The organism is Bacillota bacterium, assembly GCA_012839765.1.
In the GTDB taxonomy this organism is placed as follows: Bacteria; Bacillota; Limnochordia; order DUMW01; family DUMW01; genus DUMW01.
This window is the reverse complement of the sequence record DUMW01000031.1, coordinates 1-92,704: the sequence shown is the minus strand read 5'-3', so window position 1 is coordinate 92,704 and position 92,704 is coordinate 1. Positions and strand designations below refer to the sequence as shown.

Annotated in this window: 77 protein-coding genes, 1 tRNA gene and 1 riboswitch; of the genes, 28 read left to right on the top strand and 50 right to left on the bottom strand. The window is 54.9% G+C overall.

The window, feature by feature from the left end; genetic code table 11:
- Window positions 1–170: 170 nt before the first annotated feature.
- The 3 genes from raiA to GXX57_03250 all read right to left on the bottom strand — a co-directional run bounded on the left by raiA (window position 171) and on the right by GXX57_03250 (window position 1,688).
- Entirely contained in the window at window positions 171–710 is a 540-nt protein-coding gene (raiA, locus tag GXX57_03260) for a ribosome-associated translation inhibitor RaiA (GenBank protein ID HHV43675.1), read from the bottom strand.
- A 186-nt stretch (window positions 711–896) separates the two neighbouring features.
- Window positions 897–1,070: a carbon storage regulator CsrA gene (gene csrA, locus GXX57_03255; GenBank protein HHV43674.1), complete on the bottom strand. Its 174-nt coding sequence runs from the start codon at window positions 1,068–1,070 to the stop codon at window positions 897–899.
- A 54-nt stretch (window positions 1,071–1,124) separates the two neighbouring features.
- Entirely contained in the window at window positions 1,125–1,688 is a 564-nt protein-coding gene (locus tag GXX57_03250; GenBank protein HHV43673.1) for a hypothetical protein, read from the bottom strand.
- A gap of 242 nt (window positions 1,689–1,930) precedes the next feature.
- Between GXX57_03250 and xylB the strand changes: the two genes are divergently transcribed.
- Window positions 1,931–3,460 (top strand): xylulokinase, encoded by a 1,530-nt coding sequence (gene xylB, locus GXX57_03245; GenBank protein ID HHV43672.1) that lies wholly within the window; start codon window positions 1,931–1,933, stop codon window positions 3,458–3,460.
- Between the two features lie 22 nt (window positions 3,461–3,482).
- Here xylB and GXX57_03240 read toward each other — a convergent pair whose 3' ends face one another.
- From GXX57_03240 to GXX57_03225, 4 genes are all read right to left on the bottom strand, one after another.
- Window positions 3,483–3,695, bottom strand: coding sequence for a heavy-metal-associated domain-containing protein (locus GXX57_03240; GenBank protein ID HHV43671.1), 213 nt, complete (start codon window positions 3,693–3,695; stop codon window positions 3,483–3,485).
- 85 nt (window positions 3,696–3,780) lie between these two features.
- Window positions 3,781–4,335, bottom strand: coding sequence for a Fe-S-containing hydro-lyase (locus GXX57_03235; protein HHV43670.1), 555 nt, complete (start codon window positions 4,333–4,335; stop codon window positions 3,781–3,783).
- 14 nt (window positions 4,336–4,349) lie between these two features.
- A complete protein-coding gene (locus tag GXX57_03230) occupies window positions 4,350–5,192 on the bottom strand; it encodes a fumarate hydratase (GenBank protein HHV43669.1) in 843 nt (280 codons plus the stop codon).
- Between the two features lie 14 nt (window positions 5,193–5,206).
- Window positions 5,207–6,163, bottom strand: coding sequence for a sugar kinase (locus tag GXX57_03225; protein ID HHV43668.1), 957 nt, complete (start codon window positions 6,161–6,163; stop codon window positions 5,207–5,209).
- Between the two features lie 448 nt (window positions 6,164–6,611).
- Between GXX57_03225 and GXX57_03220 the strand changes: the two genes are divergently transcribed.
- On the top strand, window positions 6,612–7,901 hold the full coding sequence (locus tag GXX57_03220) for a DUF4340 domain-containing protein (GenBank protein ID HHV43667.1): 1,290 nt from the start codon (window positions 6,612–6,614) through the stop codon (window positions 7,899–7,901).
- On the opposite strand, the gene GXX57_03215 is transcribed toward GXX57_03220, so the two are convergent.
- Both GXX57_03215 and GXX57_03210 read right to left on the bottom strand, forming a co-directional pair.
- Complete coding sequence (locus GXX57_03215) at window positions 7,896–9,698, bottom strand: DEAD/DEAH box helicase family protein (GenBank protein HHV43666.1); 1,803 nt, start codon at window positions 9,696–9,698, stop codon at window positions 7,896–7,898. The two genes, GXX57_03220 and GXX57_03215, sit on opposite strands and share 6 nt — an antisense overlap.
- Before the next feature lie 5 nt (window positions 9,699–9,703).
- Entirely contained in the window at window positions 9,704–11,905 is a 2,202-nt protein-coding gene (locus tag GXX57_03210; GenBank protein HHV43665.1) for an ATP-dependent RecD-like DNA helicase, read from the bottom strand.
- 819 nt (window positions 11,906–12,724) lie between these two features.
- Here GXX57_03210 and GXX57_03205 point away from each other — a divergent pair.
- Together GXX57_03205 and GXX57_03200 are read left to right on the top strand one after the other, a co-directional pair.
- Window positions 12,725–13,156 carry a type II toxin-antitoxin system MqsR family toxin gene (locus tag GXX57_03205; GenBank protein ID HHV43664.1) on the top strand — a complete coding sequence of 144 codons (432 nt, stop codon included), beginning with the start codon at window positions 12,725–12,727 and terminating at the stop codon, window positions 13,154–13,156.
- Window positions 13,153–14,163 carry a DUF4065 domain-containing protein gene (locus tag GXX57_03200; protein ID HHV43663.1) on the top strand — a complete coding sequence of 337 codons (1,011 nt, stop codon included), beginning with the start codon at window positions 13,153–13,155 and terminating at the stop codon, window positions 14,161–14,163. The genes GXX57_03205 and GXX57_03200 overlap by 4 nt, the downstream gene beginning before the upstream one ends.
- 275 nt (window positions 14,164–14,438) lie before the next feature.
- Here the strand turns inward: GXX57_03200 and GXX57_03195 are convergent, their stop codons facing one another.
- The 11 genes from GXX57_03195 to GXX57_03145 all read right to left on the bottom strand — a co-directional run bounded on the left by GXX57_03195 (window position 14,439) and on the right by GXX57_03145 (window position 25,836).
- Window positions 14,439–15,059 (bottom strand): C40 family peptidase, encoded by a 621-nt coding sequence (locus tag GXX57_03195; protein HHV43662.1) that lies wholly within the window; start codon window positions 15,057–15,059, stop codon window positions 14,439–14,441.
- 94 nt (window positions 15,060–15,153) lie between these two features.
- Window positions 15,154–15,540: a DUF192 domain-containing protein gene (locus GXX57_03190; protein HHV43661.1), complete on the bottom strand. Its 387-nt coding sequence runs from the start codon at window positions 15,538–15,540 to the stop codon at window positions 15,154–15,156.
- 487 nt (window positions 15,541–16,027) lie between these two features.
- Window positions 16,028–16,201 (bottom strand): response regulator transcription factor, encoded by a 174-nt coding sequence (locus GXX57_03185; protein HHV43660.1) that lies wholly within the window; start codon window positions 16,199–16,201, stop codon window positions 16,028–16,030.
- Window positions 16,202–17,414: 1,213 nt separating this feature from the next.
- Window positions 17,415–17,570: a hypothetical protein gene (locus GXX57_03180; protein ID HHV43659.1), complete on the bottom strand. Its 156-nt coding sequence runs from the start codon at window positions 17,568–17,570 to the stop codon at window positions 17,415–17,417.
- 282 nt (window positions 17,571–17,852) lie between these two features.
- On the bottom strand, window positions 17,853–19,070 hold the full coding sequence (locus GXX57_03175; protein ID HHV43658.1) for a hypothetical protein: 1,218 nt from the start codon (window positions 19,068–19,070) through the stop codon (window positions 17,853–17,855).
- Window positions 19,071–19,693: 623 nt separating this feature from the next.
- Window positions 19,694–20,908 (bottom strand): methionine adenosyltransferase, encoded by a 1,215-nt coding sequence (locus GXX57_03170; GenBank protein HHV43657.1) that lies wholly within the window; start codon window positions 20,906–20,908, stop codon window positions 19,694–19,696.
- 66 nt (window positions 20,909–20,974) lie between these two features.
- A riboswitch (SAM riboswitch) is annotated at window positions 20,975–21,084 on the bottom strand.
- A gap of 90 nt (window positions 21,085–21,174) precedes the next feature.
- Complete coding sequence (locus GXX57_03165) at window positions 21,175–21,927, bottom strand: class I SAM-dependent methyltransferase (protein ID HHV43656.1); 753 nt, start codon at window positions 21,925–21,927, stop codon at window positions 21,175–21,177.
- 164 nt (window positions 21,928–22,091) lie between these two features.
- Window positions 22,092–22,457: a DUF3796 domain-containing protein gene (locus GXX57_03160; protein HHV43655.1), complete on the bottom strand. Its 366-nt coding sequence runs from the start codon at window positions 22,455–22,457 to the stop codon at window positions 22,092–22,094.
- A 138-nt stretch (window positions 22,458–22,595) separates the two neighbouring features.
- Window positions 22,596–23,765 carry an ABC transporter permease gene (locus GXX57_03155; protein ID HHV43654.1) on the bottom strand — a complete coding sequence of 390 codons (1,170 nt, stop codon included), beginning with the start codon at window positions 23,763–23,765 and terminating at the stop codon, window positions 22,596–22,598.
- A complete protein-coding gene (locus GXX57_03150) occupies window positions 23,752–24,894 on the bottom strand; it encodes an ABC transporter permease (protein HHV43653.1) in 1,143 nt (380 codons plus the stop codon). Before GXX57_03150 ends, GXX57_03155 begins: the two co-directional genes overlap by 14 nt.
- Before the next feature lie 12 nt (window positions 24,895–24,906).
- Window positions 24,907–25,836, bottom strand: a complete 930-nt coding sequence (locus GXX57_03145) for an ABC transporter ATP-binding protein (protein ID HHV43652.1) — start codon at window positions 25,834–25,836, stop codon at window positions 24,907–24,909.
- A 156-nt stretch (window positions 25,837–25,992) separates the two neighbouring features.
- Between GXX57_03145 and GXX57_03140 the strand changes: the two genes are divergently transcribed.
- Window positions 25,993–27,093, top strand: coding sequence for a sensor histidine kinase (locus tag GXX57_03140; GenBank protein ID HHV43651.1), 1,101 nt, complete (start codon window positions 25,993–25,995; stop codon window positions 27,091–27,093).
- Window positions 27,071–27,691 (top strand): response regulator transcription factor, encoded by a 621-nt coding sequence (locus GXX57_03135; protein HHV43650.1) that lies wholly within the window; start codon window positions 27,071–27,073, stop codon window positions 27,689–27,691. The genes GXX57_03140 and GXX57_03135 overlap by 23 nt, the downstream gene beginning before the upstream one ends.
- A 39-nt stretch (window positions 27,692–27,730) precedes the next feature.
- On the opposite strand, the gene GXX57_03130 is transcribed toward GXX57_03135, so the two are convergent.
- Window positions 27,731–28,627, bottom strand: a complete 897-nt coding sequence (locus tag GXX57_03130; GenBank protein HHV43649.1) for an endonuclease — start codon at window positions 28,625–28,627, stop codon at window positions 27,731–27,733.
- A 144-nt stretch (window positions 28,628–28,771) separates the two neighbouring features.
- On the opposite strand from GXX57_03130, the gene GXX57_03125 reads away from it, so the two are divergent.
- Window positions 28,772–30,481, top strand: coding sequence for a M3 family oligoendopeptidase (locus tag GXX57_03125; protein ID HHV43648.1), 1,710 nt, complete (start codon window positions 28,772–28,774; stop codon window positions 30,479–30,481).
- Window positions 30,482–30,500: 19 nt separating this feature from the next.
- Here the strand turns inward: GXX57_03125 and GXX57_03120 are convergent, their stop codons facing one another.
- Both GXX57_03120 and GXX57_03115 read right to left on the bottom strand, forming a co-directional pair.
- The gene (locus GXX57_03120) at window positions 30,501–31,523 is read right to left on the bottom strand and encodes an L-lactate dehydrogenase (protein ID HHV43647.1); all 1,023 of its coding nucleotides are present in this window, start codon (window positions 31,521–31,523) and stop codon (window positions 30,501–30,503) included.
- A gap of 49 nt (window positions 31,524–31,572) precedes the next feature.
- Window positions 31,573–33,234, bottom strand: coding sequence for a ribulokinase (locus GXX57_03115; protein ID HHV43646.1), 1,662 nt, complete (start codon window positions 33,232–33,234; stop codon window positions 31,573–31,575).
- Window positions 33,235–33,378: 144 nt separating this feature from the next.
- Between GXX57_03115 and GXX57_03110 the strand changes: the two genes are divergently transcribed.
- Both GXX57_03110 and GXX57_03105 read left to right on the top strand, forming a co-directional pair.
- A complete protein-coding gene (locus GXX57_03110) occupies window positions 33,379–35,028 on the top strand; it encodes a M1 family metallopeptidase (GenBank protein HHV43645.1) in 1,650 nt (549 codons plus the stop codon).
- On the top strand, window positions 35,015–35,542 hold the full coding sequence (locus tag GXX57_03105) for a methylated-DNA--[protein]-cysteine S-methyltransferase (protein HHV43644.1): 528 nt from the start codon (window positions 35,015–35,017) through the stop codon (window positions 35,540–35,542). The genes GXX57_03110 and GXX57_03105 overlap by 14 nt, the downstream gene beginning before the upstream one ends.
- Here the strand turns inward: GXX57_03105 and GXX57_03100 are convergent.
- Window positions 35,539–35,730, bottom strand: coding sequence for a hypothetical protein (locus tag GXX57_03100; GenBank protein HHV43643.1), 192 nt, complete (start codon window positions 35,728–35,730; stop codon window positions 35,539–35,541). The genes GXX57_03105 and GXX57_03100 overlap by 4 nt on opposite strands.
- Before the next feature lie 963 nt (window positions 35,731–36,693).
- On the opposite strand from GXX57_03100, the gene galT reads away from it, so the two are divergent.
- The 7 genes from galT to GXX57_03065 all read left to right on the top strand — a co-directional run bounded on the left by galT (window position 36,694) and on the right by GXX57_03065 (window position 44,868).
- Entirely contained in the window at window positions 36,694–37,707 is a 1,014-nt protein-coding gene (galT, locus tag GXX57_03095; GenBank protein ID HHV43642.1) for a galactose-1-phosphate uridylyltransferase, read from the top strand.
- A gap of 25 nt (window positions 37,708–37,732) precedes the next feature.
- Window positions 37,733–39,208: a glycogen synthase GlgA gene (gene glgA / locus GXX57_03090; protein HHV43641.1), complete on the top strand. Its 1,476-nt coding sequence runs from the start codon at window positions 37,733–37,735 to the stop codon at window positions 39,206–39,208.
- Between the two features lie 206 nt (window positions 39,209–39,414).
- Complete coding sequence (locus GXX57_03085; GenBank protein HHV43640.1) at window positions 39,415–40,722, top strand: phenylacetate--CoA ligase; 1,308 nt, start codon at window positions 39,415–39,417, stop codon at window positions 40,720–40,722.
- A gap of 5 nt (window positions 40,723–40,727) precedes the next feature.
- On the top strand, window positions 40,728–42,467 hold the full coding sequence (gene iorA, locus GXX57_03080) for an indolepyruvate ferredoxin oxidoreductase subunit alpha (protein ID HHV43639.1): 1,740 nt from the start codon (window positions 40,728–40,730) through the stop codon (window positions 42,465–42,467).
- Between the two features lie 60 nt (window positions 42,468–42,527).
- Window positions 42,528–43,118 (top strand): indolepyruvate oxidoreductase subunit beta, encoded by a 591-nt coding sequence (locus GXX57_03075; GenBank protein ID HHV43638.1) that lies wholly within the window; start codon window positions 42,528–42,530, stop codon window positions 43,116–43,118.
- The gene (locus GXX57_03070) at window positions 43,115–44,416 is read left to right on the top strand and encodes a phenylacetate--CoA ligase (GenBank protein HHV43637.1); all 1,302 of its coding nucleotides are present in this window, start codon (window positions 43,115–43,117) and stop codon (window positions 44,414–44,416) included. The genes GXX57_03075 and GXX57_03070 overlap by 4 nt, the downstream gene beginning before the upstream one ends.
- A gap of 20 nt (window positions 44,417–44,436) precedes the next feature.
- Window positions 44,437–44,868 carry an amino acid-binding protein gene (locus GXX57_03065; protein HHV43636.1) on the top strand — a complete coding sequence of 144 codons (432 nt, stop codon included), beginning with the start codon at window positions 44,437–44,439 and terminating at the stop codon, window positions 44,866–44,868.
- Window positions 44,869–44,878: 10 nt separating this feature from the next.
- Here GXX57_03065 and GXX57_03060 read toward each other — a convergent pair whose 3' ends face one another.
- The 11 genes from GXX57_03060 to GXX57_03010 form a co-directional block, all read right to left on the bottom strand.
- Window positions 44,879–46,327, bottom strand: a complete 1,449-nt coding sequence (locus GXX57_03060) for a glutamate--tRNA ligase (protein HHV43635.1) — start codon at window positions 46,325–46,327, stop codon at window positions 44,879–44,881.
- 18 nt (window positions 46,328–46,345) lie between these two features.
- A complete protein-coding gene (locus tag GXX57_03055; protein HHV43634.1) occupies window positions 46,346–47,545 on the bottom strand; it encodes a family 10 glycosylhydrolase in 1,200 nt (399 codons plus the stop codon).
- Window positions 47,538–48,710: a 2-C-methyl-D-erythritol 2,4-cyclodiphosphate synthase gene (locus tag GXX57_03050; protein HHV43633.1), complete on the bottom strand. Its 1,173-nt coding sequence runs from the start codon at window positions 48,708–48,710 to the stop codon at window positions 47,538–47,540. The genes GXX57_03055 and GXX57_03050 overlap by 8 nt, the downstream gene beginning before the upstream one ends.
- Before the next feature lie 80 nt (window positions 48,711–48,790).
- The gene (locus GXX57_03045) at window positions 48,791–49,885 is read right to left on the bottom strand and encodes a TRAM domain-containing protein (GenBank protein ID HHV43632.1); all 1,095 of its coding nucleotides are present in this window, start codon (window positions 49,883–49,885) and stop codon (window positions 48,791–48,793) included.
- A 135-nt stretch (window positions 49,886–50,020) separates the two neighbouring features.
- On the bottom strand, window positions 50,021–50,503 hold the full coding sequence (locus tag GXX57_03040; protein HHV43631.1) for a CarD family transcriptional regulator: 483 nt from the start codon (window positions 50,501–50,503) through the stop codon (window positions 50,021–50,023).
- Window positions 50,504–50,577: 74 nt separating this feature from the next.
- Window positions 50,578–51,651: a DNA integrity scanning protein DisA gene (gene disA, locus GXX57_03035; protein HHV43630.1), complete on the bottom strand. Its 1,074-nt coding sequence runs from the start codon at window positions 51,649–51,651 to the stop codon at window positions 50,578–50,580.
- 18 nt (window positions 51,652–51,669) lie between these two features.
- Window positions 51,670–53,028 (bottom strand): DNA repair protein RadA, encoded by a 1,359-nt coding sequence (radA, locus tag GXX57_03030; protein HHV43629.1) that lies wholly within the window; start codon window positions 53,026–53,028, stop codon window positions 51,670–51,672.
- A 275-nt stretch (window positions 53,029–53,303) separates the two neighbouring features.
- Window positions 53,304–55,760 carry an ATP-dependent Clp protease ATP-binding subunit gene (locus tag GXX57_03025; GenBank protein ID HHV43628.1) on the bottom strand — a complete coding sequence of 819 codons (2,457 nt, stop codon included), beginning with the start codon at window positions 55,758–55,760 and terminating at the stop codon, window positions 53,304–53,306.
- An 18-nt stretch (window positions 55,761–55,778) separates the two neighbouring features.
- Window positions 55,779–56,852 (bottom strand): protein arginine kinase, encoded by a 1,074-nt coding sequence (locus GXX57_03020; GenBank protein ID HHV43627.1) that lies wholly within the window; start codon window positions 56,850–56,852, stop codon window positions 55,779–55,781.
- Window positions 56,853–56,856: 4 nt separating this feature from the next.
- Complete coding sequence (locus GXX57_03015; protein HHV43626.1) at window positions 56,857–57,366, bottom strand: hypothetical protein; 510 nt, start codon at window positions 57,364–57,366, stop codon at window positions 56,857–56,859.
- Between the two features lie 26 nt (window positions 57,367–57,392).
- Window positions 57,393–57,857, bottom strand: coding sequence for a CtsR family transcriptional regulator (locus GXX57_03010; GenBank protein ID HHV43625.1), 465 nt, complete (start codon window positions 57,855–57,857; stop codon window positions 57,393–57,395).
- Between the two features lie 330 nt (window positions 57,858–58,187).
- Between GXX57_03010 and GXX57_03005 the strand changes: the two genes are divergently transcribed.
- Window positions 58,188–58,259, top strand: a tRNA-Gly gene (locus tag GXX57_03005).
- A gap of 34 nt (window positions 58,260–58,293) precedes the next feature.
- On the opposite strand, the gene GXX57_03000 is transcribed toward GXX57_03005, so the two are convergent.
- The 7 genes from GXX57_03000 to GXX57_02970 all read right to left on the bottom strand — a co-directional run bounded on the left by GXX57_03000 (window position 58,294) and on the right by GXX57_02970 (window position 68,983).
- The gene (locus tag GXX57_03000; protein HHV43624.1) at window positions 58,294–59,913 is read right to left on the bottom strand and encodes a Na/Pi cotransporter family protein; all 1,620 of its coding nucleotides are present in this window, start codon (window positions 59,911–59,913) and stop codon (window positions 58,294–58,296) included.
- 146 nt (window positions 59,914–60,059) lie between these two features.
- Window positions 60,060–62,144, bottom strand: a complete 2,085-nt coding sequence (locus GXX57_02995) for a hypothetical protein (protein ID HHV43623.1) — start codon at window positions 62,142–62,144, stop codon at window positions 60,060–60,062.
- Window positions 62,145–62,169: 25 nt separating this feature from the next.
- Window positions 62,170–63,561, bottom strand: a complete 1,392-nt coding sequence (locus GXX57_02990; protein HHV43622.1) for a hypothetical protein — start codon at window positions 63,559–63,561, stop codon at window positions 62,170–62,172.
- A gap of 81 nt (window positions 63,562–63,642) precedes the next feature.
- Window positions 63,643–64,914 (bottom strand): sugar ABC transporter substrate-binding protein, encoded by a 1,272-nt coding sequence (locus tag GXX57_02985; GenBank protein ID HHV43621.1) that lies wholly within the window; start codon window positions 64,912–64,914, stop codon window positions 63,643–63,645.
- A gap of 78 nt (window positions 64,915–64,992) precedes the next feature.
- A complete protein-coding gene (locus tag GXX57_02980; protein HHV43620.1) occupies window positions 64,993–65,553 on the bottom strand; it encodes a hypothetical protein in 561 nt (186 codons plus the stop codon).
- 337 nt (window positions 65,554–65,890) lie between these two features.
- Window positions 65,891–67,843: a PASTA domain-containing protein gene (locus tag GXX57_02975; protein HHV43619.1), complete on the bottom strand. Its 1,953-nt coding sequence runs from the start codon at window positions 67,841–67,843 to the stop codon at window positions 65,891–65,893.
- A 15-nt stretch (window positions 67,844–67,858) separates the two neighbouring features.
- Window positions 67,859–68,983, bottom strand: a complete 1,125-nt coding sequence (locus tag GXX57_02970; protein HHV43618.1) for a D-alanyl-D-alanine carboxypeptidase — start codon at window positions 68,981–68,983, stop codon at window positions 67,859–67,861.
- A gap of 147 nt (window positions 68,984–69,130) precedes the next feature.
- Between GXX57_02970 and GXX57_02965 the strand changes: the two genes are divergently transcribed.
- Both GXX57_02965 and alr read left to right on the top strand, forming a co-directional pair.
- Window positions 69,131–70,210, top strand: a complete 1,080-nt coding sequence (locus GXX57_02965) for a peptidoglycan bridge formation glycyltransferase FemA/FemB family protein (GenBank protein ID HHV43617.1) — start codon at window positions 69,131–69,133, stop codon at window positions 70,208–70,210.
- The gene (gene alr / locus GXX57_02960; GenBank protein ID HHV43616.1) at window positions 70,210–71,385 is read left to right on the top strand and encodes an alanine racemase; all 1,176 of its coding nucleotides are present in this window, start codon (window positions 70,210–70,212) and stop codon (window positions 71,383–71,385) included. The genes GXX57_02965 and alr overlap by 1 nt, the downstream gene beginning before the upstream one ends.
- A 210-nt stretch (window positions 71,386–71,595) precedes the next feature.
- Here the strand turns inward: alr and GXX57_02955 are convergent, their stop codons facing one another.
- Window positions 71,596–72,480 carry a hypothetical protein gene (locus GXX57_02955; protein ID HHV43615.1) on the bottom strand — a complete coding sequence of 295 codons (885 nt, stop codon included), beginning with the start codon at window positions 72,478–72,480 and terminating at the stop codon, window positions 71,596–71,598.
- A 184-nt stretch (window positions 72,481–72,664) separates the two neighbouring features.
- Between GXX57_02955 and GXX57_02950 the strand changes: the two genes are divergently transcribed.
- The 3 genes from GXX57_02950 (at window position 72,665) to thiI (ending at window position 75,284) form a co-directional block, all read left to right on the top strand.
- Window positions 72,665–72,829, top strand: a complete 165-nt coding sequence (locus GXX57_02950; protein ID HHV43614.1) for a hypothetical protein — start codon at window positions 72,665–72,667, stop codon at window positions 72,827–72,829.
- A 118-nt stretch (window positions 72,830–72,947) separates the two neighbouring features.
- Entirely contained in the window at window positions 72,948–74,099 is a 1,152-nt protein-coding gene (locus GXX57_02945; GenBank protein HHV43613.1) for a cysteine desulfurase, read from the top strand.
- Window positions 74,100–74,120: 21 nt separating this feature from the next.
- On the top strand, window positions 74,121–75,284 hold the full coding sequence (thiI, locus tag GXX57_02940; protein HHV43612.1) for a tRNA 4-thiouridine(8) synthase ThiI: 1,164 nt from the start codon (window positions 74,121–74,123) through the stop codon (window positions 75,282–75,284).
- Between the two features lie 23 nt (window positions 75,285–75,307).
- Here the strand turns inward: thiI and GXX57_02935 are convergent, their stop codons facing one another.
- Both GXX57_02935 and GXX57_02930 read right to left on the bottom strand, forming a co-directional pair.
- Window positions 75,308–75,679 carry a hypothetical protein gene (locus tag GXX57_02935; GenBank protein HHV43611.1) on the bottom strand — a complete coding sequence of 124 codons (372 nt, stop codon included), beginning with the start codon at window positions 75,677–75,679 and terminating at the stop codon, window positions 75,308–75,310.
- A 78-nt stretch (window positions 75,680–75,757) separates the two neighbouring features.
- The gene (locus tag GXX57_02930; protein HHV43610.1) at window positions 75,758–76,738 is read right to left on the bottom strand and encodes a biotin--[acetyl-CoA-carboxylase] ligase; all 981 of its coding nucleotides are present in this window, start codon (window positions 76,736–76,738) and stop codon (window positions 75,758–75,760) included.
- Between the two features lie 115 nt (window positions 76,739–76,853).
- Here GXX57_02930 and GXX57_02925 point away from each other — a divergent pair, with 115 nt between their 5' ends.
- A complete protein-coding gene (locus GXX57_02925) occupies window positions 76,854–78,047 on the top strand; it encodes a trypsin-like serine protease (GenBank protein ID HHV43609.1) in 1,194 nt (397 codons plus the stop codon).
- Between the two features lie 256 nt (window positions 78,048–78,303).
- On the opposite strand, the gene folB is transcribed toward GXX57_02925, so the two are convergent.
- The 4 genes from folB to spoIIE form a co-directional block, all read right to left on the bottom strand.
- Entirely contained in the window at window positions 78,304–78,678 is a 375-nt protein-coding gene (gene folB / locus GXX57_02920) for a dihydroneopterin aldolase (GenBank protein HHV43608.1), read from the bottom strand.
- 64 nt (window positions 78,679–78,742) lie between these two features.
- Window positions 78,743–80,686: an ATP-dependent metallopeptidase FtsH/Yme1/Tma family protein gene (locus tag GXX57_02915; protein ID HHV43607.1), complete on the bottom strand. Its 1,944-nt coding sequence runs from the start codon at window positions 80,684–80,686 to the stop codon at window positions 78,743–78,745.
- A 172-nt stretch (window positions 80,687–80,858) separates the two neighbouring features.
- Window positions 80,859–82,262: a tRNA lysidine(34) synthetase TilS gene (gene tilS / locus GXX57_02910; protein HHV43606.1), complete on the bottom strand. Its 1,404-nt coding sequence runs from the start codon at window positions 82,260–82,262 to the stop codon at window positions 80,859–80,861.
- Window positions 82,263–82,357: 95 nt separating this feature from the next.
- Window positions 82,358–84,823 carry a stage II sporulation protein E gene (spoIIE, locus tag GXX57_02905; protein HHV43605.1) on the bottom strand — a complete coding sequence of 822 codons (2,466 nt, stop codon included), beginning with the start codon at window positions 84,821–84,823 and terminating at the stop codon, window positions 82,358–82,360.
- Between the two features lie 664 nt (window positions 84,824–85,487).
- Between spoIIE and GXX57_02900 the strand changes: the two genes are divergently transcribed.
- The 5 genes from GXX57_02900 (at window position 85,488) to GXX57_02880 (ending at window position 91,574) form a co-directional block, all read left to right on the top strand.
- Window positions 85,488–87,188 (top strand): hypothetical protein, encoded by a 1,701-nt coding sequence (locus tag GXX57_02900; GenBank protein ID HHV43604.1) that lies wholly within the window; start codon window positions 85,488–85,490, stop codon window positions 87,186–87,188.
- A gap of 144 nt (window positions 87,189–87,332) precedes the next feature.
- Entirely contained in the window at window positions 87,333–88,223 is an 891-nt protein-coding gene (locus tag GXX57_02895) for an ABC transporter permease (GenBank protein HHV43603.1), read from the top strand.
- Window positions 88,223–89,611, top strand: coding sequence for an ABC transporter permease (locus GXX57_02890; GenBank protein HHV43602.1), 1,389 nt, complete (start codon window positions 88,223–88,225; stop codon window positions 89,609–89,611). Before GXX57_02895 ends, GXX57_02890 begins: the two co-directional genes overlap by 1 nt.
- A 1-nt stretch (window position 89,612) precedes the next feature.
- Complete coding sequence (locus tag GXX57_02885) at window positions 89,613–90,596, top strand: ABC transporter ATP-binding protein (GenBank protein HHV43601.1); 984 nt, start codon at window positions 89,613–89,615, stop codon at window positions 90,594–90,596.
- Window positions 90,597–91,574 carry an ATP-binding cassette domain-containing protein gene (locus GXX57_02880; GenBank protein HHV43600.1) on the top strand — a complete coding sequence of 326 codons (978 nt, stop codon included), beginning with the start codon at window positions 90,597–90,599 and terminating at the stop codon, window positions 91,572–91,574.
- Window positions 91,575–91,654: 80 nt separating this feature from the next.
- On the opposite strand, the gene GXX57_02875 is transcribed toward GXX57_02880, so the two are convergent.
- A complete protein-coding gene (locus tag GXX57_02875; protein ID HHV43599.1) occupies window positions 91,655–92,071 on the bottom strand; it encodes a hypothetical protein in 417 nt (138 codons plus the stop codon).
- Between the last annotated feature and the right edge of the window lie 633 nt (window positions 92,072–92,704).

The following is a 92,704-nucleotide window of genomic DNA, read 5'->3' as shown; positions in this document are numbered from 1 at the left end:
TCCGCGAAACTGCAATTATCTGATAAGTTCGCGGAATTTTCTGGATCTCCTGCAACGCCACAGAACTTTTTCTCGCGACAACGAAAAACCGTCCCAACCCCACAAACCTTATGTCAAAACCTCAGGCAAAGGGCCGGGGTCCATCCCCGGCCCTTTATCCTCGTTTCCCTCTATTCAAACTCAGGCTCAATCAAGCCGTAATTCCCATCTTTCCTGCGATACACCACGTTTACCTCTCCGTTTAGGGCATTGGCAAACACGAAAAAGTCATGGCCCAAAAGATCCATCTGCATCGCCGCTTCTTCGACCGACATAGGTTTGATGGCAAAGCGTTTCGTCCGAACAATGTTGGGCATTTCCATCCCGGCGGATGCCTTGCTATCTGTGCTGACCTTGGCTAGTTTAGCACCTTTCTGGAAATGCTTTTGCAACCGCGTCTTATACTTTTCCACCTGTCGCGCGATTTTGTCCACCGCTTCGTCTATGGAGGCATACATATCTTCGGTACGCGCTTCTCCCCTTAAGAGAACTCCATCCACCTGCACTGTGATCTCCACGATATCCAGTTCCTTCTGGACGCTCATGGTCACCTCCGCGGTCAGCTCCAGATCTCCTTCGAAGAAGCGCTGGATCTTGGACACTTTCTTCTCGGCGTAGCTACGCAAGGCAGTTGTAACTTCGATGTTCTTACCGTAGACGACTATTTGCATATTGCCAACTCCTTTGCCCTAATCTGCCCCGTGAGGCGATATTAGCTGATCGTTCTGTGGCATCTCCTCCCTTTCCATAAGGTACTATAACATTTCCCTTTTCATCCAAGAAATCCTGCTATTTTCCTGCACACCACTCCAAGACCTTTTTCATCCTAGAAGGCCTAGAAACCAAGGCAGATCGTCCTATTGGGTCGGCGACTGTCCCTCCTGGGGATAGATCTCTTCCCGAAAGATGGACACATGCTTAGGTGCTTCGACCCCTAGTTTCACTTGGGATCTGCTGATCTCCACAACGGTAATACGGATCTGGTCATCGATGATAATCGTCTCGTCAACTCGGCGGGTTAGAATCAACATGATGGATGCCCCTCCTTGGACACCGGCTTTTTATCCCTATTATTCCCCCGCCCCCTAGACCTTACTCCGGGAGGGGCCCACCAAACTAAGCCGCAACCCCGGAACAGGTGGAAGAAAACCGGCCTCGGACCACACATCAACATACAGGACTCGTCTTTCCATGAGATGGGCCGTTCCTTCTATGATGGAAAACACGGGTAGACCCAAGCACCGGGCCACTTCCTCCGCCAAGGCCCGGTGGAAATCAAAGCTCGTTCTTCTTTGGGGCGCATACACCACCACTTCCCGCCGACGACATGATCCACGGCCGGCGGCGAACATCCCCAGCAGGTGACCCAAGGCCTCCGCCAGCCGGTAATCCTCCTGGTGCGCGGCCCGTTGGACCCAAGTCAATAGAGGTTCTTCCGATTCACCCAAGTATAAGGGGTCACTTTGCGGATTACGGTTGAAGGGAAAGTCCCTTAAGCAGATCGGGCATAACAGGGGAGCCTGTTCCACCGGCCGACCGCAGGCAGGACAAAGGAAGGGACTGCCGAAGAAGTAGGTAAGGAAGGACTTCCACATTCCGGAACCATCATCCCCTTCGGGCTTGTTGTTGTTCCCAAGTAGAGCTGTCACTTCTATCGTACAAAAACCGTGAACCCCTGTCAAATGGGGCTGTCCCCTCGGGTGGATGTAGGCTGGCGCCCTGCCCCGCGGGTCTTAGCAGGAAGAAGCCCCCTCCTTCACGAAAAGATCACCTAATAGGTCGATTGATGGATACATAATCGATTAATCCACCCATGAGCCCAGGTTATCCCTTGGGTTCCGGGGAAAGGACACGGCTTTGTCCGTTGATAACCAAAGAGGAGCTGATGAATATGGCCTATTTAGTCGGAATTGACGTGGGAACCAGTGGCGTAAAGGCCATTGCCTGTGATGCTAACGGCAAGATCGTAGCCACGGCCGCGGCGGAATATCCCCTGCACTATCCCCGGCCGGGTTGGGCAGAGCAGGATCCCCAGGATTGGTGGACCGGTACCTGTGTGGCCCTGCGAAAGCTCACCGACAAGCTGGGGAAAAAAAGCAAAGAGATTAAGGGTGTAGCCCTTTCGGGGCAGATGCATAGCTCCGTCTTCCTGGATAAGGATCTGCAGGTGATTCGCCCGGCCCTTTTGTGGTGTGATGTCCGCACCACGGAACAATGCCAGTGGATCACCACCCAGGCCCAGGGCCGGGAGAAGCTCATTGATTACGTTTCCAACCCCGCCCTGGAGGGTTTTACGGCACCGAAGATCATCTGGTTAAGACAAAGAGAGCCGGAGAACTTCGCCAAGGTCAAATACGTAATGATGCCTAAGGACTATATCCGTTTCCGCCTCACTGGCGAGATCTTCACCGAGGTGTCCGACGCCGCGGGTACATTGCTTTACGATGTGAAAAACCGTCGTTGGAGTGGAGAGTTGCTTACGAAACTAGAGCTGAACCCGGAGATCCTTCCGGAAGTGAAGGAATCCATCGATGTCTGTGGCTATGTCACCACCGAAGCTGCAGAGCTTACGGGTCTCCCCGCCGAGATCCCAGTGGCCGGCGGCAGTGCAGATAACGCCTGCGGGGCGGTGGGAGCCGGGATCGTACGGGAGGGAAGGGCCCTGTCCAGTATCGGTAGCTCCGGGGTATTGCTGGCCCACACTCCCCAGCCCACCACGGATCCCAAGGGAGCCGTCCACACCTTTAACCACAGCATCCCCCAGGCCTGGTATGTGATGGGGGTCATGCTGGCCGCGGGCCTCTCCTACAAATGGTTCGCGCAGGCCTTCGCCCAGGTGGAACAGATGGTGGAAACCGACTACGGCATCGATCTGTATAAGTTACTGGATCAGGGAGCAGCCGCAGTGGAGCCGGGCTGCGACGGATTGGTCTTCCTCCCCTACCTCAATGGCGAGCGGACTCCCCATGCCGATGCCACCGCCCGTGGTGTGTTCTTCGGCCTGAACCCCCGCCACCGGAAAGCCCATTTTGCCAGGGCCATCCTAGAAGGGGTGGTCTTCGCCCTCCGGGATAGTCTAGAGATCTTCAAGGATATGGCGATCGAGATCAAGGAGCTACGGGCCATCGGCGGCGGTGCCAAAAGTCCCCTGTGGCGGCAGATCCAGGCGGATGTCTTCAACGTACCCGTAGCCACATTAAATATTGACGAAGGACCCGCCTTCGGCGCTAGCCTCATCGCGGGCAAGGCCGCTGGGGTCTTCCCCAGCCTGGAAGAGGCAGCCGATGAGCTGATTACAGTCAAACACGTGACGGAACCTAACCCCGCCAATGTGGCCAAGTACGAAGAGATCTATACCCTGTTTCGGGGGCTTTATCCCGCCCTCAAAGACAGCTTCCAAAAGGCAGCGAGAATATTTTAGGCCCGGATCCTCCGGGCCTTTCTTACTGCACTTCGTATCCCATTTTCTTTACGGTATCCACCAGCTCTGCCCTTGTCACCTGTCCCTGTTCAACACGGATCTGGGCCTGTCCGCTTTCCGGGTCCAGGTACACCTCGGTTACCCCGGATTTGGCACGCAAGGCGTTTTCCACAGCGCTGACACACTGACTGCACGCCAGTCCCTTGATAGTCATCTGCAGTTGTTCTGTGGCCACCGACCCACCTCCCACTTCTTTGCCTTAAGCTCATTGTTCCCCTAGCCTAGGCCCTTTGATGCTTGGAAGGTGGTACCAACGGGGCTCAGTCCTTTGCGTATCGCTTCACCCCGTCCAGGTAAAGATCATGGCCGTAAAGGTCGTTGATCACGATCGCGGGAAAATCCACCACTTCTAGTCTTCTGATGGCTTCGGGCCCCAGATCCGGATAGGCCACCACCTCTTGGCTGCGGACGCTGCGGGCCAACAGAGCCGCAGCACCCCCCAGGGCGGCCAAATACACCCCGCCCCAGCGAACCAGGGCCTCCTTCACTTCCTGGCTCCGGGGGCCCTTACCAATGAGCACCTTGACCCCGTATTCCAACAGGGCAGGGGTGTAGGGATCCATCCGGTAACTGGTGGTAGGGCCAATGGAACCGGTCACCATCTCCGGTTTTGCCGGCGTGGGGCCAGTGTAGTAGAGGATTTGGTTGCGCAGATCCACCGGCAGGGATTCCCCCTGTTCTAGAAGCTTGCACAACCGCTGATGGGCCGCATCCCTGGCGGTGTAAATCACACCGGAAATGAGCACTTGGTCTCCACTGTGCAGTTTACGCAAATCCTCTTCGGTCACCGGAGCCTTCAGTGGGAAAAGTGACATCGTCCTTCTCCTTCCTAGATTACCCGGGAAGCATGACGGGCCGCATGACAATTCAGATTAATCGCCAGCGGCAACCCGGTAATATGACAGGGATAGGCCTCCACATGGACCGCCAACGCAGTAATCCTACCGCCAAACCCCTGGGGACCGATACCCAGTCCATTGATCCTGGCCAAAAGTTCCGTCTCCAGTGCCGCGTACAGGGGATTGGGATTGGGCGTCCCAAGGGGCCGCAGTAGGGCGTACTTGGCCAAATATGCCGCATATTCAAAATTGCCGCCCAGGCCCACCCCCACCACCACCGGAGGACAGGGATTGGCTCCAGCCTCTTTCACCTGTTCTACAATAATTCCCACCAGGTCCTCCCGGCGGGTGGAGGGGGGCAACATTTTCAGAAAGCTCATGTTTTCGCTGCCGCCGCCCTTGGGGGCCACGGTAATCTTCACCCGGTCGCCGGGCACCAACCGCAGATGGATAATCCCCGGGGTGTTGTCCTGGGTGTTTTCCCGGACCAAGGGATCCGCGACCATGGACTTGCGCAGATATCCTTCCTGGTACCCCTTGGCAATACCCCGGTGGATGGCCTCTTCCAGGCCGCCGCCGGTAAAATGCACATCTTGCCCGATCTCCAAAAACACCACCGCGGTACCGGTGTCCTGGCAAAGGGGGACCCCCGCCTCGGCCGCATAGCGATGGTTCTGCAACAGCTGTCTTAGCACATCTTGGCCCAGGGGCGACTCCTCCGCGGCGATGGCCCTTTCCAGGGCCGCAAGCACATCGTCACCTACCCTGGTGTTGGCTTCAATACACAACTGGGCCACCGTCTCGGTGACCAAATCCACGTGAATCTCCCGCACGGCCTTATCCACGGTTATCGCTCCACTTCATCGGCCCGGGTTAAGAAGCTGCGAAGCTCCCTGCGGGTGGGTAGCCCCTCGGCATCACCGTAGGTGGTGGTAGCGTAAGCACCCACCGCATTGCCCAAGTCCGCGGCATCCCGCAAGCTCAATCCATCCAGGATCCCAGAAAGCAGACCGGCGGCAAATCCGTCACCGGCTCCCACCGGATCTACCACATCCCGAATGGCATAGCCCGGCACAAATCCCACAGGTTTCCCATCCCACACATAACAACCGGAAGCACCCAGCTTCACTACCACCTTCTGCACCCCCAAGTTGCTGGCCGCTTGAACCAAGCTTTCGGGAGTGTCGGTACCGAAGATGATCTCCCCTTCATCAAGTCCCGGCAGCAATAGATCCACCTGGGAGATAATCTCCGTGAGCACCCGCTTTGCTTCCTCCTTGCTCCACAGTTTCAAACGGATGTTGGGATCAAAGCTGATAAATAGTCCGTGTTTACGCGCCAATCGGATCGCCTCAAAAACGGTCTCCCGGCAGGAGTCACTTAAGGCCGGCGTAATCCCAGTGAGATGAAGGATCTTCGCGGAGGCAAAGTAATCCTCGTTCAAAATCTCCGGCGTCAGATGGCTGCCCGCAGAACCGTGACGGTAGTAATACACATTGATCTGCCCGGGCATCCGGCGCTCTTTAAAATAGATCCCCGTGGGACGGAGCGGATCGAACTCCACCTGGGAAACATCCACCCCTTCTCCCCGCAGGCTATTGACTATATAATGACCAAACTCGTCGTCACCCAGCCTTCCGATAAATCCGGCACTATGTCCCAAGCGGGTCAAACCTACGCATACATTAGACTCGGCGCCAGCCACATGTTTGGTAAACTGCGGGACGTACCGCAAGGGACCTGGCACGTTCGGGCTAAATACCACCATGCTTTCGCCAATCGTAATCATCTCAGGCAATTTCATCACCTATCTTTTCCTGAATATTAATCTAGTTTCCATCCCCGTCTTGGACTTGCACTGGGCTTGGGGGAATCAAGCAAGTCCGTCGGCCAGAAGAATTCACCTGACCCGTTGACACCCTTAGCTTACACCTGTTTACGTGAAAGCAAACGATCTAAACATCAATGGCAGATTCCATGATTCTGTACATCCCTGCAATGTGAACCAGATATAACATATTCTATCAGTCACCGGGACTAAAGTCTAGGTTGCGGCCCTTGGGGATTGGCCCTTCCCCTGCCCCACCAAAGACATCATGCGCGGGGACACGGCCTGGGGTAGGCGTGCTTTCCCAGACAGCCCTATGGTATAATGAAACCAGACGGTAGACAAAAGAATGCTTTGGGTCTGGAGTGGAAGGCCGCCATGGGCCTTGAACGGTGGTTTCCCACCCTATGTAGGAGGCAAGGATATGCGTAAGAGTTTGCTCATCCCCATTATTGTCTTGGTCTGTTTAGGCCTATTCATCTTATTCGTGTTTGTTTTGCCGCGTCACCAAGAAGAGGAGTCGGTGTTGGCCCCTTGGAATCAGAAGCCCATCACCCACCTGACCATCGTCCACCAGCAAGATGAGATTGTCCTCACCCTGCAGGAACAGCCCACCACCCAATGGTACATTACCTCGCCTCGCCGGGCCTTAGCGGAATACGGCACGGTGAACCAAATCCTCCAGGGGTTAGCGGCGGTGGGGAAATACGCCACGCCGGTGGAGGACCCGGATCCCGTGGCCCATGGTCTGGACAAGCCTTGGTTGCAGATCTCCTTAGGTGACGCCACAGAACGCACCTTGCTCTCCTTAGGCAAACAGACCTTCAATGGCCGACACTACTATATGTCCCTCGACGATCAGACAGAATACCTGGTGCCCACCCAGGTGATAGACACTTTCGCGTCCGCGGGATTGTCCTTCACCACCCTCCGTTCCAAAAGCATTGTACACTTTTACCCCTGGAACGTGGTAAGCTATTCCCTCGATGGTTTGGGTCCGGAAACCGTCGTTCTTAAGAAATTAGACGATCGAACCTGGGGTCTGGAAGCGCCCTACCGGGATTTGGCCGAATACACCAGGGCCAGTGATATCGTCTGGGAGTACGTAAACCTGCGGGCAACGGATTTCTTCGATGACGTGGAGGATCTGGGGGAATACTCCCTCGATGAACCCGCCCTCACCGTCACCTTCCAGCTGCAGGATGGGACCAGTACCACGGTACTGGTTAGCTCCAAGATCGAGGCAGAAAACGGATTTTACCTGAAAACTTCCGACAGCAACACCGTATACTTCGTACGCAAATACTCCATCCTGCCCCTGGAGCTCACCGTCGATGAGCTGACCATGTCCACCCTCACCCGGTTTAGCCCGGGCGACTTGGATGAGGTCGCTTTCCGGGACGAAACCGGGGAATGGATCTTCGTCCGGGCCAAGGATGCGTGGTATTGTGGCACGGAAGAGGTGTCCTTGGAAACCATGACCGGGCTCCTTAACAGTCTGCAGGGCCTTGCGGTGGAAAAGGCGGACAGTCCGAGTCTGGGCCAGACCAAATGGGAGATCCGCCTGGATCCCACAGCAGATCCCACTCCCATCGTCATCACCATCGATGAAAACTACCGGACTCGGGTGACTTCCCGGTCCAGAATCCTGCAGCTAGATCCCCAGGCGGTGGAGGCTCTGATGGCCCAGTTCAAAGGTCTCGGCGGGTCATAGGGAAGAGTAGTTATCCCCTTTCCCCTTGCGCATCTGGACAAGGTACTTTTCCCCCTCAGGGGACAAGTACCTTTGTTTTTGGGCCTGGTCGTTAAACTGGCGGATAATACCCAAGGCCCTAACCATGGCCGGAGTCTTTTCCTTAGCTACCATCAGACAACGCCCCGTGGGCCACTGGGCAGTCCTGCCCACCCGTCCACTCATCTGAATCAAAGTGCTAGCATCGTAGATCCGAGCCTCATGGGCAAAGAGGATCACCACGTCCACTTGGGGAATAGTGACACCCCGCTCCAACAGGGAGGTAGCCACCAGGATCATCGGATCCGCCTCCCTGAACCTGCGGATCTTCTCTTGGCGTAGGGGATCTGCGGCATAGCAATAGTCCACAGGCCAACCCCGTGTCTTGAGCAATTCCATCAGGGGTTGGGCCATGGCCACGTAGGGGACGAACAGCAACAACCTCCTCCACCGAAAGGTCCGCAGAATTTCCTGATCCAGGGCCCTGATCAACGCCTCCCTTTGCCGCCGACTCTCTCCCCAATGGCACCAGCGCCGGAGCACTATCTTTGGTTCTGGGACGGGAAAACCATGGTGCCTGGCGGAAATGAAGGCCAAGTGCACCTCGCCCCTTTGTCCCCGCCGGATGAGTTCTTCCGTGGGGGTGGCACTCATATAGACCAGTTTGCCTTCGGGCTTGCGGGCCCGCTCCAGGGCCATCTTTAACATAGGCGAGCCCCGAAAGGGAAAAGCATCCAGCTCATCGAGAATCACTAAGTCGAAGGCCCGATAAAACCTCAACACCTGATGGGTGGTGGCCACCGTCACAGAACCTTTGCCATAACGTTCCGGTGTTCCGCCATAAAGCCCCACCACCGGCACTTGGGGGAAGGCTTTAGCGATCCTTTCTCTCAATTCCACCACCACATCCCGTCGGGGCACCGCAAACAAGACACGGCCCCCCCGCATTAAGACCGCCTCCATCGCCGGATAGACCACTTCCGTCTTGCCGGCACCGCACACCGCCCACACCAAACAGCAGGACTGGGAGGGGTCATTGACAAGCTTCAACACTTGCTCCGCGGCCGCCTGCTGCGGCGGAGAAAGCTCGTAACTTAGCTGTAACAAGGGCCCCGACCGGGGAATCAAGCGGTGGAGGGAGGGAAAGGCATAAAGCCACTCACAGCCCCGCAACAGGCCAAGGCTCCGACAATCCGCGCAGGCGGGACAAACCCCCTGGCACCTTTCGCAGGGAATGAGATCAATGGCAGTTTTGTTGCCGCAGCGGTGACACCGCCAACCCTCGGGACCAGCAGTAATGGCAGGAAACATAAGGATCTTTCCTGCTAGGGCCAGCAGATGCAGGTGATCCCGGAAAGCCAGGGGAGCGAAGCCACCGGTCCTTTCCTTCCACCCAAGCACCTCCCCATACCGCAACAGACGCCCTTCCAAGACCGGTGGCACCCCTAGATTGCATGGCACCCGATAGAAAGCGTCTGCAGACACCAAACGAGGTGGGACCAAGGCTGCGGCAACCTGGGGATGTTGGCCGAAGCTGCGGAGCAGTGCCCGGAAGAACTTGGCCGAAGAGGGCCGCTCCCCGCCCTTTTTCAGAAAGAGGGCCGTTTCCTCCTTCACCCACTCCGCCAAATATGCGGGAAGGGGTTGGGAAATACACCACAGGAAAGGAATGCCCTGGCGGGTGAAATAGACGGCATCCAGGGCAGGATTGTGGGAACTGCCCACGTAAATTCGTCCGTTATCTTCTGCAATATATACCACATGGTGGCTTTGGTTCAACGCACCTACAGCTCCTCAAGGGACAACTGACCCTGGTGTCCCTGAAGGAAATCCCGAAGCAGACTGTTGCGCGTTTCGATCTTGTTGTTTTTCACCGCTATGGCCACAGCCTTCTTGGTCCCCACCAACACCACCATCCGTTTGGCCCGGGTCACCGCGGTGTAAAGTAGATTCCGCTGCAGCATGATGAAGTGCTGGGTAGTGATCGGCATCACCACCACCGGGTACTCTGAACCTTGGCTTTTATGGACGGTGATGGCATAGGCCAGGACGATCTGATCAAGATCACTATCCTCGTAGGTCACTTCCTTATACCCATCCTCCGTGGGAAATAGGATCTTCAACAAACGCTCCTCCGGATCCACATGACACACCCGACCGATATCCCCATTGAAGACCAAAGCCTCGTAGTTGTTGCGGATCTGCATAACCTTATCGCCCTTGCGGAAACAGCAACCGCCAAAGGTCAACTCCGGCTGCTGGGGGTTAGGCGGATTGAGGACCGCCTGCAACTGTTCATTCAAATGGTCCACCCCGGTAAGGGTCCGACGCATGGGGCTGAGCACTTGGATATCCCGGATCGGGTGGCAGTTTAGGTACCGGGGCAATCGCTTGGCCACCAGGCCCTTGACAGTCTCCACCACCTGCTCCGGCTCCTCTTGTAGGGTGAAGAAGAAATCGCTACTGTTGCTAAGGAAAGGCATCAATCCCTGATTGATCCTGTGGGCATTCTGGATGATATGGCTTGTGCGCTTCTGACGGAAGATCTCCGTCAGGCGCACCACGTCCACCACCCGCGACTCGATGATATCCCTCAACACGTTCCCTGGCCCCACCGATGGTAACTGGTCCACATCACCCACCAGAATCAAGCGGGTGGGTGGATTGATGGCCTTCAGCAGATTGTTCATCAGCAGCACATCCACCATGGACGCCTCGTCAACGATGACCACGTCGGCCTTTAAGGGATTCTGCTCGTTGCGCTGGAACCGGAACCGACCGGTGGCTTCATCGAGACCGAACTCCAGCAACCGATGGATGGTCTGTGCGTTCTTGCCGGTGGTCTCCTTAAGCCGCTTGGCAGCCCGGCCCGTGGGAGAACAAAGCAACACCTTCTGTTCACCGAGTAACTCCAAAATGACCTTCACAATTGTGGTCTTCCCGGTTCCAGGTCCACCGGTAATTACCAATACGCCAGATTCTAGGGCCTTCAGCACCGCTTCCTTCTGCTGGGGAGCCAAAGTAATATTCTCCTTTTTCTCCACCGCGGCCACCATCGCTTCCCGCTCGGTGACCGAAAGCTGACTCTGTCGGGCGGCCTGCATCAACAACCGAATTTTCCCCGCAACGCTCTTCTCCCCGTAAAACATAAAGGGACGGTAGACTGCGGTGCCCTCCCCATAGGGATGTCTGATCAGTTCCCGGCGGTCCAAAAGCCTTTGTATCGCCTGCTCCGCCACTTCCCGGGGCACCTCCAGCTCCTCTTCGGCCTTGGCGATGAGGTCCTGTTCTTCCAAGAAGACATGTCCGTCCTCCATGGCCGCATCGAGGATATATAACAGTGCGGCTTCTGCCCGTTTGGGATCCCCCAAGGCCACCCCCATGTTCTGGGCAATCCGGTCCGCGGTCTTAAATCCGATGCCAGGGATCTCCCAGGCCAGGCAATAGGGATCCTGCTTCACCCTGGCGATAGCGGCATCGCCAAAATGCTTATAGATCTTCACCGCATAGCCGGGGCTGATCTTATAGCCCTGGAGGAAGACCATTACATTGCGGATCTCCTTCTGGGCCGTGAAGGACTCCTGGATCTTTTGTAGCCGAGCCTGGCCAATGCCCTCCACCTCCAGGAGTCTTTCTGGATGCTTTTCAATGATCTCCAACGTATCCAGACCAAATCTGGCCACGATGCGCTTGGCGGTGGCGGGACCAATGCCGCGGATCATGCCGGATCCTAGGTAACGCTCGATCCCCGCCTTGGATTTGGGCAAGCTCTGCTGGTATTCTTCTACACGAAACTGACGACCGTATTGAGGGTGGGTATACCAATCCCCCTGCAAAACGAAGGACTCCCCCACTTCCACCGCCAGGAAACGACCCACCACGGTAATCTGCTCCTTTTCACCGTGGGGTAGGAAGCGGAGCACCGCATAGCCGTTCTCCGGGTTATAGTACGTGATGCGCTGAACCGTCCCCTCAAGCGTGGTCAAGGAATTACCTCCCTGTACGGTATATTTATCTACATCTGTAGAGTCGACAACCACATTGGAATGACTTCACCTTTGGGCGTCTGATCGTATAGCAGTAGGGGGTCATCTGTCTCGCGTCCCTGCCTTTGGCTAGCCGCGGTTATGGCCAGACAAGTCAATCCCCAGTTCAGCAAGTGGTACTGGCCCCGAAATGGCCCCAGGAAAGCACTCCTGCATCATTCTATCCAGCAATAGCCCGCTTGGCCGGCCCACTTAATTCTAGCATTGTCGCGCAACCAGGCCCATATGAACCGGATGACCAGTGGACCACTCCTTCCCCCGGTCGAGGTGAAATCTGTCTGGATTGTGACAGTACACAAAAGCCGTTGACTTTTGCATGTCTTTGTCCAGTGTACCGTAACCATCCCTAACGTGCAAGAGTCCGAAACGTAGTATGAGGAGTGCTGCAAATTCCTAGGGCTTGGATGATGTCTCCGGCTATTCTTTTCAAGTGGCATGCTGACTCTCTCCGATCCAGCTCTCCTCCCTCTATTTATTTGACTACTTACATCATGGATGCCTTACTGGAATACTGTTTGCTCACCAACCATTCCTCTTGCACTACGATAAAGGAATTTTCTGGATGCTACCGAATATGTCAAAGGGAAGTCCACTATAGAGGACACAGTATTGTCAATTGCTGAAGTCATGAAGGTGGAAGAAGCGCTCAAGTACGGGGAGATTCTGTTCAGGGTTCAGTACGGTACATCGGTTTTGTAGATAAGTACGAACGGACAAGCGTTGTTAGCCTAACCAGGCGTCCTCGGCGGGTTTTCAATTGTGCTATCAATTGGTAGCATATTTTCTTTTCTTCTTGTATACTATAGAGGCAGAGAGGACCAGGGAATGCCGAAAGCTCCTGCATCGGTGTTCGAAATCGAAAGATTCTTGGGCCAAGTGAGGAAAGAAATCGCAAGAGGAAGATGCATATTAGTTGACCGACAAAAGAATATTGCTGACATTGCTCGTCTTGGGTTAAACTGGAAATATGAGATTTGCGCACTTACGTACCAGGACTATGACAAAGGACCAGAACCTGACCATTCCGGAGAAGGTGACGTATGGGTCTTTGTTCCGGAAATTGAGGGTACTTTGGTCTACATCAAGCTGAAGCTTGACCCTAGGTGTGGGGTAAAGTGTATATCCTTCCATAAGTCGAACGGTCCTATTACACTTCCATATCGCAACGTTTGGAAGGAGGGTACGCCATGATCACTTACTGTCCCACGTGCAATACCGATAGAGAGGCTACCGTCTATAAAAGAGAAGAGACCTACCCCGTTAAAGGGGAACCAATTACCATCATTGCAGATGTGGTGGTGTGCAATGTCTGCGGTGACACCATCTATGATGACGAACTTGATGGGAAAAACCTGGAAAGAGCGTATGCTGATTACCGGAAGAAGCATGGCCTCTTGTCTCCGGAAGACATAAAGCAAATTAGGGCCAAATATGGTTTGTCGCAGAGGGGCATCAGTGCTTTGCTCGGCTGGAGTCCAACGACAATTGCGCGTTACGAAACTGGAGCTATTCCGAGTAGGCCGCACAATGACCAACTAATTCGATTTCGTGACGATCCCTACTATGCCCGTAAACTGTACAATGAGAACAAGGATAAGCTCAACCGGTTAGAAGCAAAGAGAGTTGTTGAGGCCTTTGATTCGATGGGTTCCTCATGCCACATTGCTAGAACAATGGGGGATTCCCTTTCTCGGTGTTACACGAATAAGGATCCGGTCTACGTTGGCAACAAGGTGTTTGATATTGATAAGCTGACGAACATGGTGATCTTCTTTGTGTCCGAGATGAAAGGTGTTGTAAAATCGAAGCTTCTTAAACTGCTATGGTATGCCGACTTTCTCTGCTACAATAGGCACGGGGAGTCTATCAGTGGTACAGCGTATGTACACAACTACTACGGACCTATCCCCGAGCATCACGAGACACTTATCGCTTATCTTTGCGAGGAAGGTGCTATAGAGATAAAGCCCTATGATGGCCCATATGAGGGAGAGTGTATCGTACCTGCGGTCGAGTTCGATAGGGAGTTGTTCTCTGAAAGCGAACTTGAGGTATTGGAAGACGTGCTGGAGAAGTTCAGGAACGCCACCGCAAAAGACCTTACGGATTATTCCCATAGCGAGGACGGGTATAAGATGACTGAAATGAAGCAACTGATCCCGTACACCTATGCCGACTCTTTAAGGGCTTTGCATTGACTCTAGGTGGCTACACAAAAGGTTGAGCAGAAAGAACCGATTAGCCCCTATCCTCTCACGCCACTGTACGCACTGTCGCTCACGACAGCAAGTTTGACAAAACTGATGATATCCTACCCGTGTAGGCGTATGAACGCGCAACCGGCATGGGATGCTCCCACGCCGGTTGTTGGCTTTTTCGTTTGTCTAGCGCCGGCTTGCAATTCCCCGGTCACCTAGCCAAGGGTTCCCAGGCCTCTCACCGCCTGCCGGTCTTCGAAATACGAAGTATCCATCTAGTCTGCGCGCACATAGGTCAGGCGGCCGCCACCGGCAAAATGGGTTTTCCAGTATTCCCCCTCCAACATCATGCCCGTCTCCATAATGCGCCCCGCATTCTCCGACGCCACAATGCACCGCACTTGATTGACCGTCACCCGCACCAAAAGACCCACGCCCATGATCCGTCCCGAAGCATTCTTGAAGAAAATGAGATCCCCTGGGCGTAACTCCTCCAAGGGTTTGGGCACAATATTCCAGTTGAACAGAGCATAACTGTTAACATCGGAAACCGGCACAAAACCACGGTCACTTTGGTAACGGAATTTGAGATCGGGGATAACCTCCCGGTAACAGTTAACCACCAGACCGGAAGCATCTAACCCTAGGTTCTCAATGGACTCACCACGAATCAGGGCCTCCTCAAGCTCGGCCCGGGTGGTCCTGCCTCCCAAAAGATAGGGCATCCCCGTATACTGTTGTCCCTGATATGAATAGGCAAACTCGGCATAGTCGTAGGCAACCTGCAAGGCTTGTTCCGCTTGGGCCGAGGTAACCTGAACAATCTCCATCGCCTGCACACCACTAGAAAACAACAGGATTATGGCTACTGTTACAATACCGAATGGACCTCGCATCCTCAAATTACCTCCAAGGGTTGTAATGGTATGCCTTTCCCACATCATAGCACAATTGGGTAACCATTGCACCTAGACCCCTAGCTCCACAGCCTCAAGGGTCCCGCCAATGTAACCGGTGACCGACCTTGATAGCCTTTCGGGCAATGGTCCCCGCAGGCAGCTCCAGAACAAAATGACCTCCCAGCACCAGCGGCCCCACCCGGTTGGGAGGAAAGCCCGTCAGCATCTTGCAGACGGTGCCGTCCCGGTACCCGTAGATCACATCGATAGAAAACCCCATGCCGAAGGTATGGATGTTACAGCAAGGCACAAGGAGCATGCCCTGATCCGGAGCCAGGTCCTTCCGACCAAGCAGGCCCCGCAAACGCCACCAAGGCCGATCCGCCACCCAGATCCGCGTGCCTACGGTCTGGCCCGTGCTGAGATTAACAACCTCAACGGTCCGCACCGAAACACCCCCAGCAGTTCCAACCCCGATTTACGGGAAATATAACTATACTTTACCCTACGATTACCATACTACCACGCTATAGCAACGGAATCAACGCAGAGCCTTCCGTAGTGAAACCCGGGACAAGATAGCGCATACCCCTTTTTCACCGTCAAGGGGGCCTACAGAATTCGGAACCAGTGGATGGCTCACATTTCTGGATCAATGGAATGACGTTTTCGGAGAAAAGAAAACCCCAAGAAGCAGCACCTTGAACACTGAGAAAGCATACAAAAAGGGAAGAATCTCACCGACATACTCTGTGGGTCAGAGGGGGAAACAAAGCCTTAACAATGGCTTCTCCACGATCGGGACAATCGAAGAAGAAGGCAGAACGCGGCAGGAAAGGGTTGGCGACGTAGCCCCATAGAATTAATAGCGGGGACAACGCCCAGCGTTGGCCGCCATCAACGCCTGCATCATCCCCGCTACACTTATATCCACATCTCCAAGGCGCTCTGGGTTTGGATCTTGCCTAATCAAACTCGCCTTCCCGAAGAGCCAGCACCGCTGCCTGGGTACGATCCTGAACACCAAGCTTACGGAGCAAATTGGTGATGTGGTTTTTCACCGTCTTTTCAGAGAGAAACAGCTCTTGGGCGATCTCCCGGTTGCTCTTCCCATCCACGATGCCCCGTAGAACCTGCATCTCCCGGCGGGTCAAAAGACCAGCAAAGGAAGATGGACCTTTCTTACCAGACTTGAGGGCACCGGTTAGGGGTTCTTTGTTTTGGGCTGCTGCCAACACAGCACTAATAAGCTTATCTGGGGTTATGTCGTTGCGCACAAACCCGGCAATACCGGCATAAAAAGCCCGGGCCAGTGTATCGGGACTGTCCTTGGGAATCAACCCCAACACAAAGACTTCCTCGAGGGCCGAGGCAATACGCGCCGCGAACAGCTGAACGTTTTGGACAGACCCATCACTGAGATTAACCACCATCACATGGGGCTTTAAGGTGTTGGCGCTGGCCACAGCCTCTTTGACGCTGGTGGATGTGCCCACAACCTCGATGCGAGGATCACTGTTCAGGATTGCCTCTAGCCCAGCCCGCATAATGTGGTTAGGTTCACAAATCAGTACCTTGGTAGGGGCCAACACCCTTCGCCTCCAGTTCGCTCCTGTGCTCAGTCTGTCTGGCCCTCTCTTGGAGAAATATCGGTATCCTCCTTCGTTAGTTTAGGGCCAGACGAGGAATCTACCCATGACTTTCCCCTGGAAATCCCAAAGCTAACAATCCTGATTCCCGGGGTCCGGTGACTGTTCAAATACATCTTCGACTTTCAATGTAGAGTTCATTTCTTCCAAGTGCTTCTCGATCTTCTTTGAGATCTTATCAAGGCGGCTTTGCGTAAGCTCCAGTTCCAGCAACAATGCTTCTAGTTTTACGTCTCTCAATAGTTTCACCCACTCACCCAACACAACTACCTTGCCCGTAGACCTTAGACAGGATTGACTTTCAAGCCAGCATCAATAGAGTTTTGCAGATTCCCTCAGGATATATGCGCGCAGGATGAACACCTTACAAGATGAAAATTTAACCAACGCAATTACATGAGTGCATGCTAATGGAAAAACCGACAAGAATGCCTCTTCTTGGGCGTATCCGTATTAATTATAATCAAACGGAAAGCGAAAGCCAAGAAAGGTACTGCATATTTATACTAGCAGTTTTTAGCAAGACCCCCAGCCCTGATTTCACCATACCGGTCAACTGTCCAAGCCCAAGCCCGCGCTTATCCAGAAACAGGCTCCCAAAGTGGGAACCCGTTGAACCATCATCACCTTGGGCTTCAGTCCCTATTCTGGCCTTCAACCAAATCCCAACTGATGCAGGAGCATCCCACTTGAATCCAAGTCATCAGATGGATGCCTTGGCCTCTGGGGCGACGAACTCAATGCTGTTTACGTAGATCGTAAACCAATCTCCATTTCGATCAGTTTTCGGGGCATTGGGTATGCGGTGGGGCACTGCACCGGTCAAAGGAACGAACCACTCCCAGCCGATATCCTCCATCCCTTTGTCTCCGTTTACCTAACCGTTAAACACCAACTCACCTCACATCGGCTGCGGGAGGACGGAGAATCAGGTAAACCTCTTCTTTCTCCATCAGCAGGTTTTTGGCCTCCACTTCATAAATATCCCCTTCCAGCGGGTGGATAGCCTCATGGAATCCACTACGGGTTTCAGGAGGAGATTAAGGGGAGAAATGGTAAAATCCGCAGGAAACGAGATTAGTCACCACCTCGTCCCTGCGGTTCTTTTCAGAAGAGGCTTGGCAAGAAGATAGGAACCAACTCATAGATCCGTCGCGTGTATGAAACGGTGGTCCCGGAGGGTTTTGATCCACTGTTCCCTCACGAAACTATTGATCTGGATCCGAGCATCACCCCAGCCCAGGTCTTCGTACCGAGTCCCCCGGTAATCCTGACTCATATAGTTAAAGCCTTTGATTTGGGGATGGGCAGCTAGAAAAGCAAAGAACGGCTCAAACCACAGTTCCCAATCTGCCTTCCCATCGGCAAAGCCTGGATCGGCATCGTCCGGGGTTAGGTGGGCATCCACCGCCGCCACTTCCGACAGGAAGACCGGTTTCCCGTGCCGTCGCGCCATCTCCAGAAACTGCACAGCCCGCTCATAGGGACTCTCTTGGACCCGAAGACTACCACGTCCTTCCCGTCGTCCCCCCTCCATACCCCGGAAGAGAGGTTCGGCATCGGGATCGAAATAGGTGTGGTAAAACAGATCCAGGCCAAACCAATCTACATAGTCGTCCCCCGGATACCAAAGGGGCTGGCCGTCGGAATCCAGGGCATCGAAGTCACCGGGCCCATTGGGCTCATAGCACCAGATGGTGGCGAAGTTGTCCGCGCCCTCCTCCCGCAGGAGATCTACAAACTTGCGGAAGGCCACTGGATACACCCCCGGGTGATAGCCATTCCAGGCACCGTTGAACTCAAAACCGATCCGCACAAACACCGGATCACCGTAATCCCGGATCACCCGGCCCACGGTCCGGATCAAGTCGTCGTATCGATCACTTAGGGCGATCACATCATCCACCGGTTCACCATCCCCGATGCTCATAGAAAAGGACAAATGGGGAATCCGTCCTGCAGCCCTGACCCGTTCCAGAAACTCCCGGATGGTCCGTTCCAGGTACCGAGGTCTGGTCCCGGGGACGGCCGCATGTATGCCCTCCACCGCGGGATAAAGGTCAGGATCCCCCAGGGCCGCAATGTAAGCATCCACGTCTGCGGTATGGGGTGAGGCCCCATGGTAGACCCGTCCCTCTGGAGGCTCTAAAAAAGCAAGATTAGACCCTGTACCATTGGTAGGTTCCAGCGGTGCGGAACCTTGGGCCTGGACCGCCACACTGAAAAGAAGGAAACAGACCAGTGTGACCAAGCAGACAGATGGCAGCGGTACTCTCTTGATGCATTCCCTGTTCTGGAGAACGGCACCCCTTAGGTTCTCTGTTATCTGCGTCACCAAAAACCACTTTTTCTTCTGCATTATGTTCAACCCCCTATTAACAAGCCAAGCCTGCACAAGGCCCCTTAGTTCACAACCTTTCCCGTGCCAACATAAAACCCTAGCCCGATGAACCCCACTGGACAACGAAACTACCGCGGGCAAACAAGACCTTAACAACAGCATACGCTTCGTCTTTTAAGAAACTGTTAACCTTTCCAGATTTCACAGTATTCTCACCACAGACCTTTGAACGCTAGAGGAGACGCCAAGACGGGCCGGCTGAAACGCGCTAGGGTAAACAAAGAAAGGACGAATAGCCGACTTTTTTCGCCTGGTCTTGGCCGGGAGACGGTGGGGAAGCTTGTATGTGGATAACCAAAACACCGCTTGAATGATAATACCAGAAAGAACTAATAAGGACCTTGGGCATCATCCGCGGATAGAAAAGCACGTCTGGACACCTTGCCACCAGCTTCACACATACGCTTCCGGGCGGTACAAAAGGAAAGTGTTCAACGGGAATAGTCCTTAACCGGTGCAGGTGCCCAGTCGACTTCTCCTTTTAGGGGATGGGGATACCCGAAGGACATGGATCACCGCAGAGTAATATCCAGCTGCCTTTAAACGGTGCAATCACCGGATAGACTAACGGTCCTCATTGTTCAGTTCCGGACAGTACTGGAAACCTGTTGCCGCAGCAGCTCAGCTTTGTCGATCCTCTCCCAGGGCAAGTCCAAATCCGGCCGGCCGAAATGACCATAGGCCGCCACCTGACGGTAGATGGGCCTTCTTAAATCCAAGTCCCGAATGATCGCCCCGGGCCGCAGGTCAAAGTTCTTGCGGACCAACGCCGTAATCTCCCCATCGGAGATGATCCCGGTCCCAAAGGTGTCTACCATGAGGGAAACCGGATGCATCATCCCGATGGCATAGGCCACCTGGATCTCACACCGGCTAGCCAAGCCCGCAGCCACGATGTTCTTGGCCACATACCGGGCGGCATAGGCGGCACACCGATCTACCTTGGTGGGATCCTTGCCCGAGAAGGCCCCGCCCCCATGTCTGGCCATACCCCCGTAAGTATCCACGATAATCTTCCTTCCCGTCAGGCCCGCGTCACCCTGGGGACCACCAATCACGAACCGGCCGGTGGGGTTAATATGATACTTCGTCTCCCCATCCACCAAGTCCGCTGGTAGAAGTGGGTTAATCACATGGTGCAAAAGATCCCGCTCCAACTGTTCTCTGGTAATCTCGGGGCTATGCTGGGTGGAGACCACCACCGTATCAATCCGCACCGGTCGGTCATCCCGATACTGCACCGTCACCTGCGCCTTCCCGTCGGGACGCAGATAGGCCAGCTCCCCGGACTTTCTCACCTGGCTCAGCCGCTGGGCTAACCGATGGGCCAGGGCAATGGGCAAAGGCATCAGTTCAGGGGTTTCATCGCAGGCGTACCCGAACATCAGGCCCTGATCCCCTGCCCCCAGGTATTCCAGTCTGGAGTTGCCGTCCACCTGGTTGCGCACTTCCAAGGCCCGCTGCACACCCATGGAAATATCTGGCGACTGCTCATCGAGGGCGACCAGCACCGCGCAGGTGTCAGCATCAAACCCGTATTTAGCCCGATCATAGCCGATCTCCCGAATGGTGTTTCGGACCAGTTTGGGGATGTCCACCTGGGCCACGGTGCTGATCTCTCCCATCACCAGGACCATCCCTGTTGTAACGGCCACCTCGCAGGCCACCCGCGCCTCGGGGTCCTGGGCGATGATGGCATCCAGGATGGCATCGGAAATCTGATCACACATTTTGTCCGGATGACCTTCGGTCACCGATTCAGAAGTAAACAAGAAATCCCTTTTGCCTGTCAACATTTTGACCTCCATACAAAAATGACCTCACCGCGCTTACGGATGAGGTCAACTAGTTTTGCTATAGTAATCTCATCTCTCAGAACGGTTACCATTCTGCAGGATTTAGCACCTTGTGGGATTATTCCACCGGTTGCCGGGTTTCATTGGGCCAGTCCCTCCACCACTCTCGATGAGCCTTTATTCACTTGTCCTTTCCTATCCTATCACACTGCTGGAAAGCAGTCAATAACCCTCAAAACAACCGCTAAACCGCTCATCTGGCATCTTTACCTAGCACCCTCGGGCTTTTCCAGGACAAAAACGATGAAGTTGGGTACACGCATCTCATCATCCAAATCCGGATACGGAACCAACTGCTCCTCGGTCACCGTCGGTTCGATCAGCCTTACCAGGGAAAAGCCTGTCTCAATAAAGCTATTGATACACGTTGACAGGGAACGGTGGAAATTAGTGAACTCTACCCCCAGCATGGTCCAGTGCCGTTCCCCTTCGTCGAAGTAGTCGTCTAGGATCACGTGGAGCTTATTGCCCTGATCGTCCCGGTACCACTTTCCCGAGGCGGACCGCATGGGGTGCAGATTGGCAATTACGAACCGACCGCCCCCCTTAAGCACCCGGAAGATCTCCCTTGTATTAGCAGCAAAGTCCGGAAGGTCACAGTGATTAAGATATGAAACGGCCAGATCAAAGGTTTCACTTTCCAGGAAACTCAGATCCTGGACATCCGCCACTCGGTATTCGTCTCTTTGGGACTGCAATTGCCGGGCGGCTTCGATCATAGGCGGACACAGATCCAAACCCAGTACATAGGCGGCGCCCCGTTCCACTAGCATCCGGCAAAAGCGCCCTTCACCACACCCAGAGTCCAAGACCCGTAAGCCCGTCACAGTCCCACAGGCCTCCAGCATCACCGCGTCCAACATACCCGCCCGCACCGAGTTTTTCCCCTCCCGGCACTCCCTAATCCAGGCCGGAGCCAGGGCGAGCCACTCCTGTCGCAATCTGTTCCGATCCACCATGACTTCCACTCATCCTCCCATGGCATTTGGAAGAATCCTCTGTGGAGGGGATGACCCCTTGGCTTGCGGTCATCCCCTCCATCGGTCCTTTATCCTCCAAAGCCAACGGCTACCGAACCCACTATACCCTATTTCCAAATTCCCGTCGACCCAAAAGAAACTACTCATTTCCCCCCTTTGGAGATAACGTACCGTAGGAAGACAAACAGCACCGTGGTCACCGCGAGGAAGATAGAAACCACCAGTTCCACGGTATGGATAGAGATGGAGGTCACATGGAAGATTGTCTTGTTGAGAACCAAGAGGATATACAACAGGAAGAGCAAAATCGAGTAGATGGAAACCATCCAGGAGAACAGACGGTGTTCCATCGCCGGCTCCCAGCGGGACGGGGTAGGGAGAAAATAGGCAAAGAAGGAAAAGAAGACAAAGAAGATGTACTGCGGTTCCCCTTGGGAAGACTTAAGAAAACCCAAAAAGCCCAGGAAGCCCAGAAAGCCCAACCAGTTTATCCGCTTCTGCCACGCCATCTCATTTCCTCCTTATATGGAAAGTGCTGTCAATAGTATACCAACTTTTCGTCGCCGACACAATTCAGAACAATAGAGGAAAACCGCCTTAGAATAAAGGCAAGCCCTGCACAAAAGGCTTGCCTCTAGAAAGCCACCCTAAAACTGGGACAGCTTGCGTTCCTTGGTCAGCAGCAAAGTCACGGAGAAGATCGCCACCGCAAACCCCAATTGGATCAACATACTGCCGTAGATAGGCCGGAGGGTGCTAGGATTGAGCTTGGTGAGGCTTGCGGTTAGATCACAGGCCCGGACAAACCAATAGGACGGCAGGAATCGGGCCACCGCCAGGACCGAGTCGCTCATGAAGGCCTGGGGAACGAAGACTCCGCCCAGGAAGTTCATGCCTATAGAAAGAACGTTCACCACTCCCGGCTGAATGTTGCGGTTCTTCACAAGGCTACCCACCATAAAACCAATGGTGGCACAAACCACCGCAAAGATTACTGTATTCAGGGCATACAACCCCAACAGGTTCATGGGAAGAAGGCTCTTCCGACCATAAAGGAGCAGACCCGGCAAGAAAACCAGTATCCAAGAACCCAAAGCAAAGACTCCATGGCCCAGGAACAATTGCAGGTGCATCTGCCGCCGGGGTAGGGGCGCACAGTAGTTGCGTAAAAGCAGGTCCCGTCGGTTAAAGGCCAGCATCACCGTACTGACGCCCATGGTGATCATACCCAACAAAGCATAGGCACTGTAGCGGAAATAGAAGGAATAGGGCTTGTCGACAGTGCTGGAGGGCCCCTCCCCGTAAAGGCTTACCCGGGTTTCCACCCGTAAGTCCCCGAGGGTCGCCTGAACCAGTTGTCCCGGGGAACCCTGGGGGCCATAGTCCCGGTATAACCGCAGAGTATTGAGAAACCTGTTTACCGCCAGGTCTACGTAGAAACTGGTGGAGGAGGCGGGCACAATCACCTTTTCGATCTGCACCTTTTCACCAGCCAGGAAACCTGCGGAAAACCCTGCAGGAATGATAACCACATATTCCACACTGCGATAAAAAAGCGCATCCTGCAAAAGCTGGGGGTCATCGGGATAGGACATTAACCGAAAGGTCTGGTCTAGATAGTCCACCAATCCCTGGGCAACAATTCCCTCGGTATCCCGGTTAATCACGGCGATGGGGACCTTGGTGGGAGTGAAATACTGGGTCGCCTCCTCCGCGGGGCCCACCAGCAGGGCGATGCTCAGAAAGACCCCAAAGGGAATTACCAAGGAACCTATGGAACTACGGATTACCTTCAGATAGGCTTTAAATACTTGCATACCGTTCCCTCCTCAGCCAGAAAAAGCTCACCAAGCTCATCACCAAAGAAAGCAGCAACAGCATCCCGATGTTCATGAAAAAGCGCCGATGGGTATCGTAAACGTAAAGACTGTAAAAGGCATCGGTGATCAGGGCCGCCGGATTAATGAGGGACAAAAAGGGAAGCGAGCGGTCCACAATGTGTTTCATCTCCACATACATCAACCCGCTGAGGAAACTCATCAACATGCTAACCCCGATGAGAACCCCCACCTTAACCCCCTCCCCACCGGGAAGAACGGTACCGATAAGATTACCCAAAGACACCCCGACAAGACAGCCGGCAAAACAGGTCAGCAGTACGTAGCCCGTTTCACTGCCGAACTGGATCCCCAGCCCCAAGGCCATATAGGCTAGCAGAATTAAGACTTCCCCGAAACTAGCGGTCACCACCGCCGCGGTATCCGCCAGAACCACCTGCAGTTTATGGGTAGGGGCCACACTGCGGCGGGCACCCTCGGGCGATAGATCCGCCTGGATGTCTTTAGTGTTCCGCAGGCCCCAAAACCCGCTGTAAAGGCACGTCATGGCAATCAAGGCATAGAAATAAGTGAGCACGGTCTCGGGCACCGCGTCGGAATAGGCCACCTGGCGGGTGTACTCCTGCTGGTTGCCCAGGCCCGCCAAAAGTTCATTCAATACCCCGGCGTTTTCCTTCACAATTCTTGTCACCGTCTCTCCGGTCTGGAGGTACTGATCAAGGATCCCTTTCAGGATGCTTTGTTTAAGTCCGGGCCCCTTCACCACCAACTCCAGACCATCGGTTACCCGGATCAGGCCCACCACTTTGTCTTCCTCCAACATCTTTTCTGCTGTGGCTTCATCCACCACCGCCAAGTCCAAAAGCTGCTGCTCCCCCGACTGGGAGAGGTTATCCAAAAGATCCCGAAAGGCCACCTGGGTCCTGTATGCTGGGTTATCCACTACGGCCACTTTGATGGGCTCAAAGCGCTCAAATTCCGTGGTCAACCGTCCGAAGGCAAAATAAAACAGGGTGGCCAACACCAAAGAAAAGAGCAAAGTCCAAAAAACCAGCATCCGGTCACGCAGCAGGCACTTCAGGCGGTAAAAGTACAAAAAGGCAAACATTCCTACCCCTCCCTAATCCCGCAGTTGGCGGCCGGTGATCTCTAGAAACACGTCGTTCAAAGTAGGCTGGGTGGAAAACACCCGATTGAAGGAGATCTCCCGGGACTTGAGGTAATCCAATAGGTGGAGCAAATTGTGCTGCCCCCCTTCAAAGTGCACCAAAAGATGATTATCCGCGAAGGTGGCCCGGGTCACATTGGGCAGTTGCCGGATCTGGGCTAGATCTTCGGGGGGGAGGAAATAGACTTCAACATTGATGCGCTCCCCGTGGTTGATCATCCCTTTCAATTCCTCGGTGGTCCCTTCGGCCACGGTCTTCCCCTGATCCATGATCACCACCCGGGTGCACAGTTGCTCCACCTCCTCCATGTAGTGGGAGGTGTAGATGACAGTGGTACCATGGCGGTTCAGCTCCTTGATCCCCTCCAGGATTTTATTACGACTTTGGGGATCCACCGCCACCGTGGGTTCGTCCAGGATCAACAGTTCCGGTCGGTGGGCAATGCCACAGGCAATGTTCAGTCGGCGAAGCAAGCCCCCCGAAAGCTTCCGGGGATAGGTCCGCCGGAAGTCGTCGAGTCCCACAAACTCGATGGCCTCCTGCACCAGTTTCTTCCGGGTCGCCGCGTCCTGCACATAAAGGCCGCAGAAGTAGTCTACGTTTTCTTCCACCCGCAATTCATCAAAGACCGCCACGTTTTGCATCACAATCCCGATCCTCTGCTTAATCTCATAGGCATCGGGCCGCATGGGCTGCCCAAAGACTTCAATGGTGCCCTTATCATATTTCAACAAAGCCAAGATGCAGTTGATGGCCGTGGTCTTACCGGACCCGTTAGGTCCCAGAAGGCCCACAATCTCTCCCCTTTTCACCTGGAGGTTAAAGTGGTCCAGGGCCAGCACATTGCCGTAGCGTTTCACCAAGTTTTCCACCCGTACCAGCATAGTTGCTCCTCCTTTTCCTTACCTAGCCCCATTCTACTAAAAGGCAGCCTTCCTAAGAAGTAACGAAGATCAAAAGCTTCCATGACAATTGTCACAGGAGAAATTGCCCCCCACCGGGGGATATGCTAATCTGGTAACAAAGGAGACGTGATCATGGGAGTCTTGCTGCGGCTAGTATTGCTGGCCTGCTGTATTACCCTGCTGCCAGGACAAGCGGAGGATGTGAGCGCAGTGGTGGCGCTCCTTGCGGCCTTGACCAGCAGCGCGTTAAATGGTTATCTGCAAGCAAAGCCCGTCCTTGGTGTCACTTTGGGCCTGTACATCCTCGCCTGCATGCTCTGGCCCCCTTTCGGCCTATTTGTCCCCTTGGTGTGCTATGACGCCCTAGTGATGTTCCAGGCCACGGACCGACCGGGCTGGCTTCTGGCCGTCATCGGTGCTTTCGGCGTAACGGTGGTCAATCTGCCGGTGGCCACAGGACTCTCGGTGGGGGCTTTACTGGGGGTAAGCTATCTATTGGCCTATTACACCGTGGCCCTAGAAAAGAACGATAAGATGGCCAGGACCCTCCGAGACAACGCCCATGAGCTAACCCTGTTGCTCCAACGTCAAAACCAAGAGCTGTTAGCTAAACAGGATTACGAAATTCGCCTGGCTACCTTAAACGAACGAAGCCGCATCGCCCGGGAGATCCATGATCATGTGGGACATCTTCTTTCCCGATGTCTTTTGCAGGTAGGTGCTTTACTGGTCACAAAACCCCACGGCCCCCACCAAGAAAGCTTAACAATGATCAAAGACACCCTCGCCCAGGCCATGGAACAGATGCGAAAAAGCGTCCATGATCTGCACGCTGAATCCTTCGAACTGCGGACCCAGGTGGAAGCCTTGGTCCAGGAGTTCACCTTCTGCCCCATTCGCCTGGACTATCGCTTGGAAAGGGAGCCGTCGAAGGACATCGCCTATTGTTTCCTGGCGGTGATCAAAGAGGGCTTGAACAATATCATGCGTCACTCCGGGGCTACCCAAGCCACCCTCATGCTTTTGGAACACCCGGCCCTCTATCAGCTCATCCTGCAGGATAACGGTGCTGGGGCCCGTCCGGATACTGGACAGGGACTGGGTCTAAAGAGTATGCTGGAACGGGTTCAGACCCTGCAGGGTCAAATGACCATCGACCAAGAGGGGGGCTTTAGGATCTTTATCTCCATTCCGAAGGGAGGCAAAACCCGTGAAGGTTCTCATCATCGATGACGACCCCCTGGTGTGCCAAGCATTGAAGACCATCCTGGAGGCAAACCCAGACCTGGAAGTGGTGGGAGTAGGTTACGACGGCCAACAGGCCATCGCGCTTTTCTCCAAACTACAGCCCGATGTCCTACTGATGGACATCCGGATGAAGGGGACCTCGGGACTGACCGCTTGCCAAGAAATCCTGCGCCACCATCCCCAGGCCCGGATCCTGTTTCTCACCACCTTTTCCGATGATGAATATATCCTCCAAGCCCTCAAACTGGGCGCCAAGGGATATATCCTCAAACAGGATTTCGAAGGGATTGTACCCGCGCTGAAGGCGGTCCATCGAGGCCAAAGCGTCTTCGGGGAGGCCATCATCACCAAACTGCCTACCCTTCTAAAGGAGGACAGACCAAGGGATCTCCGCCAGTTTGACATCACCGAACGGGAACAACGGATCATTGAACTGGTGGCTCAGGGATTAAGCAACAAAGAGATCGCTCAGACTCTGCACCTGAGCGAAGGGACGGTACGCAACTATCTAAGCACGATCCTGGAAAAACTAGGGCTGCGCGATCGCACCCAGTTGGCAGTCTTCTTCCTCACGGGGAAGTGAATAGTAAAAAGCCGCGAAGGAAAAGACCCTTGTACGCGCCTAATGCCGATCTTCAGGATTAACCTTTTCTAGTTTTACCACCACCGGGCGGTGATCCGATGCTTGGGCATCGATGACCTGATAAGCCTTGGGTACAAGATCAGGGGAAAGATAGACGCGATCGATCCGGGCCCCGGTGGAGGAAGAACTGGGGAAGGTACTCCCTTGGGGATCAAACAGGCGGCCGGCATCCACATAGTGTTCCTCCAAAAGCCACAGGGAATCTTCCCTTTCCGCATTCCAATCCCCCAAGAGGATCACCGGCCCCTCAAGCCTGGTGGTGTATTCCAAGATCGTTTGGACATGGCTCAACCGTTCCTGGGCCTTCAGCCCCAGATGGGTCACGATCACGTTCACCAGGCCGAACCCCGGCACATCCACCACCGCATGGAGGAAAGACCGATCCTCCTGCGTACCAATCTGGGGCAACCGGTGATTGGACACCTCTACAATGGGGTATTTGCTCAACAGGGCATTGCCGAAATAGCCGTTCCAGATCCGGGACAGGGCCGGGCCATAGGCGTAATACATACCCAATCCTTCGGCCAGGGTCCGCACTTGATCCTCATGCAAGGAGCGCCGGGCATACCGGACATCCACCTCCTGCAGGCCGATCAAATCCGGCAGACCCCCTTGGATCATCGCCCGTTGGGTGGCCTCCAGATCCAAAGTACCGTCACTGTCACGCCCATAGTTGATGTTATAAGTCATCACCGTAAGGGTGGTGACAGGTTCCTGGGGCAGCTCCTGTAGGAAGCTTCCCGAAAGGGCAGGCAGGGGCCCGGACGTCCTATGTAAACAGGCCACAAGTAAGATGAGAACCGCCACGATCCCTCCCAGCTGCTTCCAAGTCAAGGAAACCCCTTCTTTCGTAGTAGTATGTTTTCTTTTTTCCATAACCCTATCCCCTTTCCTGCAAGAATTGTCTGGTAAGTCCCATTTTGCAAGGTTGGGCTGCTTTCTATCCTTGGTGAGGGCCCCAAAGGATTTTGCCAAAATCCGTCGTACTAGTCACGTAAGGGAGAAAGGGGAGGAAGAAATATGTCGGAAAGAAAGAAGTTTTATCAAGAGTTGATCTCCCTGGAGGATCTGGCCGCGCTAGAGGAGCAACTGCGGAACCTAGTGGAACGGGAAATCACCTCCGTGGAAGATTTGGAGAAGTACTTACTTGAGGAAAGCAAACTCATGGAGGCCATTGGCGAAGTACTCAACGGCGATTACATCCTCTTCAACTGTTACAGCAACGATGAAGCCATTGCCCAACGTCATCAGTTCAATCAGACCAAAGTCATCCCCCTGTTGAAGAAGTACGAGGCTTTGCTGGACAGAAAATTCTGGGATAGTCCCTATCGGGAAGAGCTGGAGAAAAGGAAGTACGAGATTCTCCTTCAGAGTAAAGCCGTGGCGGTGGAGCTGTTCCGGGAGGAGAACATCGAACTGATGGTCCAGGAAACGGCCCTGTCCGATGAATATGCAGTTACCATTGGGAACACTACCATCATTTGGGAGGGCCAGGAAAAGACCCTGCCGGAGATGACCATGTTCCTGAAGGACCCCGACCGACAAGTCCGCAAAGCCGCGTGGGAGAAGACCACCGCCCGCCGTAGCCAGGATTGGGAAAAACTCGATGGGATTATGGACCAGCTGGTGCAGCTGCGCCATCGGATGGCGGTAAATGCGGGGTTAGCAGATTACCGAGAATACATGTTCAGAGTCTATGAACGTTTCTCCTACACCCCCGAGGATTGTCTTCGGTTCCATGAGGCGGTGAAAAAATGCGTCGTCCCCCTGAAGGACGAAGTGGAAAAACGACATCAAGAAAAACTAGGACTTACCGAATACCGGCCGTGGGATATCCAAGGCACTCCCCAGGGCCAAAAGCCTTTGATCCCCTTCACCGAGGTGGAAGAGCTCGTGGAAGGGACCAAGGAGATCCTCCACCGCCTGGATCCCCTCTTTGCGGAAGTACTAAAGGATCTGCAGGAGAACCACACCTTGGACCTGGTGCCCCGGGTGGGGAAAGCTCCCGGCGGCTTTTGTTGCGACCTACCGATCTCCAATCGGTCCTTCATCTTCATGAACTGCACCGGCACCCATCAGGACCTGATCACCCTAGTCCATGAGTGTGGCCATGCCATCCACAACAAGCTAGCAGCCCACCATCCCTTAGCCCGGTATAAGCATGCGCCCATGGAGGCGGCGGAATTTGCCAGCATGTCTATGGAGTTTTTGACCATGGAGCACTGGGGCCGGTTCTATAAGGAACAGGACCTGATCCGGGCGCAAATTGATCAACTGGAAGATGTGATCAAATTCTTGCCCTGGGCCGTCACCGTGGACCGTTTCCAGCACTGGCTCTACCTGCATCCTGAGCACACAGCCCAGGAGCGCAATGAGAAATTCCGGGAAATCGCGTCCCAGTTCAGCCATCACTATACCGACTGGTCTGGGCTTGAACGGGAACTGAGCCACGCGTGGAAGGCCCAAAGCCACATCTTTGGCAACCCCTTTTATTATATCGAATACGCCATTGCCCAGCTGGGAGCCCTGCAGCTGTGGCGACAATACAAAGAGGATCCCCGCCGGGCCATCGAAAACTACAAACGTGCCCTGTCCTTAGGCGGCTCAAGGCCCCTGTTGGAGATCTACCAGGCCGCGGAGATCCAGTTCGCCTTCTCGGAACCGGTCCTGGCAGAATTGATGGACTTCGTCAGCACAGAGTTGTCAAACTTGAGGAAACTGCAAGGCTAGGTTTTCCACCCAAGGGCCGTCACTGATCGGCCCTTGGGTTGTCCAAGACATAGCTGTCTAAGGTGCCGTTGGTCCTCTCCTGACTCCGGCCCAAGGCCCCGTAGGTAACCTCTTTCACAATCTCCGCGGAGGCCTTGAACAGCTTTTCCTCTTCCTCGTTTAGGGGAATCCTTAGGATCTTATCAATACCGGTACTGTTAATCACCGCGGGCATCCCCAGACAGACATCGTTCACCCCATAGTAGTCATTGACTAAAGTAGACACGGTCCAAACAGAACCCTGGTCCAACAGGATCGACTCCACAATGCGGTGCAGGCCCATGGCAATACCGTAATAGGTAGCCTTCTTGCGCTTGATGATTTCATAGGCCGCATTGCGGACATTATGGAAGATCTCCTCCAGGATCGGACCGTTGTAGTAGGACCGACAGACGGGACAAAAATCCTGGATGCGAATCCCCGCGATATTAGCCGAACTCCACACCACCAACTCCGAGTCCCCGTGTTCTCCGATCACGTAGGCATGGACACTACGGGGATCAAGGCCCATCTGTTCGGCGATCAGGTATCTAAGACGGGCCGTATCCAAGATCGTCCCAGAACCAATAACCCGCCGGGGTGAGAAGCCAGAGTACTCGATGGCCGCATAGGTAAGAACGTCCACCGGATTACTGGCCACCAGTAAAATAGTGTCGTTGTTATACCGGGTAATCCGTTGGACGATGTCCTTCATGATCTGGGTATTGGTTTTGGCCAAATCCAACCGAGTCTGCCCCGGCTTCTGCGGGGCCCCGGCACAAATCACAATGATCTGGGCATCGGCGCAGTCAGGGTAATCCCCCGCGTAGATCTTCATCGGGGAAGCGAAGGGTAGGGAATGGTTCAGATCCATGGCCTCCCCCTCGGCCCGATCGCGATCCAGGTCAATGAGCACTAGCTCAGAGATTAATCCCTTCATCACCGCGGTATAGGCAAAGCTAGCGCCCACCATCCCCGTACCCACCACCACAACCTTTGCTCCCTTGTGCACTGGCTCTGTCATTTTCCCAACCACCTTTACCGAAGACTTGAAGAGACCCTAAAATCGCATCCTACCGCCGCAGTACGCGCAACCTCTTCATCACATCGTTTTGGCCCCGGCCGAAGTAGTCATGCAGCTGTTCGTATTCCCCATAAAGCTGGGTATATACCCGATGCCGCTTTGGGTCGGGGATGAAGACTTCATCCTTCAGCTGAGCCATCTTCTTTGCCGCTTCCACGATATCATCATAGCCCCCGGCCTCGCTTCCCGCGGCCACCGCGGCAAACATGGCGGCCCCCAACGCGCCCGCCTGGGTGGTTCGGGCCACCTTGATGGTCCGACCGGTGACGTCGGCGTAGATCTGCATAAGCAACGGATTTCGGTGGGGCAAACCCCCACAGGCATAAAGCTCCTGAATGGCCACCCCCGCCTCCTCACAGGCCTGAATAATCCGCCGGGTCCCGAAGGCCGTAGCCTCGATCAGGGCACGATAGATCTCTTCGGGCTTAGTATTCAAAGTCATCCCGATAATCATACCTGACAGGTCCGCATCCACCAGGATCGAGCGGTTCCCATTCCACCAATCTAGGGCCAAAAGCCCACTTTGCCCCACCGCAAGCTCCGCCGCCTTCTCCGTAAGGAACTGGTGAATGTTGATCCCCCGCTCCTGGGCCTCCGCTTCATATCTGGCCGGTACACAGTTATTTACAAACCACTCGAAGATGTCCCCCACCGCAGCCTGACCCAACTCATAGCCAAAGTAACCAGGAAGGATCCCGTCCTCCACCACCCCGCACATACCCTCGATGAACCGTTCCTCGGTGCCCAGAACCATGTGGCAGATGGAAGTTCCCATCACCATCACCATCTTCCCCGGCTCGGTCACTGTGGCAGCAGGCACCGACACATGGGCGTCTACACCGCCCACTGCCACCGCCGTGTTGGTGGTTAATCCCATAAGTTCCGCCCACTCAGGGGTAAGGTAACCGGCCTTGCTACCCGCAGGATAGATGTCCTCGGACATCTTCTCCTGGACGATGTTCTCCAGTTTAGGATGCAAGGCCGCCAAGAACTCCCGGGAAGGATACCCCTCCTGTCGGGACCACAGGGCCTTGTATCCAGCGGTACAGGCATTGCGGGCCTCCACGCCGGTCAACTGCAACACGATCCAATCGGCGGCCTCCAGGATCCGGTCCGCGGCTTCATAAACCTCCGGCGCCTCTTCGATAATCTGCAAGACCTTGGGAAAGAACCACTCGGAGGAGACGGTGCCGCCATAGCGGGCAAGAAACTCCTCGTTACGGTCCCGGGCCAATTGATTCAATCTGTTAGCCTGCCCTTGGGCCGCATGATGTTTCCACAGTTTCACCCAGGCATGGGGGTTGTCCCTATAGGCGGGTTTCATACACAAAGGTACCCCCGCCTGATCCACGGGCAAGATGGTGCAGGCGGTAAAGTCGATACCGATGCCAATCACATCCGCAGGCCGCACCCCAGCCTCTTTGATCACCGCGGGCACCGTCCGCTTTAGCACCTCCAGATAATCCCGGGGATCCTGCAGGGCCCAGTCGGGACCCAACCGGATGTTCCCCTGGGGCAGCACTTCATCAATGACCCCATTGGCATATTCATAGACCGCCGAAGCCAATTCCCGGCCAGTCTCCACCTCCACCAAAAGCGCGCGTCCCGATTGCGTCCCGAAATCTATGCCGATAGTGTATCTCACACGGATTCCTCCTTGTTTCCATTCTTATGGGAATATTTCGCTACATCGCCAAGAAACCCTGCAGTTTTTCCGCTATCTGTGTAGCAGGAATCTTGGTCAGAGATCGGGAAGAAAAGGAGAGACCATTGCAAAAAAAGGGGTCCATCCATGATGAGAAAGCTGACCTTTGGTTTCCTATTCGTTGTCCTTTGTCTTATCACCGCCGGCTGCACCTCCCTCATTGAGAAGGGTGCCCTTTATCTGTACGGGCGCAGTGATGTGGCCATCACCCACTATGACCTGGAATTGGATATCAGGGACATAGGCTCTACGGAGGCCAATCGCCGGGCACTAGAGGTGGATTTCGCCGCCACTTTGACAGTACAAGCTTTGAAGAATAACGTAGGCTCCATGTACTTTTTCTTGGATGAGGGGTTTGAACTGAAGGACGTCACCATCAACGGCCAACGGGCCAAATTCTCCAGATGGCAAATCCCCAGTGGCCTCCTTTCGGTCTGGTGGGTGGATTTCCCCAAGAAACTGGCCAAGGACGCAGTAACCCAGGTGACCATTTCCTACACCCATCGCGTGGAATCTCTCTACAATCTGCCAGAGATCCATTACAACACCGCCATGGCATGGTATCCCAGCATGCTGAGGGAGAACCTTTACACCTTCAGCCTCGAGGCCACCTTACCCGCGGGCTTGACCCCCATCGCCCCGGCAGAATTGGTGGAAGTCCAGACCCAACAGGATCAGAGGATGGGCTATCGGTTTGAGTCGACCATTCCAAGCCCCTTGATCCATTTCCTGGCCCTGAGGGTCGAAAAATCCACTTTCGAATATCCCGATGGGGAACCGGTACACGTTTACTATCCTTCTCGGTATGAACCGGCTGCGGCGGCCATCGCGGACACTGTACGCCAGGTACGCCGCTTCTACGAACAAACCTTTGGACCCTACAACGTTGAAAGCACCAGTGTAGTCGTGGTGGACTCCCTATGGGATGTCGCCTACTCCAGCCCCTATAGTGTGGTAGTGGCTAGCAACCTTGTGGCCGTGGGAATGTACAGCCAAAACTTTTCGGTGCTCACCCACGCCATCGCCCATGAACTCGCCCACTATTACTGGGGCTACACCACTGTACCCTTGCTGACCGAAGGTTGGCTTTTAGCCGAAGGGTTAGCGGAGTACTCCGCCAAGCTCTTCCTTCAGTCCCGCCAGGAGACGGAGGCCCTGCGGTTGATGCAAGACAACTATGCTAATTATCTTTATATCATCGAATACCTGCGGTCCCAGGGAGAAAAGGAAATGCCTTTGGCGAAGATCACCTTCATCTACCAGGATCACTTTCCCCTACTGACCCATAAAGGGGTGTTCGTCCATCAAATGGCAGCGGACCTCATCGGTGAGGAAAACTACAAGGCAGTACTCAAAGAACTGTACGACCGGACAAGAGGCGGCACCATCTCTCTGCAGCAATGGCAGGATGCCATCCAGAAGGTGAGCACCCAAAACCTTACCTGGTTCTTCAACTCCTGGGTCCGGGGTGCGGGAACGGTGGACTTTGCCATTAACGAGGTGAAAACTACCGGAAGACAAGCTACGGTGAGTATCACAAACCAAGGGAATCTCCAGCACCGGGGCCCGGTGGAGGTTTTGATCCAGACCACCGAAGAGACGAAAACTATCAATGTCGTACTGGATACGACCCAAAACACCCTGAAGGTGGATTTCCAAGGCCAATTGCAGAGAATTGTCATTGATCCCAATTGGAAGTTGCTCGACTTGAGGCGGGAGAACAACCATGTCCAATTCTGAGGTACAGTTGTTTTATCAGAGGATCCACTACCCCCTGGGACAAATCACGGTGGTGTACCAACCGGATCAGCGGGCCGTAGCCATCGCTTTTGACGGTGAGACGAAGCAACTGGCGGCAAGGCTAGAAAGGCAACTGAAAAGAGCAGTAATCCTGAGCAAACAGGTAGGCTGGGCCTACACCCACCTGCTGGAAGAGTATTTTTTAGGCCAACGACGCACTTTGGAAGGAATCGAGTACAAACTATACTGTACTCCCTTCCAACAGCGCGTCCTTGGCCTTGTGCGTCAGATTCCCTACGGTAACGTACGTACCTACGGAGAGCTAGCCCGTGAACTAGGCGAACGAGGTTACGCCCGAGCAGTGGGCGGTGCTGTAGCGAGAAATCCGCTCCCGATCCTGATTCCCTGCCACCGGGTAGTCAGCACCTCGGGCCGGGGTGGTTTCACCCCGGATCCGAAGATCAAGGAATACCTCCTCACGCTAGAACGGGCAAACCGTCCGAAACATCGCTAGAACTTGCGTCGGGCATTCCGTGCGTCCAGTAACGTCTTGTCTTCCGGATTCAATCTGACTACCTTCTTGGCGTTGGTCTCCACGTTGGTCATGATCACCTTGGCACCACCGCCGCCAAGCTCCATTACTTTCGTAATGGAGTAACCTTGTTTCTCCAGCTCCAACAGCTGATTCCAAGCAACACCCACAGTTACCCCTCCCCCTTATAGAGTTGCTTCATTAACATACTTACGACATTATACCCGCCGATTCCTGCCTACATTCGAAGTCCCATCCCTCCGGGTTCGTCAAGATTGGCCAGCTGGTTACGGAAAATCCCCAACCGACATACTTGCTTCTCCCAATGTTGGCAATGCTCACAGGTCCGCTGAACCTGTTCCATTCTGGGGGAAAACTCCGAACAAGTCTCTCCTACCGCAAGTAACTGCGATTTGCTAGGCAATTGGGCTCCCTCCTTACTCTCTTTTCCCTATAGTCTGGCCAAAAGCCCGATAAAGACCAACACCGTTTCCTGGTAAGTGTTGGGGAAAAAAGGAGAAGCCCGCACTTACAGTCTATGTAAAGCATGGGGCAAGGGTTTTTCCGTCATTGACCACGTCTTTCCAATGAGCGAACAACCATCGCAGCTAGATGGAACCATGAAGCATACGTGGCATCTTACGTAAAACCAGGGATAGTGTCCGCAATTCAAGTGTTTGCCTGAATGGATCGAACCCGAAAAGTACCCGTTCCGTTTCCACCGAAAAGGGACGAAAAAGTATCCAAACGGTTGTGGCTACAAGCGATTGATCCCTAATCGAGCCTGTGCACGTCTGCAATACTAGCGAAAATGTTAGCACAGCGAAGATCGATCCCGAAAACTAGCCTTACATCTGTGGTTGTCTGCGTCCAAGCACCCCACAAGCTTACCCACGCCCCGTGTATATGCATAACCCTGTTTCCTAGGACAAGTATTTGACCACTGGGAGGATGGGGGTGAAACTCGGCCTCCTTTGCCCTTGGACAAACAACCGTGTCCCCAATGCCGAGCAAGAGCAGTTGTTGGCTTTGTTGGTAGAAAGTAAAGACCTTTTAGAAGCATAATCAGCAGGCTTCTACCACATGTTATGAGGGAAAGATCGCGGTTAGTCTTTGGGCAAGGAGAGGTTGCTGTGTCCCAGTTAAGATACGATCCCAGTACGGATTCTTGGGTAGTCATCGCTACGGAACGGGGAAAACGTCCCCATGATTTCAAAATCGCCCCCTTGGAGCGCCGGGGTGGTGAATGCCCTTTCTGCTACGGCAACGAGAACCAGACACCACCGGAGGTCTATGCTAGCGGCCGGGAAGTAGACGTGCCCAACAGCCCCGGCTGGACTGTACGGGTGGTGCCGAACCTGTTTCCCGCCCTCTCCCTAGAGGCACAAGCGCGAGAGGAGGTCGTTCCACCCCTCTACAGAGAAATGCCGGGCATCGGGGTCCATGAGGTGTTTATCGAATCGCCCCATCATGATTCCACCTTCGGCAGTCACTCCAAAGGTCAGTTGAAAAGCATCATCAAGGCACTGTTGCAACGGTACTACACTTTACGGAGCAATCCACAGCTGAAATACCTACAGTTCTTTAAGAACTCTGGCCGGGTGGCGGGGGCTTCTTTGGAGCACGCCCACTGTCAGATTATCGCCACGCCCATGGTACCCGCCACTGTGGCCCACAAACTGACTATAGCCAAAAGATATTTCGAAGAGCACCGACACTGTCTTTATTGCGCAATGGTGGAAACCGAACCGGCAGGTCCCCGCCTGGTGGCGAAAAACGAACACTTCCTGGTGTTTTGTCCCTTCGCTTCCCGGTTCCCCTATGAGATGTGGATCCTGCCCCGGCGGCACAACCATGACTTTGGCCTATTGGCCGATGAGGAAATCGAACCCCTCTGCGAGATCCTCAGCATGGGGTTCCGTAGGCTAGAGACCGCCTTCGAAGTCATCCCCTACAACATGGTTCTGCACACCACACCCTTCGAGCCAGGGCACGAATACTACCACTGGCATTTGGAGATTCTGCCGCGGCTGACCATCATTGCGGGCTTTGAGCTAGGCTCCGGATATTACATCAACCCCACGGCGCCGGAACTGGCCGCCGAAAGCCTCCGACAGGTGGAGGAAGAGATCGTTACCTACAGTTGAGAAAGGGGATGGTCCTATGGGTCGCATGGAATTTGATGAAACCTACAAAATCCTGTTTGCTTCCGCGGAAGTGGTACCCTTTGCCAAGACCGGAGGTCTGGCGGATGTGGCCGGGTCCCTACCGAAGGCCCTTGCCACCTACGGCAATGATGTGCGGATCGTGATGCCAAGATACGCCCGAATCCAGCCCACCCGGACCATCGGGGACTTCCCCGTACAGGTGGGCTACCGCAAAGAGACTGCCATCCTCCGGGAAGGTGAGATCGAAGCCCGCATGGACGGGGTCTTTAGGAAAATCCCGGTCTACTTCATCGACAACTACCACTATTTCGACCGGGACCAGATCTACGGCTACTGGGACGAGGCGGAACGATATGCCTTCTTCTGCCGGGCGGTTCTAGAAATGACAAAGATGCTGGGCTTCAAGCCGGATATCATCCACTGTAACGACTGGCAGACGGGACCCATTCCTTTGTTACTGAAGGAACAATATCAGTGGGATCCCTTCTTCCGGGGAATCGGTACCGTCTTTACGATCCATAATCTCCGCTACCAAGGGAATTTCCCTAAGGAGACCCTCCATCTTTTGGGCTTGGGAGATGAATACTTCACCCCGGAACGGCTGGAGTTTTACGGCAACATCAGCTTTATGAAGGCAGGGCTCCTTTGGTCCGATGTATTGAACACCGTAAGTCGCACCTATGCGGAGGAAATCCAGGATCCCCACTACGGTGAGGGAATGGATGGAATCCTGCGGCAGCGCAGCCAGGACCTGTACGGGATCTGCAACGGGATCAACATCCATGAATACAACCCGGCCACCGACCCGCGGATTTACCACAACTACACTGCGGAGGACCTGGAGGGAAAAAGGCGCAACAAGATGGAGCTCCAACGGGAAATGGGCCTACCCCAGCTGGATGTGCCCTTGCTGGGCATCGTCTCCCGCCTGGTGGACCAAAAGGGCCTGGATCTCATCGCGGACATCAGTCGGGATTTGATGGAGCGGCCCATGCAGTTGGTGGTGCTAGGTACCGGCGATGCCTACTACGAAGACATGTTCCGGGAACTGCGTAGCCTGTATCCGGATCGCATCGGGGTGGAAATCGGGTTCAACGTCACCTTGGCCCAGCGGATTTACGCCGGCTGTGACATGTTCCTGATGCCCTCAGCCTTTGAACCCTGCGGCCTGGGTCAATTGATCAGCCTCCGCTACGGCACGATCCCCGTCGTGCGATCCACCGGTGGTCTACGGGATACGGTCATCGAGTACAACCCCGACACAGGCAGTGGAAACGGGTTTTCCTTTGCCCCCTATGACTCCAGTGCCTTACTTGCAGCCATCGACCGCGGCCTTGAGCTTTACGACAGCCCTCGGGTCTGGCAATCCCTGGTGAAACGGGCCATGCAGGAAGACCACTCCTGGAACCGGTCTGCTGCAGAATACATGGGGCTGTACAAGAACGCCCTTGCCCGCCAATTAGCCGTGCTAACCGCTTAGGGGAGGATGGCGCACCCGCGTCATCCCCCTTTTTTCTACACCGGCCGACGGCCCGTCCCCAGGTCTTTCCTCGCTTTGCACATCCCCATCGGCTTCACTAGTGAATTTCGTCCCCATTTTCGGCAGGAGGTTCGAAGAAGGCGGTGAATATATTCTATTACAATTGAAAATCAGCGGGAGACTACCCGTAATTGGAGATGGTTTAGGTGATATGGAATCCGTCCTGTGAAACGATGCCACGGGAAGAGATTGTAAAGCTCCAGGAGGAGCGGCTTCGTGCCTTAGTTCACAAACTTTATAACAAGGTGCCCTTCTATCAGAAGAAGTTGGACGAGGCAGGGATCAAGCCGGAAGACATCCAAACCTTGGCAGATCTGCGGAAACTGCCCTTTACCACTAAGGATGATCTGCGGAACCATTATCCTTATGGGCTGTTCATGGCACCCATGAAGGACATCGTCCGTGTCCATGCCTCCTCGGGCACCACGGGACAACCCACCGCCGTGGGGTACACCCGCAAGGATCTAGAGACCTGGTCGGAACTGGTAGCCCGCATCGTCTGCCAGGCCGGGGTCACTGACGAGGACATCGTCCAGATCTGCTTCGGCTACGGCCTGTTCACCGGTGGTTTTGGTCTGCACTACGGCCTGGAAAAGGTGGGAGCCTCGGTGATTCCCGCCTCCAGCGGCAACTCCCGGCGACAGATCCAGCTGATGAGGGACTTCGGCACCACCGCTTTGGTGAGTACCCCCTCCTATGCGTTGTATCTAGGCGAAGTGGCCATAGACATGGGCATCGATCCCAGCAGCCTTAATGTCCGCCTGGGGCTTTTCGGGGGAGAGCCTTGGAGTGAAGGCATGCGCCAGGAACTGCAGCAGCTTTGGCCCAAGATGAAGGCCACCGACAACTACGGTCTCAGTGAAGTGATGGGACCGGGAGTGTCCGGGGAATGTACCATGGGTGAGGGGATGCATATCGCGGAAGACCACTTCATCCCCGAGGTCATTGATCCCGAAACCGGTGAAGTCCTGCCCCCGGGAGAAAAGGGCGAACTGGTCCTTACCCCCCTCACCAAGGAAGGTTTTGCGGTGCTTCGCTACCGCACGAGGGACATTACCAGCCTAAATTACGAACCTTGTCCCTGTGGGCGCACTCATGTTAGAATGGAGAAAGTAACTGGTCGCACCGATGACATGCTCATCATCCGGGGCGTCAATATATATCCTTCCCAAGTGGAAAGCGTCCTAACCAACATTCCTGGTGTAGGACCCCACTATCTGTTGGTAGTCTCCCGGGAGGGCAGGCTGGACAACTTGGAAGTGCAGGTGGAAGTGAGTCGTGACTGCTTTGCCGGTACCTACCGACAGCTAGAAGAATTGCGTCGTACCGTAGAAGAACAACTGCGCTCCACCCTAGGGATCAGTCCCGTGGTGAAGCTGGTGGAATACCGGAGTCTAGAGAGGACCGCGGGTAAGTCCCAACGGGTGATCGATAAGCGGAAAATTGGAGAGTAGATCGAATGAAACAATTGCTTTCAGGAAACGAGGCCATCGCGCGGGGAGCCTACGAAGCCGACGCCAAGGTGGCGGTAGGCTATCCGGGAACTCCCAGTAGCGAGATCCTCGAGAATATTGTGAAGTATGAAGGAATCAAGGCCCAGTGGGCCCCTAACGAAAAGGTGGCCCTGGAAGTGGCTGCGGGAGCCTCCCTCGGAGGCGCCAGGACCATTGTCACCATGAAACACGTAGGCCTGAACGTGGCCGCGGACCCCTTGCTTACCTTAAGTTACACCGGGGTGAACGGTGGGCTGGTGATCATTTGCGCCGACGATCCGGGGATGCACAGCTCCCAAAACGAGCAGGACACTAGAATGTATGCCCTCTTCGCCCAGGTGCCGTTGTTGGAGCCCGCCACCAGCGAAGAGGCCCGGCAGTACATGCGCCTAGCCTTTGAGCTGAGTGAGCAATACGATACACCAGTGATTCTGCGCTCCAACACCCGGCTTTCCCACTCCAAGACCGTGGTGACTTTCGGGGAAAAAAGTGCGGTGCCGAACAAGCCCTACAAAAAGGATATGGCCAAGTACGTCATGTTGCCTGCCAATGCCAAGGCGCGGCACACCAAGGTCCTGGAGCGAATGGAAAGACTAGCGGAAGATGCGGTGGATAGTCCAGTAAACACGGTTCATTGGGGAACCAAGGACGTAGGCATTATCACCAGTGGTATCGCGTACCAATATGTCAAGGAGGCGGCACCCCAGCTTTCCATCCTGAAGCTCGGGTTGGTCCATCCTTTGCCCGAAAGGCTAATTCGGGATTTCGCCGCCAAGGTAGAAAAGATCGTGGTCGTAGAAGAACTAGAGCCCTTTATCGAGATGCAGGTAAAGGCCATGGGCATCCCCTGTGTGGGTAAGGAATACTTCCCCCGGGAAGGGGAACTGTCCACCACTTTGGTCAAGCAGGGACTAGCCAAACTAGGTATCGTCGAATATGTAAGCCCGGAGATCGCCTCGTCCTCCACGGAGCTGCCCAAGCGGCCCCCGGCCCTGTGTCCTAGTTGTCCGCACCGGGGTGTCTTCTACACCCTACAGCGGCTGCGGGTTAATGTGACGGGGGATATTGGCTGTTACACCCTCGGTGCTCTGCCGCCCCTAGGGGCAATGGACAGTTGCCTTTGCATGGGTGCCGCGGTGGGTATGGCCCATGGTTGGGAGCTGGCCGATGGGGAAGCAGCCCAAAGGACAGTGGGTGTTATCGGGGATTCCACCTTCCTGCATTCGGGAATTACGGGCCTGATGAACACCGTGTACAACCAAGGAACAAGCACCATCATCATCCTGGACAATTCCACCACGGCCATGACCGGTATGCAGGAGCACCCGGGCACCGGCAAGACCCTGGCCGGCCAGAGCACCTATGCGGTGGATCTGTCCAAACTGGTGGAAGCCCTGGGGGTCAAGCGGGTGGTCACGGTGGATCCCTACGACCTAGAGGCTCTACAGCGGGTGATCAAAGAAGAACTGGCCGCAAGGGAACCGTCGGTAATCATCACCAACCGGCCCTGTGCTTTGCTGGTGAAGTTCCGGGAACCGGCTTTCCAGGTGAACCCGGACAAGTGCACAGGCTGTAAGGCCTGTCTGCGACTGGGTTGCCCCGCGATCAGCTTTAGCGACGGCCGCGCCCAGATTGATCCTGTGTTGTGCACTGGTTGTAGCCTGTGCGCCCAGGTTTGCAAGTTCGATGCCATCAGCCAACAATAGGGCTGCTTTGCTTTTGGATAGGGAGGTGCCGGTGCATCCGGTCGGATGCGCCAGGATAAGATGGAAAAGATTAGAGATATTGTCATTGTCGGTGTAGGCGGACAGGGGATCATTCTCGCTAGCCAAATCTTGGGCCAAGCGGCGATGTCGGCGGGCTTTGACGTCAAGGTGGCCGAAACCCACGGCATGGCCCAAAGGGGCGGCAGCGTCGTCACCCATGTGCGCCTGGGTCAGGAGGTCTTCTCCCCCACGGTGGAGCTGGGCAGCGGCCAGTGCCTGCTGGGTTTTGAACTTCTAGAGACGGCCCGCAGCCTTCCCTTCGTTAAACCAGGGGGATTGATCATAAGCAATACACAGAAAATGCCTCCTTTGAGTGTGGCCGCAGGCAACGCGATATATCCTACGGATCTGGAGGAACGCCTCGAGGAGCACAATGCATTGCTGATTCCCGCCTTAGATCTTGCCCAGGAACTGGGTAATCCCCGGGTGGTAAACCTCATCATGCTGGGGGCGTTGTCGGTCTTCATGGAAATTAACGACAGCTGCTGGCAGAAAAGCATCCTCGGTTGCATCCCTGAGCGCCTGTGCAAGATCAACCAGGAGGCCTTTGCCCTTGGTCAACGCTTTGCGCAAGGAAGGAGATCGTCATGAACAAGTTCAACCCGACCTGTGAATCAATGAATAGGTCAGAGTTAGAGGCTTTGCAGCTGTCCCGGCTGCAGCAGACCGTAAGACGGGTCTATGAAAAAGTGCCCTACTACCGGGCCCAATTCGACAAAGCCGGAGTCCATCCCGAGGACATCCAAAGCCTCGACGATCTGGCAAAGCTGCCCTTTACCACAAAGGAGGCCCTCAGGGATAACTACCCCTTTGGAATGTTTGCCATTCCTCTTTCCGATGTGGTGCGGGTGCATGCCTCCTCCGGCACCACCGGAAAACCCACAGTGGTGGGCTATTCCGCCAAGGACATCGACATCTGGGCGGAACTCATGGCCCGCACCCTGGTGTGCGCCGGAGCAACCAAGGACGACATCGTCCAAATCGCCTACGGCTATGGTCTGTTCACCGGGGGACTAGGTGTCCATTACGGGGCGGAGCGTTTGGGGGCCACGGTAATCCCCATCTCCGGAGGCAACACCAAGCGCCAGATCATGCTGATGCAGGATTTCGGCAGTACCGTACTGGCCTGCACTCCTTCCTACGCCCTGTACTTAGCAGAGACCATGCGGGAAATGAACATAGACCCCTCCACCCTGAAACTGCGGGTGGGCCTCTTCGGCGCAGAACCCTGGTCCAATGAGCTGCGCCAGCAGATTGAGGAAAAACTAGGTGTTACCGCGATCGACATCTATGGCCTCAGTGAGGTCATTGGGCCCGGCGTGGCGTCGGAATGTCTGTGCCAACAGGGCTTGCATATCTTTGAGGATCATTTCATCCCCGAGATCATCGATCCGGTGACCGAAAAGCCCCTGCCCCCGGGCAGTGAAGGGGAGCTAGTCTTCACTTCCTTGACTAAGGAAGCCTTCCCCATCATCCGTTACCGGACCAGGGACATCTCTAAACTGGACTACACCCAATGTGACTGTGGACGGACCATGGTCCGCATGCACAAAGTCATGGGCCGCACCGATGATATGCTCATCATCCGCGGGGTGAACGTCTTCCCCTCGCAGATCGAGTCGGTGCTGATGAGCATGGGTCAGACGGAACCCCACTATCTCTTAGTGGTGGATCGGTCCAAGCAGGTGCTGGATGAACTGGAAGTCTGGGTGGAGGTCTCCACAGAGATCATCGATGAAGTGAAGAAGCTGGAAGATTTGAGCAGACAGATCCGGCAAGAGATTCAAAGCACATTGGGAATCAATGTACGGGTCAGATTGGTGGAACCTAAGACCATTGAACGGACCGAAGGCAAAGCAAAGCGTGTCATAGACCGAAGAGAACTCTAAAGAAGGGGGAGAGGTCTGTGGTGAAGGTAACCCAGATTTCTGTGTTCTTGGAGAACAAGTCCGGCCGGTTGGCCACCCTGGCAAAGATCCTGGCGGACGCAAGTGTAAATATTCGGGCTTTATCCATTGCGGACACCTCAGATTTCGGTATCCTTCGACTCATTCTCAACGATCCCGATCGCGGTTTCTCCGCCCTGAGGGATGCGGGCTTTGCGGTGAACCGCACGTCGGTAATCTGCATCAAAGTGCCGGATCGTCCCGGCGGACTTGCGGAGATCCTGAAAGTAGTGGAAACGGGGCAGTTTAACATCGAGTACATGTACGCCTTCGTGGAAAAAAGCGAAGACAACGCGTTGGTTATCCTCAGCCTGAACAACCTGGACGAAGCCATCGAGCTTCTGCAAAGGCACGGTGTTACCGTGGTGCCGGCGGAGGAGGTATACAGGATTTAAAAAGCAGCGGCTATCGGCCGCTGCTTTTTTCACAAGCCCAATCCAATCTCCGCAAGATCCTTCCTTGGCCCAACAGACTTAAAACATAATGGAGCTCGGGTCCCGAAGTCTTCCCCGTCACCGCGGCCCGTAGGGGCCGGAAGAACTGCCCTTTTTTCACACCCAGCTTATTGGGCACAACATGCAAAAGCTCCAGGGCCTCTTCGGGAGAGAACTCCCCAGGCCAACATTCAATTTCCTGCCGCACTTTAGTTAGGATCTCCTGGCTTTCGGGACGCTCCAAAAGCTCCCGGGCCTTTTCTTCCAAGGTAGCGGGCACATCCCCGAAAAGGAAATTCACCTGTTCCGGCAGTTCGGCAAAATACCGGATTTGGTCCTTCATGAGATCCAGCAGGCGACAGAGCCACTCCTCATTTGGAGCATGGAGCCCTGCGTTTTCTAGGTAGGGACGGCTAAGCCGGGCCAACTCTCCAATGGGCAACCGACGCAGGTATTGGCTGTTCATCCACTGGAGCCTTTCCACATCGAAGACCGCTGGACTCTTAGAGACCCGCTCCAGCTCAAAGTGGGCACAAAGCTCCTCCACCGAAAAGAACTCCTCTTCTCCTTGGGGGGACCAGCCCAAGAGGGCCAAGTAATTTAACATGGCCTCGGGCAAATACCCCGCCTCCCGGTACTCCCGTACCGAAGCAGCCCCATGCCGCTTGCTCAGCTTCGTCCGGTCCGGACCCAAAAGCATGGAGACATGGGCAAACAAAGGTGGCTCCTCTCCCAGAGCCTCATAGAGTAAAAGCTGCCGGGGGGTATTGGACAGATGCTCATCGGCCCGGATCACGTGGGTAATCTTCATGAGGAGATCATCGACGGTTACACAGAAGTTGTAGGTAGGATACCCATTAGGCCGCATGATCACAAAATCCCCGATATTATCCGTATTAAAAACCACATCCCCCCGGATGAGATCCTTAATAACCAATTCCCGGTCTTCGGGAACCCGGAAACGCAAAGAGGGGACCACTCCCCGATCTAGATAGGCCTTTTTTTCTTCCTCCGTAAGATGACGACAACGGCCCCCGTATCGAGGCATCAAACCCTGGGCCTCATATTGGGCTCGCTCGGCGGCTAGCTCCTCGGGAGTACAAAAACAAGGGTACACCCACCCAGCCTCCTCCAGCCGCCGCGCGTATTCGCGATAGATCTCCAGCCGCTCCGACTGCCGATAGGGGCCGTAGTCTCCTCCCACATCCACCCCTTCGTCCCAGTCCATCCCCAGCCAGCGGAGATCCTCAAAGAGGGCCCTTTCATACTCCACCGCGGACCGCTCCAGGTCCGTGTCTTCGATCCTGAGGATCATCTTACCACCCCGGCCCCGGGCAAAGAGCCAGTTGAATAGGGCCGTATGGGCATTGCCTATGTGTAAATAGCCCGTGGGGCTAGGGGCAAATCGCACACGAATCACAAGTCTTCCCTCCAGTACCTAACGTGCTTCCTGCAATCTGGAAATGATCTTTTGCAACTGGGGCTCTTCCGCGATGGAGTTGTACGAGAAAAGGAGGATCCGCTGGCAGCCCGCATCCCGGGCGGCCTGCACCAGTTCCCGCAACAGCTGTGGGTCTTCACCCAGTTCGTAGGCCCGCACCCCCGCGGAGATCTTCCCTGGACCCCAGTGCGCCACGACCTCCTCCAGCCTATAGTATACGACACTGGGATCGAGATCGTAAGCCAAGGGGACAACAAAATCAATGATCCCCCTCTCCAGCCAGTGTTGCCAATCCTGAAAATGGTTGTCCCGGGCCACTTGGTAATGGGCGGTAACCGAAGCAGACACCGGCAGCTGGGGCTTCGCGCTTTTTACTTCCCGGTAGATGGCCTCCACCAGATCCGTAATCTGTTGCCGGCGAAAATCGTCCCAAAGGAGGGCCTGCTGGGCCCCGCCGGCGGTGAAACGCCGCCGCTCCACATCCACCGGATCCACCCCATACTGAGCCTTAAAATGCTGCCGCACCTGGGGATGGAAACCATACCGCAGGCCCGCATAGCGGATATAGTCCAGATGCAGACCATCCACGGGATAGTTTTCCACCAGTTCCCGGCAAACTTGCACTAGGAAATCCCGCACCTCGGGGACGCCCGGATCCAGCATAATGGCTGGCAGATCCGCAGGCAGGCTTGAAACATCCAACGGGTCGTAGGCAAGGAGAGAACGACCATCCACATCGTAGGTAATCCACTGGGGATGACTGTTGATCACATGCTTAGGATCTTGGGAACGACTAAGAAAGGAACTGATGGTGAGGACATTGACCCAAACATGGACCTTAATCCCGTACCGTTGGCCCTGGGCCAAGGCATAGGCCAAAGGGTCAAAGTCCACCACCGCCTGGGGGAGCAGTTCCGACCGGTAATAGGCCTCCCCCCGCCCATTGACCTGCAGCATTAATTCTCGGAAGCCCAGCTTCGACGCCAAGGCAAAGACCTGGTCGATGTCCTCCCGGGTCGTGAGGGCATAGCGTACCACCCACGCCCCGGCAATGGGGGTTTCGTTGGTGGAGCCGATCCCTTGCTGCCGATGGCTGTAAATACCCAACACTAACCCCAAGACAAACATGATCAGCACATACAACGCGGTGCGCCAAGGAAACTTGGGAGCCCGCGGCACCTGCACCGGTTCAGTCATGGGGGTTACCTCCCACTAACGCCACCGCATGGGCCTCGATACACTTTTCCTCGCCCACGGGACCTAACCCTTCGGTAGTGGTGGCCTTCACATGCACCTGCTCCACTGGGATATCCAGGGTCCGGGCAATATTCTCCCGCATCTTCTCCCGATAGGGCGCAAGGCGGGGCCTTTGGGCCACCACGGTGGCATCGAGATTATAGATGACATAACCTCGGTCCCGGAGCAGATCCCCCACCTGTCTCAACAGGACCAAGCTGTCGATTCCCGCATAGGCGGGGTCCCCAGCGGGGAAGTGCTGGCCAATATCTCCCAAGGCCACAGCCCCTAACAGGGCATCCATGAGGGCATGGACCAGGCAATCGGCATCGGAGTGGCCCAGCAAACCCAGGTGGTGAGGAATCTCCACACCGCCCAGGATCAACTTCCGGCCCGGTTCTAACCGGTGGACGTCATAGCCGTGTCCGATCCTCAGCGGGGGCTGGGTTCCCTTTAGATACATCTCCGCCATCTTCAAATCCTCCGGTGTTGTAATCTTCAGATTGGTCCTTTCGCCCTCCACCAGTTTCACCGGCACACCCAGCCGTTCCACCAGGGCACAGTCATCGGTGGCCCCGGTCAGATCCTGCCGGTAGGCCCGCCGCAAAAGATCTAGGGTAAAGACCTGGGGAGTCTGAATCAGCCGCAATTGGGTTCGGGGCAGAGTGCCGGTTACAAAACCCGCCTCATCCACCCTTTTCACCGTGTCCCACACCGCAACACCCAGGGCCGCCGCACCGTGGATCCTAGCCGCTTCCAAAACCCGCGCCAAAGCCTGTCTTGTCAGCAGGGGCCGAGCCCCATCATGGATAGCCACCAGGTCCCCTGGGTCCCCTTGGATCTCGGCCAAGGCCCCCTTGACGGTGTGACTACGGGTTTCCCCCCCGGCGATGAGTTTGATCCCCGCCAGGCCATAGTCCTCGAAAAGGCCCCGGGCGTAGTCCACATCCTCTGGACGCACCGCCACGATCATCTCATCAATTAAGTTACTCTGCTGCAGTGTCCGCAAGGTCCGCACCAGCACCGGAATTCCCCCAAGGAGAAGGTACTGCTTGGTGGGAAAGCCGGTTTTCCCCATCCGGGTGCCACTGCCGGCCGCGGGCACAATACAATAGACCTTTGGCATCTTTCACCCTCCAAAGACATCAAAAAAAGGACTTCGCCAAAAACTGACGAAATCCTTTATGGGGTTGCCCCAAGGTGCGTTTAGAGTGCCTTTTCCATCACCTTCGGCCGGGCGAAGATCATTCGGCCCGCCGCGGTCTGCAGCACACTGGTCACCATCACCTCGATCTCCTGACCGATGTGCTTCTTACCGCTGTCCACCACGATCATGGTGCCATCATCTAGATAGGCCACCCCTTGCCCCTGTTCCTTGCCATCTTTGATCACCTGTACTAACATCTCTTCACCGGGCAATACCACGGGTTTCACCGCATTGGCCAGTTCGTTTATGTTCAGGACCGGCACCCCCTGCAACTCCGCGACCTTGTTCAAGTTGTAGTCGTTGGTGAGGACAGTTCCGTTATATTCCTTCGCCAGCCGCACCAGCTTACTGTCCACATCTTGCCCATCGGGATAATCCTGATCCACGATCTCGATGGGGATCACCGACTCCTTCTGAATCTTGTTGAGGATATCCAAACCGCGCCGACCACGGTTGCGTTTCAAGGAATCGGGGGAATCGGCAATATGTTGCAATTCCTCCAAGACAAATTGGGGGATGATCAGGGTCCCTTCTAAGAAACCAGTTTTAGAAATATCGGCAATCCTGCCATCGATAATAACACTGGTATCGAGAATCTTGTAACTGGTCGTGTCCCCATTGGCACCAGATAAATGGCTATCCTTGGACCGGTTTTCCGGGTCTAAGCCCAGCATACCGAGAAGTTCGTCCTTTTTCTTCACCGCGGTGTAGGCCCCCGCATAGCCGCCAAAGAGCACCACAAACAACCGGATGTAGCTGATCACCAAACCGGCGGGGAAGGGCATCGTGGCCAAAATGACGATGAGTAAGCCCAAGACCAGACCAATCACCCCGGCGACCATGTCGGTGATCGGTGTATTCTGGAGCGCACTGGTAACACCCACCACCGTGCGTTGCCACACGCCATAGATGGCCGGAGCCAAAAGCACGCCGATACACAGGCCCAGTAGCCCACCTAGAATACCGGCCCAGCCGATCAAAGGCTCCAGGGATTCCTGGGCGCTGAACAGCTGCTCCAAGCCCGCGGCGATGCTGTTGTAGCCGATCACCAGGCCCACAATCCCGCATACAAACCGAAAGAGTTTTTCATTCATCCTCTTCACCTCCTGTCAAAGATTTGAGCGACAGGATCAGTATGCACATTTTCAGGTAGTATTATCCAAGATCAGCGCAGAAAAGACTAGCATTGGATGAAAAGAGAGGTAGAAAATAAATGATTGCTTATACCCTTACCCAGCCTGCATAGTTCCATCGAGAAGATTCTCGATTTTCTCCTTGGACTGTCCTGTCGCCAACATCAGTTCACTACCCAGGATGGTCCGGGCCTGCTCTAAACAGCGCTGTTCCCTGCTGGAAAGACCCTGCTTCCGTTCCCGGGCCGAAAGATCCCGAACCACTTCCGCCACTTTGTAGGGATCACCGCTTTTTAGTTTATTCATGTTGGTCCGAAAGCGCACGTTCCAGTTGGAGATGGGTTTGCCGCGCTCCCCTTCCAAGATGGTTAATACCCTCTGTACCTCCTCCGGTTCTATCACATCCCGCAGTCGACTTTCCTCGGCCCGGTCCACCGGGATCAACATCCGCAGGTCACCGAAGGGTAGGTGAATTACATAGTACAGTTCCCGCTCCCCTAGGACCTCCTGCTCTTCGATGGCCTCAATGATGCCGGCACCATACATGGGGTATACTACTTTATCGCCTACTTGAAACATCTTTTCCCACCTTTCCTACTTCCCAACACCCCTCTTCTTAATTGTATGCGCAAAGCTCCTTTCAGGTCCTTGTACTAAAGCTGTCGGTCGATTAACACTTGCTCTTTCATCTTGCGTAGTCCCTCTTTGATGGACCTAGCCCGTACTTCGCCGATGCCTTCCACATCATCGAGTTCGGTAATATCCGCACTCATCACCCGGGGTAGATTACCGAAATGTTGGATGAGGTTCTCGATCACCGGCAGCGGCAAGCGGGGAATCTTACTCAAAATCCGGTAGCCCCGGGGTGTCACCTGTTTGTCCAGGACATCCATGGCCGAGGAAAAGCCCAAGGCCCGGGCCAAGGTGGTGGGTTCCAACAGGTCTTCGGACTCCCACTCCATGAGATTCTCCCAAATCTTTTCCGCATTGTCCTTTTCATGACAATAATCCTTGATCACCAAAAGGCCCTGGCCCTCAATGCCCACCATCAACTCTTCCTGCTGCATCGCCACCAAGCGCCCTTCCACCCCTAGCTCATAGATGTGGAACTCGATCTCCTCTTTAATTCGACAGACCATCTGGGCCCGTTGTAGCACGGTAACAATATCGAAGACCGTGACCCGATCCTCGAATTCTAAGGCGCTGAGGTTGGTCAAGGACTGTTGCAACACACTCTTGTATTTCTCCAAAGTCTCCAGGGCCTGGTTGGCCTTAGCCAGCACTACGCCGATATCCCGGGCCACATACTTGAAATTGCCCTGGTAGACCGTGATTACATTCCGGCGCTGGGAGATACAAATCACGATGTTCCCCGTCTGCCGGGCCACCCGTTCTGCGGTGCGGTGCCGGGCCCCGGTCTCCAGGGTGGGAATGAGAGGATCTGGCGTGAGCTGCGTATTGGCCAGTAGGATCTTGTTTGCCTCTTCGTTAAGGACGATGGCTCCGTCCATCTTGGCCAACTCGTACAAGGCCGCAGGATGCATATCCGCATCGATCCGAAAACCACCATTGGTTAGGGCCATCACCTCTTCGGAATCACCGATGACAATTAGCCCTCCGGTCCGGGCCCGGAGAATGTTTTCCAAGGCTTCGTACAACGGTGTGCCCGGTGAAATCAGTCTAAGGATTTCCTTCAACCTCTCCTTATTGGTCCTCTCCTCTGCCATAGTCCCCATCCTCCCGAACTAATCACTAAACACGGCCTGCAAAGCTTCCTTCACATTTCGCACGGGGTGAAGCTTCATCCCCCAGGCGCCCAGATCCAAGTCTCTGTAGTTTGCCGCGGGAAGCACACAACGTTTGAAGCCCAGATCCCGGGACTCCTGCAAGCGCCGTTCCATATGCCCTACCGGCCGCACTTCCCCGGTAAGGCCGATCTCTCCTACGATCACCAGGTCCGGGGGCACCGGCAAGTCGTTTAGACTAGAAACCACCGCCATTGCCACGGCCAGATCCATCGCGGGCTCCTCCACCCGGAGTCCCCCAGCCACATTAAGGTACACATCATGGTTAGCCAGTTTACAACCCTGGCGTTTCTCCAAGACCGCCAAAACAATGGAGGTTCGGTTGTAGTTAAGTCCAGTGGTCAAGCGGCGGGGGGTACCGCCGTACAGCGCAGGGGCCACAAGGGCCTGGATTTCCACCAGCAGGCTGCGGGTCCCCTCCATACTGGGGGCCACCACGGAACCAGCCACCCCCAGGGGGCGATCGGCCAGAAAAATACAGGAAGGATTCGGCACCGCCTTCAGGCCTTCCTGCTTCATTTCAAAAACCCCCACCTCGTTGGTGGGACCGAATCTATTCTTCACCGCCCGTAGGATGCGGTAATCCGTGTGGGACTCGCCATCGAAGTACAGTACGCAATCCACGGCATGCTCCAACACCTTTGGCCCCGCCAAGGCCCCGCTTTTGGTGATGTGACCTACGATCACCAACGGCACTTCATAGGTCTTCGCCCAGGCAATGAGGGCATCGGCGGATTTTTGCACTTGGCTAACACTGCCGGGATAGCCACTGGCTTCTGCGTGGTACATGGTTTGAATGGAATCCACTACCACCAGGCGGGGATGATATTCCATCAACTGTTCTAGATAACCCAAGACGTCGGTGGCGGTGAGTAAGAACAGATTATCCACTGTGGCCCCCAGGCGTCTGGCCCGGTGGTGAATTTGCTCTGCGGATTCCTCTCCGGATATATAGACCACAGGGCCCCTTTGGGCCACCGTTGCGGCAACCTGCAACAAAAGGGTAGACTTGCCGATTCCCGGCTGTCCCCCCACCAGCACCACCGTGCCTGGCAGGAGACCGCCGCCCACCACCCGATCGAACTCCTCAATACCCAAGGACAGCTTGGGACGGGAATCCTTGACTAGCTGAGTGATGGGAATCGCCTGTGGTACTGTACGCTGTTCTTTGCCCTCGGGCTCACTGCGCTGCTCCACCAGGGAATCCCACTGGCCACAGCTGCTGCACCGACCCATCCAACCTAGGCTCACATAACCACAGGCCTTACAAACATATTGGACACGCTCTTTTTTACCCATGCAAACGCCTCAACCTATCGGTATTCCCTGCCTACCCTCCTATGGTCAATTATATCATTAGCCCCAGTTCAACACAAGCAAGCAAGAGTGCCTATTTGCCGCCCTTTGCCCAGCCTAAGAACATCTATTTCCAAAATTGTTAATACAATTCTATCTCTGTCTTCGCTTCTATACTCCCCCAGACTCCTAGCCCCCAGCCACTGGGCTAAGGCAAGGAAAGACCAAGCTTTCCAAGTCATAACAAAAGAGGGGGCAACTGTCGCCCCCTCCCTCGACTATCTCTCCACCGGCGAAGGTTCCTCCTGCCGGTTGAAGACCAACTTCTTGTCCTCTGCGCCCACCACAATCACGTCCCCCGCCTTGAACCTGCCTTCGAGGATGAGGTCCGAAAGTGGGTTTTCCAATAGCCTTTGAATTGCCCGACGCAAAGGTCTCGCACCATATTTGTGATCGAAGCCTTCCTCGATCAGGACCTCCTTGGCGGCATCGGTGACCACGATGTCCACATCCTGCTCCCGCAGCTGCTCCCTGGTCTCCCGGAGCATAATGTCGGCAATCTGCCGGATGTGCTCCTTATTCAGGGCGTGGAACACGATAATCTCATCGATCCGGTTGATGAACTCGGGCCGGAAGGTCCGCCGCAACGACTCGATGACCCGCTTCCGCATATCTTCGTGCTCCGCCTTTTCGTCCACATTGACCCGGAAGCCAATGGCCGAATCCTGATCCAGCTCACTGGCGCCAACGTTAGAGGTCATGATCAGCACCGTGTTCCGGAAACTGACGGTGCGTCCCTGGGCATCGGTCAGGCGACCATCCTCCAAGACCTGCAACAGGATATTGAAGACCTCGGGGTGCGCCTTCTCGATTTCATCCAAAAGGACCACCGAATAGGGTCGGCGCCGCACCTTTTCCGTCAGCTGTCCCCCTTCTTCGTATCCCACATAGCCCGGAGGTGCTCCCACCAGGCGGGCCACCGTGTGCCGCTCCTGGTACTCACTCATATCAAGGCGGATCATAGAGTCTTCATCGCCAAAGAGGGCTTCGGCCAAGGCCCGGGCCAGCTCCGTCTTACCGACCCCCGTGGGTCCCAGGAAGATGAAGGAGCCCACAGGCCGCTTTGGGTCCTTGAGGCCCGCGTAGGCCCGGCGAATGGCCTTGGAAACCGCCTCCACCGCTTCTTTCTGGCCCACCACTCGCCTGTGCAGTTCTTCCTCTAGATTCAGCAACCGTTCGGTCTCTTCCTGGGTCAGCTGGCGCACCGGGATCCCCGTCCAGCTGCTGACTACCTCGGCAATATCCTCGGCGGTCACCGTACCCTCGGCCCGGTTGCTGTTGCTCTTCCATTCCTGATGGCGCTGTTCCAATTCCTTCCGCAGCTTTTGCTCTTTGTCCCGCAGCTTTGCGGCCTTTTCGAATTCTTCGTTTCTAATCGCGGAGTCCTTTTCCAGGCAGATCTCCTCGATCTCCTTCTCCAGTTGCTTCAGCTCCGGCGGAGCCACTAGACCCTTCAAGCGCACCTTGGAGGCCGCCTCATCCACCAAATCGATAGCTTTGTCCGGCAGGTAGCGGTCCGCCACAAACCGGTTGGAAAGCTGGGCCGCCGCCTTCAGGGCCTCATCGGTGATCTTCACCCGGTGATGGGCTTCATAGCGATCCCTAAGTCCCATCAGGATCTGCACCGTCTCCTCCACCGTAGGCTCTTCCACCATGATGGGTTGGAACCGACGTTCCAAGGCCGCATCCTTTTCCACGTACTTGCGGTACTCATCGAGGGTGGTGGCTCCGATGGTCTGCAGTTCGCCCCGGGCCAGGGCTGGCTTCAAGATATTAGAAGCATCGATCGCTCCCTCCGCGGCACCGGCTCCCACGATGGTATGCAACTCATCGATGAACAGGATCACGTTACCCGCGTTGCGGATCTCATCGATTACCTTCTTCAGCCGCTCCTCAAATTCGCCCCGGAACTTGGAACCCGCCACCATGGCACCCAGATCCAAGGTCACCACCCGCTTATTCAACAGCAGTTCGGGCACATCCCCATCGACGATGCGCTGGGCCAAACCTTCGGCAATGGCGGTCTTACCCACCCCCGGTTCACCGATCAAGCAGGGGTTGTTCTTGGTCCGCCGGCTCAGGATCTGCATGACCCGTTCAATCTCTTTTTCCCGGCCGATAACCGGATCTAGTTTGCCTTCCTCCGCCATCTCCGTAAGATCCCGACCAAACTGATCCAAAGTCGGCGTTTTGGCCTCCCGTTTGCTTTGCCGCCCTGGCTTCTTGCTGGTGGTGCCTCCGCCATTGAGCAGCTCCACCACCTGATAGCGAATCTTTTCCACATCGGCCCCCAGGTTCCTAAGTACCTGGGCGGCCACACCCTCACCCTCCCGGATGAGCCCAAGGAGGATGTGTTCCGTACCCACATAGGTGTGGCCCAACCGGCGGGCCTCCTCCAGGGACAGTTCCAATACACGTTTTGCCCGGGGAGTGAACCCCAACGCGGGTCCCGTCAGCTTGGCATCGCCCCGGCCGACGATCCTTTCTACTTCCTCCTGCACCTGATCCAAGCGAATGCCCAAACTCTGTAGGGCCTTCGCGGCGACTCCGTCACCTTCTTTTATTAAACCCAAAAGGATATGCTCAGTTCCCACCACGTTGTGCCCGAGTCTGCGGGCTTCTTCCTGGGAAAAGATGATAGTCCTCTGTGCCCGTTCCGTAAACCTGCTGAACATTTGCCGTCACCTTCCTCCCTAGTTATTGTCCTTTTGTCCGCCTGCTCTTATGCGCTCCCGTACCAAAGCGGCACGGTAGGCATCCCGCTCATGGGCGTCCATATCCCGGCCCATCAGCTCCTGCAGGTGGGCCGGCCGAATACTCACCAACAATTCCTGCAATACCGCCGGATCGAAGTTCTGTACCAGTTCCAAATCAATACCCAAACGCAGGCTGCTTAGCAATTCCAAGGTCTCACTGGTACTCAAAATCCGCGCGTGGGCCAAGGTCCCCAGGGCCCGGTAGACCAGGTCCTCCAGCTGCAGCTTCGACTTTTTCAAAAGCTGTTCCCTCGCACTCCGTTCCTGCTCCAGTACCTGCCTGGTGATATTGTCCAAATGCTGCATGATATCTTCTTCGGTAACACCTAAGGTCACCCGATTCGAGATCTGATAAATATTCCCTGCGGACTCGGTACCTTCTCCATATAAGCCCCGGACCGTTACCCCGAACTGGGAGATAGTGGACAACACACCCTGGATCTGGTTCCCAATAGCCAGGGCCGGCAAATGCACCATTACCGAGGCCCGCAACCCGGTTCCCACGTTGGTGGGGCAACAGGTCAAATAGCCCACCTGGTCGGAGAAGGCGTAATCCAACCGGGATTCGTAGTAATCGTCAACCTCATTACACAGTTCCCAAGCGGCCTTCAACTGCAATCCAGGATAGATCACCTGTAACCGCAGGTGGTCCTCCTCGTTGACCATGATGCTCACCGCTTCGTCATTCCGCAGGACCACGGCCTTGTACCGGACGTTCTCACAGTGGTTGGGGCTAATCAAATGCCGTTCCACCAACAATTGCCGCTGCAGCGGGGAAGTCTCCGAAAGGGCAATCCAGCGATACTCCCCCAGGTCCCGGCTGTTTTTGGCCACCGCCTGCACCTGCTTTAGCACCCGGTTCAGTTCGTCATCGGAGGCCACCGACGGAAACGGAATCCCATCTAGGTTCCGGGCCAAACGAATCCGACTGGCCAAAACGATATCGTTGGCCGGTCCCTTTCCCCGCATCCAATAACTCATATTGTTCCGCAGCAAATCCTCCAAACCCATGGTCCTAACCTCCTATCCCCATCTGCCGCTCCAACCTGCGCAGTTCGTCCCGGATCTCCGCGGCCCGCTCGTATTCCTCCTTGGCAATGGCCTCCTGGAGTTGGGCCCTGAGCCTTTCCATCCGGCGCTTATCCTTAAGGTGCTCCCCAGCCCGGTGGGGCACCTTGCCAATGTGCTCCTGGCCCTTTTGGACCCGGTGCAAGATGGGCAGCAACTGCTGGGCATAGACCTCATAGCAATGTCCACAGCCTAACCGACCCGTCTGCTTGAAGTCCGCAAGACTCATGCCGCATACTGAACAGCGGTTTCGTTCACCGATCCCCACGGTGAAGGGACCCGGTTCAAATAGATCGCTAATCAGGTTTTGAAAACCGAAGGACGGTTGGAAAGTAAACTCGAATTCACCCGATTCCTTGGCACATTCTTGACACAGATGCATCTCACTTTTCTTATTATTAATAATCTTCGTCAGGTGTACCGTCGCCATGCGCTTGTTGCATTTTTCGCAAAGCATCATTGAATACTCCCTTCCGTGCCTCCCTAGGAGTTCTCTCCTAACTTCATCAGCAAGGTCACCTTAAGCAATGACGCCCTCACATAGTCTGCGATTTCGGGGTTGTACTCATTACACTCGTGCCTGATCAAGGTTCTTAACCACGCTGCCGTCCGTTCCTCCAACACATCCAAGTCAACCAGCTGTTCCAAGACCTCCTCCACTTCCCGCTGCTCCATGGGGGGGCGGATGTTCAAGATCAGGTTCCTGATCACCTCGCCCCGGCTAGGAGCTTCCATGCGGACGATGCGGATATATCCGCCACCGCCCCGCCTACTTTCCACGATGTACCCCTTTTCCGGGGTAAAACGGGTTTGCAGCACGTAATTTATCTGGGAGGGTACGCAGTCAAACATCTGCGCAAGCTCTTGGCGCCGAATGATTACCATATCGGTGGCCGTGCTGACCAGCAGTTTTTTGATATACTGCTCAATCAGATCGGCTAAGGTCATCCCAACACATCCTTTCCTAGAACGAGTTGCTACCTCCCTTTCACAATGTCAAGCAAGGTCAAAGACCCGGGAGACTCGTCATCGTCTAACCTGCTTTACGAGGCCCTTTCCACATCTTTGACCTTTCTTGACCTTTCGCCCTTATTGTAGCACAATCCTTCGGGAGCGCAATAGGTGTAATTTGCCATTCATGGCCGATACCTATGGTTTTTGGGGACTTAGGTCCCACTTTCTGCAAATTAGTCCCCAAATCGCCGTCTAAGGTATAGTATCCAGATCCCTTCGGCATATTATCCCAGTCACCGCATAGAATTATGCTAAAGACACCGAGCGGGCGTGGTCAAAGAGTATGACGTCCGGTCCCACCGGAAGGTAGAGGTGCAAGTCCTCTCGCCCGCTCCAATAAAAAAAAGCCCCCAAACGGGGGCGTGATTGGCTACTTGGAAGCGGGCAATTGGTCCGTGAGGACCATATCCGCAATGTTTGTAGTGTGGTCGCCAATCCGCTCCAGGTTCGTCACCATCTCCACATAGACAATCCCCGCCCGGGGGATGCAGACTCCTTCGTACATCCGTTTCATATGGCCCTGGCGCATCTCTTCCTCCATCTCGTCCACCAGTCGTTCAATATCCCAGATTTTCTGCGCGGCTTCCTTGTCCTGATTGGCCAAGACCTGCACACTAAGCCGTACCATCTCCTGCACTAGGTCAAACATCTTCGTAAGTTGAGCGGTGGCCTCTTCGGAGAACTTCAATTCATCATCCATCATCACCTGGGCAAATTCCGCAATATTGTTGGCATGGTCTGCAATTCGTTCAATGTCATTGACTACCATCATTAAACCGGTAGCCCGCTCCGACTCCACATCGGAAAGGTTTATATTGCTCGTCAACAAACTAGACATGTACTCCAGAATCTCCTCTTGGAGCATGTCCACCAGATCCTCACTCTGCTGCACCTTGTAGATGGAGTCGCGGTTCCCCTCTAGAAAGGCTTTTCGGGCCCCGGACAGCATCGCCTCGGTATAAGTCGCCATCCGGTTGATCTCCTTAGCAGCCAGTTCCAAGGAAACCCGGGGATACTTCAGGGCACTGACATCCAGGTATTTGACACGCCGTTCCACGATCTCGTCTTCGCCGGGAATGATGCGCTCCAAAAACTTCACAAAAACCCCAACAAAGGGCAGGAACAACAAGGTATTGGCCACGTTAAAGAGGGTATGCGCGTTGGCCAGCTGCCGCGCCACCACTGGAGAGGTCAGGCTGACCAGAGAAGTAAAGGGGTTGAAGATAAGGAGGAAAAGAACAACGCCCACGGTATTAAATAAAAGGTGGGCCACCGCCACCCGCAAAGCAGTCACGCCGCCTCCAATGGAAGCCAACAACGTGGTGACACAGGTGCCAATATTGCTTCCCAACACCAACGCAACACCGGACTCCAGGGTAACCAAGTCCTGCATGGCCAAAGCCAGCACCACTGCGGTAAAAGCACTACTACTTTGCACGATGGCAGTACCGATAATCCCTATCAAGACCCCCAGCATGGGATGCTGGGCAAACTGAGCGATGATGTCGGCAAATACAGCACTATTCCGTAGGGGCTCAAGACTGGTGGACATCAGCTCCATCCCATGGAAAAGAAGACCAAACCCAAGGATGCTCTCCCCGATTAGTTTCCACCGTCTAGACTTGCCACCAAAGTACAACACAAAACCAAGGGCCACAGCGGGCAAAGCCAGATCTGTCAGTTTAAGGGAGACCATCTGGACCGTAATGGTGGTACCGATGTTAGCCCCAAGGATAGGACCGATGGTCTGTTGTAAAGTCATCAATCCCGCCTTCACAAAGCCCACCAGCATCACCGTAGTAGCACTGCTGCTTTGGATCAACATGGTAAGGATAAGACCTGACAACACGCCGACAAAGGTGTTTTTCGTCAAGAAACTAAGTACATTACTCAACCGACGACCGGCTGCTTGTTGCAGGCCTTCGGACATCTGCTCGATACCAAAGAGAAACAGGGCCAACCCACCGGCAAGTCCAATTACAATCTCCATAACATAACCTTCCTTCAACCATGATAGTTTCCCATCTTGTACAATACCACAAACCCGATCCTTTTAACAGTTCCCACTTTGGAGGTTTTCCCCTGAACGTGGAATCGGCACAGCCTGGAAAGCTGTGCCGATTGATGTACTAAGGTCTATTCCACCTTTGCGATATACTCCACATACCCCAGGACCACATTTTCTGGCGGCACCTGGCTGCCATCCACGGTGATCCGTAAGAAGCTGGTACCGGCACTGGGAAGCTCCCTACCGCTGATGATCACCTTGCGCCAGTCCCCGGCCACCTCTACAACTTCCTCCTCATAGGGTAGGGGGCTCCATTCTACTTGATCCGGGGAGACCTCCACCGCGAGGATGCCCTGCAGGCTGTCGCCCTTGGCATATACGGTAACGGCAAACTCCCGCACCTCCACCGCGGCATAGATTACCGATTCCAGGGCTTCTCCCACACAGGTCAAGCGGTGGGCATCACCGAAGAAATCCTGGGCCCGATCGGTATCATGGCGCCAGCCGGGGGTACAATCCAGGTAGCGGGATTGCTTTACCGTCCCAAACCAGGGGGACTCCAACGGCGGCCGGAGATGATCCTCCACCCGCTGCCAGTTGTCCAGATAGATGGTCAGCGTCTGGCGGTTCACCAGGGTATCCTGGGCAAAAAGCTCCAGGGTAAGCCGGTACTCCCCATCGGGGAAGACCGTGGTATCAATCACCAAAGGCTCCCAGGGTCCCACGTAAAGCTCTTGATCGTTGAGGGTCACCCGGACCCGGTGGTCCTTTCCCTGGGGAATCCGAACTTCCAAGGGCAAATCCCCCCGCACATAGGCACCGGCCTTAGGAGAGCTTACCTCAATGTAGGCAGCACCCCGTAGGTGATCGTAGACCAGTTCCGGATCCATCTGAAGCAGAGTACCAGCGATCCGGGCAATATCTTCGATGGTCAGCGGACTGCTAGCCTCACCCCGCTGGATCCGCTCAATAGCCAGGGTGAAGAAGTCCGGGGTGAAGGTGGGTCCATAGAGTTCTTCTGCCCTTTTCACCAGGTACATGGTCTTGCCCATGTGCCCGGCCCAATGCACCCCTTCGGTCTGGTGGCCGGTGAGCAGATCAAGGTGTCCCAACTCCGCCTTGGTCCGCTCGAAGGCATTGGCATAGCTCGCCTGCTGCCTTTGGGCGTAATCGTCGAAACCCAGATACGCGCATAGCCGGGCCCCGGCCAGGGAGGCCCAACCCTCTTCGATGGAAGACGGCATCTTCGCAGGCCAGACCCACTCATGGGTCAATTCATGGCCGAAGACGTCGATCACATTAGCTGCTTCCCCTAAAACCCCGATCCCCACTTCGCCATGGGCAGAATAACCACTACCAGCGCAGGCCAACAGTACCACCCGTAATCCCGCGGGCAGCTCATGACCGTGGAGTTTGCCGATAAAATCAAAGGCCTCATCGGCATGTTCCACCAAGAATTCCACGTACTGCGCGAGGACCTGGGAGTAATAGAGGGTGATGGTGCCGTGCTGGAGGGTATGCTCCGGGTACAACCTGTCCGGGATAACATCCCGGGGCTCTCCCGACAGATTTCCCGCTAACCGCTCCACCAGTTCCAAGGCCCCGGCGGTAAGCTTAGAGTAGTCATTGGTAAGCAGGATCCCTTCGTCTCCAGCCACCGCTAACCGCCCGGCCCCAAAGCCACCTTCCACCAGCACCGGCCGCTGATTCCGGTCGGTGACGGTCACCTCAAAGCCAGACCCCAAGATATTGATGGTCTTGCCCGTGGCAGTAACCCCCAAGGGTCCTTGGGCCCCACTGGTCAGTTCCCCCACTGCGGCCGTACTGCCACCCCGCAGGGGTACCTGCAAATGGGCCAAGATCTGGTGGGCCGGTTCACTGACGGAACGGGAAAAGTCCAACACCAGTACGCCGCCCCCCCGCTTTAGAAAGTCCTCAATGGCCACTAACTCCTGGGCCGTATACCCCACCTGGCGGGAGACGGGGAGAATCAGGACATCATAGGGAGCCAAAACCTCTGGCGTCAGAGTGCACTCGCCCACGGTGACCACATACCGCTCCCGCAGCATCCGGGCTAGATCCCAGGACAAGCGGAATAGAAACTCTCTGCTCTGATCGATGTAGACTGTCGGACGGCGGATGCTAGCCGCGGCTACCGGTAGGGCAGTAAAAGCAATCAAGAAGATCAGCAAAACACTAACAATGGTGCGCACAACTCAAACCCCCGTTTCGCAGGGCCTAATGCCCGCCCTGCAACCTCTCGTAAATCACTTCCGGATCCATATTCAGGACCTCTCCGGCCACATTGGCAATATCCCGAATAGTCAAGGGACTGTGGGCTTTACCCTCTTGGATCCGTTGGATGGCCAAAGTGAAGAAATCCCGGGAGAAATGGTCACCGTACATGGCTTCCGCAGTTTCCACCAGCTGCAACACTTTGCCGATGAAACCGAACCAATGATCCCCCGTTTCTTCCTTCGTCAGACGCAGGTCCATGTTGACCCCCAACGTCTTGGCGTTCTCGTACGCGTTCTTCAATCGGGCCATTTCCTCCTCATAGTGCTCCGCAAACCCCACCAGGTTTGTTACCCGCAGCCCCATGATAATTGCCCAGGCTTCGTTCATGGTGGAGGGTAGAATAGCCGGCCGCACCCATTCATGGGTCAATTCATGACCCATTACTTCGATCACATTGGCCCGCTCTCCCAAGACGCCGATTCCCACTTCGCCTCCGGCAGCATAGCCACTGCCGGCACAGGCCAGAAGGACCACCCGCATCTGTGAAAGGGCATGACCATGGTAGTCCTCAAGAAACTCGAAAATCTCGTCGGCATGTTCGATGATGAGCTCTACATAGTCCTTAAGCACCTGGGAGTAATGGACTGTGATCTCCCCATGGGTCAGGGTCAATTCCGGATACAGACGCTGGGCCACGTAACCTTGGTTTTTCCCGATGCGGTTTTCCCCCAGCCACTGCAAAAGCTCCACTCCCCCAGGAGTAAGCTCCCGACCGTTGTTGATGAAAAGCACCGCATCATCACTGACCATAGCAAACCGCCCCTGGCCAAGGGTTCCGGTGAGCAAGACCGGACGATCCTGGGCATCCACGACCCCCACCGAAAAGCCTTCGGGCATACGGTTGGCCAGGATGTTAATGGTGTTTCCGCCCCAGGCTTCTACTCCTAGGGGTTCCCCCGCGGGGGTGCGCAGTTCGCCGGTGGCTTTGTTAATGCTAAACCGCAAGGTGAGAAGGCCCAAGTTCATCAACAGCTTAGTGGCCGGGGTACTGGGGGTGTATCCAGGATTGCAGAGCAACACGCCACCCCCCGCCTCCAAGTAGTCCTTGATGGCCTCGATCTCCTCTGGTGAATATTCCACCGTCCCGGAGGAGGCGGGGAGGATGAGGATATCGTAATCGGCCAAAAGCTCCAAAGACAAGGTCTGCTCGCCCACCGTCACTCGGTATTGGCTCCGCAGACCCCGGGGCCAATCCCAGGACACCCGAAAGAGGAACTCCCTGCTTTGATCCAAATAGATACTGGGGACAACTTCACTGGTTTCTTGCGCTAAGGCAATACTGGAAAACAGTAACATGAATAGAACCAACCACCTTACATGTCTTCTAGCCATAGGATCCCTCCTACCGGACGTAAAGAAAGATGGGACGGTCCGCGACCATCCCATCTACGTTTATGGACCAAAGGTCCCTTGTTACTGGGCAAGGTACTGGTTAACCAGCCGCTGCACCTCGCTGAGGGCATTGGTGCTCAAAGGTGCCTTGCCGGACAGAGGATCCGAGATCAAGGGACCCCATACCTGGTTGATGCGGTCGTAGCCTACGAAGGGCCAGATACCAGTGGTCATACCGATGTAGGGGATCATCTGCCGCCACTGGGCCTCGTGGATGGTGGACACCCACAGATCACTCTGATAGAAGTCCAACCGCGGGGACTGCACGGTACCAGTGATCCGGTAATGCAGCTCCGCAGCCTCAAGGCTTGTCATGAACTCGATGAACTTCCAGGCCAGATCCGGGTTCTTGCTGGCGGAGCTGATGGAATACATATTACCGTACACCACCGCACCCCGCTTGTCTCCCGAGGGACCCACCGGAACAGTGGTGAAGCCCAACCGAATGCCCGGCACGTAATGGGGCGCCCAGTAGGAGTGGTAGATTCCACCCATCCCCATGGACGCGGTATTGGCCAAGAAGTTACAAGCAGCGGTATAGCTATCCGACGCAAAGCCGTACTCTAGGCGGATGTCGTAGAACAGCTGCAAGACTTCCTGCCCCTGGGGAGTATCAATATTGAGCCCGGTGAAGTCGGAATTGTAGAAGCTGCCACCGTTGGAATCCAGGAACGCACTAAATGCGGTAGTACCGGGGAGGAAGTCAAAACCGTAACGGGTGGGATTGCCATTGGCGTCATACACCATCAGTTTCCGACCAAAGTTGATGAAATCCTCCCAGGTTGCCATGGCGTATGGATCGGTGCTCAGACCCATCTCATCGAAATGGTTCATGTTGTAAACGATGAAGTCTGCATCCAAAGCAAAGGTAATCCCGTAGATGATGCCGTCCTTCTGGTTGTAGATTTGGGTGGTGGGAATGAATTGATCCGGCGCCACGTGAGGCGACTTCGCGACGTAGTCGTTCAAGGGCAGCAAAGCGCCGGCCTCAAAGAGATCCCGGGCCCAGGCCACCGAAACAAAGGCCACATCCGGGGCGGTATCGGTGGCGGTGGTGATGTAGAGTTTCTCCACGTATTCGTTCCCAAAACCAATCCCATCATACTGGATCTCTACATCGGGATACCTTTCCTCAAAGAGCCGCTTTGCCTCCTCGTACCAGCGTCTGGTATCTTCCGTTTCGTTAATCTTCCAGTCTTGCACCCGCAGGATAGTCTTTGCAGTGCCAACCAACGGCAACAGAATCATCGCCAAGACAACCAGAACAAGAACCTTAAACTTCCAATTTGACATCGCTTTCTAACCTCCATCATGGATTTTGGTTGGATTGAGCTGCAAAGGGCAAAACGTGCCCTTTGGTAGATTCGTGCCTTACTCTTCGATCTCGGATACCAAACGGAGATCCGCAATCTCGATAAAAGCCTCCTCCACATCGGCAGCTTTGACGTGGAAGTCTAGGTACCACATGGTAATCTCTGGCACAGAGAACACGATGGTATGCCATTCACCGTCGGACTCCAGCTCATACAGAAAGCCGATCATCGGTGAAAACTCGGCACCGTAAAAGAATACGAACCAATCGTCACCGGCGACACCGGAATCCGCCGTGTCAATCCCCACCGCCCGGTAGGTCACCACCAAATAGGGGGTTTCCCCGGTGAGCAGAGATACGGGGGTACTCCACTTCATCGCCGTATTGGGCTGGTTTACCTGGAACCGCCAGGCCATCCCCCAGGGGGAGACCTCTTCGGGGGCGGGCACCAGGTCCACAACATAGTCCGTGGCCGCGGTACAGTTTGCAGAAATCCAGTGGGGAAGGGCTTCCCAGTCCCCGGTCAGCAGGGTAAACAGGTCCACTTCCTTGGCAAAACCACACACTGATACACTCACGATTGCCAGCACAATCAGAATTGGAACAAAGAGCCTTCGCATCGCTTCTCCTCCTGATTTGAATCTGTTAATCGTTCCTTGGTAAGACTATCGGGCTTCCTCCTTTATCTACCACCTCCCGAAAGAAGTATGTGCTCAGCGGCCCACAGGCCAAAACTATCAAGACACAGTAATCAGTCCTGCATACCACTTGTATACATCTCCTGGACTTATATATTAATTCTTATGGAAATATAGCACATCCCTGCTAGGCAAACGCGTTTCTGGCACCTAATTTTTTGCGGAATTTTGTTTCATCGTTCCCAAGAGATGATGGTTCTTAACGGTAGTAAACCCCAACTAGAGCCCCCAGGGGACCAAATTGAGAACGGGACGGTGCTCAATGGAGTGTAGGCCCATCCCGTACCACCAGACCCGTTTCCAACAGCTCGGTGGGATCTGTGTAGAGGATGACCTTAGCCCCTTGGGCCACATAGACGTTGGGTAAGGGAGTCTGATAGGTAACCACGGGTCCGATCCCCATGATTCCGTAGGTCAGTCCCTGTTGGGTGATCAATCGTTCCGCCTCCGCCAATGGTAGCCCGACAACCTTTGGCACTTGCACCGTTCTTTCCTCACCGTTATCCTCCAGCCGCTGTTCCACGTTCAAGTACCGCAGCATCGGCAGGGCGAAGATTCCAAAGGCCGGTGCCGCAATCACACCGCCGTAGTAAGCACCGGTAGGCTCCCAAAGGACAATAAGGGCCGCAAATTGGGGATCATCCATCGGTGCGATCCCAAAGAAGGAGGCAATCACCTTGGAGCGGCTGTACACTCCCCCTTCGGCCACCTGGGCTGTACCCGTCTTGCCCCCCACCCGGTAGCCAGGGATGTCGGCACCGCTGGCGGTGCCATTGGCCACAGTGGAACGGAGCATCAGGGCCGCTTGCTCCGCGGCCTCCCGCGAGACCGGCTGACGAATGACCTCCGGTTCCCTCTCCTCGATGACATTCCCGTCCTTATCCACGATCCTCATTACATAGTAGGGTCGCATCAGGTTACCGCCATTGGCGATGGCATTCATGGCATTCAACAGCTGCAGGGGGGTCACGCTGATACTCTGCCCAAAACCGATGTTGGCCCAGGTGACCGCGGGCACATCGGGACTGGGGGGATACAAAATCCCCACCGCCTCACCGGGAAAGTCTACGCCCAAGGGCTCACCGAAACCAAAGTCACGGATGTATTCATAAAAACCGCGTCCTTCCTTCAGTTCCGCCAATTCCATGCCCAGGCGGGCATACACGGGGTTACAGGAGTTTTCCAGGGTCTCAATGAAGTTTTGGGAGCCGTGTCCGGCGCTGTGCCAACATTTGATCGTCCACCCGGAAACGCGGATAAAACCGGGGTCGAAATAGCGGGTTTGGAGGGTGGTGATCCCTGCGTCTAAGGCCGCCGCGGCGGTAACCGCCTTGAAGGTGGAACCGGGCTCGTAATTGTCGGTGATGGCCACATTCCGCCGGTATTTGTCCGGATAGTCCGCATAGTTGGCCGCGTCAAAAGAGGGATAAATGGCCGTAGCCAGGATCTCCCCGGTTCCAGGATCCATCACGAGGATCAACCCCTGCTTCGAGCCGGTTTCCTGGGTAACCCGGGCAATCTCCCTTTGGGCCATCAGTTGGATGTTCCGATCGATGGTCAGGTAAATATCATAGCCGTCCACCGGTTTAACATAGGTGTGGACACCGTGCGGAATCTCCCGGCCCATGGAATCCCGTTCCACCAACACAGCCCCCGGACGCCCCCGCAAGATCGCGTCGTACTGGAACTCGATTCCCTCCAGGCCCTGGTTATCGATGCCCACGATCCCCAATACCTGGGGGGCAATGGTCCCATCGGGGTAATACCGCACGGGATTTTCCACGATGCCAATGCCCGGCAGATCTAAACTCCGCACCAGGGTCACCTCCGCATCGGTGACCCGCTTTTTGATCCACTCGGCGGCACTGTTGGCCGTGACCCGCTTCAAGACAAAGTCATAGTCCAAGTCCAGCACTTCCGCCAACAGCTGAGCAGTCTTCTCCGGTTCTGTGATCTCCACTGGGATAGCGTAGACCGACGAGGCACTAATCGTGGTGGCCAATACATAGCCGTTACGGTCATAGATGGTCCCCCGCTTTGCATCCACAGGAATGGGTCGTAATCGTTGTTTCAGTCCCTGTCCCTGGAGGAACTGGTACTGCAAAACCTGCACATAAAACAGGCGCAGCACCACCACCACGAAGAACACAGCCACAGCACAAAAGAGCCACAGAATTCGTTTTCTGCTGACCAACAGGGCATCGTAATACAAGGCTAATCCTCCCCGCTAGGGTCTGCGGCCGAAAAGGCCCAAAAACCAACTGATTACTCTAGTCACCACGTTTGCCGTCCCTACCCCGTGCTTAGCCACCGCAGGGATGGAACCCACTTCTTCCTCCCCCCGGTAAAAGACAAGGCGGCCGAAGGGCTGGCCCGGGTCCACGGGGGCCTCCGGTGGTGGGGAATCCAGCTCCAACCTTCTTTCCAAGGGTGGTCCGTCATAGCCTGGTGGGACATGGGCCTTGAAGTCGGATCCGGCCACCAGCTGCACTTTGCTGCGGGCTCCACCAGAAAGGGGACCGGTCCCCACCACTTCTCCTTTGCGGATCACCAACTGGAGGTTTTCAAACCCATAATTCAGAAGCTCTTTGGTATCTTGCTGCCGGGCCTCCCGGTTTGGTCCTCCCAGGACTACCGCCACCAGCCTCCAGCCCTCAATGGTGGCCGAGGTAACGAGGCTGTGCCCCGCGGGGGTGGTGAAACCGGTCTTCCCCCCCTCATTCCCCGGATACTCCCCGAGGAGGGGATTGGAGTTGGTAATCTCCAGACCCAGAGAATTGATTCGGTACCGGGCGGTGCCCACCACCCGGGCGAAGATGGGATTTTGGATGGCCACCCGAAAGAGTTGGGCCAAGTCATAGGCGGTGGAGTAGTTTCCTTCCCAGCTGGGGTTAAGACCCGTGGCATCGGTGAAGTTGGTATCCTCCAGGCCCAGTTCCCTGGCTCGCTGCGTCATCTGCTGGGCAAAGGCAGCCTCGGAACCCGCTTGGTGCACCGCCAGCATATATGCAGCGTCGTTGGCGGAAATCAGGGCGGCAGCATAAAGAAGCTCTTCCACAGTGAAGGACTGGCCCTGCTTCACCTTCAGTTCCGTCCCCTCCAGGGACTGGGCCTTGGCGTCCGCCACCACCACGTCATCCATTTTGATCTTCCCCGCTTGGATGTTTTCTGCGGTCAGAAAGATGGTCATCACTTTGGTGAGGCTGGCAATGGACCGCCGGGTAAAGGCGTTTTTACCGTAAAGTAGTACGCCGGTCTGCCCATCCACCAAGGCCACCGCCTCTGCGGCAAGGCGGAGTTCCTCGGCGCAGGTCACACCGGAAAGCAATGACAAGACCGAAAGCAAACTCACCCACCAAACAACCGCACGTCCCTCTTTTGCCACCCCGCATCACCTGCTAATGTTTTTTGTAAAATATATTGCCCAGGACGTAGCTTTATGCCGATGAACATCCCCACGGTTACTGCATAAACTGATTAGCACAAGGGGGGCGACGGCATGCACCTGCGGCTAATACATAACAATGAGCGGGATCTGTTTAATGGCTTTCTGGCAAGGCAACAGGGTAGTTTTCTACAATCCTACGAGTGGGGTGAATTGAAGGCCTATACCGGATGGGAACCTCTGCGCTTAATCTTGGAGGACAAGGACGAGATCCTTGGGGCCGTCTCCATTCTCAAACGAGGGATCCCCTTGGGCCGGAGTTTTTTCTACGCACCCCACGGACCCGTCCTGGCGGATCCAAAGCATCTGGAACCACTGCTCGGGGAAATCCGCCCCATTGCCAAAGAACACCGGGCCATCTTCCTCAAGATCGATCCGCCCATCCCCAAGGAAAACCTCCAGTTCCACAAACATCTGCTCAAGGCCGGTTTTCGCTCGGTGAACAAGGGCAAGGCCTTCGAGAACGTCCAGCCCAAATTCGTCTTCCGCTTGAATATCGACAAGAGCGAAGAACAGCTTTTGGCGGAGATGAAGTCCAAAACCCGTTACAACATCCGCTATGCCCAGCGGAAGGGAGTCCAAGTCCGCTGCTCCGCGGACAAAAGGGATCTGTCCAAATTCTATTCGTTACTTCTGGAAACCTGCCAGCGGGACGGATTTGCCGTGCGCAACTACGGTTACTTTTCCCGGATGTGGGATCTGTTTGTCCCCCGGAACATGGCCCGGCTATTCTTGGCCTACTACCAAGGGCAATTACTGTCCGCCACACTCTTGTTTGTCTTTGGCAGCCAAGCCTGGTATCTATACGGCGCCTCGAGCAACGAGCTTAGGAACCTGCAGCCCAACTACGCCATCCAGTGGGCCATGATCCGCTACGCCAAGCAACGGGGGTGCCAGGTTTATGATTTTCGCGGGGTAAGCGGCAATTTAGATCCCAACCATCCCTTGTATGGGCTGTATCGGTTCAAGGAGGGGTTTAACCCCACCTTGGTGGAATACATCGGGGAGCTGGATCTGCCCTACAACAAACTTCTTTGGAGTTTATATAACAAAGGTGAACCCTTGCTAAGGCAAATGATCCTCCTTAAAGGCCCCCTCCAAGAAAAACTGAAACTTCTAGGGAGTCGTGGCTAATGGATCCTTTACCCCCGGTTTGGGTGGAAATCGATACGGGTAAACTCAAAGAAAACCTCAGCAAGGTAAGAAGGGCTATACCAACGGATTTCTTTGCCGTGGTGAAAAACAACGCCTATGGCCACGGGTTAGTGCAAACCAGTCGGCTCTTTCTCCGCCTAGGTGCCCGGGGCCTGGCAGTAAACAGCCTGGAAGAGGCCCGGACCTTGCGGCGTCGTGGCATCCGCGGTCCCATTCTCATCTTCCATCCCGGCTTCCCTTTCCAAGGGGAGCAGGTGGCCTTGTATGACCTTACCCAAACTTTGTGCACCCTGCCCATGGCCGAGGCCCTAGTTCGGGCAGGGGAGAAGTACAAAAGGAAGATCCGGGTGCATCTAAAGATCGATATCGGCATGGGGCGAAGTGGCATTAAACCCGAGGAGGCCTTGGCTTTCCTCCGCCAGGTGAGCGCCCTGGATAGGAAAAGGCGTCTGCTTTGGGAAGGGATTTACACCCACTTCCCCACCAGTCATAACATCCCCCAAACCAAAAGGCAGCTGGACCGCTTCTTGAAGACGGTAGAGGAATTAGACAAACATGGCTTCACCTTCACCTGGGTCCACGCGGCCAACAGTGCCGCCGCGGTGCTAGTGCCGGAAAGCAGGTTAGACCTTTGCCGCCTCGGCAACGCCCTCTACGGCCAGTGTGCCCCTTTACCCACGGAGACGGCCTGGTGTCTAAAGACCTATCTTGTCTTAGTGAAGGAGCTGGCCAAAGGCGAAACCCTCGGCTACGGTAGCACCTACCGGGCGCCAGCCCCACTGCAGATCGGCACCATCCCTTTGGGCTATGGAGATGGACTCTTGCTGGATCCGCCGGGGGATATTCAAAGTTCCCTCGGGGCCCTGGGCCGGAAGCTCCTGCACAAAGAAAGACAACTAGTGCGCATCCAGGGACAACCCACACACTTCCTGGGCCGGACGTCCATGGGCATGGCCACCATCCGGATTCCCCCTGGGGTATCCGCGCAAATCCAGGAACCAGTGGCCATCTATCAGCGGTTCACCTCCATCCCTCCCCATATACCTCGTCTCTTCATCGAAGGGGGCAAGGTCCTTTGTGCGGAAATCGCGTATCGGATCTACGGGGTAATCCACAAAAACGGCCATTTTTATACCACCGAACCCCTGGCCTAATGCCAAAGAACACCCGTTTCCCCGTAAGGGGTTCCCAAGATATCTTAGGAAGCGTCTTTTGATGAAAGGGGAGTCATCCATTATCAACAGAGCCGAAGACGGTGGGAAAGAACCTGAGGCTTTAGGAAAAGGTTTAGGGCTGGAGGGTGTGGCTATGAATGTACAGGCCGGGAGGCGTCTTCCCGGCCTGTATCATCCCATGGGAGGAGTCTAATATCCCATGGCCCGCTCCTCTTGCATATCCAGGAGGGCTCCAAAGCGTTCATAGGATGCCTTAAGCCGCGGCATGATCTCACCGAGGCTAGCCACCTTCTCGGGCTTTCTCAGCTGCATAAACTCACCCAGCCAAAAGTCGATCTCGCTGTAGACCCGGCGCAACTCCTGCTTTTCTTCGTTGTGCTTCGCCTCCAGGGCCATCACTTTCTCCCGCAGCCGCTGATTCTCTTCCTTCAGACGCTCCAGCTCATTCAGCACCCGCCCGCGGTTCTGAAACAGATTACAGACATTGGTCAACCCCCGGGTAAACTCCCCCAACAATTCCGTGACACTACCTTGCAAGGTGGCCATTTCTGCTTCTAACACTTTGATCCGTTGATCAAGGGCAAAGGCCCGGCTGGGAAATTCCTTCAGGGCGGTGATTAAATCCTCACTACTGTATTCTTCTTGTACCGCCGGGAGGCCAGCCTCCGGTGCATGTTCCTTCATGAGCTCCTCATAACGCTCCTGGCACATTTGGGCCGTGGTTCCTGGCAGTCGGCTGCTGATAGTCTCCCAATCCAATCCCTGTTTGGCCCACCGCCAAAGATTCATCTCCAGTTCATTGGTCCAGGTGAACTCCGGTAGGGGCTTGCCCAAAAGCTGAGATAGCACTTCCCGCCGATTTTTGCTCTGTTTCATCTGTTTTCTATATATCTTAGGATCAATCTGATACTCCTTAAGTAGGGCATAAAAACGCTGGGCCACCGCGGCTTTGCTCCTACCCAGACGCCGCACCAGTTCATCCCTTTGTTTCAGATTCCACCAGGATTCTAAGATTAGCGCGTCCTCCGCCTCGGTATAGTTCCGATTGGCACGGCTTTCTAATTCGACACTCATATACACCCTCCATTCCAGTAAATACAGTTACTCCCGCAAGAACAGAATCTCCCATCAAAAAGATTTCTATACATCCCGGGCAGTATTAATATATGCAGCACCCTTTTTTTCTGCCATTTATGTATAATTCCCCCCTAAACTGCACATACTAGCTAGTGACCAGTAATTGCGGGAGGGTTCGGTCGTGAAACTGGACAAACAACAATCTCGCCTACTTATGTTTCAACAGGCCATGAAAGCGATCCAAGAAGATCCCAATCAAGATGGGCGCTTCAAAGAGAGGGGCCTGCGGGTCCTCGAACAGGCCTACAAGCGTGCCCTAAGGGAGCTGGAAATGCAAACCGGGTAATCCAGCGCCCTGGGTTCCTTCCAGCTTGCTCCAGATCCAGATGCTTGGTAGAATAAAGAAGGAATGAGCATAATAGAACCAACGCGCAACCTATGGAGTCTGGAGGAGCTTGACCATTTTGAACGATATAATCTATTTTGACAACAGCGCCACCACGAAAGTCATCCCTCCCATCAGGGATGCGGTGGTCTCCTGCTTGGAAGAATACTATGGAAACCCCTCTTCTCCCCATCGCCTCGGCACCAAGGCCAACTCCCTTATCAATGAAGCCAGACGCAGCTTGGCTTTAGCCTTGGCTTGCTCCGCCGAAGAGATCTTCTTCACCTCCGGGGGTACCGAGGCCAATAATCTGTGTATCAAGGGGGCCGCTTGGGCCCGCCGCCGGTTGGGACAGCACGTGATCACCACGAAAATAGAACACGCCTCGGTGCTGGAAACTTGCAAATACCTGGAGACGGTGGGATTTGAGGTTACCTATCTAGATGTGGATCAGTCCGGTATCGTCAACGTGGAGCAGTTAGCGAAGGCCCTCACCCCCGAGACAATCTTAGTCAGCATTATGTGGGTCAATAACGAGACGGGGGCCATCCAGCCTATCGGGGACATTTGTCGGCTTCTTGAGCAGGCCACGCCCCGCCCCTTGCTACACGTGGATGCGGTACAAGCCCTAGGCAAACTCCCCTTGAATGAATTGGCTCCAGGGATCGATTTGCTCACCGTCAGCGGTCACAAAATCCATGGACCAAAGGGGGTAGGGGCCGCAAAGATCAAGCAGGATCTCAACTTAATCCCCCTCTTCCACGGTGGCGGTCAGGAGGGACAGCTGCGTTCCGGCACGGAGAATGTCCCAGGGATCCATGCCCTGGGCTTGGCCGTGAAGTTGGCGATAGAGGATCTCGCCGTAAGCTCCCAGCGGATTCTTCGGATGCGCAATCGCTTAGTGGAAGAGCTGAAGGACATTGCTGGTTGCCAGATTAATACACCCCTGGAGTGTTCGGTACCCCATATTCTCAACGTGTCCTTTCTGGGATTTCCCGGGGAAATGCTTCTTCACCATCTGGAAGCCAAGGGATTGTACATCGGCACCGGAGCAGCCTGTAGCTCCCGCAAAGCCCAGGGAAGTCACGTGCTGCGGGCTATGGGCTTCAGCGATGAAGCCATCGCTGGCTCCTGTCGGATCAGCCTGGGCCGACTCAACACCGAAGAAGAGATCCCCCGGGCCGTCAGGATCATTAAAGAAACCCTAGCGGAACTGGTACATTTCGTATGATTTTGCAGAGGAGACTGGAACATGGAAGAACTAATTATGGTCCGTTATGGTGAGATTAGTCTGAAGGGGAACAACCGCCGGTTTTTTGAAGATCGGTTGGTGGGCAATATCCGCTCCAGGCTGGCCGATTTGGGTAATGTGCAGGTACACAAAACCTACGGGCGGATTTTCGTCAGCGGCTTGAGCCAAATCAATACCGCGATCCGCCGATTACAAGACGTCTTCGGCATCGTCTCCATCAGCCCAGTCTTTCAAACGGAAAACGATCTGGAACAAATCAAAGCCTCGGGTCTGGAGCTGGTACAAAGGCAGAATCCTGTCCCCGGCACCACCTTCCGAGTAGATACGCGCCGGTCAAATAAATCCTTTCCTTTGAACTCCATGGAGATCAACAGGGAAGTATCCGCCCATATTCTCCCCAAGGTGGAAGGGTTAAAAGTCAATTTGACAGAACCGCAACTGCGGCTCAGCATCGAGGTGCGGGAGAAATCCACGTACTTATTCCTGGAAAGCTTCCCGGGCCCTGGCGGGCTGCCCGTAGGAGTCACGGGCAAGGGATTGTTGCTTCTGTCCGGCGGCATCGACAGTCCCGTGGCCGGCTGGCTGGCCATGAAAAGGGGTGTGAAGGTGGAGGCTCTCCATTTTCATAGTTTCCCCTTCACCGGGGAACAGTCCAAGGAAAAGGTGGTCCAACTGGCCAATGCCCTCGCACCCTATAACCACGGGATGCGGCTGTGGATCGCCCACTTCACTGAAATCCAGAAGGCCATCCACGTCCATTGTCCTCCGGCCCTGCGGGTGACTATCATGCGACGCATGATGATGCGGATCGCCCATCGCCTGGCGGAAAGGATCAAAGCCCTAGTACTCATCACCGGTGAAAGCATTGGACAGGTGGCCAGTCAAACCCTAGAGAGCATGCACACCATTGGTTCGGCAATTCCGATGCAGATTATCCGTCCTTTGGTCACCTATGATAAGCATGAGATCATCACCAAAGCCCAGGAAATCGGGACCTACAACATCTCCATCCTCCCCTATGAGGACTGCTGTACCGTCTTTGTACCCAAGCATCCCAGCACAAAACCCAGCATTCTAGACGCGGAAAAGGCCGAGGCAGGAGTAGACTGGGCAGGGCTCATCGACCAATGCGTGGACACCTTGGAGTTGATTGATATACCTTGAAGAGGCCGCGCTCTTCAAGGTAGTTACAGTTCGATATCAAATTCATCTTCGTCCCAAGGGGTGAGAATCTCCTCGGATTCCGCTTCCGCTTTGGCCGCGGCGGCTTGGTCCTTGGTCTCGGCGAGGGCTTCCACGAAGGCTTCATCGACCATCCGCTTCCGCTCTTCTAGCTTCTTAAGTAGCTGATCCCCAGAGTAACCTTCGGCCTCTAGCTCCCTGATCAAGTCTTCGATGATCCCGCGATAGGCACTGGCAGTCCTCACGGGCTCAATGATCAGCCGACCACCTTCGATGTAACAACAGGCATTGACACCAAATCCCAAAGCCTCGTGGAAGTCCTTCGGAATGGTGAATTGTCGTTTCGAGGTAATCTTCACATAACGAACTGAATCCATAGCCTATCCCCCAAGGAAACTCTTAATGCTCTCCTTACTATAATAAGATAATTTCCTATAATTCTCAAGTATGACTTCTTATTCCAGAAAGGCCTGATTCTGGGTGCGCACACTCACCTCACCCGCGTATACAGGCACAAGTCCGCCGGTGGTGCTCTGGACAACGAGGGCCCCATCCGCGGCGATATCCAGGGCCGTTCCCTGCAGGATGTCGCCACCGGGTTTATAGACCACCACTTCCCGCTTGAGAGTGGAACAAACCGCCTTGCATCGTTGCAGAATGGGACCGAAACCCTCGCTTAGAAAGCCTTTGTATGTTCTTTCCAGACTCAACAGCAACCGCTGCAAAAGGGCTACGCGGGCAAAGGATCTTTGGTGACTGATGCGTAAGCTAGTGGCTGTTTTTTGTAAGTCCAGCAGCAGTTGGTCCTGTTCCTGGTTGACATTGATACCAAAGCCCACAATGACCGCTTTCACCAAATCCGGCTCCGCATCGACCTCCACCAGGATCCCACCAAGCTTTCGGTCTCCAATCAAAAGATCATTGGGCCACTTGATGGTACTGCCCTCGATTTCTGCCTGGAGGGCCACCGCGGTCATCAAAGACATTTGGGCTACTTGCTGCAGGGGGATTTGGGGTCTTAGCAACACAGAACAGTAAATCCCCAGATAGGGAGGAGAGACCCAGTTCCTGCCCCGCCGCCCCCTCCCTGCCCGTTGCTCTTCCGTCAACACCACCAGGCCTTCCGGGGCACCATCCCGGGCCAATTTCTTACATTTGGTATTGGTAGAATCGAGGACCGGTTCATAGTGGAACCGGGTACCGATGATCTCCGTCCCCAGTCCCCGGCCCACCTCCCAAGGATACAACCGATCGGGTTTTTCCACGAGGCGGTAACCTCGGCTAGATACAGCCTCTATCTTGTAACCATCTTTACGCAGCTGCTCAACCCATTTCCAAATGGCACTGCGGGTGATACCCAGCTGGTCACAAAGAGCGGCGCCACTAACGTAGCCGCCCTCCTGGGCCTCCAGGTACTCCAACAGTCTTTCCTTCATATGGTCACTCCCATGGAGCAATGTATTTTGCAGGATTCGTTTTTTTGTATTATAATTATTTTTAGACATCAAGGACCCACCTACCTTCTTTTCAACGTTAAAGGAGGAAATCTCAATGCAGACACGAAAATCTTCTTTTCTCGTCATCGCGTTAGTATCCTTTCTACTAGGTGGCCTGGCATTCTCTGTTTTGGTCAGAGAACCACTGTTGGCCGAATACGGTCGCAATGATGTCTCCCATGCTGCTTCCGAGCAGTCGGCAGATACTGACCGAGCCGGTATTCCGCTGTGGAGCGATACCTTCGCCAATATTGCCGAACGCGTCAGTCCTGCTGTGGTATATATCAGTGTAGAGTTTCCCCGGGAGGAACCCCAGTGGAGCATCTACGACCAGTTCTGGTTTCCCTTCTTCTCCATACCCCAGCAGAATCCCCAGCGGCAACCGCGCCTAGGAACGGGGTTCATCATCAATGAGGAGGGATATATCCTCACCAATCAGCACGTGGTGGGAAACAAGGGAGACAACCAGAAGATTACGGTGACCTTGTCCACCCCCGAGTTTAAAGGGGAGATCCCAGCGGAACTCGTCGGTTCCGACTGGACGTTGGATCTAGCGGTACTGAAGATCGAAAAGCCAAAGGAACTGGATAAGCTCCCCACCATCCCTTTGGGCGACTCCTCCGCCACCCGTCAGGGAGACTGGGTAATCGCCATTGGCAATCCCTACGGGGAGGTCTTTGACCACACCCTCACCGTGGGAGTAATCAGTGCCAAGGGACGGAGCATCCAGATTCAGGATTCCGATACCAACCAGACCCGCACTTACCGGGAATTGATGCAGACCGATGCCTCCATCAACCCCGGAAACAGTGGTGGACCTTTGATCAACGTGTGGGGTGAAGTCATCGGGATTAACACCGCAATTCATAGTACGGCCCAAGGGATCGGCTTTGCCATCCCCATCAATACGGCTAAGGACGTTCTCGACATGCTGATTAACGAAGGAAAGGTCACCAGGGCCTGGCTAGGGATACAAGTAGCCTCCTTAACCCAGGACATTGCCAATTGGCTGGGGACCGATGTCACGGAAGGAGCCGTCATCGCCACGGTGTTCCGCAACAGCCCTGCGGACAAGGCAGGTCTAAAGGTGTACGATGTGATCCGTCGCATCGATGATACACCCATCACCTCCCACGACGATGTGGTGAACTATATCGCCAAGAAGCGGCCGGGGGATAAAGTTATTCTGGTTATTGAACGCCAGGGTACTCCCATGCTGGTCACGGTCACCCTGGAAGAAGCCCAGTAATCCTTGGCCTGCGGGAGAAGCCTTCCTCCCGCAGGCTTCTTCTTTTTCCACAGACATTAGACCTATCCCACCCATATTTGCATGCCCCTAAAGGAAGAAGGGAAAGGTCTACGTAATCTACATACAGGCCATAGACAAGAGGACGAAGCTCTACCATAGGTGGTCCGATGCGACCTATGCGTAGACTAATTAAGCCCATGGGCTGATACCCATGGGCTTAATTCGCAAAACACAAAGTCAACAATGGGGAGAAATCCTAGAATCCTGCTGCTGGCCTGCGGACGATCTCCACTTCAACGGAAGCCATCAGACCTCCCACCGGAGGCTGGGGCTTGCGCACTCTGACCACGACCTCGTCAATGCCAAAAGCGTCGAACACAGCGTCGGCGATACTCTCCGCTAAGGCCTCCAATAGGTTGAAGTCTCCTTCTTCCACTAAATCCTTAACAATGGTGTAAATATCCACGTAATTCACCGACAATTCGGGATCATCGGTTTTGCCGGTGGTCGCCAGATCCAAGACCAGTTCCAGGTCAACCTCGACCCTTTGCCCTAGCTCCTTTTCGGCCGAAAAGGCACCGTGATAGCCGTAAAACACCATGTTGTTCAGCCTGATTCGATCGCTGGCCATGCTACTCCTCCTTGAAGTGTAGTCCCAGCAGGACTATTCTTCCCCATATCCTGTCTGTTATGCTCTATTCTGCCTCCACCGCCGGGGAGTGCTTTCTTTGCAGGACAGGCGTGTCGTCCTTAGAATCCCCGGTGGCCTTGGTCGTCACTTCGGGCGCGCTTTCCTTTTCTTCCGCAGAGCGCTTTTGCAGTTCCTCCTCCGGTATATTGGCACCATACTTCAAGGCCAATTCGAACTCGTGCCGGTTGAGGGTCTCCCGCTCTAGCAGGGCCTCCACCACTTTATCTAGTTCTTCCCGGTGCTGCGCCAAAACCTCAGTAGCCTGCTTATGGGCTCCTTCCACAAAGGTTCTGACTTCCCGGTCGATTTGCGCTGCCACACTCTCACTGTAGTCCCGATCCCGACCAAGGTCTCGGCCTAGGAACACCTGGGTCTCATCCCGACGTCCGAAGGTCAACGGGCCTAGGGTCTCACTCATACCCCACTCAGTAACCATCTTACGTGCCAACTTCGTAACCCGTTCCAGGTCATTCTGGGCTCCGGTACTGACCTCACCGTCGAAGGCCAATTCCTCCGCAGCCCGGCCCCCCAAAAGAACCGCCAATTCATCTAGCAGTTCCGACTTGGTGGTGACGTAGCGTTCCTCCACCGGCAAAGTAGCCGTATGCCCACCGGTTCGTCCCCGTCCTATAATGGTTACTTTGTAGACAGGGTCTGCATGGGGCAAGTAATGGGCCAGTAATGCATGACCAGCCTCGTGATAAGCAAAAACCAGCTTGTCCTTGTCACTGAGAACCCGTTTGCGATGTTCCGGCCCCATCAGCACACGGTCAATGGCCTCTTCACATTCGGCCATGGTAACGACCCGCTGACCCTTACGGGCGGCCAAAATGGCAGCTTCGTTCATCAGATTAGCCAGATCCGCGCCGGAGAAATAGGGCGTCCGCTTAGCCAGAACCCGCAGATCGACATCTTTGCCCATGGGCTTACCCCGGGCATGAATCTTCAAGATCTCTTCCCGACCGCGCACATCGGGAACATCCGCCACCACGCGGCGGTCGAAACGTCCTGGGCGCAACAAGGCAGGATCCAACACATCTGGACGGTTAGTTGCGGCCATCACAATAATCCCTGTGTTGGACTCAAAACCGTCCATCTCCACCAACAGCTGGTTGAGGGTCTGCTCCCGCTCATCATGGCCCCCACCAAGCCCCGTTCCCCGCTGCCGGCCCACCGCATCCAATTCGTCGATGAACACGATACAGGGACTGTTTTTCTTGGCGTTATCAAAAAGATCCCGCACCCGGGCGGCGCCCACACCAACGAACATCTCTACGAAATCTGAACCACTAATACTGAAGAAGGGTACCCCCGCTTCTCGGGCCACCGCCCGAGCCAACAAGGTTTTCCCCGTGCCAGGGGGACCAACCAACAGCACACCCTTGGGGATCTTCGCCCCCAGCTCCACAAACTTCTTCGGGTGCTTCAAAAACTCAACTATCTCCATCAATTCCTGCTTGGCCTCATCCAAGCCAGCCACATCATCAAAGGTAACGCGGCTTTTTTCTTCCGAATACATTCTCGCCCGACTTTTCCCAAAGGACATGGCCTTGTTGCCGCTACCTTGCATCTGGTTAATCAAGAAAATCCAAAGCACCACGACCACTACGATGGTGAAGACCGTGGGCAACAAGGACCACCACCACGCCCGGTCCTTTTCCGGTTCAGCACTGACACTGATTCCCAATTCATAGAGTCTGTCCGCCAGATTCTGAGTACCATAGGGAATCTCCGCAAAAATCACGGAACCATCCCACAGCTTTCCTTCGACCCGTTGACTGCCAATTACCCGGGCCGATTCGATTTGTCCCGCAGCCGCATAGTCCAGAAACTCGCTATACCCTACCTCGCGCACGGTGGTAGGATCGCTGTAGAACATATTCACCATGAAGACGGCTACAATCGCAATTAAGAGGTATACGCTCAAACCTCTTAGAAACCTATTCAAAAAATACCCTCCCTTCGGTGATAACACCGGCACAATGGGTGAAGGAGGAACACATTTCTCCTTATTCCCAGCTATTATATCATAGGGGTTAAGTGATTACAATTTGAAGTCCTTTGGGGGTAAACAGTGAAGTTGGGAAGCGAAAACCGCGGTAGACCCCGAATACGTTGTCTCAACCATGAACCTGGTGCTTAAGACGAAGCTGCAAAACCTGGGCAGTATTACGGGTTATCTTGACCCGATCCGCGATGGTAAATCCCGGCACCCACAGGATCCCTTCCCCATCGCAGACCAAGGGAAACAGATCTCGCACTTCGTTGGGGATCTTCGCGTCAATAAAGATATCCTTGAGTTTGCGGGTGCCGGGACTGCCCAACAACCGCACCCGATCCCCCGCCCGCCGACCGCGAACATAGAGCGGACCTTTGCACCGTGCAAGATCGATATACTCCACAAAATCCACAGAGCCCTGTCCGGTCTGCAAGTAAGTGACCAAAGGGGCAAAGCCCGCCGACCCTCGTTCAAAGGTTGTGGGCCCTTGGTCCACAATCTTCGCCGATAGGTACAAACCCATGGGCAGATGACACTCGCCGGGACAAGGTAGGGGAAAAACCGCCAGGGCAGAAGGTACGCTTTCTGTCGTCTGTTCCCTTAGGGTAAGAAGAGAGCCGTCGCTTATCACCCGGCAGCCCTGGGGCCAATCAAGGCATAGTTTCTCTCCTAAGCTTTGCAAGAGCTGCTCCACATGGTCAAAGGTAAGGCCCCGCAGGTGACCGGTGACCTCTCCGTAAGCCTGCCGCACCAGGCGTCTTTGCAGAGCCAGGGGCAGCGCAAGCAGCTCCTGGACGAACAGAGAGACCTCCTTTGGCCCACCACCTGATGAGGACATCTTAAGTTTACGGTAATACTTTGCCGCTAGGGATTCCATAACCTGGCCTTCAAAATAGGTGATGCTAGCCAGTTGAGCAAGGGTCCCACGGATCCGAGGATTGTAGGTTTCCAAGAGGGGTAACAGCTCTTGACGAATCCTGTTTCGAAGGTAGATGGGTTGCCGGTTGGTGACATCTTCATAATAGGTAAGCTTGTGTTCCCGGGCATAGGCAAGGATCTCTTCCCGGGAACAATGGAGCAAAGGGCGGATATACGGACCGCGGACCGGGGGAATTCCCGCCAGGCCCAAAGGGCCCGTGCCCCGCAGCAGGTTGATGAGTACCGTTTCCGCCTGATCATCGGCATGATGGCCTAGGGCCACGCGCTGGGCCTGCAATTCTTCGGTTAACTCCCGAAAAAGGGTATAACGGGCCCGCCGACCCGCTTCCTCCACCGACTCCCGGTTCTCCCTGGCCAGTCTCGCCACATCCACAATCCGGTAATGAAATGGTAGCCCCCATTCTCCGGCCAGGCTCCGCACATATTCCATTTCCTCCGTGGCCTCGGGCCGCAGACAATGATGCAGATGGGCCACATGCAAGGTCAAACCGTATTCCGAACGAAAGCGAAGCAATACGTGGAGCAAGACCACAGAATCGGGGCCCCCGGACACCGCCACAATCACCCGATCCTGTGGTTGCAACATTTGATACCGACGAATTGTCTCCCTGCACTGTTCCAATAGGTCCATAGGACACCCCACCAAGCTTAGGTAAGGTTATTATAGCACAGGCGAAGCACCTATTGACCTACCCGCACGTACAGGGGAATCTCTTCATTATTATAGAACTGGTGATTCGGTGTGGCCCTCGTGATTCGGGTTACCACAATGGTCACATCATCGGGTAATTGCTCCCCCACCACCTGGCGCAGCTCGTCTAGCACTCGGCGCGCGATCTTCCCAGGATCATCGGTCTTGATCCGGGCGAGAAGCTCGGCAATCCACTGCTCCGACTCCAACAGCTCGCTTTGCTGATCGATGGCCCCGTCGGTAATCATGACCAGGATATCCCCATGTTCTAGACGCCGGGTTTGACTTTGGATCTCGATCTCGGGGAAAATCCCCACCGGAAGGGAGTTGGCCCGGACGATCTCAACTTCATCGGGGCGCACGATGAAACTGGGGGTAGAACCGATCTTGATGAAATCCACCAGCCCCGTATACATGTCCACCAAGGCCAGATCGATGGTGGCAAAGGTCTCCTTCACCGAGCGCAACAGTAAAACCGAATTAACCGTCTGCAGGGCGAACTGCACGTCAAAGCCGTTTTCCAGCATTCTCTCCAGCATCGACACCGTGGCCTGGCTTTCTTTGGCCGCCTCAGGCCCAATTCCCATGCCGTCACTGATCAGCAGCGCAATTTTCCCATTGGGCAGCATCAGCTTGGTCCATTCATCGCCACTGACCGTGTCCTTGGGTACATTCAAAGCCACGGTCTCCAGGTTAAACTTGCGCTCCGGAAGAAAAACACATCGGCACCGGCCCTCGCTGCTACAAAAGCGTTGCCAAACCGAATAGGATTCTCCCAACACCTGGTCCATCAAGGCCGGGATGCGGTTGCTGCAAAACTGGGCGCCATGGCAGAGTCGTTGCCGTTCTATAGTGACCCTGCGGACGCCCCCTTCGTCGGTGATCAGAACTTCCGCGGGAAAAAGTTCATGCACGGTGAATTGTTCCTTCAAGATCTGCTGCAGTCCCAAGTCTTCACACAGACCGATCTCAAACTGCGCCGCCACTCCCTTAATGAGCTGGGAAACCCCCGCCAGTTGTCGGCGGACGATACCCCGGCTCTCACTAACCCGCTGACCCCAGTAGTTGTTGATCCGCAACCGTTCGGCCGCCTCCCGCAAAGTGGCGGTCAGGCGATGGGCATGCAGACAATACTTCTGAAAACGCGGCGGCAGATCCCTGGTGGAAAGGTTTCGTCTGTGCTCCACCGAAGCTAGCAATTCCACCAAATCCCAGTAGGTCTGATAGAAGTTTTCCTCCCAACATTTGCGATAACTAACACAGGAGGCACAGGCCTTTTCGGAAATATACTCGCAGGCCCGGTTAAGTTGGGAGTGCCGGCTTTCCTCGGGGGTCTTATCGTCCCCGAAGGTGCTCGCCAGTTCCTCAAAGACCCGGGACATACCACTAAGCTTGTCCGCGAAGGAATCCTGCAGGGCCGAGGCCACCTCTTGGACGTTAGCCTGCTGGTACTGCACCGGTAGGAAGCGTTGGAGTTTATGTAGGACCTGTTGAGGAATTATCAGGAAAAGGAGGGCTGCCAGCAGGGTGGCTCCCATCTCCCCCACCAAAGTAGGCGCTAAAGAAAGGTAAAGAAGCAGTTGGCTGACCAAGAATCCGAAAACCATCCACCCCCGGGCCTTATGGCGAAAGACCCCAGCCACGGTGCCGGGAAAGCCCAGAGAAGCTAAAAGCAACGGCGGTCCGGCCAAAGGCAACATCAGTCCCACACCAATGGTGGTGCCCAAGACCGCCGCGGCACCGGGTCCCCCGATATAGCCGGCGGTGAGGATAGCCAGTCCACTGATTACATAGACTAAGGCCACCCCAAACACCTGAAGGTTTCCAATTCCCATGAGGGCACCCAAACCGATTAGAAGTAAGCTGATAAACTCCTGGACACCGAAGGGTAAAGACCTGGTCTTAATGGCCGCCACACCGGGTACGAACAAAAGGCAAGAGACCCCTGTCAAAAGGCCATGGATAACCACTGAAAGGATAACGTAGGGTGGGGACCCCCCAGCCAGGGGGGGGATTCCCTGGAGCATGGTGACCGTCACCCCAACCGCAAAGGCATATTGGCCCATTTTGTCCTTCCAATTGGCTTTGAGGACCACAGCAAAGATCCAAAAAAGGGTGTAAAGAATAAGGTAGACGGGCAGCACTCTCATATTCCCAAAGGCAACTCCTGCGGCAAGCCAACCCATCATCCCTAGGTTCAACGCCGGATCCCGTAACAACAGACATGCCGCGGCAAAACCGATCCCCAAGGGGTGTAGGCCACTGGTCAACTCCACCTGGGTTAACAGGGCCACTAGGATATAGTAGGGCAACTTGTCGAAGGCAAACAGGGCGGATAACACCGTGAGCAAGTTGCCCAGAGGCAGTCTCTTCGGCCTGCTGGAAACATGGGCCTTTGCACTTAAGGGCATACAGTAGGTACTCGCGTCGGATTGTTCGATCATCACCAACATCAACACCTTTCGCTCCTTAACTGATAAGCCGGACAAGTTACCATGCTAAGCCTAACACAAAGAAGGTCTGTTTGTTTGTCGACATCCGCAGAACTAGATTCCCTACATTCCGACATTAACCGTTACGTTCCTCATAAAGAGGGATTTCTTCGGATTTCCCCCAGGCGCTTGCATTAGTGGTGTATAATTATTCGTCTAATCCTGTGCCATTTTGTGACCAATTACGTCCCTCCGCCAATGGTTTTCCGTGGAACTCGTCCCTGCGGTCGAAGGAAAATGACGGATATTGACAATTGGTTGTAGGCTTTCGATATCGTCCCCTCATACCGTTCAGGAAGCCGGTTTCGTCCCTATGACTACCCAGATACAACAATTAACGATCTCTCCTCACACCGACATAGGATACTTTGAAAGAACTTTAAACAATACCCTTGACCCCCGGGGATTAACCATATATACTCTCTACTTGGGCCTGTATATTTTTTATTTTTATACACTGAACTGCAAAGGAGCTTTAGTAAAGGCTTTGCCTGCCGATCCCTGCTTCCATCCGGGATGGGTTCTATTTCCATGATACTAGTAGTAGAAGGATTCGGAGCAAAACCGTAGAATACTGTATAATAACTAACTGGGGCTAACCCAAATGTTGTAAATAGGAGGTATTCAGATGCGTACACTCAAAGCACTCATCGTCACACTAGTCTCAGTGCTGCTCTTAACATCGGCACTGACCGCTGCGGCCGACTTACCAAAGGGCCCACAGGCGGACGAGCTGTACTTCATTATCATTACTGATAATGAAGCACGGTTGCGGGCACTACAGCTGGGCGAGATCCATATCTACCCCGGTCTGACCACGCCCGAAACCATCGACACCCTTTTCGCTGATCCGAACATCGAATTGACCTTTGATCTGGGCTTCCATATGTTCTACACTGCCTTGAACATGCGGAGGGCTCCCCTGGATGACGTTGCCGTACGTCAAGCCATCGCCCATCTCGTGGATCGGGACCGGATCATCAACACCCTGTTCTCCGGGTACATGCTGCCCCTAGAGGCCTTCGTGCCCCCATCCTCCCCCTTCCACAATCCACAGGCGGCACACTATGAGTATAGCCCAAGGAAAGCTGCGGAAATCCTCGACGCAGCCGGTTATGTCATGGGACCCCGCGGCGTGCGGATCGATCCACGCACCGGTGAGCCCATGGAAGAGATCGAATTCCTAACCCCAACCTTTGATATTGCCCCAACCTCCGCCCAGATCGGCGAGCTGATTTGCAACGAGGCACGGGCCATTGGTATCCCGGCGAAGCACGTTCCTATGGACTTTAACATTATTCTGGAACGTATCGACGTATTTGATTTCGACACCTACTGCTTGGCATGGGGTCTGGGCCGTGACCCGGTCGATCTGTACACCCTGTTTCACTCCAACTTCGATGTAGAGCGGGGCAACAACACCCCTGGTATCCGCGATCCTAAGTTGGATGCCGCTTTGGAAGAGCTGTATTACGCAGCTAACTATGACGAGGCAATGGAAGCTGCTTACGCGGCCCAGGAGGTTCTCTCAGAACTGCTACCTTATATTACCCTCTACTCCCGTCCCTATATTGATGCCTTCCGGACGGACAAGGTCGAGGGCTTCATCCCGATGCTTGGTTACGGTGCAGCTCAATACAACAACAAGTGGACAACGCTGAACATCCGACCCACAACAAATCAGGCCATCCGTTGGCTGTTGCCTGAGAACCCCAAAACCCTGAACCCGGCACTTGCTGACAGTTCCTATGACTGGGAAATCCTCGGCCGGACCACTGACGCTCTGTTGGAAGTAGATCCCGAGACCCTCGAGGATATTCCCTGGGTCGCCACCGAGTGGGAAGTGGGCACCTGGGAGCCTGACGTAGAGGCCCTCAAGGATATCGACCGCTTTACCCGGGTAGACGACGTAGCCACCAAGCTAACCTTCAAACTGCGCGATGACATCAAGTGGCATGACGGTATGCCCTTCACCGCCCACGACGTCAAGTTCTCCATCGAGTACTACATCGAGCATCAACTGCAAGAGCAGTACCAGTACGTGATTGACGTCGTCAAGGTAGAATGCCCCGACGATTACACCGTCGAGGTCTACATGGCGAACCTCAGCTACTGGCACTTGGGTAACGTGGCTGGCCGCTACTGGCTGCCTAAGCACATCTGGCAAGATGTCACGGATCCGTTGAACTTCCAGCCCTGGCTGGAGCCCCATCCCACCGTGGAAGGGCTGACCAAGCTGGTAGGTATCGGGCCCTTCATCTTCAAGTCCATGGAAACTGGCCAGTACGTCCACATGGTCAAGAACCCCTACTACTGGGCAGCGCAATAACCTGAAAGGGGCCCTCAGGGGCCCCTTTTCCCCTGCGGAAGGTGGATTGAAGTGCAGTTTATAAGGTATATTCTTAGACGACTAGTATATGCAGTTGTTATTCTGTTCTTTATTCTTACATTCAACTTCTTTATATTTCGGGTGATGCCCGGAGATCCGGTAGGTACCCTCCAATCTCCCAGCATGACTCCCGAGATGAAGTCGTTGTTAGAAAAACAATATGGATTGGACAAACCGCTTTGGGAGCAGTATCTACTGTATATGAAAAATTTGCTAAAGTTTGAATTCGGTTACTCCTTCCAATCCAGAAGACCGGTGGCTGACGAGATCCTCGAACGGCTTCCGAATACCCTGTTACTCTTGGGAACATCCACCATTCTTTCCATGGTGGTTGGCATCCTCTTGGGCATTTTTGCTGCCTCCAAACAGGGCTCCATCGCGGAGCATCTGACCATCGGTTCAGGGCTCTTTGCCTATTCGGTTCCCACTTTCTTTTTGCAGTTGCTTTTGCTTTTAGCCTTTGCTTATTTCTGGCCGATCTTTCCAATCCGGGGTACCATGAGCATTCCCCCACCCACAGGATTTTTCCCTGTGCTTTGGGATCGGCTACATCATTTGGCTTTGCCTGTAATCAGTTTGACGATCGTTGGTTTCGGTTCCTGGGCTTTGTATACCCGCAATACCATGGCTGATGTACTAAGCCAAGATTTTATTGTCACTGCCAAAGCCAAGGGACTAACCCCAAGAAGAGTCTTGTTCCAACATGCCTTTCGGAGCATTCTTCCCCCGATCGTCACCCTGTTTTTCCTGAATCTACCCGGGATCATCGGAGGAGCCGTAGTTACAGAGTCCATTTTCTCCTGGCCGGGGGTGGGCCGTTATTTATTGCAGGCCACGATGGAAAAGAACTACCCCGCGGCCCAAGGGGCTTTCTATTTGATTGCCCTTGCCGTACTAATCTCTAACTTCCTGGCCGACCTAGCCTATGGCCTTGTGGATCCCCGGATCCGGGTGGGCGAAGGGGGTGGACACTAATGGATTTTCGCTCTTTCGTGCAGCAGTTTCGACGGAGTCGATCCGGCATGGTGGGCTTGGGCATTCTAGTTGTCTTTGTGCTGATGGCCCTTTTCGCCCCCTTGCTCACTTCATATGATCCTCTCAAGGATATGAATTTGGCGAATCGGATGGCGATGCCCGCATGGTTCCGGCTCTTTCCTAAGTATCGTGATGCCCTGCAAGGTAGCGCTTTCAACGTTTCCCCAAATGAATGGGAAAGGTCTACCGACGTAGAGGTAGAAGCCTCCACGTGGCACGAGGAAGATGTCGAATACCTGAGGTTGGAACTGCCTCCAGGGGAGGCGGAGGTTCTGTTCACCTATGCCTTCGATTACCCATCAAATACAGCGAGTGTTTTCGAGATTGCCTTGCATTATGGGATACCCCAGTTAGAAGCGGGGAGCACGACCTTAGCTTTCTCCATTGTGGATCCCAATGGGACGGAGTACAACCTGTGGCAGTCCCAAACCCACAGATCCCCGATGGAGATTCGGAAGTTCGCCGTAGACTCCCGGGATATGCGGGTGAAGACCGCCTTGGGATTAGGCCCCTTCGGGGACCCTGCTAAACATGTCTTTACCACCGAGGGTAAGTACACCTTGCGTCTCCGGGTTGCCAAAACCGAGGACAGTGGGGCCACCAGCATCGATTTGGCTCCCTTGAGCTTCCGGGTACCCGGTGAAGTACACGGTGTCTTGGGTGTAGACCACTTAGGGTGCGACCTGTGGAGTCAGTTGGCCTACGGTACCCGCTTTGCGCTTTTAATTGGCCTTTCCGCTGCATTTATCTCGGTAATCGTGGGTACCACCATTGGCATTGTCAGCGGTTATGTGGGTGGCCTGGTGGACGAGCTTTTGATGCGGGCAACCGACATCATGCTCAGTGTCCCGTTGCTACCGATCCTGATTATCCTAGCGGCGTTCTTTGGTAAGAATATCTGGACCACAGTGCTACTCATTGCCATCTTCTCCTGGATGAGCACCGCACGTTTGGTCCGATCCCAAACCCTGAGTTTGCGCGAGCAGACCTTCGTGGAAGCCGCCCGGGCCGCGGGTGCCTCCAAGACCTATATCATGTGGCGCCATATTCTGCCCAACGTATTGCCCTTGGTGTTTGCCTCCTTGGTACTGCTCATTCCCAGCGCGATTTTGTTTGAGTCGACGCTGAGCTTCTTGGGCTTTGGCGATCCCAGCACACCCACTTGGGGTAATATGCTGCAAAGCGCCCAGAGCTTCGGTGCCTTTACACGGCTGGCCTGGTGGTGGATCCTGCCACCTGGTATTGCCATTACGCTCTTGGCCCTAGCCTTTGTCTTGATTGGCAATACCCTGAACGAAATCCTAGATCCCAGGCGCCAAGAGAGGTGATGTGACAATGGCACTGCTTGAAGTTAAAGACCTGAAAATGCATTACCAGACCCAACAGGGTGCTGTGAAAGCTATCGATGGCCTCAGCTTTGAACTTCCCGTCCAGGGGACTCTGGGGATCGCCGGTGAATCGGGGTGTGGGAAGAGTAGCTTAGGGTTGAGTATCCTGAGGTTATTGCCGAAAAATGGTCGCTTCGTAGATGGTTCCATCAAGTTTGATGGACAAAACCTACTGGATATGTCTGAACCGGAGTTCCGCGATCAGATCCGCTGGAAGCGAATATCCATGGTCTTCCAGGGCGCCATGAACGCCCTAAATCCGGTGATTCGGGTTGGTGACCAAATTGCCGAATCCATTATCCACACCGAAGGAAAGTCGGCCAAGGAAGCCTACGAGCGTACCACTGAACTGCTGGAAATGGTAGGAATTAGTCCCCACCGGGCCAAAGAATACCCCCATGAGTTCAGTGGCGGCATGAAGCAGCGGGCGGTTATTGCCATGGCTTTGGCCTGCCGGCCAGACCTGGTGATTGCCGACGAGCCCACCACTGCTTTAGACACCCTGGTACGGGCTCAAGTAATGCAGACATTGATTGAACTCCGGGAGAAGTTCTCCCTGTCCATGATCCTCATCTCCCACGATCTGCCGATCATTGCCAAGACCTGTGATCAGGTGATGATCATGTACGCTGGAAAGATCATGGAAACGGGCGATACGGTATCGGTGTTTACCAAGCCGTTACACCCCTATACCCAAGGTTTGATCACCGCTGTCCCCCATATTCGGGCGGAGCAGACGGAAATCAAGGCGATCCCTGGCCATCCGCCGGATCTTTTGAATCCGCCTTCGGGTTGCGTGTTCCATCCGCGGTGTCCCATCGCTGATAAGGAATGCGAGAAGTTGGAACCCACACTGCGCTCCTTTGGTAAGCAGATGGTGGCATGCCACAAGCTTACATCGGAGTCAGCCGCGGAGGTGGTTTAAATGCAGACACAACCGATTGTCGAAGCGAAAAACCTGGTGAAGCACTTCCCGGCCCGGGGACGAGGTGTCGTTCGTAAGGCCGTAGTGCGGGCTGTGGATGATATAGATCTGCAAATCTATCCTGGAGAGATCCTGGGCTTAGTGGGTGAATCCGGTTGCGGGAAGACCACCACCGGACGGCTTCTTTTGCGGTTAATCGAACCCACTTCCGGTGAAATCCTATACAAGGGCCAGGACATTACGGCGCTAAAGGGCAAGGACCTGAAGATGATGCGGAGGAAACTACAGATCATCTTCCAGGACCCCTACACATCCTTGAATCCCCGGATGAATCTCCTCCAGATCATCTCCGAACCCTTACGGATTCAAGGTATGCTGGAGAGCCACGATCAAGCGGTGGAGATCGTCACATCGGTGTTGGCCGAGGTCGGCTTAACTCCTCCGGAACAGTACCTGACCCGGTTCCCCCACGAACTGTCCGGTGGACAGCGACAGCGGGTGGCCATTGCCCGGGCACTGGTGATGAATCCGGACTTCATCGTGGCGGATGAACCGGTGTCCATGTTGGACATCTCTATCCGGGGCGGTATTTTGAACCTCATGCTGCGGTTGTCCAAGGAAAGACATGTGGCTTTCTTGTATATCACCCACGACCTGGCTACCGCTCGGCACATCTGTAACCGGATTGCTGTAATGTATTTGGGTGAGATGGTGGAACTAGCGTCCGCAGATACCCTGATCTACGGTTGCAAGCATCCCTATACCAAGGCCTTGATTAACGCGGTCTTGGATCCGGATCCCACCGACCGAACAATTCAGATCGATCTGTCCGGCGAGGTCCCCAACGTCACTGACCCACCACCGGGTTGCCGCCTCCATCCCCGTTGTCCCTATGCAGTGGAGATCTGCAAGACCACGGAGCCTGAATTCAAGGAAGTGGAGCCGGGGCATTGGGTGTCCTGTCACTTGGCCAAGTAGCTCGGATCATATCAAGGAGGAGGGGGCGATTAGCCCCCGTCCTCTCCCACCACCGTACGTCCCGTTCGGTATAAGGCGGTTCACCAAGCTTGACGAATTTGTTGATGGTAACCTTCGGCTATGCTCATCAGCCCTTGACTGCTCCAATACCAATTATCCAGGGCTATGCTTAGGATCTTGGATACCCGCCAGGCGCTTCGACTCAAGAGAATCCCTCCATCACGTCGCAGTTTTCCCGCTAACCCTTGGACCTGGATCCCTGGCCGTAGAACAAGCTCCAATCTCCATGGTTTGTCATCGGCACCACAGTCCTGTGAGGCATGGATCTTCTTGTTTTTCCGCCAAGTGCCAGCAACCACCGGAGCGGCCAAATGGGGCTGTGTTGCGCTCACAAGACGGGCAAAACCCATCAGACTACTCTGGTGGCGCTGCCCTCCCCTGAGCTCCGGAGGCACTGCGTCGTGCAGTACCCCCAAGTGGATGCCAGCAATCAACATTCCTCGCCCTACTAGACCAGCGCCTGGCTCGATTCCTAGGCAATAGACGCACATAACCCAAGATTGTCTCCGCCAATGTCGTTGCGTATATCTGGTATAGAATCCTGCAGTAGAAGATCGTCCCAATAGCAATAGACCGGACCTAACTCCCGAAGACCAGTACGAATGGCAGGTACTCTCATCATTGAAGGCCGTAACGTACCAACACTGGCTTGAACCGTCAAGAAGAACTACTTCGACAAAGGATTGCAAAGTATTTTAGTAATTCAGCTACCGGAAGGATGAAGCCATAGCTGTGAAGCAGCTTGCCCCTGGATATGGGGCTTCTTCAGCGCACACATATTTCGGTTGCTTTGGACTTTCCTGACTGTTCTTGCCAAAAGCGGGTACCTAGGGAAACTCACCCAGGGCTAACATCCCTTTTTCTATCATCACCATCAGACCGGGTGGATGTGCTGCCTCTGCTTTCCTGGACCAAACGCTCAAAACCGGGTACGAATCAGGCCCGGGTCCACGCAAATTTCGTAGGGACGCTTGAAGAAGAGAGGGAGGATATTCCAGACAAAAAAAGAAAGAGTCCTCAAACAAGAAAAGAAGGCGCTAAGCGCTAAAAGGAGGACTCTTTCCATGATT

Bases quoted from the DNA above. Each gene is read 5' to 3' on its own strand.
- raiA (HHV43675.1), bottom strand. From the start codon at position 710: ATGCAAATAGTCGTCTACGGTAAGAACATCGAAGTTACAACTGCCTTG.
- csrA (HHV43674.1), bottom strand. From the start codon at position 1,070: ATGTTGATTCTAACCCGCCGAGTTGACGAGACGATTATCATCGATGAC.
- xylB (HHV43672.1), top strand. From the start codon at position 1,931: ATGGCCTATTTAGTCGGAATTGACGTGGGAACCAGTGGCGTAAAGGCC.
- GXX57_03235 (HHV43670.1), bottom strand. From the start codon at position 4,335: ATGTCACTTTTCCCACTGAAGGCTCCGGTGACCGAAGAGGATTTGCGT.
- GXX57_03225 (HHV43668.1), bottom strand. From the start codon at position 6,163: ATGAAATTGCCTGAGATGATTACGATTGGCGAAAGCATGGTGGTATTT.
- GXX57_03220 (HHV43667.1), top strand. From the start codon at position 6,612: ATGCGTAAGAGTTTGCTCATCCCCATTATTGTCTTGGTCTGTTTAGGC.
- GXX57_03200 (HHV43663.1), top strand. From the start codon at position 13,153: ATGATCACTTACTGTCCCACGTGCAATACCGATAGAGAGGCTACCGTC.
- GXX57_03195 (HHV43662.1), bottom strand. From the start codon at position 15,059: ATGCGAGGTCCATTCGGTATTGTAACAGTAGCCATAATCCTGTTGTTT.
- GXX57_03185 (HHV43660.1), bottom strand. From the start codon at position 16,201: ATGCAGGTTCTACGGGGCATCGTGGATGGGAAGAGCAACCGGGAGATC.
- GXX57_03180 (HHV43659.1), bottom strand. From the start codon at position 17,570: ATGGAGGATATCGGCTGGGAGTGGTTCGTTCCTTTGACCGGTGCAGTG.
- GXX57_03175 (HHV43658.1), bottom strand. From the start codon at position 19,070: ATGCAGAAGAAAAAGTGGTTTTTGGTGACGCAGATAACAGAGAACCTA.
- GXX57_03170 (HHV43657.1), bottom strand. From the start codon at position 20,908: ATGTTGACAGGCAAAAGGGATTTCTTGTTTACTTCTGAATCGGTGACC.
- GXX57_03165 (HHV43656.1), bottom strand. From the start codon at position 21,927: ATGGTGGATCGGAACAGATTGCGACAGGAGTGGCTCGCCCTGGCTCCG.
- GXX57_03160 (HHV43655.1), bottom strand. From the start codon at position 22,457: ATGGCGTGGCAGAAGCGGATAAACTGGTTGGGCTTTCTGGGCTTCCTG.
- GXX57_03155 (HHV43654.1), bottom strand. From the start codon at position 23,765: ATGCAAGTATTTAAAGCCTATCTGAAGGTAATCCGTAGTTCCATAGGT.
- GXX57_03150 (HHV43653.1), bottom strand. From the start codon at position 24,894: ATGTTTGCCTTTTTGTACTTTTACCGCCTGAAGTGCCTGCTGCGTGAC.
- GXX57_03140 (HHV43651.1), top strand. From the start codon at position 25,993: ATGGGAGTCTTGCTGCGGCTAGTATTGCTGGCCTGCTGTATTACCCTG.
- GXX57_03130 (HHV43649.1), bottom strand. From the start codon at position 28,627: ATGGAAAAAAGAAAACATACTACTACGAAAGAAGGGGTTTCCTTGACT.
- GXX57_03125 (HHV43648.1), top strand. From the start codon at position 28,772: ATGTCGGAAAGAAAGAAGTTTTATCAAGAGTTGATCTCCCTGGAGGAT.
- GXX57_03120 (HHV43647.1), bottom strand. From the start codon at position 31,523: ATGACAGAGCCAGTGCACAAGGGAGCAAAGGTTGTGGTGGTGGGTACG.
- GXX57_03110 (HHV43645.1), top strand. From the start codon at position 33,379: ATGAGAAAGCTGACCTTTGGTTTCCTATTCGTTGTCCTTTGTCTTATC.
- GXX57_03105 (HHV43644.1), top strand. From the start codon at position 35,015: ATGTCCAATTCTGAGGTACAGTTGTTTTATCAGAGGATCCACTACCCC.
- glgA (HHV43641.1), top strand. From the start codon at position 37,733: ATGGAATTTGATGAAACCTACAAAATCCTGTTTGCTTCCGCGGAAGTG.
- iorA (HHV43639.1), top strand. From the start codon at position 40,728: ATGAAACAATTGCTTTCAGGAAACGAGGCCATCGCGCGGGGAGCCTAC.
- GXX57_03075 (HHV43638.1), top strand. From the start codon at position 42,528: ATGGAAAAGATTAGAGATATTGTCATTGTCGGTGTAGGCGGACAGGGG.
- GXX57_03070 (HHV43637.1), top strand. From the start codon at position 43,115: ATGAACAAGTTCAACCCGACCTGTGAATCAATGAATAGGTCAGAGTTA.
- GXX57_03055 (HHV43634.1), bottom strand. From the start codon at position 47,545: ATGACTGAACCGGTGCAGGTGCCGCGGGCTCCCAAGTTTCCTTGGCGC.
- GXX57_03050 (HHV43633.1), bottom strand. From the start codon at position 48,710: ATGCCAAAGGTCTATTGTATTGTGCCCGCGGCCGGCAGTGGCACCCGG.
- GXX57_03045 (HHV43632.1), bottom strand. From the start codon at position 49,885: ATGAATGAAAAACTCTTTCGGTTTGTATGCGGGATTGTGGGCCTGGTG.
- GXX57_03040 (HHV43631.1), bottom strand. From the start codon at position 50,503: ATGTTTCAAGTAGGCGATAAAGTAGTATACCCCATGTATGGTGCCGGC.
- disA (HHV43630.1), bottom strand. From the start codon at position 51,651: ATGGCAGAGGAGAGGACCAATAAGGAGAGGTTGAAGGAAATCCTTAGA.
- radA (HHV43629.1), bottom strand. From the start codon at position 53,028: ATGGGTAAAAAAGAGCGTGTCCAATATGTTTGTAAGGCCTGTGGTTAT.
- GXX57_03025 (HHV43628.1), bottom strand. From the start codon at position 55,760: ATGTTCAGCAGGTTTACGGAACGGGCACAGAGGACTATCATCTTTTCC.
- GXX57_03020 (HHV43627.1), bottom strand. From the start codon at position 56,852: ATGGGTTTGGAGGATTTGCTGCGGAACAATATGAGTTATTGGATGCGG.
- GXX57_03015 (HHV43626.1), bottom strand. From the start codon at position 57,366: ATGCTTTGCGAAAAATGCAACAAGCGCATGGCGACGGTACACCTGACG.
- GXX57_03010 (HHV43625.1), bottom strand. From the start codon at position 57,857: ATGACCTTAGCCGATCTGATTGAGCAGTATATCAAAAAACTGCTGGTC.
- GXX57_03000 (HHV43624.1), bottom strand. From the start codon at position 59,913: ATGGAGATTGTAATTGGACTTGCCGGTGGGTTGGCCCTGTTTCTCTTT.
- GXX57_02990 (HHV43622.1), bottom strand. From the start codon at position 63,561: ATGGCTAGAAGACATGTAAGGTGGTTGGTTCTATTCATGTTACTGTTT.
- GXX57_02985 (HHV43621.1), bottom strand. From the start codon at position 64,914: ATGTCAAATTGGAAGTTTAAGGTTCTTGTTCTGGTTGTCTTGGCGATG.
- GXX57_02980 (HHV43620.1), bottom strand. From the start codon at position 65,553: ATGCGAAGGCTCTTTGTTCCAATTCTGATTGTGCTGGCAATCGTGAGT.
- GXX57_02965 (HHV43617.1), top strand. From the start codon at position 69,131: ATGCACCTGCGGCTAATACATAACAATGAGCGGGATCTGTTTAATGGC.
- alr (HHV43616.1), top strand. From the start codon at position 70,210: ATGGATCCTTTACCCCCGGTTTGGGTGGAAATCGATACGGGTAAACTC.
- GXX57_02955 (HHV43615.1), bottom strand. From the start codon at position 72,480: ATGAGTGTCGAATTAGAAAGCCGTGCCAATCGGAACTATACCGAGGCG.
- thiI (HHV43612.1), top strand. From the start codon at position 74,121: ATGGAAGAACTAATTATGGTCCGTTATGGTGAGATTAGTCTGAAGGGG.
- GXX57_02935 (HHV43611.1), bottom strand. From the start codon at position 75,679: ATGGATTCAGTTCGTTATGTGAAGATTACCTCGAAACGACAATTCACC.
- GXX57_02930 (HHV43610.1), bottom strand. From the start codon at position 76,738: ATGAAGGAAAGACTGTTGGAGTACCTGGAGGCCCAGGAGGGCGGCTAC.
- GXX57_02925 (HHV43609.1), top strand. From the start codon at position 76,854: ATGCAGACACGAAAATCTTCTTTTCTCGTCATCGCGTTAGTATCCTTT.
- folB (HHV43608.1), bottom strand. From the start codon at position 78,678: ATGGCCAGCGATCGAATCAGGCTGAACAACATGGTGTTTTACGGCTAT.
- tilS (HHV43606.1), bottom strand. From the start codon at position 82,262: ATGTTGCAACCACAGGATCGGGTGATTGTGGCGGTGTCCGGGGGCCCC.
- GXX57_02900 (HHV43604.1), top strand. From the start codon at position 85,488: ATGCGTACACTCAAAGCACTCATCGTCACACTAGTCTCAGTGCTGCTC.
- GXX57_02895 (HHV43603.1), top strand. From the start codon at position 87,333: ATGCCCGGAGATCCGGTAGGTACCCTCCAATCTCCCAGCATGACTCCC.
- GXX57_02890 (HHV43602.1), top strand. From the start codon at position 88,223: ATGGATTTTCGCTCTTTCGTGCAGCAGTTTCGACGGAGTCGATCCGGC.
- GXX57_02880 (HHV43600.1), top strand. From the start codon at position 90,597: ATGCAGACACAACCGATTGTCGAAGCGAAAAACCTGGTGAAGCACTTC.
- GXX57_02875 (HHV43599.1), bottom strand. From the start codon at position 92,071: ATGTTGATTGCTGGCATCCACTTGGGGGTACTGCACGACGCAGTGCCT.